93 protein-coding genes and 1 pseudogene (2 of these 94 running past the window's edge) are annotated in these 115343 nt (G+C 64.7%); 71 read left to right on the top strand and 23 right to left on the bottom strand.

Annotation, left to right across the window (positions count from 1 at the left end; genetic code table 11):
- From ACZI8Q_RS08525 to ACZI8Q_RS08510, 4 genes are all read left to right on the top strand, one after another.
- On the top strand, window positions 1-23402 hold the 3' portion of the coding sequence (locus ACZI8Q_RS08525; protein ID WP_463373069.1) for a non-ribosomal peptide synthase/polyketide synthase. It extends 3262 nt beyond the left edge of the window; the window shows 23402 of its 26664 coding nt (coding positions 3263-26664); the start codon falls outside the window, past its left edge; its stop codon occupies window positions 23400-23402.
- Window positions 23403-23523: 121 nt separating this feature from the next.
- The gene (locus tag ACZI8Q_RS08520; RefSeq protein ID WP_463373068.1) at window positions 23524-24531 is read left to right on the top strand and encodes an alpha/beta hydrolase; all 1008 of its coding nucleotides are present in this window, start codon (window positions 23524-23526) and stop codon (window positions 24529-24531) included.
- 123 nt (window positions 24532-24654) lie between these two features.
- Complete coding sequence (locus ACZI8Q_RS08515; RefSeq protein ID WP_463373067.1) at window positions 24655-25428, top strand: siderophore-interacting protein; 774 nt, start codon at window positions 24655-24657, stop codon at window positions 25426-25428.
- Between the two features lie 83 nt (window positions 25429-25511).
- Complete coding sequence (locus tag ACZI8Q_RS08510; RefSeq protein WP_463373066.1) at window positions 25512-26456, top strand: tyrosine recombinase XerC; 945 nt, start codon at window positions 25512-25514, stop codon at window positions 26454-26456.
- A gap of 14 nt (window positions 26457-26470) precedes the next feature.
- On the opposite strand, the gene ACZI8Q_RS08505 is transcribed toward ACZI8Q_RS08510, so the two are convergent.
- Window positions 26471-26965: a M23 family metallopeptidase gene (locus ACZI8Q_RS08505; protein WP_463373174.1), complete on the bottom strand. Its 495-nt coding sequence runs from the start codon at window positions 26963-26965 to the stop codon at window positions 26471-26473.
- Between the two features lie 320 nt (window positions 26966-27285).
- On the opposite strand from ACZI8Q_RS08505, the gene rpsB reads away from it, so the two are divergent.
- From rpsB to rlmN, 7 genes are all read left to right on the top strand, one after another.
- Entirely contained in the window at window positions 27286-28149 is an 864-nt protein-coding gene (gene rpsB / locus ACZI8Q_RS08500) for a 30S ribosomal protein S2 (RefSeq protein ID WP_463373065.1), read from the top strand.
- Between the two features lie 112 nt (window positions 28150-28261).
- On the top strand, window positions 28262-29086 hold the full coding sequence (gene tsf / locus ACZI8Q_RS08495; RefSeq protein ID WP_463373064.1) for a translation elongation factor Ts: 825 nt from the start codon (window positions 28262-28264) through the stop codon (window positions 29084-29086).
- Window positions 29087-29259: 173 nt separating this feature from the next.
- Window positions 29260-29988, top strand: a complete 729-nt coding sequence (pyrH, locus tag ACZI8Q_RS08490; RefSeq protein WP_463373063.1) for a UMP kinase — start codon at window positions 29260-29262, stop codon at window positions 29986-29988.
- 65 nt (window positions 29989-30053) lie between these two features.
- Window positions 30054-30611, top strand: coding sequence for a ribosome recycling factor (gene frr, locus ACZI8Q_RS08485; protein WP_463373062.1), 558 nt, complete (start codon window positions 30054-30056; stop codon window positions 30609-30611).
- Between the two features lie 58 nt (window positions 30612-30669).
- Window positions 30670-31578 (top strand): phosphatidate cytidylyltransferase, encoded by a 909-nt coding sequence (locus ACZI8Q_RS08480; RefSeq protein ID WP_463373061.1) that lies wholly within the window; start codon window positions 30670-30672, stop codon window positions 31576-31578.
- The gene (locus tag ACZI8Q_RS08475) at window positions 31575-32276 is read left to right on the top strand and encodes a class I SAM-dependent methyltransferase (protein WP_463373060.1); all 702 of its coding nucleotides are present in this window, start codon (window positions 31575-31577) and stop codon (window positions 32274-32276) included. Before ACZI8Q_RS08480 ends, ACZI8Q_RS08475 begins: the two co-directional genes overlap by 4 nt.
- A gap of 90 nt (window positions 32277-32366) precedes the next feature.
- Entirely contained in the window at window positions 32367-33476 is a 1110-nt protein-coding gene (gene rlmN, locus ACZI8Q_RS08470; protein WP_463373059.1) for a dual-specificity RNA methyltransferase RlmN, read from the top strand.
- A gap of 14 nt (window positions 33477-33490) precedes the next feature.
- Here rlmN and ACZI8Q_RS08465 read toward each other — a convergent pair whose 3' ends face one another.
- Window positions 33491-33763 (bottom strand): DUF2631 domain-containing protein, encoded by a 273-nt coding sequence (locus ACZI8Q_RS08465; protein WP_463373058.1) that lies wholly within the window; start codon window positions 33761-33763, stop codon window positions 33491-33493.
- 120 nt (window positions 33764-33883) lie between these two features.
- Here ACZI8Q_RS08465 and dxr point away from each other — a divergent pair, with 120 nt between their 5' ends.
- The 5 genes from dxr to ACZI8Q_RS08440 all read left to right on the top strand — a co-directional run bounded on the left by dxr (window position 33884) and on the right by ACZI8Q_RS08440 (window position 40270).
- Entirely contained in the window at window positions 33884-35041 is a 1158-nt protein-coding gene (gene dxr / locus ACZI8Q_RS08460; RefSeq protein WP_463373057.1) for a 1-deoxy-D-xylulose-5-phosphate reductoisomerase, read from the top strand.
- Window positions 35042-35047: 6 nt separating this feature from the next.
- Window positions 35048-36268 carry a M50 family metallopeptidase gene (locus ACZI8Q_RS08455; protein ID WP_463373056.1) on the top strand — a complete coding sequence of 407 codons (1221 nt, stop codon included), beginning with the start codon at window positions 35048-35050 and terminating at the stop codon, window positions 36266-36268.
- A 40-nt stretch (window positions 36269-36308) separates the two neighbouring features.
- Complete coding sequence (gene ispG / locus ACZI8Q_RS08450) at window positions 36309-37466, top strand: flavodoxin-dependent (E)-4-hydroxy-3-methylbut-2-enyl-diphosphate synthase (RefSeq protein WP_463373055.1); 1158 nt, start codon at window positions 36309-36311, stop codon at window positions 37464-37466.
- A 101-nt stretch (window positions 37467-37567) separates the two neighbouring features.
- Complete coding sequence (locus ACZI8Q_RS08445) at window positions 37568-38404, top strand: GNAT family N-acetyltransferase (protein ID WP_463373054.1); 837 nt, start codon at window positions 37568-37570, stop codon at window positions 38402-38404.
- A 51-nt stretch (window positions 38405-38455) separates the two neighbouring features.
- On the top strand, window positions 38456-40270 hold the full coding sequence (locus tag ACZI8Q_RS08440) for a penicillin-binding transpeptidase domain-containing protein (protein WP_463373053.1): 1815 nt from the start codon (window positions 38456-38458) through the stop codon (window positions 40268-40270).
- A gap of 10 nt (window positions 40271-40280) precedes the next feature.
- Here ACZI8Q_RS08440 and ACZI8Q_RS08435 read toward each other — a convergent pair whose 3' ends face one another.
- On the bottom strand, window positions 40281-40757 hold the full coding sequence (locus ACZI8Q_RS08435) for a hypothetical protein (protein ID WP_463373052.1): 477 nt from the start codon (window positions 40755-40757) through the stop codon (window positions 40281-40283).
- A 110-nt stretch (window positions 40758-40867) separates the two neighbouring features.
- Complete coding sequence (locus ACZI8Q_RS08430; RefSeq protein WP_463373051.1) at window positions 40868-41650, bottom strand: LuxR C-terminal-related transcriptional regulator; 783 nt, start codon at window positions 41648-41650, stop codon at window positions 40868-40870.
- Between the two features lie 222 nt (window positions 41651-41872).
- Between ACZI8Q_RS08430 and ACZI8Q_RS08425 the strand changes: the two genes are divergently transcribed.
- The 3 genes from ACZI8Q_RS08425 (at window position 41873) to ACZI8Q_RS08415 (ending at window position 45979) form a co-directional block, all read left to right on the top strand.
- On the top strand, window positions 41873-43495 hold the full coding sequence (locus ACZI8Q_RS08425; RefSeq protein WP_463373050.1) for an AMP-binding protein: 1623 nt from the start codon (window positions 41873-41875) through the stop codon (window positions 43493-43495).
- A gap of 85 nt (window positions 43496-43580) precedes the next feature.
- Window positions 43581-44438 carry a type I methionyl aminopeptidase gene (gene map, locus ACZI8Q_RS08420; RefSeq protein ID WP_463373049.1) on the top strand — a complete coding sequence of 286 codons (858 nt, stop codon included), beginning with the start codon at window positions 43581-43583 and terminating at the stop codon, window positions 44436-44438.
- Window positions 44435-45979 (top strand): cobyric acid synthase, encoded by a 1545-nt coding sequence (locus ACZI8Q_RS08415; protein WP_463373048.1) that lies wholly within the window; start codon window positions 44435-44437, stop codon window positions 45977-45979. Before map ends, ACZI8Q_RS08415 begins: the two co-directional genes overlap by 4 nt.
- Here ACZI8Q_RS08415 and ACZI8Q_RS08410 read toward each other — a convergent pair.
- Genes ACZI8Q_RS08410 through ACZI8Q_RS08400 form a run of 3 tightly spaced genes read right to left on the bottom strand, consistent with a single transcriptional unit; the run spans window position 45976 to window position 47950 of the window.
- On the bottom strand, window positions 45976-46668 hold the full coding sequence (locus tag ACZI8Q_RS08410) for an ABC transporter permease (protein ID WP_463373047.1): 693 nt from the start codon (window positions 46666-46668) through the stop codon (window positions 45976-45978). The two genes, ACZI8Q_RS08415 and ACZI8Q_RS08410, sit on opposite strands and share 4 nt — an antisense overlap.
- The gene (locus ACZI8Q_RS08405) at window positions 46665-47591 is read right to left on the bottom strand and encodes an ABC transporter ATP-binding protein (RefSeq protein WP_463373046.1); all 927 of its coding nucleotides are present in this window, start codon (window positions 47589-47591) and stop codon (window positions 46665-46667) included. Before ACZI8Q_RS08405 ends, ACZI8Q_RS08410 begins: the two co-directional genes overlap by 4 nt.
- A complete protein-coding gene (locus tag ACZI8Q_RS08400) occupies window positions 47591-47950 on the bottom strand; it encodes a GntR family transcriptional regulator (RefSeq protein WP_463373173.1) in 360 nt (119 codons plus the stop codon). The genes ACZI8Q_RS08405 and ACZI8Q_RS08400 overlap by 1 nt, the downstream gene beginning before the upstream one ends.
- A 104-nt stretch (window positions 47951-48054) precedes the next feature.
- Here ACZI8Q_RS08400 and ACZI8Q_RS08395 point away from each other — a divergent pair, with 104 nt between their 5' ends.
- Window positions 48055-48597 carry an alpha/beta fold hydrolase gene (locus ACZI8Q_RS08395; RefSeq protein ID WP_463373045.1) on the top strand — a complete coding sequence of 181 codons (543 nt, stop codon included), beginning with the start codon at window positions 48055-48057 and terminating at the stop codon, window positions 48595-48597.
- A gap of 19 nt (window positions 48598-48616) precedes the next feature.
- Here ACZI8Q_RS08395 and mtr read toward each other — a convergent pair whose 3' ends face one another.
- Window positions 48617-49993: a mycothione reductase gene (gene mtr / locus ACZI8Q_RS08390; RefSeq protein WP_463373044.1), complete on the bottom strand. Its 1377-nt coding sequence runs from the start codon at window positions 49991-49993 to the stop codon at window positions 48617-48619.
- Window positions 49990-51009 (bottom strand): alpha/beta hydrolase, encoded by a 1020-nt coding sequence (locus ACZI8Q_RS08385; RefSeq protein WP_463373043.1) that lies wholly within the window; start codon window positions 51007-51009, stop codon window positions 49990-49992. Before ACZI8Q_RS08385 ends, mtr begins: the two co-directional genes overlap by 4 nt.
- A gap of 123 nt (window positions 51010-51132) precedes the next feature.
- Here ACZI8Q_RS08385 and mqo point away from each other — a divergent pair, with 123 nt between their 5' ends.
- From mqo to ACZI8Q_RS08345, 8 genes and pseudogenes are all read left to right on the top strand, one after another.
- A complete protein-coding gene (gene mqo / locus ACZI8Q_RS08380) occupies window positions 51133-52695 on the top strand; it encodes a malate dehydrogenase (quinone) (protein WP_463373172.1) in 1563 nt (520 codons plus the stop codon).
- 56 nt (window positions 52696-52751) lie between these two features.
- On the top strand, window positions 52752-52991 hold the full coding sequence (locus ACZI8Q_RS08375; RefSeq protein ID WP_463373042.1) for a hypothetical protein: 240 nt from the start codon (window positions 52752-52754) through the stop codon (window positions 52989-52991).
- 188 nt (window positions 52992-53179) lie between these two features.
- Window positions 53180-55123, top strand: a complete 1944-nt coding sequence (locus ACZI8Q_RS08370) for a magnesium chelatase subunit D family protein (RefSeq protein ID WP_463373171.1) — start codon at window positions 53180-53182, stop codon at window positions 55121-55123.
- Window positions 55124-55151: 28 nt separating this feature from the next.
- On the top strand, window positions 55152-55766 hold the full coding sequence (gene cobO, locus ACZI8Q_RS08365) for a cob(I)yrinic acid a,c-diamide adenosyltransferase (protein ID WP_463373041.1): 615 nt from the start codon (window positions 55152-55154) through the stop codon (window positions 55764-55766).
- Window positions 55760-57154, top strand: a pseudogene (locus tag ACZI8Q_RS08360) (cobyrinate a,c-diamide synthase); the annotation flags it as partial. The gene cobO and the pseudogene ACZI8Q_RS08360, both read left to right, overlap by 7 nt.
- Window positions 57128-57568, top strand: a complete 441-nt coding sequence (locus tag ACZI8Q_RS08355; RefSeq protein WP_463373170.1) for a cobalamin biosynthesis protein — start codon at window positions 57128-57130, stop codon at window positions 57566-57568. The pseudogene ACZI8Q_RS08360 and the gene ACZI8Q_RS08355, both read left to right, overlap by 27 nt.
- The gene (cobA, locus tag ACZI8Q_RS08350; RefSeq protein ID WP_463373040.1) at window positions 57565-58791 is read left to right on the top strand and encodes a uroporphyrinogen-III C-methyltransferase; all 1227 of its coding nucleotides are present in this window, start codon (window positions 57565-57567) and stop codon (window positions 58789-58791) included. The genes ACZI8Q_RS08355 and cobA overlap by 4 nt, the downstream gene beginning before the upstream one ends.
- 68 nt (window positions 58792-58859) lie before the next feature.
- On the top strand, window positions 58860-60293 hold the full coding sequence (locus ACZI8Q_RS08345; RefSeq protein ID WP_463373169.1) for an MFS transporter: 1434 nt from the start codon (window positions 58860-58862) through the stop codon (window positions 60291-60293).
- 3 nt (window positions 60294-60296) lie between these two features.
- Here the strand turns inward: ACZI8Q_RS08345 and yaaA are convergent, their stop codons facing one another.
- Complete coding sequence (gene yaaA / locus ACZI8Q_RS08340) at window positions 60297-61040, bottom strand: peroxide stress protein YaaA (RefSeq protein WP_463373039.1); 744 nt, start codon at window positions 61038-61040, stop codon at window positions 60297-60299.
- Window positions 61041-61095: 55 nt separating this feature from the next.
- Here yaaA and ACZI8Q_RS08335 point away from each other — a divergent pair, with 55 nt between their 5' ends.
- The 6 genes from ACZI8Q_RS08335 (at window position 61096) to ACZI8Q_RS08310 (ending at window position 67316) form a co-directional block, all read left to right on the top strand.
- Entirely contained in the window at window positions 61096-62856 is a 1761-nt protein-coding gene (locus tag ACZI8Q_RS08335; RefSeq protein ID WP_463373038.1) for a proline--tRNA ligase, read from the top strand.
- Between the two features lie 44 nt (window positions 62857-62900).
- Complete coding sequence (locus ACZI8Q_RS08330; RefSeq protein ID WP_463373037.1) at window positions 62901-64640, top strand: acyl-CoA dehydrogenase family protein; 1740 nt, start codon at window positions 62901-62903, stop codon at window positions 64638-64640.
- 347 nt (window positions 64641-64987) lie between these two features.
- Window positions 64988-65428 carry a VOC family protein gene (locus ACZI8Q_RS08325; protein WP_463373036.1) on the top strand — a complete coding sequence of 147 codons (441 nt, stop codon included), beginning with the start codon at window positions 64988-64990 and terminating at the stop codon, window positions 65426-65428.
- Window positions 65429-65548: 120 nt separating this feature from the next.
- Window positions 65549-65992 (top strand): hypothetical protein, encoded by a 444-nt coding sequence (locus tag ACZI8Q_RS08320; protein WP_463373035.1) that lies wholly within the window; start codon window positions 65549-65551, stop codon window positions 65990-65992.
- A 41-nt stretch (window positions 65993-66033) separates the two neighbouring features.
- The gene (locus tag ACZI8Q_RS08315; protein WP_463373034.1) at window positions 66034-66315 is read left to right on the top strand and encodes a hypothetical protein; all 282 of its coding nucleotides are present in this window, start codon (window positions 66034-66036) and stop codon (window positions 66313-66315) included.
- Window positions 66316-66374: 59 nt separating this feature from the next.
- The gene (locus ACZI8Q_RS08310; protein WP_463373033.1) at window positions 66375-67316 is read left to right on the top strand and encodes an alpha/beta fold hydrolase; all 942 of its coding nucleotides are present in this window, start codon (window positions 66375-66377) and stop codon (window positions 67314-67316) included.
- Here the strand turns inward: ACZI8Q_RS08310 and ACZI8Q_RS08305 are convergent.
- From ACZI8Q_RS08305 to ACZI8Q_RS08290, 4 genes are all read right to left on the bottom strand, one after another.
- Window positions 67297-67911 carry an FHA domain-containing protein gene (locus ACZI8Q_RS08305; protein WP_463373032.1) on the bottom strand — a complete coding sequence of 205 codons (615 nt, stop codon included), beginning with the start codon at window positions 67909-67911 and terminating at the stop codon, window positions 67297-67299. The genes ACZI8Q_RS08310 and ACZI8Q_RS08305 overlap by 20 nt on opposite strands.
- Window positions 67912-67938: 27 nt before the next feature.
- Entirely contained in the window at window positions 67939-68784 is an 846-nt protein-coding gene (locus ACZI8Q_RS08300) for an SDR family NAD(P)-dependent oxidoreductase (protein ID WP_463373031.1), read from the bottom strand.
- Window positions 68785-68846: 62 nt separating this feature from the next.
- A complete protein-coding gene (locus ACZI8Q_RS08295; protein WP_463373030.1) occupies window positions 68847-69290 on the bottom strand; it encodes a ferritin-like domain-containing protein in 444 nt (147 codons plus the stop codon).
- The gene (locus tag ACZI8Q_RS08290) at window positions 69287-69757 is read right to left on the bottom strand and encodes a hypothetical protein (RefSeq protein WP_463373029.1); all 471 of its coding nucleotides are present in this window, start codon (window positions 69755-69757) and stop codon (window positions 69287-69289) included. The genes ACZI8Q_RS08295 and ACZI8Q_RS08290 overlap by 4 nt, the downstream gene beginning before the upstream one ends.
- A gap of 222 nt (window positions 69758-69979) precedes the next feature.
- On the opposite strand from ACZI8Q_RS08290, the gene rimP reads away from it, so the two are divergent.
- Both rimP and nusA read left to right on the top strand, forming a co-directional pair.
- On the top strand, window positions 69980-70570 hold the full coding sequence (gene rimP, locus ACZI8Q_RS08285; RefSeq protein ID WP_463373028.1) for a ribosome maturation factor RimP: 591 nt from the start codon (window positions 69980-69982) through the stop codon (window positions 70568-70570).
- Window positions 70567-71598, top strand: coding sequence for a transcription termination factor NusA (gene nusA / locus ACZI8Q_RS08280; RefSeq protein ID WP_463373027.1), 1032 nt, complete (start codon window positions 70567-70569; stop codon window positions 71596-71598). The genes rimP and nusA overlap by 4 nt, the downstream gene beginning before the upstream one ends.
- Before the next feature lie 59 nt (window positions 71599-71657).
- Here the strand turns inward: nusA and ACZI8Q_RS08275 are convergent, their stop codons facing one another.
- On the bottom strand, window positions 71658-71834 hold the full coding sequence (locus ACZI8Q_RS08275; RefSeq protein ID WP_463373184.1) for a hypothetical protein: 177 nt from the start codon (window positions 71832-71834) through the stop codon (window positions 71658-71660).
- On the opposite strand from ACZI8Q_RS08275, the gene ACZI8Q_RS08270 reads away from it, so the two are divergent.
- The 9 genes from ACZI8Q_RS08270 (at window position 71751) to truB (ending at window position 80875) form a co-directional block, all read left to right on the top strand.
- The gene (locus ACZI8Q_RS08270; protein WP_463373168.1) at window positions 71751-72005 is read left to right on the top strand and encodes a YlxR family protein; all 255 of its coding nucleotides are present in this window, start codon (window positions 71751-71753) and stop codon (window positions 72003-72005) included. The genes ACZI8Q_RS08275 and ACZI8Q_RS08270 overlap by 84 nt on opposite strands.
- Before the next feature lie 83 nt (window positions 72006-72088).
- Entirely contained in the window at window positions 72089-74983 is a 2895-nt protein-coding gene (infB, locus tag ACZI8Q_RS08265; RefSeq protein WP_463373026.1) for a translation initiation factor IF-2, read from the top strand.
- Window positions 74984-75071: 88 nt separating this feature from the next.
- The gene (locus ACZI8Q_RS08260) at window positions 75072-75362 is read left to right on the top strand and encodes a DUF503 domain-containing protein (RefSeq protein WP_463373167.1); all 291 of its coding nucleotides are present in this window, start codon (window positions 75072-75074) and stop codon (window positions 75360-75362) included.
- Window positions 75363-75449: 87 nt separating this feature from the next.
- Window positions 75450-75923, top strand: coding sequence for a 30S ribosome-binding factor RbfA (gene rbfA, locus ACZI8Q_RS08255; RefSeq protein WP_463373025.1), 474 nt, complete (start codon window positions 75450-75452; stop codon window positions 75921-75923).
- A 12-nt stretch (window positions 75924-75935) separates the two neighbouring features.
- Complete coding sequence (locus ACZI8Q_RS08250) at window positions 75936-76937, top strand: DHH family phosphoesterase (RefSeq protein ID WP_463373024.1); 1002 nt, start codon at window positions 75936-75938, stop codon at window positions 76935-76937.
- A gap of 33 nt (window positions 76938-76970) precedes the next feature.
- A complete protein-coding gene (locus tag ACZI8Q_RS08245; RefSeq protein WP_463373166.1) occupies window positions 76971-78362 on the top strand; it encodes an MATE family efflux transporter in 1392 nt (463 codons plus the stop codon).
- Window positions 78347-79276 (top strand): metallophosphoesterase family protein, encoded by a 930-nt coding sequence (locus ACZI8Q_RS08240; RefSeq protein ID WP_463373023.1) that lies wholly within the window; start codon window positions 78347-78349, stop codon window positions 79274-79276. Before ACZI8Q_RS08245 ends, ACZI8Q_RS08240 begins: the two co-directional genes overlap by 16 nt.
- Window positions 79273-79935 carry a 4'-phosphopantetheinyl transferase Npt gene (gene npt / locus ACZI8Q_RS08235; protein ID WP_463373022.1) on the top strand — a complete coding sequence of 221 codons (663 nt, stop codon included), beginning with the start codon at window positions 79273-79275 and terminating at the stop codon, window positions 79933-79935. The genes ACZI8Q_RS08240 and npt overlap by 4 nt, the downstream gene beginning before the upstream one ends.
- A 25-nt stretch (window positions 79936-79960) precedes the next feature.
- Entirely contained in the window at window positions 79961-80875 is a 915-nt protein-coding gene (truB, locus tag ACZI8Q_RS08230) for a tRNA pseudouridine(55) synthase TruB (protein WP_463373021.1), read from the top strand.
- A 99-nt stretch (window positions 80876-80974) separates the two neighbouring features.
- Here the strand turns inward: truB and ACZI8Q_RS08225 are convergent, their stop codons facing one another.
- On the bottom strand, window positions 80975-81727 hold the full coding sequence (locus tag ACZI8Q_RS08225) for a metal-dependent transcriptional regulator (RefSeq protein WP_463373020.1): 753 nt from the start codon (window positions 81725-81727) through the stop codon (window positions 80975-80977).
- Between the two features lie 164 nt (window positions 81728-81891).
- Between ACZI8Q_RS08225 and ACZI8Q_RS08220 the strand changes: the two genes are divergently transcribed.
- From ACZI8Q_RS08220 to ACZI8Q_RS08160, 13 genes are all read left to right on the top strand, one after another.
- Window positions 81892-82866, top strand: coding sequence for a bifunctional riboflavin kinase/FAD synthetase (locus ACZI8Q_RS08220; RefSeq protein ID WP_463373019.1), 975 nt, complete (start codon window positions 81892-81894; stop codon window positions 82864-82866).
- 109 nt (window positions 82867-82975) lie between these two features.
- Window positions 82976-83245 carry a 30S ribosomal protein S15 gene (gene rpsO / locus ACZI8Q_RS08215; RefSeq protein WP_463373018.1) on the top strand — a complete coding sequence of 90 codons (270 nt, stop codon included), beginning with the start codon at window positions 82976-82978 and terminating at the stop codon, window positions 83243-83245.
- Between the two features lie 449 nt (window positions 83246-83694).
- The gene (locus ACZI8Q_RS08210; protein WP_463373017.1) at window positions 83695-86007 is read left to right on the top strand and encodes a polyribonucleotide nucleotidyltransferase; all 2313 of its coding nucleotides are present in this window, start codon (window positions 83695-83697) and stop codon (window positions 86005-86007) included.
- 153 nt (window positions 86008-86160) lie between these two features.
- A complete protein-coding gene (locus ACZI8Q_RS08205) occupies window positions 86161-87381 on the top strand; it encodes a nitrate/nitrite transporter (RefSeq protein WP_463373016.1) in 1221 nt (406 codons plus the stop codon).
- Window positions 87382-87430: 49 nt separating this feature from the next.
- Complete coding sequence (locus ACZI8Q_RS08200; protein ID WP_463373015.1) at window positions 87431-91129, top strand: nitrate reductase subunit alpha; 3699 nt, start codon at window positions 87431-87433, stop codon at window positions 91127-91129.
- A 25-nt stretch (window positions 91130-91154) separates the two neighbouring features.
- Window positions 91155-92828, top strand: coding sequence for a nitrate reductase subunit beta (gene narH / locus ACZI8Q_RS08195; protein WP_463373014.1), 1674 nt, complete (start codon window positions 91155-91157; stop codon window positions 92826-92828).
- 5 nt (window positions 92829-92833) lie between these two features.
- On the top strand, window positions 92834-93532 hold the full coding sequence (narJ, locus tag ACZI8Q_RS08190) for a nitrate reductase molybdenum cofactor assembly chaperone (RefSeq protein ID WP_463373165.1): 699 nt from the start codon (window positions 92834-92836) through the stop codon (window positions 93530-93532).
- On the top strand, window positions 93529-94272 hold the full coding sequence (narI, locus tag ACZI8Q_RS08185) for a respiratory nitrate reductase subunit gamma (protein ID WP_463373013.1): 744 nt from the start codon (window positions 93529-93531) through the stop codon (window positions 94270-94272). The genes narJ and narI overlap by 4 nt, the downstream gene beginning before the upstream one ends.
- 90 nt (window positions 94273-94362) lie before the next feature.
- On the top strand, window positions 94363-95688 hold the full coding sequence (locus ACZI8Q_RS08180) for a M16 family metallopeptidase (RefSeq protein WP_463373012.1): 1326 nt from the start codon (window positions 94363-94365) through the stop codon (window positions 95686-95688).
- Between the two features lie 13 nt (window positions 95689-95701).
- Complete coding sequence (locus ACZI8Q_RS08175; RefSeq protein ID WP_463373011.1) at window positions 95702-96808, top strand: alcohol dehydrogenase catalytic domain-containing protein; 1107 nt, start codon at window positions 95702-95704, stop codon at window positions 96806-96808.
- 106 nt (window positions 96809-96914) lie between these two features.
- Window positions 96915-97673: a 4-hydroxy-tetrahydrodipicolinate reductase gene (gene dapB, locus ACZI8Q_RS08170; RefSeq protein WP_463373010.1), complete on the top strand. Its 759-nt coding sequence runs from the start codon at window positions 96915-96917 to the stop codon at window positions 97671-97673.
- The gene (locus ACZI8Q_RS08165) at window positions 97670-98137 is read left to right on the top strand and encodes a hypothetical protein (protein WP_463373009.1); all 468 of its coding nucleotides are present in this window, start codon (window positions 97670-97672) and stop codon (window positions 98135-98137) included. The genes dapB and ACZI8Q_RS08165 overlap by 4 nt, the downstream gene beginning before the upstream one ends.
- 132 nt (window positions 98138-98269) lie before the next feature.
- Window positions 98270-98677: a flavodoxin family protein gene (locus tag ACZI8Q_RS08160; RefSeq protein ID WP_463373164.1), complete on the top strand. Its 408-nt coding sequence runs from the start codon at window positions 98270-98272 to the stop codon at window positions 98675-98677.
- 37 nt (window positions 98678-98714) lie between these two features.
- Here the strand turns inward: ACZI8Q_RS08160 and ACZI8Q_RS08155 are convergent, their stop codons facing one another.
- The gene (locus ACZI8Q_RS08155; RefSeq protein ID WP_463373008.1) at window positions 98715-99149 is read right to left on the bottom strand and encodes an SRPBCC family protein; all 435 of its coding nucleotides are present in this window, start codon (window positions 99147-99149) and stop codon (window positions 98715-98717) included.
- A 104-nt stretch (window positions 99150-99253) separates the two neighbouring features.
- A complete protein-coding gene (locus ACZI8Q_RS08150) occupies window positions 99254-99736 on the bottom strand; it encodes a toxin-antitoxin system HicB family antitoxin (RefSeq protein ID WP_463373007.1) in 483 nt (160 codons plus the stop codon).
- A 130-nt stretch (window positions 99737-99866) separates the two neighbouring features.
- Between ACZI8Q_RS08150 and thyX the strand changes: the two genes are divergently transcribed.
- The 6 genes from thyX to ACZI8Q_RS08120 all read left to right on the top strand — a co-directional run bounded on the left by thyX (window position 99867) and on the right by ACZI8Q_RS08120 (window position 108079).
- Window positions 99867-100619, top strand: coding sequence for an FAD-dependent thymidylate synthase (thyX, locus tag ACZI8Q_RS08145; protein WP_463373006.1), 753 nt, complete (start codon window positions 99867-99869; stop codon window positions 100617-100619).
- Between the two features lie 43 nt (window positions 100620-100662).
- Window positions 100663-101568, top strand: coding sequence for a 4-hydroxy-tetrahydrodipicolinate synthase (gene dapA, locus ACZI8Q_RS08140; protein ID WP_463373005.1), 906 nt, complete (start codon window positions 100663-100665; stop codon window positions 101566-101568).
- Window positions 101568-103511, top strand: a complete 1944-nt coding sequence (locus tag ACZI8Q_RS08135) for a ribonuclease J (protein WP_463373004.1) — start codon at window positions 101568-101570, stop codon at window positions 103509-103511. The genes dapA and ACZI8Q_RS08135 overlap by 1 nt, the downstream gene beginning before the upstream one ends.
- A 23-nt stretch (window positions 103512-103534) precedes the next feature.
- Window positions 103535-104161 carry a TIGR03085 family metal-binding protein gene (locus ACZI8Q_RS08130; protein WP_463373003.1) on the top strand — a complete coding sequence of 209 codons (627 nt, stop codon included), beginning with the start codon at window positions 103535-103537 and terminating at the stop codon, window positions 104159-104161.
- 129 nt (window positions 104162-104290) lie between these two features.
- The gene (locus ACZI8Q_RS08125) at window positions 104291-106900 is read left to right on the top strand and encodes a DNA translocase FtsK (protein WP_463373002.1); all 2610 of its coding nucleotides are present in this window, start codon (window positions 104291-104293) and stop codon (window positions 106898-106900) included.
- Between the two features lie 189 nt (window positions 106901-107089).
- Entirely contained in the window at window positions 107090-108079 is a 990-nt protein-coding gene (locus ACZI8Q_RS08120) for a TerC family protein (RefSeq protein ID WP_463373001.1), read from the top strand.
- Between the two features lie 10 nt (window positions 108080-108089).
- Here the strand turns inward: ACZI8Q_RS08120 and ACZI8Q_RS08115 are convergent, their stop codons facing one another.
- The gene (locus ACZI8Q_RS08115) at window positions 108090-108374 is read right to left on the bottom strand and encodes a YciI family protein (RefSeq protein WP_463373000.1); all 285 of its coding nucleotides are present in this window, start codon (window positions 108372-108374) and stop codon (window positions 108090-108092) included.
- A 57-nt stretch (window positions 108375-108431) separates the two neighbouring features.
- Window positions 108432-108956, bottom strand: coding sequence for an amino-acid N-acetyltransferase (locus ACZI8Q_RS08110; RefSeq protein ID WP_463372999.1), 525 nt, complete (start codon window positions 108954-108956; stop codon window positions 108432-108434).
- Between the two features lie 140 nt (window positions 108957-109096).
- On the opposite strand from ACZI8Q_RS08110, the gene pgsA reads away from it, so the two are divergent.
- From pgsA to ACZI8Q_RS08090, 4 genes are all read left to right on the top strand, one after another.
- A complete protein-coding gene (gene pgsA, locus ACZI8Q_RS08105) occupies window positions 109097-109765 on the top strand; it encodes a CDP-diacylglycerol--glycerol-3-phosphate 3-phosphatidyltransferase (protein ID WP_463372998.1) in 669 nt (222 codons plus the stop codon).
- 13 nt (window positions 109766-109778) lie between these two features.
- On the top strand, window positions 109779-110297 hold the full coding sequence (locus tag ACZI8Q_RS08100) for a CinA family protein (RefSeq protein ID WP_463372997.1): 519 nt from the start codon (window positions 109779-109781) through the stop codon (window positions 110295-110297).
- 70 nt (window positions 110298-110367) lie between these two features.
- Window positions 110368-110697, top strand: coding sequence for a helix-turn-helix domain-containing protein (locus ACZI8Q_RS08095; protein WP_463372996.1), 330 nt, complete (start codon window positions 110368-110370; stop codon window positions 110695-110697).
- A 137-nt stretch (window positions 110698-110834) separates the two neighbouring features.
- Window positions 110835-111656, top strand: a complete 822-nt coding sequence (locus ACZI8Q_RS08090; protein ID WP_463372995.1) for a PspA/IM30 family protein — start codon at window positions 110835-110837, stop codon at window positions 111654-111656.
- Between the two features lie 104 nt (window positions 111657-111760).
- Here the strand turns inward: ACZI8Q_RS08090 and ACZI8Q_RS08085 are convergent, their stop codons facing one another.
- From ACZI8Q_RS08085 to ACZI8Q_RS08075, 3 genes are read right to left on the bottom strand one after another with little or no spacing between them, the layout of a single operon-like run.
- Window positions 111761-112366 (bottom strand): energy-coupling factor transporter transmembrane component T family protein, encoded by a 606-nt coding sequence (locus ACZI8Q_RS08085; protein ID WP_463372994.1) that lies wholly within the window; start codon window positions 112364-112366, stop codon window positions 111761-111763.
- Between the two features lie 9 nt (window positions 112367-112375).
- On the bottom strand, window positions 112376-113056 hold the full coding sequence (locus tag ACZI8Q_RS08080; protein WP_463372993.1) for an energy-coupling factor ABC transporter ATP-binding protein: 681 nt from the start codon (window positions 113054-113056) through the stop codon (window positions 112376-112378).
- Window positions 113053-113628, bottom strand: coding sequence for a biotin transporter BioY (locus tag ACZI8Q_RS08075; RefSeq protein WP_463372992.1), 576 nt, complete (start codon window positions 113626-113628; stop codon window positions 113053-113055). Before ACZI8Q_RS08075 ends, ACZI8Q_RS08080 begins: the two co-directional genes overlap by 4 nt.
- Before the next feature lie 149 nt (window positions 113629-113777).
- Between ACZI8Q_RS08075 and ACZI8Q_RS08070 the strand changes: the two genes are divergently transcribed.
- From ACZI8Q_RS08070 to ACZI8Q_RS08060, 3 genes are all read left to right on the top strand, one after another.
- Window positions 113778-114002, top strand: coding sequence for a hypothetical protein (locus tag ACZI8Q_RS08070; protein ID WP_463373183.1), 225 nt, complete (start codon window positions 113778-113780; stop codon window positions 114000-114002).
- A gap of 17 nt (window positions 114003-114019) precedes the next feature.
- Window positions 114020-114736 (top strand): PIG-L deacetylase family protein, encoded by a 717-nt coding sequence (locus ACZI8Q_RS08065; RefSeq protein ID WP_463372991.1) that lies wholly within the window; start codon window positions 114020-114022, stop codon window positions 114734-114736.
- Window positions 114737-114808: 72 nt separating this feature from the next.
- Window positions 114809-115343, top strand: the 5' portion of a protein-coding gene (locus tag ACZI8Q_RS08060) for a TetR/AcrR family transcriptional regulator (protein ID WP_463372990.1). It continues 53 nt past the right edge of the window; the window shows 535 of its 588 coding nt (coding positions 1-535); the start codon lies at window positions 114809-114811; the stop codon falls past the right edge of the window.

Genomic DNA, 115343 nt, shown 5'->3' with positions numbered 1-115343 from the left:
GAACGGGTGACCTGGTCCGGTGGGGACCAGATCGTGCGCTCGAGTACGTCGGGCGCAGCGACTTTCAGGTGAAGGTTCGCGGTTTCCGGATCGAGCCCGGCGAAGTCGATGCGGTTCTGCACAAGCATCCGGGCGTACGGACTGCGATGACCCTCCCACGGGCGGCGCCGGCCGGCGACACGGTTCTCGTTTCCTACGTACTGCCCCGGAAGGAGCGTGAACCCACAACCACCGCCGAATTGATGCGCTATGCGGGCGAGCAGCTACCGACGTATCTGATTCCGTCGATGATCGTGATCGTCGACCGGATTCCGATGACACCGGTGGGGAAGTTCGATCGTGCGGCCTTGCCGATGCCGGAATTCTCGTCGGCGGGTACCGCCTACCGCGCACCGGTGAGTCCGTTGGAGCAGTCTGTGGCGCGGGTGTTCGTGGATGTGCTGGGTGTACCGCGAATCAGCATGGACGACAGCTTCTTCGATCTCGGTGGGAACTCGCTCACCGCGACCAAAGTCATCGCTCGTGTCCGTGCGGTATCAGGAGTCGAGCTCGGTGTGCGAGACCTGTTCGAGGCTCCCACGGTGGAGGCGTTGACCACCCGGATCGACGGTGCCGCCGACCGTTCGTCTCTCCGCCCGGAACTCACGGTTTGCGTGCGGGAGGGTCGGATTCCATTGGCGCCGGCCCAGCAGCGCATCTGGTTCATCAATCAGCTCGACACCGAATCTCCGGCGTACAACATTCCGATGGCACTGCGCCTGTCCGGAACGGTCGACGTGGCGACACTCCGGGCTGCGGTGGCCGATGTCATCGCGCGCCACGAGCCGTTACGCACGGTATACCCGGCGTCGTCGAACGGCCCGCATCAGGTTGTGCTCCCGGTGGAGGAGGTTGTTCCGCATCTGGTCTCGTCGCTCGGTGATGGTGACGAGCAAGCGTTGCGGGCACGTATCGCCGACCTGACGGACCGCGGTTTCGACCTCACCGTCGAGGCGCCGATTCGCTGGGGATTGCTGCGTGAGTACCAGGACGAGCACGTATTGGTGATGGTGGTGCACCATATTTCGGCGGACGGCGCTTCCCTGGCTCCGCTTGCCCGGGATCTCGTGGCCGCCTACTCGGCGCATGCCGAGGGAGGTGCACCGGACTGGCAGCCGCTGCCGGTGCAGTACGCCGACTACAGCGTGTGGCAGTGGACTCTGCTCGGCAGCGCGCACGACTCCGACAGCATCATCACGGAACAACTCGAATACTGGAAGGCGGAGCTTTCCGGTCTTTCCGGTGCGGTAGCTCTGCCGTTCGACCGGCCGAGGCCGATGGACAGATCCTTGCGCGGGGAGAGCGTCCGGTTCGCGATCTCGGGGGCTGTGCATCGTGAATTGCTTGACCTCGCCCGAGCACACGATGTCACCACCTTCATGGTTGCGCACGCGACTCTGGCGGTGTTGTCCTCGCGGTTGAGTGGTTCGACGGATATCGCGATCGGAACTCCCGTTGCCGGACGGAGCGAGGAGGTGCTCGACGATCTTGTGGGGATGTTCGTCAACACACTGGTATTGCGAACGGGGATCGAACCGCACACCACCTTCGCCGAGTTGCTCGTTCGTGTTCGAGACAGGGACCTCGAGGCGTTCGCTCATGCGGACGTCCCCTTCGACAGCGTTGTGGACGCCGTGGCGCCAGGCCGCAGTACAGCATATTCGCCGCTGTTCCAAATATTCCTCGAGTTCCGGAACATCGACCGTGCGCGGGTGCAATTGCCGGGCCTCGTCGTCGAAGAGTTGGACGTGGAACCGAGTGTTGCCAAGTTCGATGTGCAAGTGGCGCTCTCGGAGCGATTCGACGAGTCCGGATCGGGTACCGGTATCTCGGCCACATTCACGTGCGCCTCGGATGTCTTCGACCGTGCCACGGTGACGCAGTTCGGTGAGCGTTTTGTCCGGGTTCTCGAGGCAGTGGTCTCGGATCCGGGAACGGCGGTGGGCGATATCGACATCCTCGGGCCTGGCGAGCGGGAGTTGGTGGTCGACACCTGGAACGGCACGGAGCACCCGGTTCCACACACCACCTTGGTCGACCTGTTCGAGGCGCAGGCCGCCCGCACCCCGCAGGCGGTGGCAGTCGTCGGCGGTGACCAGACACTGACCTACGCCGAATTCTGCGCGCGGGTGCACCGCATGGCCAGATACTTGATCGGGGTCGGTGTCGGGCCGGAAACCCTGGTGGCGATCGCGGTTCGTCCCTCGCGTGATCTTCTGGTGGGCATCTACGCCGTGCTCGAGGCGGGCGGCGGTTACGTGCCCATCGATCCGGACCAGCCGGCCGAGCGTATCGACTACGTGGTGGCGATGTCCGATCCGGTGCTGATTCTGCACGACGGTTCGAGTGCCCGTGCGTTTCCGGGGACCGCCACTGTGGTCGCGATCGACGGTCTGGAGACATCCGGGTTCGATTCGGGGCCGGTCCGTGAAGGGGAGCGTTCGCAGCCGCTGCGTCCGGAGAACGTGGCCTACGTGATCTTCACCTCCGGATCGACAGGCCGACCGAAAGGCGTTGCAGTGACGCACGCCGCGGTCGTCAACCGGCTGGTGTGGATGCAGGCCGCCTACGGGCTCGGACCCGATGACATTGTGCTGCAGAAGACTCCGGTGACGTTCGACGTGTCGGTGTGGGAGCTGTTCTGGCCACTGACTACCGGATCCCGGATGGTGGTTGCGCGACCCGGAGGTCATCGTGACCCGGACTACCTGGCGGACACGATCGCCGAGCACGCGGTAACGACGGTGCATTTCGTGCCGTCGATGCTCGCGGACTTCGCCGCTGCGCAGGCCGCGACCGAATGCACAGGTCTGCATCGGGTGTTCGCCTCGGGTGAGACGTTGCCTGCGCAGACGGCGGCGCAGATCCGGAAGCTGCTGCCCGGCGTACGGCTGCACAACCTCTATGGTCCGACCGAGGCTACGGTGGACGTCACCTACCACGAGTGCACCGCAGTCGACTCGAACCGTGTGCCGATCGGTTCGCCGGTGTGGAACACCGAAACGCTCGTGCTCGATACGAGGCTGCAACCGGTTTCGGTCGGGGTCCCGGCAGAGTTGTACTTGGCTGGAGTCCAACTTGCACGTGGGTACGCCGCCAGGCCGGAACTGACAGCGGACCGGTTCGTCGCCAATCCGTTCGGCTCACCCGGTCAGCGCATGTATCGCACCGGTGACGTGGTCGAATGGAACTCTTCCGGCGAACTGGAGTACCTGGGCCGAACCGATCTTCAGGTGAAGCTGCGCGGGCATCGCGTCGAATTGGGAGAAATCGAGTCGGCACTGATGCGGTGCGGGGGTGTGACTCGAGCAGCTGCGGTGCTACGTCACGACGAGTACGTGGGCGACTACCTCGTCGGGTTCGTGGTCCCCGGTACCCACTCGGATGTCGATCCCGCACGGGTGCGCCGAGAAGTGTCGCAGCATTTGCCCGGTCCGATGGTTCCTTCCACCGTGATGGTTCTCGAGCACTTTCCGCTCACGGCCAACGGTAAGCTCGACCGCAAGGCATTGCCGGAATCCTTCGTCGGATCCGCCACCGCCGAATTCGTTGCTCCGAGTAGCCCGTTCGAAGAGATCATCGCAGCTGGGATCGGCGATCTGCTCGGAATCGGCAGGGTAGGTGTGCGTGACGACTTCTTCGCTCTCGGTGGTAACTCCCTTCTCGCCACCCGATTGCTCGCGCGGATCAATGGTGCCCTGGGTGACCGGATCAGCCTTCGTGACGTGTTCGATGCCCCCACCGTCGGGGAACTGGCAGACCGCGCCTCGTCGACGCAGCGAGTACTTCGTCCCCGACCTCCATTGAGGCCTCGGGAACGCGGTAGCGAACTACCGTTGTCACCCGCACAGCAGCGAATGTGGTTCGTCAACCAGTTCGATACGTCCTCGTCTGCATACAACCTTTCGTTTGCATCGAATCTCGTCGGTCCACTGGACCTGCCCGCTCTGCGGGCTGCGGTGACCGATGTGCTTTCACGACACGAATCCCTACGGACTGTTTTCCCTCTCACCGACGAGGGCCCACGCCAGGTGATCGTCCCCGTATCGACTGCGGCACCGGACCTCGAGCCCGTCGAAATTCTCGACGAGGCGCGAATCGGTGAACGATGCAGGCAGGTGCTGTCCGCAGGATTCGATGTGACCGAGACGCTTCCGTTTCGAGTGGAGCTTTTCAGGGTCGACGTGGACCGGCACGTGCTTGCGGTGGTCGTACACCATATCGCGGCAGACGGGTTCTCTATCGCCACATTGGAGCGGGACCTCATGGACGCGTATGCGTGCAGGCGCAGCGGCATCGCCCCCGATTGGGCCCCACTCGAGATTCAGTACGCCGATTACGCACTGTGGCAACGCAAGACGTTGGACGCGGAGGATGAGGGTGGCTCACTCGCCTCACGACAACTGGCCTACTGGAGTAAGAAGCTGGCCGACCTGCCCGACGTACTGGAGTTGCCCACCGACCGCCCTCGTCCCGTCGTGCGTTCTCTGCATGGGCGCCGCATCGAGTTCGGTGTCGGCCCCCGAACGCATGCCGGAATCGTACGGTTGGCGAGGGAGCACGCGACGACCACCTTCATGATTCTTCACGCGGCCCTGGCGATCATGCTGGCACGTGTGAGCGATTCCGACGACATTACGGTCGGGACACCGATCGCAGGACGTGGCGCAGCCGCACTCGACGATGTGGTGGGAATGTTCGTCAACACCCTCGTCCTGCGAACAAGAGTGGACGGTCCCACAGCATTCTCCGATTTCCTGGCCGACGTGCGAGAAACGGACCTGGCTGCCTTCGATCATGCAGAGGTCCCGTTCGAACGAGTGGTGGAGGTTTCGGGGACTTCCCGTTCGACCGCCCATGCACCGCTCTTCCAGGTGATCATGGAGTTCCGTGATGCCGAACGCCCAGCACTCGAACTGGCTGATCTCGAAGTGCAGCCCATCGACCTCGAGATCGACACCATCAACTTCGACCTGGAATTGACCCTTGTCGAGAACACGGATGCCGCCGGCGCCCCGGCCGGGATAACCGGTGCATTCGGCTACGCGACCGACATCTTCGACGAGGACACGGTGCGCGGCATGGCCGACCGTCTGCGGCGCATTCTGGATGCGGTTACCGCGGACGCCGAATCCCGGGTCGGTGACATCGACATCCTCGGCTCGCGTGAGCGACTTGCGCTGACGTCGGTGGCGGGTGGTGCGGTACCGGAGGCCCGGACTCTGCCCGAGGTGATGACCGGCGCGGCTGCCTGCGCACCGGCGTCCACGGCCCTCCTGTTCGAGGGCCACGAAATCACATACGGGCATCTCGACCGGCGATCGAATCAATGGGCGCGCGTATTGATCGAGCGTGGAATCGGACCGGAATCCAGTGTTGCGCTGTGTATTACACGATCCCCTACGTTCGTTCTGGCGGTATGGGCAGTGGCCAAGTCCGGCGCCGCATTCTTACCGATCGATCCGGACCATCCGGCTGCGCGGATCGAGTACATGATTGCCGATTCCGGCGCCAGTTGCGGTCTGACCGTATCGCCGCTGGCCGACTCGCTCCCTGAGGTGTTGCCGTGGCTGTCGCTCGACGATCCCCGATTCGAGGACGGGTTGTCGAAGTATCCGGCGTCGGTAGTCACGGATGTGGAGCGCACGTCGAGGATCCGACTCGCGAACCCCGCCTACCTGATCTATACGTCGGGCTCGTCCGGTCGTCCCAAGGGGGTGGTCGTGACGCACGAGGGGTTGTCCTCGTTCGCAGCCCAGGAGCGGGAAACCTTCGCGACGACACCCGAATCGAGAACGCTGAATTTCGCCTCGCCCAGCTTCGACGCGTCGGTTCTGGAACTGCTGCTGGCGATCGGTGCCTCGGCCACGATGGTCATCGCACCTGCGTCCGTGTACGGAGGCTCCGAGCTGGCGCAGCTTCTGCGATCGGCGCGGGTCACGCATTGCTTTGTCACCCCGATAGCGCTGGGCTCGGTTGATCCCGCCGGCCTCGTCGCCCTCGAATGCGTGGTTACCGGGGGTGAGGTGTGTCCGACCGAGTTGGTCGCACGGTGGGCGCCGGGGCGACGGATGTTCAACGCTTACGGGCCGACCGAGGCGACGGTGGTGTCGAACATCAGCGATCCGTTGGTGCCCGGCGGTGGGGTTCCGGGTGCGCCGATCGGTATCGGCGCACCCACCCGTGGTTTCGCCGAGCTGGTACTGGACGGTCGCCTGCATCCCGTGCCGGCAGGTGTCGTGGGGGAGCTGTATCTCGCGGGTCCCGCCCTGGCCCGCGGCTACCATCGGAGGTTTGCGCAGACGGCCGGGTGCTTCGTGGCGAATCCCTTCGGTGCGCAGGGAAGTCGGATGTATCGCACAGGCGACCGGGCACGCTGGTTGCCGGGCGGCCGATTGCAGTATCTGGGCCGCGCTGATTCCCAGGTCAAGATCCGAGGATTCCGAATCGAACTGGGTGAGATCGAGGCGGCGTTGCTCGACTACCGGGGAGTGGCGCATGCGGTCGCACACGTGTGGAGCGGTAACGGCGGAGATCGTCTGATCGGTTACGTGGTGCCCGAGGCGAACGCGTCGCTCGACTCGAGCGCGGTCCTCGACTTCGTCGGTGACCGGCTAGCTCCCTATATGGTGCCTGCCGCGTTGGTGATACTCGACAAGCTACCGCGCACGGTCCACGGAAAACTTGACCGAACAGCGCTTCCCGCGCCGGTAGTCGCAGGCTCGAAAGGGCAGCCGCCGCGGACGAGAACGGAAGAAGTGCTCGCGGAACTGTTCACGGAGGTGCTCGGGCTGGACTCGGTAGGGGTGCACGACTCGTTCTTCGGTCTCGGCGGAGACAGCATCATGTCGATCCAGCTGGTGGCTCGTGCCCGGGCGGCAGGGGTGGGTTTCTCGCCTCGGGATGTGTTCGAGCACCGAACCATCGCCCGCCTGGCTACGGTGGCGCGATCGGACGGCGATGCCACCGAGGTTCTCGAAGAGCTACCAGGTGGCGGCGTCGGTCCGCTACCGCTCACGCCGGTAGCGCGTTGGGCGCAAGACCGCAGTGCCGATCACATCGCCCGCTTCTCCCAGGCACTGCTGTTGGCCACACCGAACAGTCTGACGCGCGAGGTTCTCGTCCGCGCGCTCGACGCTGTATTGGCCCGACACGACATGCTCCGTGCACGTGTGTCCACCGAGGGCGCAGAAGTGCTTCCTCCCGGCGTGGAGCCGGCGTCGGCACTGGTGAAGCGGGTGCTCGTCGCTTCCGTGGAGGGCGAAGACTTCACTACCCGTGCAGCTGCCGAACTCGAGGCGGCGGCCGACCGATTGGATCCGGCCACTGCCCACATGGTGCGGGCGGTCTGGTTCGACGTGTCCGGCGAGACCGGACGGCTGCTGATAATTGCGCACCACCTGGTGGTCGACGGCGTGTCATGGCGCATCCTCATCGAAGACCTCGCCCTGGCGTGCAGCCGCATCGAGGCCGGTTCGGAGCCGGTGTTGCCGACAGTGGGAACGTCGATGCGGCGATGGTCGCACGGTCTGTCCGACGCCGCGTGTCAGCGAACCGCCGAGCTCGAGCTCTGGGAAACGACTCTGGAGGGCCCCGATCCGCTCCTCGGCGCGCGGGAACTGGATCCGGCAATCGACACGGCCACGACTGTCGACACCGTCGATGTCGCCCTGTCGCCGAAGACGACTGCGGCCCTGTCGACCGCGATTCCCGAAGCGTTCCATACGGGCGTGAGTGACGGACTGCTCGCTGCCATCGCCTTGGCGCTGATCGCGTGGCGTCGCGATCACGGCGCCACCGTTTCGGAGGCCGTGCTCACCCTCGAAGGGCATGGACGTGAGGAACAGATCCTGCCCGGTGCGGATCTGTCCCGGACCGTCGGATGGTTTACCAGCGTGTATCCGGTGCGGTTGGATCTCACGGGCATCGACGTCGACGACGCGCTGAGAGGCGGCGCCGCCGTGGGCCGGCTGGTCAAGTCCGTCAAGGAACAATTGCTCGCGTACCCGGACCATGGGATCGGCTTCGGGCTGCTGCGATACCTGGATGGCGAGACATCGGGGCCGCTGAGTCGTTTCCGCACTCCGCAAGTGAGTTTCAACTATCTCGGCAGGGTGACCACCACCGAAGGAACCGAAGACTGGCTGCCGGTGAACAGCACCCTCACCGGAACTCGGGACCCCGATATGCCCGCAGTATCCGTCATCGACATCAATGCCCTTGTCGAGGTGTCTCAGGAAGAACCCCGGCTGCAGGCGTCGTTCGCCTTTCCCGCTGGGCTTCTCGACAAGGATGACGTCACCGCGCTGGCACAGTGGTGGAGCCGGGCACTCGACGGACTGGCCGTGTATGCCTCGAGGCCCGGAATGGGTGGCCTGACACCCTCGGACATTGCGCTGGTTTCGGCGAATCAGGAGCAGATCGAGCAGTGGGAACAACGGTTTCCGACAGTGCAGGACGTGTGGCCGTTGTCAGCGCTGCAGTCGGGCTTACTGTTCCACGCGTCGCTGGCCGCGGAGTCGAACTCGCTGGACTTGTATACGGCTCAGTTGCGGATTCATCTCGTGGGTGTGGTCGATTCGGAACGCTTGCGCGGCGCGGCGGCTGGACTCGTGGCGCGCCATCCTGGCTTGCGGACCGCCTTCGTGTACGACGAAGGCCTGCCCGTCCAGCTGGTGGTGGGGTCGGTGGAGATACCTTGGCGGGAGGTGGAACTCGCCGCGGATGGAGACGACACGGAGTCGGAGCTCGCGGCGGTTCTCGACGAGGATCGTCGTACCCGATTCGATCCAGCACGGCCGCCACTGCTGCGGCTGACGCTCGTCCATACCGGTCCGGGACATTTCGTGCTGGCTGTCACCAATCACCACATCGTCCTCGACGGCTGGTCGATACCGCTACTGGTGCGGGAGTTGCTGATTCGCTACGCCGACCACGGTGAACTGGTCCGCCTTCCGGAATCCCCTTCGTACCGGGCATATTTGGAGTGGGTCGCGAGCCGAGACGCAGACCTGTCCGCTCGGGTCTGGGAGAACGCGCTCTCCGGCGTCGAGAAGCCGACGCTGATGGCGTCACATGCAATTCCGGCACTTTACGGTGCGCCTCACGAACTCGAGGTCGGTGTGTCCACCTCGGTTGTCAGTGCTCTTGCCACAGTGACCGAGCGTGCCGGCGTCACGATGAACACGGTGATCCAAGCAGCATGGGGCGTGCTGTTGTCGCGTTTGCTTTCACGCGAGGATGTGGTGTTCGGTGCCACTGTGTCCGGCAGGCCGCCGCAGTTGCCGGATGTCGAGAACATGCTGGGACTGTTCATCAACACGGTGCCGGTGCGGGTGAGAGTGGACCCGGACGAAAGTATCGGGGCGTTGCTCATCCGTTTGCAGGACGAGCAGACAGTTCTGCTCGACCACCACCATGTCGGGCTCGGCGAGATTCAGTCACGAGTGGGACTGGGAACTCTTTTCGATACGCTGTCCGTGTTCGAGTCGTACCCGATCGATACGTCCGGATTGGACGAGAACACCGATATCGACGGCATGCGGGTAGACGGTATCGAGTCTGGTGACGCCACACATTATCCGATCACCCTGGTGTCGGTTCTCCGACCGGAGTTGCGCTTGACTTTGCGCTACCAGCCGACGGCCATCGACCGATACCGGGCCGGAGCGCTCGCCGGCAACCTGGTCCGCATCCTCGAAGCGGTCGCCATGAACATGGGTATCAGAGTGGGGGAGATCGACATTCTCGACCCGCACGAGCGGCAACTGGTGGTCGGTTCCTGGAATGCAACGGAGCATCGCGTGGGCGAGAGGACGTTGGTCGAGCTGTTCGATGCACAGGTGAAACGCACGCCGGAAGCACCGGCTGTGGTATTCGCGGGGGCCACACTGTCATATGCCCGGTTCGCTGCGCGAGCGAATCGGCTGGCCCGGTATCTGATCGAGGCGGGGGTGGGTCCGGAGTCGTCGGTGGGTATCGCGATGCCACGTTCGGTGGATCTGCTGGTGGCTGTCTATGCGGTGCTCGAGGCGGGAGGGGCCTACGTACCGATCGATCCACAGCAGCCCGCCGAGCGCGTCGAGCATGTGGTGACGACGGCGCAGCCACTGGTGCTGCTGATCACGTCCGGCGATCACGTGGCGCCACCGGCCGGGGTCTCGGTCGTGGAGGTGGACACCCTGGATTTGTCCGGATTGTCGGCCACCCCGGTCGACGATGAGGATCGAATCTCGCCCCTGAACCCGCACCATCTGGCGTATGTGATGTTCACTTCCGGGTCGACCGGTCGCCCGAAAGGGGTCGCCGTTACGCATGAGGCCGTGGTGAACCGGCTGTCCTGGATGCAGGATCGATATGCATTGCTTTCCGATGATGCAGTGCTGCACAAAACCCCGGTGACATTCGACGTGTCGGTGTGGGAACTGCTCTGGCCGTTGATCTCCGGCGCGCGCTTGGTGGTCGCCGAGCCGGACGGACACCGCGATCCGGCATATCTCGAACGGGTGATCGTCGAAGAGTCGGTGACGACCGTGCACTTCGTACCCTCGATGCTCGAAGTTTTCCTGTCCGGGGCGGACGCGTCGACACCGTCACTGCGAAAGGTGTTCACGAGCGGTGAGGCATTACCAGCGGCAACTGCGCAACGCCTGCGTGCCGTGTACGGAGCGGAGTTGCACAATCTGTACGGGCCCACCGAGGCCGCCGTCGACGTGACCTTCCACCAGGTTACCGATCAGGATGCGGAGACCGTCCCCATCGGGGCACCGGTGTGGAACACCCGCACATATGTGCTCGACACGCGGCTACGTCCAGTGCCGGTGGGGGTGACCGGTGAGCTGTATCTGGGCGGCATCCAATTGGCCCGGGGGTACCAGGGCCGGCCCGATCTGACGGCAGAACGATTCGTCGCCGATCCCATCGGAAGCGGCGGAGCGCGCTTGTACCGTACCGGCGACCGCGTCCGCTGGTTACCGACCGGCGAGCTGGAATACCAGGGCCGTAACGACTTCCAAGTGAAGTTGCGCGGCCAACGCATCGAACTGGCGGAGATCGAGACTGCGTTGCTGCAACACGACGGTGTTGGGCAGGCGGTGGCGCTACTGCGGCATGACGGGCCGGGTGGCGGCTTTCTGGCCGGGTACGTGGTCCCGGACGGTGATGCCGCGGTGAATGCGGGAGCTGTTCGTGCGGCCGCCGCGGCCAAGCTGCCGCAGTTCATGCTGCCCGCCGTGATAGTGGTGCTCGCGGAGCTTCCGGTGACCGCGAACGGAAAGCTCGACCGAGAAGCCTTGCCGCAGCCACACACCACCAAGGCGTCGTATCGCCGCCCCCGAACACTCGAAGAGAAGGCAATCGCGGAAGCGTACGCGGACGCCCTCGGCGTCGATCGTGTCGGCGGGGACGACAGCTTCTTCGAACGCGGTGGCGATTCGCTCAGCGCTGTCCGGGCGGTGACACGCATCAACGGCGCACTGGGGGCGAGCCTCGGGGTGTCGGCATTGTTCGACGCGCCAGTGGTGTCCGATTTGGCCGACCGGATCGAGCGGGCGCCGACCACGGATTCCACCCTGGCGGGACCGGTTGCACGACCGCGCCCCGACCGAATTCCGTTGTCGCTGCCGCAGCAACGCATGTGGTTCGTCAACAAGTTCGATACGTCGTCGTCGGCGTACAACATTCCGGCCGCCCTACAGTTGGATGGAGCGCTCGACCCGAACGCATTACAGGTGGCAATCGTGGACGTCGTCGACCGGCAGGAGTCGCTGCGGACAGTGTTTCCCGGTTCGGCCGACGGGCCACGGCAGGTGATTGTCGATCCTGCGGTCGCTGTCACCGACCTCGAACCCGTCCCGGTGTCGGATGACACGCTGCGAGAGGTCTTGACCACCTTCTTCGATACCGGGTTCGATGTGTCGGAGGAGATTCCGTTTCGGGTGCGGTTGTTCCGGCTCGGTTACCGGCGTCATGTCCTCGCCATCGTGGTCCATCACATTGCGGCCGACGGTGCGTCGATGATTCCGCTCGTGCGGGACCTGATGCTCGCCTACACCGCACGGACGCAGCACCGGCCGCCCGGCTGGGAGCCGTTGCTGATCCACTACGCCGACTACAGCCTTTGGCAGCGGGAGATGCTGGGCACGGAGCGTCGGCGCGAGTCCGTGATATCGGAACAACTCGAGTACTGGACCCGGGTGCTCGCGGGTATTCCCGGCGTGCTGGCACTGCCGGTGGACCGGCCTCGCCCGGCGCAACGGTCCTACCGTGGAGCGGTCGTTTCCTTCGAGATTCCGTCCGCTACACATCGCCGTCTCGTCGAACTCGCTCATGAGCACGGTTCGACGGTGTTCATGGTCCTGCACGCCGCATTGGCCGTTGTGCTGGGGCGAGTATCGGGAACCGGCGACGTGGTGGTGGGGACTCCGATCGCGGGACGCGGTCACGGGGTACTCGACGACGTGGTCGGGATGTTCGTCAACACCTTGGTGCTGCGCACGCCGGTCGCGGCGCGATCCTCGTTCGCCGAACTTCTCACCGAGGTGCAGTCTGTGGACCTGGGGGCGTTCGAGCACTCTGACCTTCCGTTCGAACGGTTGGTGGATGCATTCGCGCCGGAGCGGTCCACTGCGCACGCGCCGTTGTTCCAGGTACTGATCGAGTTCCAGAACGCCGCTCGGCTGAACCTGGAACTGCCCGGGCTTCGCGTCCGATCGCTCGACGTCGACCTGGATGTCGCCAAGTTCGATCTGCAACTGAGCCTGGCGGAAAGGGCCGACGACCAAGACGAGCCGGCCGGCATCAGCGGCGGCATCCGCTATGCGACCGACATCTTCGATCGTGCATCGGCGGCAGACTTTGTGGAGCGTTTCGTGCGTGTGATCGATGCCGTGACCGTCGACTCCGCGGTCACGGTGGGCGATATCGACATCCTGCGACCGCACGAACACGAATTCGTGCGAATATCAGCGCATCGCCGGGGCCTCGATATTCCCGAGGTGTCGTTGGTGGACGTGCTCGACGCGGTGGTGGCGTCGGATGGCGATGCGGTTGCGGTGAGTTGCGACGGCTCGCCGACGACGTACCGGGAACTCGACGCGCGGGCGAACCGGCTTGCGCGGGTGCTGGTGGCCGACGGGGTGGGCCCGGAATCGTTGGTGGCCGTGGCCATCACCCGCTCGGTCGAGCTGATCGTGGCCTTGCTGGCGGTGACGAAATCGGGGGCCGGCTACCTCCCGATGGATATTGCTGCTCCGCCGGAGCGCTCGGCTTTCCTACTCCGCGACTCGAGCCCGAGGTGCGTGCTCACCACGAAGGCCGACGCCCGAACCTCAGGGTTCGAGGGCATCCCGCTGCTCGTTGTGGACGATCCGGCGACGCTCGATGTGGCCCGTCGTCTCTCCTGTTCGCCGGTGACGGATCGAGATCGCTGTGCGCCACTGCGGCCGGATTCGACGGCATATGTGATCTACACCTCCGGTTCCACCGGATGGCCCAAAGGGGTGGAGGTCACGCACCGAAACGCGGTCGCGCTACTGACAAACACGCGGACATTGTTCGAGTTCGGATCGGGGGACGTGTGGACAATGTTCCATTCGGCGGCATTCGACTTCTCGGTGTGGGAAATGTGGGGGGCGCTCGCGCACGGTGGCCGATTGGTGCTGGTGGACTACTTCACGGCACGATCACCCGAAAAGTTCCTCGAACTATTGCGCGAGGAACGCGTCACCGTCCTCGCCCAAACCCCCACCGCCTTCTATCAGTTGGCGGAGGCAGACCGTCTCGCGAGCGCTTCCGGGCTTTCGTTGCGGTATGTGATCTTCGGTGGGGAGGCGCTCGACTTCGCGCAGTTGCGGGGCTGGCGATCGCGCCACGGCACCACTGCGCCTGCTCTGGTCAATATGTACGGCATCACCGAAACGACGGTGCACGTCAGTCATCTGTCGATCGGCCGGACCCTCGTGGAGGAGCACACCGCGTCGGTGATCGGCCGGGGTCTGCCCGGAATGCGCGTGTACGTGCTCGACGGGCGACTGCATCCGGTTCCGCCTGGTGTCGTCGGGGAACTGTACGTCTCCGGGACCCAGGTTTCACGGGGGTACCTCGGCCAGTACGCCCTCACGTCCGCCCGCTTCGTTGCCGATCCGTTCGTACCCGGGGCACGAATGTATCGGTCCGGCGATCTCGCTACCTGGAACCGTGCCGGGCAACTGGAGTACCTCGGCCGCAACGACCAACAGGTGCAGGTGAAGGGCTACCGGATCGAACTCGGTGAAGTGGAGTCGGCGCTTCTGGTGTGCCCCGAGGTCGCACAGGCGGCGGTGAGCGTGTCGGGGGACCGGCTGGTGGCCCATGTCGTGCCGCAGGCGGGTGCCGCGATCGACCCGGCGACGATCATCGACGCGACTGCGGAACGACTCGCCGCACATATGGTTCCCGCTGCGGTGGTCGTTCTCGACGAGATGCCGCTGACAGTGAACGGCAAACTCGATCGGAAAGCGTTGCCCGCTCCGGACTTCGGACAGCGGGTAACGGTGAGCCGCGACCCGGCCACCGCAGCCGAACGTCTCCTGGCGGGTTTGTTCGCGGAAGTTCTGGGCCTGAGTTCGGTGGGTGTCGACGACTCCTTCTTCGCTCTCGGTGGGGATTCGATCATGTCCATCCAGTTGGTCGCCCGTGCCAAGGCCGCCGGGTTGGGCATGACGCCGCGTGACGTGTTCGAGCGCAAGACTGTTGCCGGTCTCGCGTTGGTGGCCGGAACCGGTGACGAGGCCGTGGTACTCGACGAACTGCCAGGGGGCGGGGTCGGCGAGATTGCCCTGACGCCGATCATGCGGTGGATGCTCGACCGCGGTGGAGATTTCCGCCGGTATTCGCAGTCCGCACTGTTCGCCCTTCCTCATGCGGTGGACGAGGACGCCCTGATGTGGGCCGTGCAGGTGGTACTGGATCGGCACGACCTCCTGCGGGCACGTTTGCACCGCGCTCCGCGCAGTGAGGTGGGCTGGTCGATGGAAGTGCAGCCCGAAGGGTCGGTGGGTGCGGCGACCGTTCTCCGGCGAAGCACGGGAGAGGATGTTCGCGTCGACTTCGACCGTGCGCTCGACCGGCTCGACCCCGAATCGGGTGTGATGATGCAGGTGGTCTGGGGCGCGGGGGACGGACGTCGTGGCCGTGTGCTGATGGTTGTGCACCATCTGGTGATGGATGGTGTGTCCTGGCGGATACTGGTGCCCGACCTCGTCGCTGCGTACGAGCAATCGGGGATCGGGCCGGTGGCGACCGCACCGCCTGCGACCTCGATGCGCAGGTGGGCGCTGGCGCTCGTCGACGCAGCGAACGAACCTCACCGCATCACCGAACTCGGGCTCTGGCGCCAGATACTCGAGGCGCCCGACCCGATGCTGGGTATGCGCCCGGTGGCCGCGTCGGATACCGCCCGCACTGCCGCGACGGTCGAGGTGAATGTTCCGTCCCGGTTGACCGAGCGGCTCCTGACGACCGTGCCGCAGGCCTTCCACGCCGCCGTGGGCGATGGTCTGCTGACAGCACTGGCCATGGCACTGATCCGTTGGCGGCGCGGTCGAGGGATCGGGGTCGACGACGCGTTGGTGAGCCTCGAGGGGCATGGCCGCGAAGAGCAGGTGGCGCCGGGAGCGGATCTTGCCCGGACCATCGGGTGGTTCACGACGATCTTCCCACTGCGATTCGATCTGCAGGGAGTGAACCTCGACGACGCATTCGCCGCAGGACCCTCTGTTGGGACGGCGATCAAGATGGTGAAGGAACAACTACTTGCCGTTCCCGACCACGGCATCGGATTCGGTCTGCTCCGATATGTGAACACCGATACGGCGGCGCTACTTTCCGCGTTACCGAGTCCCCAGATCAGCTTCAACTACCTGGGCCGCTTGGATCGGACCGCGGCCGACGGCATGGCGGGCTGGGCGCCGGTCGACGAGCCGGGACTGGGATCGGTGGACGCTGCCGATATTCCGGTGGCGTCCGTCGTCGACGTCAACGCGATGACCCGCGATTCGGCTGGGGGATCTCGACTGATCTCCACGTGGACCTACCCCCGCGGGATCCTCACGGAAGAAGCGGTCGGGGAGCTCGCACAGCTCTGGGTTCGAGCGCTCGAGTCCCTTGCCGTGCACGTCGAGTCGGGTGGCGGTGGGTTCACCCCGTCGGACTTCGATCTTCTCGAACTCCGACAAGAGACCGTCGAGGAGCTCGAAAGTCGTTGTCCCGACGTGACAGATGTGTGGCCGCTCTCGCCGCTGCAAGCCGGCATGCTCTTCCACGCCGAACTTGCCGCGGACTCCCTGGATGCCTACTTGGTGCAGGTGAGTCTCGAACTCGTCGGCACCGTCGATTCGGGGCGACTGCGCCGGGCAGTCGATGGCGTGCTGGGTCGGCACGCCAATCTGCGAGTCGCTTTCCTTCACGACGCCGACGGCCGTGCTGTTCAGGTGGTCCGGCGGGGCGCGCGGGCGCCCTGGCGGGAGGTGGACCTGACGGACTACGACGACAACGCGACAGCGTCGGAGGTCGAACGCCTGCTGAGCGAGGACCGGGTCCGCGCATTCGATATGAGCGCAGCCCCACTCATTCGGTTCATGCTGATCACGACGGCTCCGGGTCGATTTCGGCTGGTGTCGACCAACCATCACATCCTGCTCGACGGCTGGTCGATGCCGCTGTTGGTGCAGGAACTGTTGACGTCGTACGCCGCCGACTCGGACCCGCCGGTGCAGCCCCTCACACGCGGATACCGCGACTACTTGACGTGGATGTCACACCGCGATCTGGACGCCTCCCGGAAGGTATGGGCCGAAGTTCTCGCCGGGATCGACGGGCCGACCTTCCTCGGGGATGGAGGGAAGGGACGCGAGGACCAGAGACAGCGGCAGTTCACCACGACCCGCGAATGGGTGTTCGATCTGGATCGAGGCCGGACCGACCAGCTCCGCGAGGTCGCGCGTGCGCGTGGTCTGACGGTCAACACTCTCCTACAGGTGTCGTGGGCAATGGTGCTGGGTGCGTTGACTGCCCGCGACGACGTGCTGTTCGGCGCCACCGTCTCGGGGCGACCGCCGGGGTTGCCGGGGATCGAGACGATGATCGGGCTGTTCATCAACACCGTCCCGGTGCGGATCAGGCTCCGTTCCGAGGAGACGGTGGGTGCCCTGCTCGACCGGGTGCAGGCCGAGCAGGCCATGTTGTCCGATCACCACTACCTCGGCTTGGTCGATATCCAGCGCGCCGCGGGGGAGGGGGTCGGCTTCGACACGTTGACGGTGTTCGAGTCCTACCCTGTCGACCGCGCCGGACTTACCGACGCGACCGAGTGCGCCGGGATGCACGTCACCAGCGTGGACGCGCGAGATGCAGCACACTATCCACTGAGCCTCGTGGCATCGGTCGACACTCGGTTGCACATGAAGTTCGAGTATCTGCCCGATGTGTTCGATGCGGACGCCATCCGCGACATCGCCGGACGACTGGTGCGCGCGGTCGAGTCCTGCACGCGTCCAGAGCGGCAACTGGCCGCGTTGTCACTGTTGTCCGACCGTGAGCGCGCCGACTTGATGCCACTGAGCGGACTCCCGGGTGAATCGAACCGGACGATGGCCGAGATCCTCGAAGCGGGGGCGACGCTCGATCCCGGCGCCATCGCACTGTGCTACGAAGACCAGGAGATGACCTACCGTGAGCTGGCGGAGCGGTCGAATCGTCTCGCCCGAGCACTCATCGCACGCGGCGTCGGCCCCGAAACCTTCGTGGCAATAGGTATTCCGCGGTCCCCGGAGTCCGTTGTGTCGGTATGGGCAGTGGCCAAGACAGGGGCGGCGTTCGTGCCGGTCGACCCGAACTACCCGGACGAGCGCATTGTGCACATGCTGGCCGATTCCGGGATCCGCATCGGCCTGAGCACCATGCAGCACCGTCGACGACTTCCGGACACCGCCGATTGGCTTGCTCTCGACGATGCCGGCGTCGTCACCGAATGCACGCAGCAATCGGCTGCCCCGGTGACCGACGCCGATCGCACCGGTCCGATCACGTTGGATACGGCTGCCTATGTCGTTTACACCTCGGGGTCCACGGGCGTTCCGAAAGGGGTCCTGGTCACTCATCGTGGGTTGGACAACTTCGCGGTCGATCAGCTCGAACGCTTCCGGGCGACACCGCGGTCACGCACACTGCATTTCTCCACACCGAGTTTCGACGGGGCGGTGTTCGAGTATCTGCAAGCCTTCGGTGCGGGCGCCACGATGGTGATCGCACCGCCGACGGTGTTCGGCGGCGACGACCTCGCGTACTTGCTGGCGGACCGAAACGTCACACATGCGTTCATCACTACCGCAGCACTGGCCTCACTCGATCCAGCCGGTCTGACACAGCTGACTGACGTGGTGTTCGGTGGTGAGGCGGCTCCACCCGAACTCGTCGCCCGCTGGGCGCCGGGCCGGCGACTGCACAACGCGTACGGGCCCACCGAGACCACGATCATGTCCAACATCAGTGATCCGATGGTGCTCGGAGAACCGATCACCGTCGGCGGTCCGATTCGCGGAGTGACGGCACTGGTGCTCGACGCTCGGTTGCAACCGGTACCCGCGGGTGTGGCAGGCGAGCTGTATCTGTCAGGTGGTGGTCTTGCGCGCGGGTATCATCGTCGACCGTCCCTCACCGCCGGAAGGTTCGTCGCGAACCCCGCTGATCCCGGTGCGCGGATGTACCGCACCGGAGACATTGTGCGCGTCACGCGTGAACACCACATCGAGTATGTGGGGCGCGTCGACTTCCAGGTCAAGGTACGCGGATTCCGCGTCGAGCCCGGCGAGATCGACTCCGCACTCATGTCGGAGCGAGATGTCGGGTTCGCGGCCACCCTTGCGCTCCGCGGTCCGGCAGACGAGACCGTGCTGGCGTCCTATGTGATGTCGGTCGCGGACGGCACCATCGATGGTGCCGCACTCCGGCGGTGTCTGGCACAGCGTCTTCCGTCCTACATGGTTCCTTCCTCGATCACGGTCCTGGATCGAATTCCGCTGACCGCGGTGGGCAAGCTCGACCGCGCGGCACTGCCGGCACCGGATTTTCGGTCCGGAATCGGAACCGATAGGGCGCCGGTCGGTCCGATCGAAGAGTCGGTGGCCGAGGTCTTCGCAGACGTTCTCGGTTTCGAGCGGGTCGGTGCCGAGACGGCGTTCTTCGACCTCGGCGGCAACTCGCTCAGCGCCACCCGGGTCGTCGCACGGTTACGGACATTGCTGGGCACCGACTGCGGAGTGCGCGATCTGTTCGAGGCACCCACAGTGGCGGAGTTTGCGCAGCGGATCGGGCGCGGCGCACGGTCGGCCGAACGTCCGGCGCTGGCGGCGCACCCTCGTCTCGAGGCGATTCCGTTGTCGTTCGCTCAGCAGCGGATGTGGTTTCTCAATCAACTCGACATCACCTCGGCCGCCTACAACATTCCGATCGTGATGCGGCTGCGCGGCGATCTTGATCTGGGAGCGCTGAACTCGGCGCTCACCGACGTTCTCGAACGTCACGAATCGTTGCGAACGATGTTCCCGTTCCTCGGGGACCGCCCGTTTCAGCAGATCCTGCCCCCCGCTGGTGCGGTGCCGGCGCTCGAGCCCGTCGCAGTATCGGAGCAGACTCTGAGCGAGGAGTTGACCAGGCTGAGCTCGGTGGGGTTCGACGTCACGGTACAGCTTCCACTGCGGGCAGGACTGTTCTCGCTCTCCGCCACCGAACATGTTCTTGCTGTGGTGGTCCATCACATCTCGGCCGACGGCTCTTCGATGACTCCACTGGTAGGTGACGTGATGACCGCGTACGGTGCCCGCGTGGGCGGCGGCGCACCCGACTGGGCGCCACTACCGGTGCAGTACGCCGATTACACTCTGTGGCAACGAGAGCTGCTGGGTTCGGAGAAGGACCCCGAATCGCTGATGTCACGACAACTCGATTACTGGACCACAGCACTGGCGGGCACCCCCGACCTTCTGGAATTACCCATCGATCGGGACCGCCCACCCCAACAGTCCTTCCGCGGAGGGCGCGTCCGTTTCTCGGTCAGCAGCGAACTTCACCGACGAACCAGCGAGTTGTCGCGACGTCTCGGCGTCACCGAGTTCATGATCGTGCACGCGGCGTTGGTGGTTCTGCTTTCTCGCCTGGGGAGAACCTCGGACATCGTGATCGGCACCCCGATCGCCGGGCGAGCAGAGCCCGCGCTGGACGATCTGATCGGCATGTTCGTGGGAACTCTGGCCCTGCGCACGCAGGTCCGGGCGGCGAAGTCGTTCACCGACCTGGTTGCACAGTGCCGGGACGTCGACCTCGGTGCTTTCGCACATTCGGATGTTCCCTTCGAACGGGTGGTCGACGCGGTCGGGCCCAACAGGTCGACCGCGTATGCGCCGCTTGTGCAGGTCTCCCTCGAATTTCAGAACAACGAACGACCGACGCTCACCTTGCCGGGACTGGAAGTGCAGGCAGTGGATCCGGGGCTTGCCGTCGTCAAAGTGGATCTCGAATTCCTCCTTGCGGAGGAGTTCGACGCCAGCGGTGCGCCGGCCGGGATGACCGGTGCGATCGACTTCGCCACCGATCTCTTCGATCCCGGCACCGTCCGTGGCTTCGCCGACCGTCTCGTGCGGGTCCTCGACGCCGCCACCGATGATCCCTGCCTGCCGATCGGTGATCTTCCTTTGCTCGACGAGGGGGAGATCGAGGAGTTGGTGCCCGCCAGAGGCGGCCCGGACGTGCGCCCCCGACTGTGGCCCGATCTCCTCTCGGCAGCCGCAGACCTTGCCCCGGACTCGGTGGCATTGTCCTGCGGTAGCCGCCACATCGATTACCGCACGCTCGACGCGCGGTCCAACCGGTTGGCGCAGGTGCTGCGGCGCCGTGGGGCGGGGCCGGAGACGTTCGTCGCGCTCGGAATGCCGCGTTCGATCGAAGCGGTGGTTGCGATCTGGGCGATCACCAAGACTGGGGCGGCGTTCGTTCCAGTCGACCCCACCTACCCGCGTGAACGGATCGACTACATGCTCACCGACTGCGGGGCCACCATCGGTCTGAGCGTGCGGGACTTTCGGGACGAGCTGCCCGACACCGTGCCTTGGCTGGTGATCGACCACGAGCACTTCATCGAGCAGATGGAGACGGAGTCGGCGGCACCGATCACCGACGAGCACAGGACGTGTCCATTGCGCCTCGCACACCCGGCCTATCTCATATACACATCGGGCTCGACGGGAAGGCCCAAGGGGGTCATCGTTACTCATCGGGGTATGGCCGGACTCGCTGCGGAGACACGCGAACGTTTCTCGGTCACGCACGATTCCACGGTTTCGCAACTGGCGTCCCCGAGTTTCGACGCATCGGTGTTCGAGTTGGCGATGGCGTTCAGTGCGTCGGCGCGGTTGGTGATCGTCCCGTCCACCGTGGTCGGTGGCGACGAATTGGCCCAGGTGCTCCGCAGTGAGCGGGTAACGCACGCCACCATCACACCCACCGCGCTGGCGGCTCTCGACGGCGAGGGCCTCGAGTCGCTTCGTGTGCTCGACCTGGTGGGGGAGGCGTGCCCACCGGAGGTGTTGGCGCAGTGGGCACCAGGCCGCAGTGTCCACAGTGGGTACGGTCCCACGGAGACCACCGTGCAGGCGAGTGTGAGCGCACCGATGCGGTCAGGTGAAGCCGTGAACATCGGAGCTCCGGCCGTCGGATTCGCGTTCATGGTTCTCGACGAACGACTGCAACCGGTGCCTGCCGGAGTGCCAGGCGAGTTGTACATTTCCGGACCCGGATTGGCTCGCGGCTACCACGATCGTGCGGTGCTCACCTCGGAACGTTTCGTGGCCTGTCGATTCGGCGGTCCTGGATGCCGGATGTACCGCACCGGGGACGTGGTGCGATGGCGAGGCGATCATGTCCTCGAGTACCTGGGGCGTGCCGACTTCCAAGTCAAGGTTCGGGGCTTCCGTGTCGAACTCGGGGAGATCGACGCGGTGCTCGCTCGTCACCCGGATGTTGCTTTCGCTGCCACGATCGGTCGTACCGGACCATCGGGCGAGATCGCGCTGGCCTCGTACGTGCGGCCGTGGGACGGGCAGAGTGTGGACCCCGCCGAATTGCGCACGTATGCCGCGGAGTGCTTGACGAGTCATATGGTGCCCACGTCACTGGTCGTGCTGGACCGAATCCCGATGACACCGGCGGGCAAGCTCGATCGGAAGGCTCTGCCCGCACCCGATTTCGAATTCGCCGGAGCCGAGTTTCGCGCCCCGGCCACGGATACCGAGCGAATGGTCGTGCAGGCCTTCGTGGAAGTCCTCGGGGTGAGTCGCGTGGGCACGGCGGACAGCTTCTTCGATCTCGGTGGGAACTCCTTGCTCGCCACCAGAGTGGCGCACTACCTGCGCACCGGGCCGAACCGTGTGATTCCGCTTCGATGGATCTTCCTCGACCCGACCCCGGCTGGGATCGCCCGACGTCTCGACGTCCCCACTCTCGGAGGTGCCGACACCGCAGCTGAGCTCGCGGTGCTGATCCGATTGCGAGGACACGGTAGTGGAAGGCCGCTGTTCTGTGTACATCCGGCTATGGGGCTGTCCTGGGGCTACTCCGGTTTGATGCAGTATCTGCCACCGGGACGGCCCGCCTACGGGCTGCAACTGCCCATGATCAGTGGCGACGGCGAGTACCGGTCGATCGACCAGTTGGCACACCGCTACGTGGAGGAGCTTCGGGCAGTCCAACCCACCGGCCCGTACGATTTGCTCGGGTGGTCCCTCGGCGGTCTCATCGTTCACGCCGTAGCCGTCGAGTTGCAAAGCTGGGGCGAGGAAGTCGCAACGCTGACGGTCATGGACAGCTATCCCCATGTCGGCGACGTGAATCGGTCCGGCGGTGACTTCGGGGTGCGGGATCTTCTGTGGGGGCTCGGGATCGAAGTCGACGTAGGTCGTGAGATGACTTACGAACATGCTGCTCGGCTGATAGACGAGTCGTTCGGAACAGGAACCGGAGTGCGCGGGCGTGACCTCGAGGCAATCGCGGCCGGGTATCGGAGTTCCCTGCATCTCGGACAGCAATTCGCGCCCCAGGTCTACGACGGGAACATGCTCATCGTGTCGGCCGCACGTAACGGCGACTCTGCCGACCGGTCTCGTTCGGTTCCTGCTCGCTCGGTACAGCAGTGGCGACCGTTCGTGACCGGCCGCATCGAAGAGCTTCCCGTCGACTGCGAACACAACGCGATGCTCGAACCTGCCGCCCTGGCAGTCATCGGACCTGCACTCGGCTGCTACCTCCGTGATCGCACGCTCGGGCCGCAGCGATGACCGGCGACGCCTGGCACGGCATTGAACCGGACCGCAGCCACGCTCGTGCGTTCCGCCGCGCGAGCATGTCTCGCGCGGCTAGCGTGATAGAGGGGGAGTTCGCGAAACAGAAGGAGTAGCCATGAGCGCGACCGGGTTCTGCCGGACACTCCTGATCGTTGCCATCATGGCGTCGTGGAGTCTCGTCGGAGGCGTGGCACAGGCGTCGGAAGGCGGCTCTGTCCTCGACCGTGTGGAGCAGGTCGACGACCGCCACATGAACATGTATGTGTATTCGGCGGCGATGAAGAAAGACATCCGTCTCGAAGTGATTCGCCCAGCCGACACGAGCGTACCCAGACCGACGTTGTATCTACTCAACGGTGCTGGGGGCGGCGAGGACACGGCCACGTGGAAGGCCAAGACGGACGTGGTCTCCTTCTTTGCGGACAAGAACGTCAACGTCGTCATCCCGGTTGGTGGTGCATTCAGCTACTACACGGACTGGCAGGAACGCGACCCGGTTCTCGGCCTCAACAAGTGGACTACCTTCCTCACCGAGGAACTTCCGCCGATTGTCGATGCGACACTCGGAACAACCGGCGAGAATGCGATCGCAGGATTGTCCATGTCGGGTACTTCGGTTCTGATGCTCGCCGAGCATGCACCATCGTTGTACAACGCAGTGGGCTCCTTCAGTGGGTGTGCGGAGACGAGCACTCCAGCCGGGCGGACGTACGTCACCTTCGTGGTGAGCGCGCGCGGCGGAAACGTGGAGAACATGTGGGGCCCGCCCGGGGACCCGGATTGGGTGGCGAACGACCCCGTGATCCACGCAGAGCGACTACGCGGGATCGATCTCTACATCAGCAACGGTAGCGGGCTGCCGGGGCCTCACGACAATCTCGACGGCCCCGATGTCGACGGTTCGGGTGCTCTGGCCAATCAGGTGATCGTGGGCGGACTCATCGAGGCGGGGACCAATCAGTGCACGCACCATCTGGCGGACAGGCTGAGGTCGTTGCAGATCCCGGCTACCTTCGACTTCAAACCGGTCGGCACGCACTCGTGGGGCTATTGGGAGGATGACCTGCACAACTTCTGGCCGATGGCTGCCGACGCCCTCGGAGTTACTTCCGAACCTGGATGAGGGATTCGCCCCACCCGACGGAAACGTCACACATTCGGGTACGCTGGTTAGGTAAGGCTAACTAACTAACTAGCTAACTGGGTGGTTTGGCTTGCCGGCCAACGGACGGGATATGAGGTTGCAATGGCGAAGCCGACGGCGACACTGACGGTGATTCGGACGCAACGGTTGACTCCGCACATGGTGCGGGTCCATCTCGGCGACCCGGGTTTCGATTCGTTCACACCGAACGCATTCACCGACATGTACGTCAAACTCGTGTTCGGACCAGAGGATGAACCCACCTTGCGGACGTACACGATCCGCTCGGTCGATCACGACGCACGAGAGATTGCGATCGACTTCGTCGTACACGGTGAGGCCGGCGTGGCGGGGCCGTGGGCGGCATCGGCGCAGCCGGGTGACACGCTCCAACTTCGCGGCCCCGGCGGCGCTTTTGCGCCCGACGCCGCCGCCGACTGGTATCTGTTCGCCGGTGACGAGTCGGCAGTCCCCGCGATTTCCGCGGCGGTCGAGCGACTCCGAGAAGATGCAGTCGGGGACGTTCTCATCGAAGTCGGCGGCCCCGATGACGAAGTGCTGCTGAATGCGCCGGACGGCGTCGACGTGCGATGGATACATCGAGGTGCGTCCTCCGACACGGTCGATGATGACAATTCGGGCGACAACGCCCCGCTGATCGCCGCCGTGCGGCAGGTCCCGTGGCGAGATGGACGACCACACGTCTTCATTCACGGTGAAGCTCAGGCCGTCATGTCGAATCTGCGGGCGTACGTGCGCAAGGAACGAGCTGTCCCGGCCTCGGATGCGTCCATTTCGGGGTATTGGCGCAAGGGTCGTACCGAGGAAGGTTTCCGTGTGTGGAAATCCGAATTCGCGGAGGCGGGCACGGCCTGACAGGTCCGCGAAAAGGGGCCTGACAGGTCTGCGGAAGGCGTGTCCTGCTTGCCTGGCGTACTGCCGCAACGAATCATGGGTGCATGAGTAGCGAGCGCCCGCAGCGGATCGAGCTGACCCCTGAACTCGAGGCCGTGCTCGCGGAGTACTCCGAGCATCTGCGGCTCGGGCGAGGGCGCTCGGAACATACGGTGCGTGCGTATCTGGCCGATGTTCGTTCGCTGCTGCGTCATTTCGGCTCGGGTGGCGGCAACACGAACATCGCGGCGCTCGATCTGTCGGTGCTGCGCTCGTGGCTTGCCGCGCAAGCGGCCGCCGGAACAGCCCGAACCACGTTGGCGCGACGCACGTCGTCGGCTCGCAACTTCACCGCGTGGCTGATGCGGACCAGACGTCTGTCGTCCGATCCGGGTGCGCGACTGGTCGCGGCTCGCGCACACCGGACATTGCCTGCAGTGCTGCGGCAGACGCAGGCCGTGGAGGCGATGGACGTAGCGGAACTGGGTGCAGCTCAGGAAGATCCGATTGCGCTCCGTGACCGCCTCATCGTCGAACTGCTCTACTCGACCGGGATTCGCGTCGGTGAATTGTGCAGTCTCGACCTCGTGTCGGTGGACAAGCATCGACGTTTGCTGCGCGTGATCGGCAAGGGAGACAAGGAACGGTCGGTGCCGTACGGTCGTCCGGCCGCCGACGCGATCGACGCATGGTTGCGCGCAGGTCGGCCGAAGCTCGTCGGTGAGAGATCGGGAAATGCTTTGCTGCTGGGAAAGCGCGGAGGCCGATTGGACCAGCGCCAGGCGCGCAGTGTGGTGCACGACGTCCTGTCGGCAGTTCCCGGTTCGCCGGACCTGAGTCCGCACGGTTTGCGGCACAGCGCAGCGACCCATCTACTGGAGGGTGGTGCGGACCTGCGCGTGGTTCAGGAGTTGTTGGGTCACGCGAGTATGGCCACCACACAGCTGTACACGCACGTGTCCGTCGACCGGCTACGTGCCGTGCATGACCGGGCTCACCCCCGCGCATGATCCGAGCGCAGGTTTCACGAGTGCAACGGTTTCAGCCGCAGGGGAGCGGCGTCGACCAGCCGGAGCGGATTCAGATACTCCCGGTCCCGGCGCAGGCCCCAGTGCAGGCACGCTGCCACAGAGCATCCGGGATGGTCGGCTTCGAGTACTCCGAGGACCGTTCCGACGCCGACGCGCTGTCCCGCCCGTACCCGTGCGGCGACCGGTTCGTAGGTGGTCCGAAGGCCGCCTTCGTGATCGACCGAGACGACCGGTTTGTTCGCCACCGTTCCGGCGAACACCACCACGCCGGCCCCAGCGGACAGCACGGCTTCGTCGGGTTGCGCGGCCAGGTCGACCCCCCGGTGTCCGGGTAGCCAGTTGTGCTCGGGTTTGTCGAAGGCGCGTTCGACTCGGGGTCGCGGTCGAAGTGGCCAATCGAACTCGGATTCGGAGGCGCCGACACTGCTCGGCGACGTGATGGCGACGAGGACGGCGAGCGCGATGGCGGGTATCGATCTGCGCATCATCGTGTCGACGATGCCGTGGGATGCGGAGAAAAACCGCACGTCATTCGTTTTGTGGACGAATCTCGGTGCCGTGCACATCGGGGTAGGGGTCACTTGACAGGCGGGTCGGTGGCCACCGCGGTTAGGGGACCGGCCGCGCAAGCCGTACACTGGTCGAGCGGTCTGTGTTCGCACAGTCCGACTTCGCGCGCCCGCGCACGCTTTTACGGCCTTCGGCTGGTCTCACGCTCGAGCAGCGTGAGTCCGGAGGCCAGCGGGTGCCAGGGCAGAGCGTCACCGACGCCCTGCAGAACCGGCAATTGAAAGAGAGATACACAGCCATGGCTGTCGTAACAATGAAGCAGCTGCTCGACAGCGGCACGCACTTCGGTCACCAGACCCGTCGTTGGAACCCGAAGATGAAGCGTTTCATCTTCACCGATCGCAACGGCATCTACATCATCGACCTGCAGCAGACGCTGACGTACATCGACAAGGCGTACGAGTTCGTCAAGGAGACCGTCGCCCACGGTGGCACGATCCTCTTCGTCGGCACCAAGAAGCAGGCCCAGGAGTCCATTGCGGGCGAGGCAACTCGTGTCGGAATGCCCTACGTGAACCAGCGTTGGCTCGGCGGCATGCTCACCAACTTCACCACGGTCCACAAGCGTCTCCTCCGCCTCAAGGAGCTCGAGGCCATGGAGCAGACCGGTGGATTCGAGGGTCGCACCAAGAAGGAAATCCTCATGCTCACGCGTGAGATGACCAAGCTCGATCGCACCCTCGGTGGTATCCGCGACATGGCCAAGGTTCCTTCCGCTGTGTGGGTCGTCGACACCAACAAGGAGCACCTGGCGGTTGCCGAGGCTCGCAAGTTGAACATCCCGGTCATCGCGATCCTGGACACCAACTGCGACCCCGACCTGGTCGACTACCCGATTCCGGGTAACGACGACGCCATTCGTTCGGCCGCACTGCTCACCAAGGTTGTCGCTTCGGCGGTTGCCGAGGGTGTGCAGGCACGCGCCGGACAGAGCGCCGACAAGGACGCAAAGCCCGAGGCCGGCGCCGGCGAACCTCTCGCCGAGTGGGAGCAGGAGCTGCTCTCGCAGGCAGCCCCGGCAGCAGACGCTGCGCCCGCTGCGGAGGCTGCCCCCGCAGCCGAGACGGCACCGGCTACCGAGGCACCCTCGACCGAGGCCTGATCCGATGAAAACGGCCCTGACCAAGCACCTCTTTGGTCGGGGCCGTTTCACGGTCTGCCCGTCGTACTACCCTGACTCACGTCCCAACAGACAATAAGGAGGCTCGCTCACCATGGCGAACTACACCGCCGCTGACGTCAAGCGGCTCCGCGAGCTCACCGGCTCCGGAATGATGGCATGCAAGAACGCTCTGGCCGATGCTGACGGCGACTTCGACAAGGCTGTCGAGCAGCTGCGCATCAAGGGCGCCAAGGATGTCGGTAAGCGTGCCGAGCGCACCACCGCCGAGGGTCTGGTCGTCGCCAAGGACGGCGTTCTGCTCGAGATCAACTGCGAGACCGACTTCGTCGCCAAGAACGCAGACTTCCTGAAGCTCGCCGAGTCGATCGTGGCCGCCGCCGCGGAGGCAAAGCCCGCCGACATCGCCGCTCTCAAGGCTGTCGAGCTCGACGGCAAGACCGTCGACGCAGTCTTCCAGGAGCAGTCCGCCAAGATCGGTGAGAAGCTCGAACTGAGCAAGATCGCCTCCTTCGACGGCCCCGTCGCCGTCTACCTCCACAAGCGCAGCGCAGACCTTCCGCCCGCCGTCGGCGTTCTCGTCGAGTACACCGGTGAGGGTGACGAGGCTGCCGAGGCGGCACGCTCTGCTGCGATGCAGGTTGCCGCGCTGAAGGCCAAGTACGTCACGCGCGACGAGGTCCCCGAGGACATCGTCGCCAGCGAGCGTCGCATCGCCGAGGAGACGGCACGCGCGGAAGGCAAGCCCGAGCAGGCCATGCCGAAAATCATCGAAGGCCGCGTGAACGGCTACTTCAAGGATGTCGTGCTGACCGAGCAGTCCTCGGTCCAGGATTCCAAGAAGTCCGTGAAGGCGCTCCTCGACGAGGCAGGCGTGACGATCAAGCGATTCGTTCGTTTCGAGGTCGGCGCTTCCTGATCGTTCTTCGTGGGACGAGTGGCCCCGTCGGCGAAGAGTTCGCACTCGAACCGGCGGGGCCAACGTGTGCCGCGAGTCGTTCCGATGAGGCAGGATCGAACACGACCCGGGTCTCGATGACCTGTGACGGATGGCCCGTGTGAAAACGTGTGATCGTACAAACGAGGAGAACAATGTCGGAAGCAGCCCAAGATCGTCACGGCTTTCGCCGCGTCGTCCTGAAGCTGGGTGGCGAAATGTTCGGTGGCGGCAGGGTCGGTCTCGATCCTGACGTCGTGACGAAGGTGGCCGAGCAGATTGCCGGCGTCGCGCGCTCGGGCGTTCAGGTCGCGGTGGTCATCGGTGGTGGCAACTTCTTCCGCGGCGCAGAATTGCAGCAGCGCGGACTCGAGCGCGCACGTTCCGACTACATGGGCATGCTCGGCACCGTGATGAATTCGCTTGCATTGCAAGATTTCCTCGAGAAGCAGGGCATCGACACCCGGGTTCAGACCGCAATCACGATGGGCCAGGTCGCGGAACCGTACATTCCGCTGCGCGCGGAACGGCACCTCGAGAAGGGTCGCGTCGTCATCTTCGGTGCGGGCATGGGAATGCCCTACTTCTCCACCGACACCACGGCGGCGCAGCGTGCGCTGGAGATCGGCGCCGACGTGGTCCTCATGGCGAAGGCGGTCGACGGCGTCTATACGGCTGATCCGCGGGTCGACCCCGATGCCACGATGTACGAGCAGATCACCCATCGCGAGGTGATCGAACAGGGACTCCAGGTGGCCGACGCGACTGCTTTCAGTCTGTGTATGGACAACCAGATGCCGATCATGGTGTTCAATCTGCTCACAGAGGGCAATATCGCCCGGGCTGTGTCCGGTGAGAAGATCGGAACACTCGTCAAGACCTGACCGACCGGTGAAGTCGACCACTCGAATCAAACTCTCGCAAGTACGACGAACATGGAGGAACAGCCGTGATAGATGAAGCTCTCTTCGAGGCCGAGGAGAAGATGGAAAAGGCTGTTACGGTGGCGAAGGACGACCTCGGCTCGATTCGGACGGGTCGTGCCAACCCTGGGATGTTCTCCCGTATCGCGATCGAGTACTACGGTGCGATGACGCCGATCACTCAGCTCGCCAGCATCAATGTCCCAGAGGCTCGCCTTGTGGTGGTCAAACCGTACGAGGCGTCGCAGCTCGGTCCGATCGAGACGGCCATCCGCAACTCCGATCTGGGTGTGAACCCGACGAACGACGGAAACCTGATCCGCATTTCGGTCCCGCAGCTCACCGAGGAACGCCGCAAGGAACTGGTCAAGCAGGCGAAGGCCAAGGGCGAGGACGCAAAGGTCGCGGTGCGCAACGTCCGTCGCAAGGCGATGGAGCAGCTTTCGCGAATCCAGAAGGACGGCGAAGCCGGCGAGGACGAGGTCGGCCGCGCCGAGAAGGAACTCGACAAGACCACAGCACGCTATGTCGGTCAGATCGACGATTTGTTCAAACACAAGGAAGCCGAACTGCTCGAGGTGTGAGTGCCTTGGGCGCCACACCTGCAGTTCGACATCGAGACGAGGGGCGGAACGGGAGACAGTGACCGTGCCAGCAGAACGAGGGACACCCGATGGGCCCGCATCGGGCGGCCCCTCGGGGTCGGCAGAGGTCGATCATGTGAACGGGCCGAAGTCGAAAGCGGGACGGAACTTACCCGCAGCTATCGCGGTAGGCGCTGGACTCGGCATTTCCCTGATACTCGTCCTCGTCTACGTTCCACTGGTATTCATCGGCGTAGTTGCTGCGGCAATGGCCGTTGCCACGTGGGAGGTCGCGAAGCGCCTGCGCGAGGCGGGTATCCGTGTGCCGCGACTTCCTCTGATCGCCGGAGGTCAGGCGATTCTGTGGTTGGCGTGGCCGTTCGGTGTGCAGGGTGTGTTGGCGTCATTCGCCGCAACGGTCCTCGTCTGTATGGTCTGGCGCTTGTTCGATCACGGACTGAATGCGACTCCACGTAACTTTCTCCCCGATACCGCGGTCACCGTGTTCGTGGCGGCGTGGATTCCACTGCTCGCGGCGTTCGCCGTGCTCATGGTGTTGCAGGACGACGGGCCGGCTCGGGTGCTGTGTCTGATGATCGGCGTGGTCTGCTCGGACATCGGCGGATACGCGGCGGGATCCCTGTTCGGCAAGCACCCGATGGTGCCGCGGGTCAGTCCCAAGAAGTCCTGGGAGGGCTTCTTCGGTTCGCTGATCTTCTGTGTGGTCGGAAGCATCGCGACCGTCTCGTTGATTCTGGACGAGAACCCGCTGATCGGCCTTGCGCTCGGTGCCGTGCTCGTGATCGTGGCCACGTTGGGCGACCTGATCGAATCGCAGATCAAACGAGAACTTCAGATCAAGGACATGGGGACTTTGCTGCCCGGCCATGGCGGCATCATGGATCGCCTCGATTCGGTTCTGCCGTCCGCGTTCGTGACGTGGCTCGTGTTCTCGCTGCTCGTGTGACGATTCCGAGCCCGAACATCTGGTATTGGCCGCAGGTGTACGAGGTCGAGAATCGGGCGCAGGACGCCGATGGTGCGATCTACCGACACTTGGCGGGATCGGTCGATTGGGCTGGCGCTGTGGTGGTCGACGTCGGCTGCGGAAGCGGATTTCATCTACCGATGTTCGCAGAGACGGCGGCCAGGGTGGTCGGGGTCGATCCGCATGCTCCGTTGGTGGAGGCCGCGCGTCTGCGGACCGGAGATCTCGCGAACGTCGAGGTCCTGGAAGGTTCCGCCGAGGCCGTGCCTGTGGGTGACGGCTCGGCAGACCTCGTTCACGCCCGCACTGCCTACTTCTTCGGCCCGGGATGTGGCGCCGGGATTGCGGAGGCCATGCGGGTGCTCAAGCCCGGTGGAGTGCTGGCCGTGATCGATCTCGACGCCACCGCGTTCGACTACGGACGGTGGATGCGGGCGGACCTCCCGCAATACGATCCTGCGCGTGTCGAGCGCTTCTTCGAGGCTCAGGGCTTCGGCACGGTGCGCGTCGACACGCGCTGGGAGTTCCCGGACCGGCGGGCACTGCGCGACGTGTTGGGTATCGAGTTCACGAAACGAACAGCCGCCAGAGCATTCGATCAGACACCCGGTCTTGCGTTGGACGTGCGGTATCGCCTGCACACGCGGCGCCGGCCCACTTTCCCCGTGAGTGGTTGACGAGTCCTGAGACTCGTTGGGCACGCACAGAGGGTAGAGCAATTTCGGAATTGGGCTCGATTGGACAGCGATGGGACAATGGACCGCACTATGGCTGTTTCACTTCCTCTCGTGTTCAACGCGCCCAAGCGCGGGCTGCCGCCGCGGCACCTCGCGGATCTCGATTCGACAGAGCGGCGCGAAGCGGTGAAGGAACTGGGCCTGCCCGGATTTCGCGCCGATCAGCTCGCTCGCCAGTACTACGGCAGGCTCGAGGCCGACGCCGCGAAGATGACGGACCTGCCCGCGTCCGTCCGTGAGCAGGTGGCCTCCGCACTGTTCCCCGAACTGCTCACACCGTTGAAGCATCTGGCATGCGATGGGGGAGAGACGCGCAAGACGCTGTGGAAGGCCGGTGACGGCACTCTCCTCGAGAGCGTTCTCATGCGATACCCGGACCGTGCCACCCTGTGCATTTCGAGTCAGGCCGGGTGTGGCATGGCATGCCCGTTCTGTGCGACGGGTCAGGGCGGTCTCCAACGCAATCTGTCGACGGCCGAGATCGTCGACCAGGTGCGTGCCGCTGCCGCCGCCCTGCGTGACGGTGAAGTCGACGGTGGCCCGGGCCGACTTTCGAATGTGGTGTTCATGGGGATGGGCGAACCCCTTGCCAACTACAAGCGAGTAATCGCTGCGGTGCGCCGGATCACCTCACCTGCACCGGACGGGCTGGGCCTGTCACAACGGTCGGTGACGGTGTCCACCGTCGGTTTGGCGCCGGCCATCAGAAAACTGGCCGACGAAGGATTGAGTGTCACCCTCGCGGTGTCGTTGCACACGCCCGACGACGAATTGCGCGACACGCTGGTGCCCGTCAACAACAGGTGGTCGGTGGCCGAGGTTCTGGATGCGGCGCGGTACTACGCGGATTCCACTGGTCGGCGGGTGTCGATCGAGTATGCACTGATCCGGGATGTCAACGATCAGCCGTGGCGCGCGGACATGTTGGGGAAGAAGCTCCGCAAGGCGCTGGGTGCACTGGTGCACGTCAATCTGATTCCGCTCAACCCGACTCCGGGCAGCGAATGGGACGCGAGCCCGAAGCCGGTGGAGAAGGAATTCGTCCGCAGGGTGATCGCGCAGGGCGTGTCGTGCACGGTGCGCGATACCCGCGGACAAGAAATTGCGGCGGCGTGCGGTCAGCTGGCTGCCGAGAACTGACTCCGCGGCGGTGGCTACCGGGGCTTGCGCCGTCGCAGCACGTCGCGTACGAGTATGCCGGCCATCAGGACGGCGAAGCCGATGAGGTACCAGTCTTCGACGCGGCCCTCGTGGTTACCGATGAGCATAGCGATCAGGAACAGTGAGAAGAACCAGCCGAAGAAACGGAACGTCTTGATGGATTCGCCGCTCCAGCCCCACTCAGCGGAGGGGACCTCGGCAGTATCGACGTTCGAGGCCGTAACGACGGGTTGGCTGGAAGCCTTGTCCAACTGGGTATCGGCCACGGTCGATCCTCCTGCTAGTTCGAGTGCTACTGACTCCATATCGTGGCATACGACCGAGTGTCGTACGTAGTGGGGCCAGCCATCAGGGTGCTCTCAGGTGCAATCAGGAACAATGGCCGGGTGCATCAAAACAAGCCCACCCGTGTATTGCTGCTCGGCAGCACCGGCTCCATAGGCACGCAGGCGCTCGACGTCATCGCCGCCAACCCGGACGAGTTCACCGTCGTCGGTCTCGCGGCGGGCGGCGGCAACATCGATCTGCTGCGGCAGCAGATTCGTGCCACCGGAGTCGACGCCGTCGCTGTCGCCGATCCCGTGGCGGCAGGGAAGCTGGACCTTCCCGGTGTGCTGAGCGGGCCGGATGCGGTCACCGAGTTGGTGCGTACGACACAGGCAGATGTGGTGCTGAACGCTCTGGTGGGTTCTCTGGGGCTCGCGCCGACGCTCGCGGCATTGAAGTCGGGTGCCCGGTTGGCGCTGGCGAACAAGGAGTCGCTGGTTGCCGGTGGTGCGTTGGTGACCGCAGCGGCGGCGCCGGGCCAGATCGTTCCAGTCGATTCCGAGCACTCGGCGCTGGCTCAGTGCTTGCGGGGTGGCACCGAATCGGAGGTTGCCAGGCTCGTCCTGACCGCGTCGGGTGGGCCGTTCCGAGGATGGACGGCCGAGCAGCTGGAGTCGGTGACTCCGGAGCAGGCGGGTGCGCACCCCACCTGGTCCATGGGCCCGATGAACACCCTCAATTCGGCCACTCTGGTGAACAAGGGTCTCGAACTGATCGAGACGCATCTGCTGTTCGGCGTGGACTACGACCGCATCGACGTCACGGTGCATCCGCAGTCCATCGTGCATTCGATGGTGACGTTCACTGACGGCTCCACCTTGGCCCAGGCGAGCCCGCCCGATATGAAGTTGCCGATCGCGCTGGCGTTGGGCTGGCCCGACCGGGTACCCGGTGCTGCCCTCGCCTGTGATTTCACCACGGCATCCACCTGGGAGTTCGAACCCGTGGACGATGCCGTGTTTCCCGCTCTCGACCTGGCCAGGTCGGCAGGCAAGGCGGGGGGCGCGTTGACCGCCGTCTACAACGCCGCCAACGAGATCGCCGCACAGGGATTTCTGGACGGACGAGTCAGCTTCCCGGCGATCGTGCGCACCGTCGACTCCGTGCTGAGTGATGCCGACGAGTGGTCTTCGCCACCCGCTACCGTTGACGATGTGCTCGCCGCTGATGGTTGGGCACGTATGCGGGCACGTCAGCTCGTCGATCAGGAAGGCTAGAACTGCATGGTGTTCGCACTGGGCGTTTTCCTCTTCGCCCTCGGTATTGCAGCGTCGATTGCGCTGCACGAAGCCGGTCACATGTGGACGGCGCAGGCCACCGGCATGAAGGTACGCAGGTACTTCATCGGTTTCGGCCCCAAGATCTTCTCGTTTCGGCGTGGTGAGACCGAATACGGTCTGAAGGCGCTGCCTCTCGGCGGGTTCTGTGACATCGCCGGAATGACCGCGATCGACGAGCTCGCGCCGGACGAAGAAGACCGCGCGATGTACAAGAAGGCCACCTGGCGGCGGCTCGTCGTGATGTTCGGTGGCATTGCGATGAACTTCGTCCTCGGCCTCGTGCTGATCTACGGTCTTGCCGTGGCCTGGGGTTTGCCGAACCTGAACCCGCCGACCACTGCAGTTGTCGGCTCGACGGCTTGTGTTCCGGCGACTCAGGGTCCTGCTCCCGACTACGCACCGTCCGCGTGTAGTGGCTCCGGCCCTGCCGAACAGGCAGGAATCCGTGCCGGCGATACCATCGTGGCGGTGAACGGTACGGCGACCGCAACGTTCTCGGAGGTTGCCGAGGAGACCCGGAAGTTGAGCGGACCGCACGACTTCACGGTCGAACGAGACGGTGAGCAGTTGACGGTCACGGTTCCCGTGGAGCCGGTGCAGCGGTGGGTCAAAGATGACGCCGAAGCCGAGCCGCATCTCGAGACGGTGGGTGCAATCGGAGTGGTCGCCCCGCCGGGCGTCGTCGAGCACACGGCGTTGACTGCGGTTCCGGCCACGTTCGGATTCGCCGGCGACATGTTCACGCTGACGGTCGAGCGGTTGATCGAGATGCCGGCGAAGGCTGTCGACCTGTGGCACGCGGTCACGGGTGGTGAACGTGATCCGGAGACCCCGGTCAGCGTGTACGGCGCCAGCGTTCTCGGCGGCGAGATCGCGGAGCGTGGCATCTGGGAGGCGTTCGTGCTCCTGTTGGCAAGCCTCAACTTCTTCCTGGCGATCTTCAACTTGCTGCCGCTGTTGCCGCTCGACGGTGGACACATGGCCGTCACCGTGTACGAGCACATCCGTAACTGGTTCCGGAAGCTGAAGGGGCTCCCCAAGGGTGGGCCGGTCGATTACATGAAGCTGCTACCGGTGACCTACGTTTTCATCGTCATCGGCGGTGCGTACATGCTGTTGACCCTCACTGCTGACATCGTCAACCCGATCAAGCTCTTCCAGTGATCGCTAGACTCGAATCGAAGCTACGAAAGAAGGCATCCTCGTGACCAGCCCGATCGGATTGGGTATGCCCGAAGGCCCCGCCGCCGTTCTCGCGCCCCGCCGAAAGACCCGTCAACTCCAGGTGGGTTCGGTCGGTGTGGGTAGTGACAGCCCGGTGTCGGTGCAGTCGATGTGTACCACCAAAACCCACGATGTGAACGCGACCCTGCAGCAGATCGCCGAATTGACGGCCTCCGGCTGTGACATCGTGCGCGTCGCCTGCCCTCGGCAAGAAGACGCCGACGCGCTGGCAACCATCGCCAAGAAGAGCCAGATCCCCGTCATCGCGGACATCCACTTCCAGCCCCGCTATATCTTCGCGGCGATCGACGCAGGCTGTGCCGCCGTCCGTGTCAACCCGGGCAACATCAAGGAGTTCGACGGCCGCGTGAAAGAGGTCGCCAAGGCGGCCGGTGACGCGAACATCCCGATCCGTATCGGCGTGAACGCCGGTTCCCTCGATCCCCGGCTCATGAAGAAGTACGGCAAGGCCACTCCCGAAGCGCTCGTCGAGTCGGCGCTGTGGGAGGCGAGCCTGTTCGAGGAGCACGGTTTCGGTGACATCAAGATCTCGGTGAAGCACAACGACCCGGTGATCATGGTGGAGGCGTACAAGCAGCTCGCCGCCCAGTGCGATTACCCGCTCCATCTCGGTGTGACCGAGGCGGGCCCCGCATTCCAGGGCACCATCAAGTCCGCTGTTGCATTCGGCGCGCTGCTGTCGGAGGGGATCGGTGACACCATTCGCGTGTCGTTGTCGGCGCCGCCGGCGGAGGAGATCAAGGTCGGGACGCAGATCTTGCAGTCGCTGAATCTGCGTCCCCGCAAGCTCGAGATCGTGTCCTGCCCCTCGTGCGGACGCGCCCAGGTGGACGTGTACACGCTCGCGGACGAAGTCACTGCGGGTCTCGAAGGCATGGAGATTCCGCTGCGCGTTGCCGTCATGGGTTGTGTCGTCAACGGACCAGGGGAGGCGCGTGACGCCGATCTCGGGGTGGCCTCCGGAAACGGCAAGGGACAGATCTTTGTGAAGGGCAAGGTCATCAAGACGGTGCCGGAAGCGCAGATCGTCGAGACCTTGATCGAGGAAGCGATGCGAATCGCCGAAGAAATGGAAGAGGGAGATGCAGCCGGATCTCCGGTGGTCACCGTTAGTTGATCGTTGCCCACGAACTTGCCCCACTCGGGGTATGTTCGTGGCAATCTGGTGGCATTACCACTAGCCGACATGGCGTTACCACTAGCCAACAAGGTGGGCAGATGCTCAAACTCCTGGGTGCCAGAGCGCTGAGCAGCAGGGACGTCGCGCAGGTGCTGCGTGTCCTCGACGCCGACCCGGTCGCCGCCTGCATGGTGGCCGCACGGGTGGAGAGATCCGGCGTCGACCCCAGGACGATCTACGGTGAGATGTGGAGTCGAGGCGGCCCTCTCGAGTCGTTGTGTTACGCGGGTGCCAATTTCGTGCCGCTGCGTGGAGAACTCGACGACCTCCGGGCGTTCGCGGATCGCGCATGTCGTGGTCCCCGGATGTGTTCGTCGCTCGTCGGTCGTGCCGAACTCACGCTGCCGTTGTGGGAGATGCTGGAACTGGACTGGGGGCCGGCACGAGAGGTGCGCCCGGATCAGCCGTTGTTGGCGCTCGGCACCGCGCCGCTGTGCCGGCCGGACCCGTTGGTCCGTCGGGTGCGGATGCGTGACCTCGACCGGTACCTGCCGGCCGCGGTCGCCATGTTCCTCGAGGAGGTCGGCGTGGATCCGCGAGCGAACGACGGCGGTCGTGCGTATCGGCGTCGGGTTGCCAACCTGATTTCGTCCGGTCGGGCCTGGGCTCGGTTCGAGGACGGTGAGGTCGTGTTCAAGGCGGAGGTCGGGTCGGTGTCGTCCCGCGTCGGCCAAATTCAGGGAGTGTGGGTCGATCCTGCCCATCGCGGTCGTGGAATCGGGGCCGCCGCCACGGCAACGGTGGCGGAATCGATTCTCTCGGGCGGCCGTACGGCAAGTCTGTACGTCAACAGCTTCAACGATGCAGCACGAAAAACGTACGCGCGCGTCGGATTCGAACAGGTCGGGACATTCGCGACAATTCTCCTCGATTGACAGGCCGCGCCTGCCCGGCCCCCACGCTCGTGCGACCTAGGATGGGCGTCGATGAAGCCTCCAGTAGCCCTCCGATCGAGCGTGATGAGGGTTGTCGCCCTCTGGGCTGCGGTGATTCTCACGGCCGGTGTCGCGGCATGCACACCCCGTCCTGATGGTCCTGAGCCTGCGGCCCAGGACTTTTTGTCGGCGTTCGCGGATCACGACACCGAGCAGGCCGCCGCGTTGTCGGATCACCCCGAGGCTGCGGCGCTCGCCATGGACGACGCCTGGAAGTCATTGCAGGCGATCTCGTTGACAGCGGAAACCACAGACGTGAACGTGCAGGGTGACACGGCCACCGTCGGCTACAGCTACGAGTGGCACCTGCCGAAGGATCGGGTGTGGTCGTACACGGGCGAGCTGCAGATGGGGCGACGTGGCGGTGATTGGGCCGTGCGATGGAATTCGGCGAACCTGCACCCGCGACTGGGTGATCGGCAGTCGATGGTGTTGCGATCGGAACCGGCAGGTTGGGCGCACGTCAACGAGAGCGCGGGCTCGGACGTACTGGTGCCGGGCGTCATCTATCGGATCACATTGGATGCCTCCGAGGCCGACAACCTTGTGGGCACGGCGCAGGCGTTGGCGTCGGCGGTGAAGGCATTCGACTACACGGTGACGCCGCAGGCGATCGTCGAGTCGGCCACTGGGGTGAACGGTGACTACCTGGTGACGCGGTTACGTGAGGACGATTACGACCAGATCTCCTACGCCCTGGACAACCTGTCCGGGGTCACCGTGTCCGAGGAGGCTGCCCTCGTGTCGACGGATCCCAATTTCGCGCCGGACCTGGTGGGCCAGGTGAGAGAAACGATCATCGACGAGGTCGCCGGCAAGGACGGGTGGAGTGTGGTGGTCGTCAACCGCAACGGCGCGGAGATCGGTGTGTTGACCGAGACTGCGCCGCAGCCCGTTCCGTCCGTCTCGATCAGTTTGGACCGGCCGATTCAGGAAGCGGCTCAACAGGCGGTGGACGCTCGTACCAATCAGGCGATGATGGTGGTGATAGAGCCGTCCACTGGGAAGCTGCTGGCCGTTGCTCAGAACGAGGCGGCCGACCGTGACGGACCGGTCGCACTTACGGGTCTCTATCCTCCTGGGTCGACGTTCAAGATCATCACGGCGGGCGCGGCGATTTCATCCGGTATCGCGACGCCCGATACACCCGTGCCCTGTCCGGGGCGAATCACGATCGGGGAGCGCAGCATTCCCAACTACAACGAGTTCTCGCTCGGGACCGTGTCCATGGCGAAGGCGTTCGCGAGGTCGTGTAACACGTCGTTCGCGAAGCTGGCCAGTGAAATGGCTCCCGACGCGCTCACTGTTGCGGCCTCGCAGTTCGGAATCGGTCCCGAATACCAGGTGGTCGGATTACCCACTCAGAGTGGGTCGGTGCCGCCCGCGGAGGAACTTGTCCAGCGGGCAGCGGACGGCTTCGGTCAGGGCCGGGTGCTCGTCAGTCCCTTCGGGATGGCGTTGGCGGCAGCCACCGTGGCGAATGGGTCGACGCCTGTCCCGCAACTGATTCTGGGACGCGAAACGACGATCGAGGGTGAGCACCCGAAGGTCAGCCAGGAGATGGTGGACGGGCTGCGCACGATGATGCGTCTGGTGATCACCAGTGGAACGGCGCTCCGCATCGAAGACCAAGGCGAGGTGTACGGAAAGACCGGTGAGGCCGAGGTCGAGGGGGGATCGCACGCCTGGTTCGTCGGCTATCGGGGCGATCTGGCCTTCGCAACATTGGTGGTACGAGGGGGTAGCTCGGACAACGCTGTCGCGGTCACTCGAGACATGTTCACGGCACTTCCCGAAGGGTATTGACGGGGTCCGGTCAGCTGCTCCGGCGCCGTGTCCACACCACGACGGCTGCGGCGAGGATCGCTACCGCACCGGCGCCGAGAGCCGGTAGAACGAGCGTGTCACTTCTTGCGGGTTCTTTCGTAGCGGGCGGAGCGGGTTCGCCGAATACCTCGACGGCAGCGTCACGGGTCCGGTCGTCGGATGCGAGTGTGGTTGGCGAACACGTGTTCACGGACCACGGGGCGTCATGGGTGTCGTAGGTGGTAGTGAAGACCACATACTCGGTATCCACGTCGAAGCTCGTGCCGCAGGCGGTCGAGTGGAGTGCGGTCGAGACTGTGGTCGTCGCGCCGAGATCGCCCCGGTACACGTCGCGAACCGCGAAGTCGTAGTACACGGCGTCGGATTCGCGGCGCTTCTCGACCGGGACCCCGACGAACACAGCACCGTCACCGGTAGCGCTGGCACGGACGTTCGCCATCACGTCCGTGTCCGCTGGTCCGTACACACACGAACAAGCGTGGGCCGTGCCAGTCGTGAGCACGGAAATGACCCCAGCGGCCAGTCCGACGAAAAGTGTTGTGCTTACCGTCCGCCGTGCAGGCGATTGCGCCTTGGTCAAGGGAGCAACCCCAGTTTGCGTGCGGTGACGACAGCCTCGTGACGATTGTGCGCGTCGAGTTTGCGCATGGCGCTGCGCAGGTAGCTTTTTACTGTCTCCACGCCGAGGGAAAGGCGCTGGGCAGCTTCCGGATTGGTGCACCCTAGTGCAACTGCGGCGAGAACATCGAGCTCACGGGGAGTGAGATCGGTGGTGTCGGAGGGATCCCGCTCGGCCGGTGGCGTCATTGCGGCGGCGAGTCGGTGCGACAGGGCACGCAGTTGACGTCGCGTATCGGCGTCCTCGACGGTGTGCGCAAGCGTCCGCAAGTCCGCGTGAACATCACGGACTTCTTCTGCCGACATGCCGTTCGTGGTGGCGGTGTCCACGCTCCGCAACAGTTGTACGCGACGGTCCACTTCGTCGCGGATCACGATTTCGGTGCTCAAACGGCGCCCGGCCGCCACAATGGCATCCGTCGAGCGGTCCCCGACCGGGGTGCACGCCCGCGACGCGGCGTACAACACGGCTCGTGGTTCGCCGTTGACGACGACGGGGACGGCCAGGATCGACCGGAGGCCCTCGCAGTGGACCGGACGGTCGAAATGATGGGTGATGGTGGTGGAGCGTCCGTAATCACTGACCGCAAACGGTGTGCGCTGCTCGACCACGCGGCCCCCCAGCCCGGATCTCGGTGCGATCGACAGGCCCGCCAACGTGTTGGTTCGGGTGCCGAGGAACTCACTCAGGTGCAAGGTGCCGTCCGTGACGTTCCCGCCGAACATGACAGGGACGCTCACCTGTGCAGCGAGGTGACGCAACTCTGCGCGTAGGGCGTCTCCGTCCCGGGGTCGGAGCAGTGCATCGGCTCGCGGGGCGTGGTGAAGCAATCTTCACCCCTTTCCGGGGGTATTCGTAACGCTGCGGATCGCAGAGACTGTGACTCGAGAATTGAGTTGTGAGGTAGATCATACCGGGATGAAAATCGGGCAGTTGTCCGACTGGAGTAGGAGGAGTCACGGATGCACGGCGATACGGATGCGCGAGTACGCGAGCTGCTCGAGCAGTACGACACCCCACAGGCGTGCGCGGCAGCCCTGTTGTGTGACCGGCACCCGTCCGATGCGGTGGCCTTCACGGTTGTCGAAGCAGATCTTTCGCACACAGATCTGACGTACGGGCAGTTGCGGGAGCGATCGACGCGGTTCGCGGCTGCCCTTGCCGGGCTGGGAGTGGATCCGGGCGATCACGTGGCCACGTTGATGGGCAAGTCTGCCGATCTGGTGGTCGCGTTGCTCGGGATCTGGCGCCGGGGTGCTGTGCACGTTCCGCTGTTCACCGCATTCGCGTCGCCGGCGATCGCTTTCCGCCTCCAGGCGAGCGGGGCGAAAGTGGTGGTCGCCGATTCGAACCAGGTAGCCAAACTCGCGCCCGGCGCGGACATGCCCGCCGACCCGTCGTGGCAGGTCGTGGTGGCGGGTGCATCACCGGCAGAAGGGAAGAGTTTCGCACAGCTCGTGGAATCGCGTCGGGTGGACGACCCCGAGGGTGTGGCAGCCGTGGTCGGTGGCGGCGGGCCGCTGGTGCAGCTGTTCACCAGTGGCACCACAGGAACCCCCAAGGGCGTTCCCGTTCCGGTGTCGGCGTTGGCGTCGTTTCACGCCTATCAGGAGTTCGGCCTGGATGTTCGGCCCAGCGATGTCTTCTGGAATGCCGCCGACCCGGGCTGGGCGTACGGGCTCTACTACGCGCTGCTCGGTCCGATGGCCGCCGGGACCCGCAGCCTCTTGTTGCAAGCGGGCTTCTCGGCGTCCCTCACCTGGCAGGTCATGGAGAAGTTCGGGGTCACCAACTTCGCGGCGGCACCGACGGTCTACCGGAGTCTGCGCGCCGACGAGTCTCCGGTTCCCTCCGGACTGTCCCTGCGACGGGCGTCGTCCGCGGGTGAACCGCTCACTCCCGACGTGGTGGCGTGGTCGAAGGAAGCGCTGGGCGTGGAGGTGCGTGACCACTACGGGCAGACCGAGCACGGCATGTTCATCTGCAACGCGTGGGCAGACGGTGTTCGCGCCGACGTGCGTCCTGGATCGATGGGTCTGCCGTTACCGGGTTGGGCGTGCACGGTGCTTCGCGAGGACGCGGACGAACCCGCCCCGCCGCGGACGCAGGGACGCGTCGCGATCGACGTCGAGGCCAGCCCGCTGCTGTGGTTCGCCGGATACGTCGACGCGCCGGAGAAGACTGCGAGCCGCTACGCAGGTGGCGGCCGGTGGTACGTCACCGGGGACGCGGGCATGGTCGACGAGGACGGGTGCTTCTACTTCTCGGCGCGCGACGACGACGTGATCATCATGGCCGGGTACCGCATCGGACCCTTCGACGTCGAGAGTGTGCTGGTCATGCACGAGCACGTGGTCGAGGCTGCCGTGGTCGGTATGCCGGACGAGTTGCGCGGTGAGGTGCTCGAGGCGTTCGTCGTACTGCGGGACGGGGTCGAGGGAACCGATTCTCTCGAAGCCGAGCTGCAGCAGTTGGTCAAGACCAAGTTCGCCGCTCACGCCTATCCGCGGACGGTGCATTTCGTTCCGTCGCTGCCGAAGACGCCGAGCGGCAAGGTGCAGCGTTACATCCTCCGCAAGGGCTGACGCCCCCGTGCGTGGCCGGCCAGTCCAGAGACTCGTCGACCACGCACAGGGGGACAGGGGTCGTGGCGCAGGTAATCTGGCGGTCATGTCTGCTCGCACCGCTCTCCGTCCTGGAACCGTTTCGCCTGTTCGCGCCGTGCCGGCGAGTATCGAGCGGCCCGAATACGCGTGGAAGCCCACCGCGAACGAGGGCAACGAACCGTGGGTGCAGACGCCCGAGACCATCGAGGCGATGCGGCTCGCAAGCAAGATCGCGGCGCAAGCGTTGCAGGAGGCGGGTAAGGCTGTCGCTCCGGGTGTGACCACCGACGAGTTGGATCGGATCGCCCACGAGTACATGTGTGACCACGGCGCGTACCCCTCGACGCTCGGGTACCGGGGTTTCGAGAAGTCGTGCTGCACCTCGCTCAACGAGGTGATCTGTCACGGCATTCCGGACTCGACGGTGGTTGCGGACGGCGACATCGTCAACATCGACGTCACGGCGTACATCGGTGGTGTGCACGGCGATACCAATGCGACCTTCCTCGCCGGGGACGTGTCCGAGGAGCACCGGCTTCTGGTGGAGCGTACGCACGAGGCGACGATGCGGGCGATCAAGGCGGTCAAGCCGGGGCGCGCGCTCAACGTCATCGGCCGTGTCATCGAGTCCTATGCCCACCGGTTCGGCTACGGCGTCGTAGAGGACTTCACCGGGCACGGCATCGGCGAGACATTTCACAACGGCCTCGTGATCTTGCATTACGACCAGCCGAACGTGGACACGATCATCGAGCCGGGCATGGTGTTCACCATCGAACCGATGATCAACCTGGGCGGCATCGAGTACGAGATCTGGGGGGACGGCTGGACCGTGGTCACCAAGGATCGTAAGTGGACTGCCCAGTTCGAGCACACGTTGGTGGTCACCGATTCGGGCGCCGAGATTCTGACCCTGCCGTGACGGGCCGTCCGCGCGGGGGAGCCTTGCTCGTTGCGGGCACGACGTCGGACGCCGGCAAGAGCGTACTGGTTGCGGGTCTCTGTCGGCTTCTCACGCGCCGCGGTCTCTCGGTGGCACCGTTCAAGGCGCAGAACATGTCCAACAACTCCGTCGTCACGTTGGACGGCGGGGAGATCGGACGCGCACAGGCGCTGCAGGCGCACGCATGCGGGCTCGAGCCGAGTGTCCGCTTCAACCCGATTCTCCTGAAACCGGGAAGCGATCGAACGTCGCAACTCGTGGTCCGAGGCCGTGCCGAAACGTCGGTGGGGGCCCGCGACTACATCGAGCATCGTGAGCGACTGCGCGACATCGTGGCGGAAGACCTGAATGCGCTGCGCGGCGACTTCGACTACGTGATCTGCGAGGGTGCCGGGTCCCCGTCCGAGATCAATCTCCGTGCAACCGACTTGGCGAACATGGGGCTGGCACAGACGGCGCGACTGCCTGTGATCGTGGTGGGCGATATCGACCGCGGGGGAGTACTCGCGCATCTGTTCGGAACATTGGCGGTGCTGGCACCGGAGGACCAAGCACTGATATCGGGGTTCGTGGTCAACAAGTTTCGGGGCGACCCGTCGCTCCTGGAGCCCGGTCTGGAACAGTTGCGTGCTCTTACCGGCCGTTCCACGCTGGGGGTGATCCCTTTCGCGAGCGACCTGTGGATCGACGCAGAAGATTCGCTAGGGCTGGTCGCGGATGCGCCGGTGGGCCGGTCGGCGCCGCCTGTCGGTGACGAATGGCTGCGCGTGGCCGCGGTGCGATTGCCGCGCATCTCGAACTCGACCGACGTGGAGGCGCTTGCCTGCGAGCCGGGAGTGTCGGTGACCTGGGTGACGGAACCGTCCCGCCTTGAAGGTGTGGACCTGGTGGTTCTGCCGGGAAGCAAATCCACGGTGAGCGACCTCGAGTGGCTGCGCCGCACCGGTTTGGCGGACGCAATCGCCACACGTGCGCGGGGAGGCGGACCGACCCTCGGGATCTGCGGTGGATACCAGATGCTCGGCTCCGTGATCGTGGACGACATCGAGTCCGGTGCAGGGGAGGTTCCGGGACTGGGCCTGCTGGACCTCGAAGTCGAGTTCGAGAAGAACAAGGTGCTGGCACAGGTTGTCGGAAGTGCACACGGTGTTCCGGTGTCCGGTTACGAAATTCATCACGGTCGGGTGCGCCGCAACGGGGATCCGCCGCTGCTGCACACTCGTGACGGTGCCGCGGAGGGGAGTATTCGTGGCGCCGTGTACGGAACGCACTGGCACGGGTTGCTCGAGTCCGACGGATTCAGGCGAATCTTGTTGGCCGACATCGCCGACCATGCCGGACGTCGGGGATTCGTGCCCGCGCCGGCCACCGATGTCTCGGAAATTCGGGCGACCCAGACAGACCTGTTGGCGGATCTGGTCGAGAAGTACCTGGACGTAGACGCGGTTCTGGAACTGCTCGACGGCGGGGCTCCATCGGGGCTGCCCACCGTCGAAACCGTTCTCTCGCGTGAACGTTAGGCCGGTGCGCGGCGGATCAGTCGCCACGCACCGACGGTGGATGCCGCCGCCAGAACCGCGGGCAGTGCAACCATCGTGACGACTCGCGGTTCGTCTGCGAACCAACTACCCACGGCGGGCCACCACCCCTGCCAGGTGATGACGATGGCGAGAAGGCCGCCGAGCACGAGTATTCCGGCGCCCACCGAGTAGAGGCCGGTGACTCGCCACCTCCGGTACAGTGCGCCGACGAACAGCCCGATACCGGCGATCAGCGCGAGGACGGCAAGATACGTTCCGAGCTGGACCAGAGGATTCGACGTGAAGATGTTCGGAATTCCGAACATCACCATGTTCACACCCCAACCGTCCGTGGAGGTTTCGATGCCGGCCAGGGCCCACAGCATCACACCGAAGCCTACGACCTGAGCGAAGGCGACGACGAGGGTCGACGCGAAGTAGTCCCGCCTGGTGACGCTCATGCCGAGCGCGAACGGGAAGGTCTGGGTCATCGCGCCGATGTAGAACGACAGGGCAACACCGAGTAGCGCCGAAACGCTTCCCGTGTAGGCGACTTCCTCGGTCTGCACGATGGCGAAGATCGCCCACGGGATGATGAATGCCACAACGAGAATTCCGACCGGCCACGCCACCAGAAGTGGCCACGCGACGGTGTGGATTCGTGATACGGACAGTGCACGGCTGATCATTGGGGGTCCTTTCCCTGCTGGGTCGTGGTGTCGACGATGAGTTGTTGCAGTGATACGGATTCGACCGACAGTCCGAGGGCTTTGGCGTGAGCGACGTCCTCGGAACGCGAACCGGATCGCAGCGTGACCCGTGTGTGGTTTCCGATCGACTCGCGGCGAAGTTCGGTGCGAGATCCGACGAACGGGTCCACATCCGCCGAGGGGCCGGCCACCACGATCGCCGACTCTCTGAGCTCGTCGGCGTCCGCGTCGGCGATGATGCGGCCGTGATCGATGAGGATCACGTGTTCGAGCAGATCGGCAACCTCGTCGATGAGGTGCGTCGACAGGACTATGGTGCGTGGGTGCTCTGCGTAGTCGGCGAGGAGTCGGTCGTAGAAGAGATGCCGCGAAACGGCATCGAGGCCGAGGTACGGCTCGTCGAAGAACGTCAGCGGAGCGCGCGACGCGAGGCCGATCACCACTCCGAGGGCCGATGTCATGCCGCGGGAGAGCTTCTTCACCTTGCGATCGGTCGGCAGGTCGAAGTCGCGGAGCAGGTCCTGTGCGAAGTCCTCGTCCCAGTCTCGCAGTAGGTGGCGCGCGGCGGCGAGGACATGCTTGACCTTGAAGTCGGTCGGGTAGCACTGCCCCTCCCGAATGTAGGACACTTCGCGCAACACGTCGGTGTTCTCGTGAGGTGTCGCGCCGAACAGGGCGACCTCTCCGGACGACTGAAAGGCCTGGCCGGTCATGATCTGCATCAGCGTCGTCTTGCCGGCGCCGTTGCTCCCGAGCAGGCCGTAGATTCGGTTGCGGCTCAGGTTGATGGTGACGTCCTCGAGTGCGGTGAACGACCCGAAACGCTTGGTCAGCCCTCGGGTCGACGCGATGACATCGGTGTCGGTGTGGATGCCGAGCCTGTCGATCGTTGCGGCGCTCATCACGCCTCCTCTCGTTGTTCGAGCATGGTCTTGATCTCGTCGATGTCGAGACCGAGCTTGTCGGCTTCCGCGACCAACGGGTCGATGTACTGGCGGGCGAATCGCTCGCGGCGGCGAAAGCGCAGCGCATCCGGCGCGCCCTGCGTCACGAACAGTCCGATGCCCCGCTTCTTGTAGAGGATGCCGTCGGAGACGAGCTGATTGAGTCCTTTGGCCGCGGTCGCAGGGTTGATTCGGTGGAACGCCGCAAGCTCGTTCGACGACGGCGCCTGCTCCTCTTCGGGGAGGGAGCCGTCGATGATCGAGTTCTCGACCATCTCCGCAATCTGCAGGAAGAGCGGCTTGCCGTCGTCGAGCACGACATCACCTTCCCTGGTTGCGTGGTTCATTAGTCATGTAAGGAACCGTAGGGGTGATTCGTCGGAGACGCAAGAGGGAATCGGATCGCGTACCGTTTCGATCCATGGAGTTGATTCACGTGGCGGTGGGCGGTGACGACCGGACTGTTCGAGTGGACGGACCTGCGAGCAAGCACGTGGTGCTCTTGCTGGCTGGTGAGGGTGACACGCCCACCGTCTACGACGCCGTGTGCGAGCGGTTGCACAGTTCGGATCTGCGGACCGTGGTTCCAGAGGGTGGAGGATGGACGCAGGAATCCGTCCTGAGCGTGCTGGACCAACTCGGTGTGGGGTGGGTGAACCTCGTGGGCAGTGGCGCGGGCGCCGACCTGGCATGGGAGTTGGCGGCTCGCCACTTCGGGAAGTTCGCCAGCCTGATCGTGTGTGATCGTCCACATCCAGCCGTCCGCGGTACGGAATGCCCGCCGGTCGAGCTTCCGACCACCGTGATGGTCGGAAACTCCGGGCATCGCGGGGACGTCGACGCAAGCGGCCGCTACGTGTACGGCGATCTTCGCATCGTGGAGACTCCCGCGACGGACAACGTGCCGAGGGACCGTGGGGCAGAACTCGCGAGTGAGATCGTGCTACGCACCAGTCCCTGGTGAGGGGCTCAGATCAACTGGTTCAGATTTCCAGGCCGAGGAGGGCGTTCTCCACAACTTCCGGTAGGCCCGGATGAATCCAGTACTGGCCGGTCGCCATCGTGGTGGCGTCGAGTCCGAAGCTCATCGCCTGCACGAGCGGCTGAATCACGGTGGAGGCCTGGGCCCCCATCACGTGTGCGCCCAGTAACCGACCGGTGCCCCGCTCGGCGATGACCTTGCAGAACCCCTCGTCGTCTTCCATCGCCCACCCGTACGCGACGTCCCCGTATGCCTGCACTTTCACGGTGATGTCGAAACCCTGTGCGCGTGCCTCGTTCTCAGTGAGGCCGACATCGGCGATCTGTGGATCGGTGAACACTGCGGCGGGCACGAAACGGTGGTCAGTGGCGCGAAGATCGGACGTGTTGTTCCAGGCGTCGTGGAGGAGATTGTGCTGCACCACCCTCGCCTCGTAGTTGGCGACATGCTTGAGCTGATAGGGCGACGACACGTCGCCCAGGGCGAAAACGCCTTCGGCTGTGGTGCGTTGGTGCTTATCGACGACGACGGATCCGTTCTCGTCCAACTCGACTCCGGCCTCGCCGACATCGAGGAGGTCTCCGTTGGGGCGGCGTCCCGTGGCTACGAGCAGGGCGTCCGCGTCGATGGCGGTCCCGTCGGACAGATCGACGCGGACCCCGTCGCCGGAGCGGTGCACCGAGGCCAGAGTGGTGTTCGTGTGCAACTCCCACTTGTCCTTCGCCAGACCCGTGAACCGCTGGGAGACTTCGTCGTCGAGGTGGCGTAGCAAACGTGGGCCGCGGGCGATGATCGAGACGTGGCTGCCGAGTGCGCCGAAGATGTGTGCGAACTCGGCGGCGACGAAGCCCGAACCGAGGATCACCAAGTGTTTCGGAAGCTCCGGCAGCCGCATGATGTCCTCGTTGGTGTAGTAGGGCCCGCCGCCCGCGAGCACCTCGTCCGGAATGATCGGACGGGAACCTGCTGCGATCACGACTCGATCCGCCGTGATGATGTCGCCGGTTCCGGTGTCGATGGTGCGCGGTCCGACGAACCGGGAATGGCCCCGGTACACGGTGACATTCGGGTTGTCCTCGGTGCGGTACTTCTCGCCGCCGGCGGAAATCGGGTCTATACGCCCGAACACCCGTTTGACCACATCGGACCACCGAACCCCGTCGAGAGTCGCGTCCAGCCCGTACTTGCCCGAATGGGTGACCGCATTCGCCACGTCGGCGGCATAGACGAACATCTTCGTGGGGATGCACCCCACGTTCAGGCAGGTGCCACCGAAGGTGCCTTCTTCGAGGATGGCGATCTTCTGGTCCGCGAACCGCTCGTCCGGCAATGAGTTGCCCGACCCCGTGCCGATGATCGCGAGATCGTAGTGAGTCATGTGCTCGCCTCCTGATGTCCGTGCAACCAGTCCAACCACAGGTCTACCTCGTCGAACGCCATCGCCAGGGGTTTCTCCGACGACAGGAAGACGTCGTGCCGCGCGCCGTCGATCGGCACGATGGTGGTGCGATCGCCGAGACACCCTGCCCAGCGGGCGATCTGCCGGACGTCGAGCACTGCGTCGGCGGTATCGACCCGCGGGTCGTAACGGGGAGCGAAGTAGGTCTTCTTCGACCGCAGGATCAGGGCGGGCACACCGATGTCGAGACCGCGATGCAACCGGGCGTGGCCACGGCGTATGGCGCGCAACCATCCGAACCTCACCGGGAATCCGTCGAGAGGTTTCCAGTCCAGGTTGTAGTTCCAGATACCGTTCCCGCCCACGTGCAGACTGACACCGTACGCGCCGTCGCCAGTGCCGGGGATGACGTTCTTGGCTGCGAATCTGCCGATCGCATCGACAGCGACAGTCCCGATGCCACGCCGATACGGGGGCCCCTGCAGGTCGAACCAGGGGCTGTTGAGAATGACACCGGTGATGCCGAGTCCGGCAGAGCCGCCGGGTTTGCGTTGCAGCTTGTCGAGCCACAGAGGCAGGACGAGGCCACCGGTCGAGTGCGCAACCAGAAGAACTTCGCCCAGCGAACCGGAGTCGCCCTGCATCTCCTCCTGCACGATGTCGAATGCGCGGCGGAGCTCGAGCTCGTACAGCGATAGGTCGGATACGAAGTGCGCCGTCTGGCCTGGCGAGAGTGACCGTCCGCACTTGCGCAGATCGAGCGCGAAGAACGCGTAACCTTGCGCTGCGAAGTGCTCGGCCACGTGTTTCTGAAAGAAGTAGTCGGTGTAACCGTGGACGTAGAGAACCGCTCGGCCGGTGTGACCTGCGGATTGCTGCGGTTGGTACCGCACGAGTGTGGCGCGGACCTCGCCTTCACCGTCCGGATCGGGGCCGAGCGGAATGGTCGTCTGCTGGTATCCGTCGCCGAGGACGTCTGGAACCCAAGTAGTCACAGATCACAATCTAATGTGCATCTCCGTGCGGCGGGGAGGTGGACAATTGGGGGCAGTGAAGAGGCTAGTTACGCACGGGTAGCCTGTTCGATGGAACATTGCGCGCAGATGCACGCACGGCTCATGGACAAGGAAGTCGATTCTCCAGTGTCAAATAGAAACGCGGCGTCAAACAAGAACGCGGTAGAGACGAACACGGATGTAGTGCTCATCGGCGCAGGCATCATGAGTGCGACCCTGGGGGCGCTTCTGCGCCAGGTGCAGCCGGATTGGTCGATCACCCTTTTCGAGCGTCTCGACGCTGCGGGAGCCGAGAGCAGTGATCCGTGGAACAACGCCGGTACCGGCCATTCCGCCCTGTGCGAACTGAACTACACACCGCAGAACTCCGACGGCACCGTCGACATCGCCAAGGCCGTCAACGTCAACGAACAATTCCAGGTATCGCGTCAGTTCTGGGCGCACGGCGTCGAGACCGGCGTGCTCACCGAGCCGAAGGAATTCGTCAACCCGATCCCGCACGTAGGCTTCGTTCACGGCGCCGACAACGTGAAGTACCTGCGTGCGCGCTACGAGGCGTTGGCCGGCCATCCTCTGTTCGCCGGTATCGAGTACCTCGATGACGCGGACGAGTTCAGTCGCCGCCTCCCTCTCATGGCGAAGGGCCGTGACTTCTCGGAGCCGATCGCACTCAACTGGTCGCAGGACGGCACCGACGTCGACTTCGGTGCCCTGAGCAAGCAACTCCTCGGTTATGTCGGTTCGTCGGGTGGCACCATCCACTTCGGCCACGAGGTCACCGATCTCTCCAAGCAGTCCGACGGCTCCTGGGTGGTCAAGGTCTCGAACCGACGGACCGGTGCGAAGAAGACCGTCCGCGCGAAGTTCGTCTTCGTCGGCGCCGGCGGTGGCGCACTGCACCTGCTGCAGAAGTCGGGCATCAAGGAGGCCAAGGGCTTCGGCGGCTTCCCCATCAGCGGCGCCTTCTTGCGCTGCACCAACCCCGACTTGATTCGTCAGCACAGCGCCAAGGTTTACGGCAAGGCCGCGGTCGGTGCACCGCCCATGTCGGTGCCGCACCTCGACACCCGCGTGATCGGCAACAAGCCGGGTCTGCTCTTCGGTCCCTATGCAGGCTGGTCGCCCAAGTTCCTCAAGGAAGGCCGCCTCACCGATCTGATCGGGTCGGTCAAGCCCGACAACCTGATGTCGATGCTCGGTGTCGGCGTCAGCGAGCTCGGATTGGTGAAATACCTGGTCAGCGAACTGGCCAAGACCGAGGCCGGCCGTATCGACACGTTGGGAGCCTTCGTGCCGAAGGCGCTCGCCAAGGACTGGGAGCTTATTACCGCAGGCCAGCGTGTGCAGGTCATCCGTCGCGACAAGCGCAAGGGCGGTGTTCTCGAGTTCGGCACCGCCGTCGTCAATGCCGGTGACGGAACGATCGCCGGGCTGCTCGGTGCGTCTCCGGGGGCATCCACCGCGGTCCCCGCGATGCTCGATGTTCTCGAGCGCTGCTTCCCCAGCCAGTACGAGGCCTGGAAGCCGAAGCTGCGCGAGATGATTCCGTCACTCGGTGTGAAGCTGTCCGACAACCCCGACCTCTTCCAGCAGGTGTGGGACTGGTCGTCGAAGGTTCTGCAACTCGACACCGCAAACGTCGACGAGACCGCAGTCTCCGCCTAGACAGCAGGCTCGGAGCGTGGCGGTGGCCGTGGGGGTAAATGCCATCATGGCTTCCCGTGACGGCTACCGCGGCGCTCGAACGGTCCTGGGCGCTCGATCTGGACAACAGGTCTCTGCATGCGCTGTTGAAGCTGCGTGTGGCGATCTTCGTGGTCGAGATGTACGGCAAGTACGGCTTCGTGCCCGGCGGTGACGAGCATCTCGAAGACGGTATTGAGCACACACCGATGAGTCGTAGCGGTGGAAAGGCGTTCACGGTCACACCCACGGGACGGCGGGGTCGCGTCGACAACTAGTGTTGCACTTGTGCGCTGCGGGAAAGTCCTGTTCGAATCAGGCGCGGTCCCGCCACTGTGACGGAACGGTCGACGTCTCGATCGTGCCCAGCCAGGTTGCCGCAGCGCGCGTACTGCAATGAAGCCCCGGCGTGGATACCGGGAGTCGAAGGGAAGTCGTCGTGCCTGAAGTCATCGCGTCTGAAGTCATCGCGCCTGGGGGACCAGAATCCGATCCAGCCGAAGCGGACAGCCAGGCCGGCTATCCGTTCAGCGCCGTGGTGGGTCAGGACCAGTTGCGGTTGGCATTGATTTTGTGCGCGGTCCACCCTGGCGTGGGCGGGGTGCTCGTTCGGGGTGAGAAGGGGACTGCGAAATCGACGGTGGTCCGTGCTTTGACCGCGTTGCTGCCGGCGGTCGTCGACGACGGAACGACCCGGCCCGCGCGGCTCGTCGAACTCCCGGTGGGCGCCACGGAAGATCGCGTGGTGGGGTCACTCGACCTCGAAAAGGTGCTTCGGGACGGCGAACGGGCATTTCAGCCAGGCCTTCTCGCGGCCGCCCACCAGGGTGTTCTGTATGTGGACGAGGTGAACCTGCTCCACGATCATCTCGTCGATGTGCTGCTCGATGCCTCCGCGATGGGCCGCGTACACATCGAACGTGACGGCATCTCGCACTCGCATCCCGCGAAGTTCGTGCTGGTAGGGACCATGAATCCGGAGGAAGGCGAGCTACGCCCACAATTGCTCGACCGTTTCGGTCTGGCAGTGGACGTTGCCGCTTCGAGGGACGTCGAGGTTCGCATGGAGGTGGTGCGGCGTCGACTGGACTTCGAGCGCGATCCCGACGCGTTCGCCCGCCGGTACGCGGAGGAGGACGCCGCACTCGCATCCGAGATTCGTCGTGCCCGTGAGTATCTCGACGAGGTGGTGCTCGGCGAGTCGGAGCTGCGCCGCATTACCTCGCTGTGCGCGTCCTTCGACGTCGACGGTATGCGTGCCGATCTCGTACTCGCCAGAACTGCGACCGCACACGCCGCGTGGCGTGGCGGACACGAGGTGAACGCCGAGGACGTGCGCATCGCGGCAGAGCTCACCTTGCCGCATCGTCGGCGCCGGGACCCGTTCGACGAACCCGGCCTCGACGACCAACAACTCGACGACGCCCTCCAACAAGCGGACGACGACGTTCGGGAGCACCAGCAGCAGGAGCAACAGCAGCAAGAGTCGCAACCAGACCAGCAGGAGGTGTCGCAACAGGCCCCGGAGTCCTCCGACGGTGACGACTCGGACCCAGATCCCGACGGCCCCGACGGCGGTGGTGCGCCCGCATCACCCGAGCGCCCGGCAGGACCTCCCGGCGCAGGCTTCAGTACGCGGTTGCTCGAGGTTCCGGGAGTCGGTGAAGGGGCGCCGGGCAAGCGGTCACGATCTCGATCGTCGCGAGGTCGTGCGGTGCGGTCGACGTCCGAACGTGGACACGGTTTGCACCTGGTGGGCACGTTGTTCGCGGCCGCAGGCAATCAGCACACGCGTGGTCGGACCACGGGTCGGATGATCCTGGACTCGGCCGACCTTCGCGGCGCGGAGCGAGAAGGCCGTGAAGGGAACCTGGTTCTGTTCGTGGTGGACGCGTCGGGTTCGATGGCCGCGCGTGACCGGTTGTCCGCGGTGACGGGTGCCGCGGTCTCGTTGCTGCGCGATGCGTATCAGCGCAGGGACAAGGTAGCGGTCATCACGGTTCGAGGTCGCGATGCGGACTTGGTGTTGCCGCCCACGTCATCGGTGGACATCGCGGTGCGCCGCCTCGCCGCGATGCGTACCGGCGGCAAGACTCCATTGGCTCGCGGATTCCTGAAGGCCCGAGAAGTCGCACTGCGTGAACGGGTGCGCGATCCGCAGCGGCGAGCTCTCGTCGTTGCCCTCACGGACGGGCGCGCAACCGGTGGTACGGACCCCGTGCACCGCGCGAAGGTGGCAGCAGGACTGCTCGCCGACGCATCCGTCGCTTCCGTGGTGGTCGATTGCGAATCCGGCATGGTCCGCCTCGGGCTGGCCGCTGAACTCGCTCGTGAACTCCGAGGTGGCTACGTGCGACTCGGTGAACTGTCCGCACAGCAGGTTGCGGGCGTCGTCCGCGCCGCTGCCTAGCCCGAAAACCAGCATAGGAGAGCAGCAGATGCCCAAGGGTGTTCCTGTGAGCGTGCCCGACGACGGACTCACGACGCGTCAGCGCCGCAATGCGCCGGTTCTTGCGGTCCACACCGGCCCCGGCAAGGGCAAGTCGACCGCGGCATTCGGGATGGCGTTGCGCGCGTGGAATCAAGGCTTCGACATCGGGGTGTTCCAGTTCGTCAAGAGCGCCAAATGGAAGGTGGGCGAGGAAGCGGCATTTCGCGCCCTCGGTCGTCTGCACGACGACACCGGCGAGGGTGGCTCGGTGCAGTGGCACAAGATGGGCGAGGGGTGGTCCTGGACCCGTAAGCACGGCACCGAGGAAGACCACGCCGCAGCTGCCCTCGAAGGGTGGCACGAAATCAGCCGACGTCTACGCGCCGAGGAACACGGGTTCTACGTTCTGGACGAGTTCACGTACCCCTTGAAATGGGGCTGGGTGGACGTGGACGAGGTAGTCGAGGTGCTCACGTCGCGCCCCGGCAAACAGCACGTCGTCATCACCGGACGCGACGCACCTGCTGCGCTGATGGACGCCGCGGATCTCGTCACCGAGATGACCAAGATCAAGCACCCGATGGATGCCGGTCGCAAAGGCCAGCGAGGAATCGAATGGTGAACTCCCCTTCTGCGGCGGTTCCCGCGGTGGTGATAGCCGCGCCCGCTTCCGGAAGTGGAAAGACCACGGTGGCAACAGGACTCGTCGGCGCACTGCGTCGCTCAGGCGCTGCGGTGGCGCCGTTCAAGGTGGGCCCGGACTACATCGACCCTGGCTATCACGGGTTGGCGGCCGGGCGGCAGGGCCGAAATCTCGATCCAGTGCTGGTCGGTACCGATCTGATCGGCCCGCTGTATCGGCACGGCAGCGCGGGCTGTGACATCGCAGTGGTCGAGGGCGTGATGGGCCTCTTCGACGGCAAGATCGACTCGGATGCGGCGCAGCAGTCCGCTGACGGGTCCACCGCCCAGGTGGCGGCGCTGCTCGGTGCTCCGGTCGTGCTGGTGGTCGATGCGCGCGGACACAGTCAGAGCCTGGCGGCAGTCCTGCACGGTTTCTCCACGTACGACGCGGGTGTGCGTATCGGCGGGGTGATCCTCAACCGGGTGGGAAGCCCGCGCCACGAACGGGTCCTTCGGCAGGCCTGTGATCGTGTAGGTCTTCCTGTGCTCGGCGTGCTGCCGCGGCTGCCCGACCTCGAGGTGCCCTCGCGTCACCTCGGCCTGATCCCGGCCTCCGAGCACGGCTCGGAGGCCGTACGGGCAGTCGAGGCGATGACCGACCTGGCCGCGCAGCATCTGGACCTGCCGGGCATCCGCGCGCTCGCCCGGTCCGCCGTGGACACACCAGTCTGGGACCCCGTACTCGAAGTCGGCCCGGCAGCCGCCGGTCCCCGGCCTACGGTCGCCGTCGCGGGGGGAGACGCGTTCACGTTCGGTTACGCCGAACACCGAGAGTTGCTCGAGGCTGCGGGTGCGGACGTCGTCGTTTTCGATCCGCTGCACGACCGCATGCCCGAAGGCACTGCTGCGGTGGTGTTGCCCGGAGGGTTCCCCGAGGAACACTCGGCAGACCTTGCCGCCAACGCCGAGTTGCCGGCACAGATTCGGGCACTGGCCGCATCGGGTGCGCCGATCCATGCCGAGTGCGCCGGCTTGCTCTACCTGGCACGCAGTCTGGGGGATCATCCGATGGCCGGAGTGATCGGTGTCGAAGCGACATTCGGATCCCGCCTGACTCTCGGTTACCGCGACGCCGTGGCGCTGGGAGATTCGGTGCTGTTCGAAGCAGGTGAGCGCGTCACCGGCCACGAGTTCCACCGCACGTCACTCGACTCCGAGGTGGCGGAGGGGTTCGATCCGGCGTGGGGGTGGCGGGCGTGGGATGGACCACCGACTCGCGAAGGCTTCACCGGGATCGGCGTCCACGCCTCGTACCTGCACACTCACCCTGCAGGTCATCCGAAGGCTGTGACGCGGTTCGTGGCCGCAGCGCGAGAGTTCGCGGCCGCCCCGACGGTATGCGTCGGTGTCGGATTCGGTTCCGGCGTCACGGCCGATCAGATCGTGTCGGCAGTCCTGGTCGTGCAGTCACATGGTTCCGTCAGTGGCCGGGTGATCTCGATCGCTACTCTCGATCGCAAGGCCGACGCCCCCGCATTCGTGGAGGCCGCCCGCGCCCTCGGCGTGCAGGCCGTGGGAATCCCCGCCGACCAGCTCGCACACGTGGACATCCCCAATCCCTCGGATCGTGTTCGTGTTGCGACCGGACTACGAGGGATCGCGGAAGCGTCGGCGATCGTCGCGACCTCGTACGGACCACTCGTCGCACCCAAGATGCAGTGCAATGGTGTCGTCGTGGCGGCTGCCCGTAATATTTCCTCGTATCGACAGCCACCTTCAACACACGGGGAGCGCGCGTGAGCAATGCCGCCGGAGACGACAGCAACTATCTCGTCGGACTGAACTTGACCGACCGCCGCGTGGTGGTCGTCGGAGGTGGCACGGTCGCCCAACGGCGGCTGGGGTTGCTCGTCGCATCGGGCGCCGATGTTCATGTCGTCAGCCGGGAGGCGACCCCTGCCGTCGAGGGTATGGCAACTGGCGGGCAACTCACCCTCGAACTGCGTGATTACGCGGACGGTGACCTCGACGGCGCCTGGTATGCGATCGCCTGCACCGACGAACCCGAAACCAACGCCGCTGTGGTCGCGGAGGCGGAACGGCGTCGCATCTTCTGCGTCCGAGCCGACAGCGCCCGCGAGGGAACTGCGGTCACTCCTGCCTCGGCCACGTACGACGGCATGCGCCTGGGCATTCTCGCGGGCGGCGATCACCGTCGGTCCGCGGCAGTGCGCACGGCTCTCGTCGAAGCCCTGCAATCCGGCACGGTCACCGACTCCGCCGAACGACCGGCAGCCGGTGTCGCCCTCGTCGGCGGAGGTCCCGGTGACCCGGACCTCATCAGTGTGCGTGGGCGACGTTTGCTGGCGCACGCCGATGTCGTGGTGGCGGACCGCTTGGCGCCGCCCGAACTGTTGGCCGAACTGGCACCGCACGTCGAGGTCGTGGACGCCGCCAAGATTCCGTACGGCCGGGCCATGGCACAGGAGGCGATCAACACGGTGTTGATCGAGCGGGCCAAAGCCGGCAAGTTCGTGGTGCGGCTCAAGGGCGGCGATCCGTTCGTGTTCGGGCGGGGGTACGAGGAGCTGGAAGCGTGCGCGGCAGCGGGGGTTCCCGTCACAGTCGTACCCGGCATCACGAGTGCCATCTCGGTTCCGTCCGCGGCCGGTGTTCCGGTGACGCATCGCGGAGTCACCCACGAGTTCGTCGTGGTCAGCGGCCACGTCGCGCCGGATCACCCGGCTTCACTCGTCGACTGGTCTGCTCTGGCCAAGCTGAAGGGCACCATCGTTCTGCTGATGGCGGTGGAACGTATCTCGGCGTTCGCGGACGTTCTCGTCGAGGGCGGTCGTCCCGCCGGAACGCCGGTCACCGTGATCCAGGAGGGGACCCTGCGCACCCAACGAGTGCTGCGAGCCGATCTGTCCACGGTGGCGGCTCGGGTCCAGGAGGAGGGCATTCGACCTCCGGCGATCATCGTGATCGGGCCGGTGGCCGGGTTTTCTGTAGACGCTGGGTAACGTGAACTCTTGTGTCTGACTCCCGAGTAACCGAAACCGCTGTGGCATCTCCCGGCGCGACCCGCGTCATGGGTCTCGCCATTATCGTCCTCAGCGGACTCCAGATGATGGTGGTGCTCGACGGCACCGTCGCGAATCTGGCTCTTGCTCCGTTGCAGTCCGATCTCGGGCTCAGCGACAGCGGACGCAACTGGGTGCTCACGTCGTACGCGCTGGCGTTCGGCGGGCTCATGTTGCTCGGTGGCAGACTCGGCGATGCGTTCGGCCGGAAGAAGATGTTCATCTTCGGTGTCGGGCTGTTCACGCTGGCATCGCTGCTCTGTGGTCTCGCGATCGGAGAGTTCATGCTGATCGGTGCTCGCTTCCTGCAAGGGGTGGGCGCGGCAATCGCCTCGCCGACTGCCCTGGCACTGGTGGCGACCACCTTCGCTGCCGGTCCGGCTCGCAATCAGGCGATCGCCGTCTTCGCGGCCATGACGGGCATCGGTTCGATTGCCGGTCTCATCATCGGCGGCGCCCTGACGGAGGTGTCGTGGCGCCTGATCTTCCTGATCAACGTCCCGATCGGCATCTTCATCGTGCTGTGCGCGATGAAGGCGCTGAAGGAGGCGGCAGGGGAGCGGTTGCCGCTCGACGTGCCCGGTGCGGTTCTGGCGACGGCCGGTGCAACGGGAGTCGTGTTCGCCCTGACCGAGGGGCCGGAGCTGGGGTGGACGAGTCCGTTCGTGATCGGGTCGCTCGTGTTCGGTCTGCTGTTGCTCACGGTGTTCCTGTATGTGGAACGCACCGCTGACAACCCGTTGCTGCCGTTCTCGTTGTTCACGAACAAGAACCGGGTGGCGACGCTGGTGGCGATCTTCTTCGCCGGCGCGGTGATGTTCACGGTCGCGGCCTTCGTGGCGCTGTTCGTGCAGGACATCCTCGGATACAGCCCTCTCGAAGCCGGCCTCGCCTTCATCCCGTTCGCCTTCGGCCTGGGCGCGGCCGCCGCCATCGCGTCGAAACTTGCGATCCGCATCCAGCCGCGATTCCTGGTGATAGCGGGTGCCACGATCATGGTGGTGGGCCTGCTTTACGGTTCGACCCTCGACAGCTCGGCGACGTATCTGGCCAACCTTTTCGTTCCTGTCATCGGCATCGGATTCGGCGTCGGCCTCGCCGTGGTACCGCTTCCGCTCTGCGCCATTGCCGGTGTGGGCGAGACGGAAATCGGTCCGTTGGCGGCCATCGCTCAGGTGGCTCAGACGCTCGGTGGTCCGCTCGCGCTTGCCGTGATCGGTGCGATGGCGACGTCGCGGACGTTGTCGCTCGGCGGTGTGTCGGCGAAGGTGGCCGATATGACACCGCTGCAACTCGAGGCGCTCGGCGAGGGATACACCTTCGCCCTCGTCGGTAGCGCTGCTTGTGCAGCCATCGCCGGCATCGCCGCAGCGTTCATCCGTTTCACGCCGCAACAGGTCGCCCAGGCACAGGCAGCGGAGAAAGCAGCCCAGCAGGGCTGACGGTCAATCCGTGAGGATGATCAGTTCGTTGGGGGACGCCACCTCGACGCACAGGCCGGCCTTCGATGCGACGCGGGCGACACCGCGAACGTCCTGCGGTTCGGCGCGGGTAACTGTGAGAGCGCGCGCAAGCAGACCCTTGTGGTGCTTGTTGAAATGGCTGACCACAGTCCGGCTGCCGTCGGGCTTTTCGGTCAGAACGGTGGCGATCACCGCGTTCGGAATCGGGCCCAGTTGTTGGTACGAGCCCGAACGGAGGTCGACCACCAGCCCGTCCGCTTCCTCCTGAATTGCTGTGGTCAACTCCGGCTTCCACAAGGAACGAAGCGTGCCGAGGCGGGGGAGCTTGGAGCCACCGCTGAGGCGGTAGGCGGGGATGAGATCTCCGGCCCGAACGGCCCCGAACAATGCGGAACCCATCCCCAGACGCGCGTGCGCCTTCGCCCGCTGGACCCGGGTGAACGACTTGGCATCGAGGGCGTCGTACAGCACCCCGGTGTAGCGCTCGAGGGCAGGACGTGTGGGGGAGACCCGCAGCTTCGCGTTGCGTTCGACTTCGTCGGTCTGCGTGGGCCCGAGCCCGAGAGCGGCGCACGAGGCATCGACGTCCGCGGCCAGGTCGACGAGCGTCGAGACCAGCAGTTCCCGCGTCTCGGTCAGCTGTGGCATCGACAGATCTGCCAGATCCAGTGGGGCGTCGGCGCCACCGTCGGACTTGGTCTCGGAAGGGGGAAGTAGGACGAGCACGCTCGATACCGTACCGAGGAACGCGCAGGCCGCCGCGCCGACTATCCTCGTTTCCGTGATTACCCGCCTTTCGCACCTGTTCCTTCGCACCCTGCGCGACGACCCTGCCGACGCCGAGGTGCCCAGCCACAAGCTGTTGGTTCGCGCCGGTTACGTGCGGCGTATCGCTCCCGGCGTCTACTCGTGGTTGCCGCTCGGTTTGCGGGTGCTGCGCCAGGTGGAGCGGGTGGTGCGGGAGGAAATGGACGCGATGGGTGCGCAGGAGATCTCGTTGCCTGCGCTGCTGCCGCGAGAACCGTACGAGACATCGAACCGATGGAACGAGTACGGCGAGGAGTTGTTCCGTCTGCAGGACCGCAGGCGCAACGATTATCTCCTCGGGCCCACCCACGAGGAAATGTTCGCGCTGACGGTGAAGGGCGAGTACAACTCCTACAAAGATTTCCCGGTCACGCTCTATCAGGTGCAGACCAAGTACCGCGACGAGGCGCGTCCGCGTGCCGGCATCCTCCGTGGGCGCGAGTTCGTCATGAAGGACTCGTACTCCTTCGATCTCACGGACGAAGGCTTGTCGGCCAGCTACCAGGCGCATCGCGCTGCATACGAGAAGATCTTCACGCGTCTGGGCGTCAAGTACGTCATCGTGTCGGCGACGTCGGGTGCGATGGGTGGTAGCGCGTCGGAGGAGTTCCTCGCCGAGAGTGAGATCGGTGAGGACACCTACGTGCGGTGCGTCGAGTCGGGCTATGCCGCGAACGTCGAAGCGGTCGAGACGCTGGCACCTGAGGCAGTCCCGTTCGACGGGTTGCCCGAGGCGAAGGTGTACGACACGCCGGACACCCCCACGATCGGCGCGCTCGTCGACTGGGCGAACGGTGCAGACCTGGGTCGCACCGTCACTGCCGCCGACACCCTCAAGAACGTCCTGGTCAAGACCAGGACGCCGGGCGGCGAGTGGACGCTGCTGGGAATCGGTGTCCCCGGCGACCGGGAGGTGGACGACAAGCGTCTCGAAGCCGCACTCGAACCGGGCGAATACGAACTGCTCACCGATGCGGATTTCGAAGCCAACCCGTTCCTCGTCAAGGGGTATATCGGACCGAAGGCGCTGCAGGACAACGGCGTGCGCTATCTCGTCGATCCTCGCGTCGCGGAGGGCACGAGTTGGATCACCGGCGCCGATCGCGGCGGGCAGCACATCGTGGGTCTGGTCGCCGGTCGAGACTTCACCCCGGACGGCATCATCGAAGCCGCAGATGTGCGGGACGGGGATCCGTCCCCGGATGGCGCCGGACCGCTCGTATCGGCACGCGGCATCGAAATCGCGCATGTCTTTCAACTCGGCCGCAAATATACGGACGTGTTCGAGGTGGACGTCCTCGCCGAGAACGGCAAGCCGGTTCGTCCCACCATGGGCTCGTACGGCGTCGGTGTCTCGCGTCTGGTGGCGGTCATCGCCGAGCAGCACCACGACGACAAGGGGCTGCGGTGGCCCGCCGAGGTGTCTCCCGCGGACGCGCACCTCGTCATCGCGAACAAGGACGAGACGGCGCGCGAGGGCGCAGAAGGGCTGGCTGCCGAGTTGGACCGCGCCGGCCTCGACGTCATCCTGGACGACCGGAAGGCGTCGCCCGGTGTCAAGTTCAAGGACTCGGAGCTGATCGGTGTTCCGTTGGTGGTGGTCGTCGGGCGCGGCTGGGCCGACGGCAAGCTGGAGCTTCGGGACCGCTTCGGTGGTGAGGCACGTGAAATTGCTGCGGATGACGCGGTGGTCACCATCGTCGCCGCGGTCCGTGGCGGAACCGTCCCTTCCTAAGTTACTGACTGGTAGTTTCAAGGGATACGACGAAAGGTACGACTGTGACGAACACCGGTGGGCTGCTCCTCGACCCCAACACCTATGATCCGCAGCAATTCGACGAGGAGACTCGCCGACAGTTGCGTGCGGTGATCGACTGGTTCGAAAGCCGCGGCAAGAAGCAGCTTCTGCAGGACGATCTCGACAGTGTCTGGGTCTCCGAATTCCTCGAGTTCGTGGCGAGGGAGAAGGTGTTCGCCACCTTCCTGACCCCGTCCGCATACGCCGACGGCGATCCGAACAAGCGTTGGGACGCCGCCCGCAACGCGGCCCTCTCGGAGATTCTCGGCTTCTACGGTCTCGGCTACTGGTATGCCGAGCAGGTCACCATCCTGGGCCTCGGTCCCGTGTGGATGAGCGACAACCAGACGGCGAAGAAGCGTGCGGCCCAGCAACTCGACGAGGGTGGGGTGATGGCGTTCGGGTTGTCCGAGCGTGCCCACGGCGCCGACGTGTACTCGACCGACATGGTGCTGACGCCGGCGCAGCCCGGAGATGACGGCGTGGCTTTCCGCGCGTCTGGCACCAAGTACTACATCGGCAACGGCAACGTCGCGAGCACGGTGTCGGTGTTCGGTCGGCGCGCGGACGTGGACGGAGCGGAGGGATACGTCTGGTTCGCCGCGGACAGTGCGCACGAGAACTACGAGCTGATCGGCAACGTCGTGGACGGGCAGATGTACGTCAGCACGTTCCGTCTGGACAACTACCCGGTTCGCGAAGAGGACATCCTCCACACCGGTCCCGATGCGTTCTCCTCGGCGCTGAACACCGTCAACGTCGGCAAGTTCAACCTGTGCAGCGGTGCGGTCGGCATGTGTGAGCACGCCTTCTACGAGGCGATCACGCACGCCGACAACCGGATTCTCTACGGAAACCCGGTCACCGACTTTCCCCACGTTCGCACGAGCTTCGTGGACGCGTACTCACGGCTGATCGCGATGAAGCTGTTCAGTACCCGTGCGATCGACTACTTCCGCAGTGCAAGTCTCGACGACCGTCGCTACCTGCTTTTCAACCCGGTCACCAAGTCCAAGGTGACCTCCGAGGGTGAGAAGCTCATCACGGCGCTGCAGGATGTGCTGGCCGCCAAGAGCTTCGAGAAGGACAACTACTTCAGTCAGGTTACCCGCATGATCGGCACCCTGCCCCGGCTCGAGGGCACCGTGCACGTCAATGTCGCACAGATCATCAAGTTCATGCCGAACTACCTGTTCAACCCGGCGCAGTACCCCGAGATCGGCACTCGCAACGACGCGACGAACGATGAGTTCTTCTGGAACCAGGGACCGGCCCGCGGCGCCGCGAAGGTGCAGTTCGCGGACTGGACGACGGTGTACGAGAAGAATTCCGACGTTCCGAACGTCGCCGTCTTCTATGAGCAGGCGCGTGCGCTGAAAGAACTGCTGTCGACGGCCGCACCGGACGAGTCTCAGCAGAAGGATCTCGACTTCATGCTGGACATCGGGCACCTGTTCTCACTGATCGTCTACGGACAGCTCATTCTCGAGCAGGCGGAGCTGACGGGCCTCGACCGTGAACTCGTGGACCAGATCTTCGACTTCCAGGTGCGCGACTTCTCGGCGTACGCGGTGTCGTTGCACGGCAAGAAGTCGTCCACCGACGCCCAGCAGCAGTGGGCCCTCGGAGCGGTTCGCAAGCCGGTCGTCGACGCCGATCGGTTCGACCGAGTCTGGCAGCAGGTCAAGGCGTACAACGGCGCATACGAGATGCGTCCCTGATACGGGCATACAGGGGGGCGTCGTCGGCTGCGGCGGGCGGCTATGCGGACAGGTGCGGCGGGGTTGGACAGTGCACGCTCGGTGGAATCGAAGCCGTTGTTAGCTGGGGTCTCGGCTGCAGCCGCAGACGTGGTCAGCAAGCCGGCCCGGTGACTGGTTACCAGGCTTATCGGCACGGCGAGAGCCTCTTCGTCCGCCGAGCGTGTCCGCCGAGTCGTCGACTCTTCGGGTACCACCGGACTGCTGAGGTTCGAAGAGTGCGAGGATCCCGATAGTGGGACAGGTCACCGCAGGAGTACCGCAATACCGGACGTGCGGTGTCCGCTATTGGTCGTAGCGTGCTGAACATGAGCAATGAAACCGCGCCAAGAACATCTATCGGCCTGGTGTCGATTCGCGTCATCACGGACGACATCGCACGTCTGGTGCACTTCTACGAGGCCGTCACCGGAATCTCCGCGCGCTGGTCGACGCCTGATTTCGCCGAACTACACACGGCTGCAGGCGCGTTGGCTATCGGCAGCACGCGAACGGTGGCGTTGTTCGGAGCTGATTCCGCGCGTCCCGCTGACAACCACACCGCAATCATCGAGTTCCTCGTCGACGATGTCGATTCCGAATACGAGCGGATAAAGGAGATCACCACGGATTTCGTCAACGCGCCCACCACGATGCCCTGGGGTAACCGCTCGCTGTTGTTTCGTGACCCGGACGGAAACCTCATCAACTACTTCACTCCGGTGACCGCAGAAGCCAAGGCAAAGTTCGGTTTCGGGGGGAACGCGTAGGCGTCGCGGGGCGGTGATCCAGGGGTGGACGGATACTCACCCTTGGGTGTCTATTTTCGGCGCCGGTTTCGGCGGAATCTTGTGTGGCAAGCAAAACCACCCACACAGGGAGCCAAGCAAATGTCGAACACCATCAGGTCCTCCTTCGCAGCCTTTGCCATCGCAGCGTTCGCGCTGACCGCGGGAGCGGGAATCGCCACGGCGGACCCCGGAGGCAACGGCGGCACGTCGCAGGGTGGCACGTCGCAGGGCGGCAACGGGGGCGGCAACGGCGGTCAGACCGGCGACGCGAATTCGGGTAACGGCGGCAATGGCGGCGCCGGCGGAAGCGGCAACGTCGGCATCGGCGGCGTTGCCATCGGTGAAGGCAACAACCAGGGGCCGATCAACGTAGGCAACGGCGGGCAGGGTGGCAACAGCGGCGACGCGCAATCCGGCGATGCGAACGGCGGCACCGGAAACGGCGGTAACGGTGGCCCTGCAAACGGTGGCCCCGCCAACGGCGGTAACGGTGGTGACACCACCACCGAGGACGGTTGCGCGGTGGTATGGCCGTTCTGTTGATCCACAGGCCCGGCAGCACGTTCACTCGGAAGGCAAGAACGATGTCACACATCCATCGCTGCGGCGGAGCGATCCTCGCGGCAGCATTCGCGCTCGCCATCGTCGCTGGTGTCGCCACGGCGGAGACCCCGCCGGACGCCACTATGGGAGTCCCAGGAGATAACGGGAACAGTGGCAACGTCGGGATCGGCGGTGCCGACGTGGGCCCGATCGGAGTGGAGGGAATCATGGCGGGGCCCACCGGAGCGTCGGTCGGTGGGTACGAATTCGGAATGTCGGGATCGCTTCCCGGATTCGGTCGACGCGCCGAGCCGACCCAGTAGAACCAGCCCAGTCGTAGCGCCGGGATCCGGCCCCGTAGATCTGCTCAGGAGGAGTCATCATGACCAGCAGTGCAGACCGCGGTGGCCGGATGTCGGTGTCGACTCACGACGGAGTGCAGCTCGCGGTGAGATCGTCCGGCCCCGCGGACGCACCGATGACCATCGTGTTCGTGCACGGGCACTGCCTGCACGGTGGATCGTGGTCGTCGATGCGCCGTCATCTCCGGGACATATGGGGCGACGACGTGCGCATGGTGTTCTACGACCATCGAGGACACGGGCGCTCGGCGCACGGGTCCGCAGAGGCCGACACCATCGACCAGCTCGGACGTGACCTGAACGCGGTCATCGAAGCCGTCGTCCCCACGGGACCGGTTGTCCTGGTCGGGCATTCGATGGGCGGAATGGCGGCGCTGGCGTACGCACGGGCGCATCCGCATTCGATCGGATCCCGGGTCGTGGGCATTGCGCTGATAGCCACCGCCGCCGGCGGAATCACGGGGTTGGGGCTCGGGCGTTTGCTGCGGTCCAGGGCCGTTCCCTGGCTGCGGGCTGCCGTGTGTCACGCGCCTGCCGTCGTTCAGAAGGCGAGAAGGTTCGGTGAAGTGGCGAGCCGAGCAGCCGCACGTTGGTCACGAGGCGGAGCGCAGTCGCGGCTGTCCGCGGTCGCGGGGGCGCTGGCGGGAAGCACATCCGCCCAGACGATGGTCGGCTTTCTGCAATCGCTGATGGAGTTCGACGAACGTGAGTCGCTGACCGGATTGATGCATATTCCATCGCTCGTCCTCTGCGGAACCGACGACGTCATGACGCCGTTCGAGCATTCCCTGGCCATCGCGGCACGGTTGCCGTCTTCGGAGTTGGTGAGTGTGAACGGTGCCGGCCATTCGGTGATTCTCGAACGCGCCGCGGAAGTGGCGAGCGCAGTGAGTGCCCTGCTGTCCCGGGTGGTCGAAGGGGCCTCCCTGGCCGAAGGAGCAGTCACAAGTCCCGTCGATTGATGATGCCGCTGTGCAGAGCCAACTCCGCCAATCGGACCCGCTTCTGATTCTGGGGGAGTTCCTCGACCGCGAACTTCGCGAACAATGTCCGAAGGTGAGTCTTGACCGCGTCGACACTCAGATACAGCTCCCCGGCGATCTCCTGGTTGGACGCAGGTTGGATGAACGCCGAACTCTCCTTGTACGGGCGACACAGCGCAGTGAGCAGGGCACGCTGTGTCTCCGTCAGTGAACGGACCGAGGGCAGCCCCTCCGCTATGTGCGTGGCCTCGTCCAGGGCCCCGCCGAATTCCTGGTACGTCAGTGCCGTTCGACCGATCCTGACGCTGTCACCGTTGCGCAGGCGGTAACGGCCGGAGATTCGGTCACCATTGACGAATGTGCCGTTCCGTGACAGGCCGTCATCCACGATCGTCCAGTGGGTGTCCACACACTCGAGGACAGCGTGCAGCCGCGATACCTCGTCATCGGCGGCAAGTGGGAGCCCACTCTGTGGCGATCGACCGACCGTGAGCCGTGGGCATTCGGGGGACAGGTCGACTCTGTGCGTTCGGCCTTCCCCGTCGAAGTAGCTCAGACACGACTCGGTGGTCACGTTTCAATCGTGCCATGACCAGCGGTTTCAGAACAGGGGGCCGCCACCGAAAGGTTCACGGTGCGACGGTGGCTGATTGCCGGCCCGATCGGTGATTCCGTACTCGACGGCAAGTTCGGCTGTGACGAAGGTATGGCCGCTGCGTTCGGGCAGGGCAGGGTCGGCGGACAGTGCTGCAATGACCTTTCCGACGAACTCCGGACTCTCCGCGTCCGCCACGGGAAACCCGGCGATAGTGTCGAGGCCGCTTGCCGCCAGTTTCTCGGTGCGCACGATCCCGGGCCACAGCGAGACGGCGCGGACCCCATGAGGTGCCAACTCGGCCCCCATGTCGCTGGCCATCTTGTCCAGACCTGCTTTCGACATCCCGTACAGCACCGAATGGAGGTGTCCGCGGGTACCGAACGACGAAATGTGTGCAATCAGGCCGGATTTCCGGGCAACCATCAAGCGGGCTGCTTCGACCGACGCCACGTAGTGGGCGCGCAGCCCCACGTCGATGAGTGTGTCCCAATCGGTCAGCGGCCGCTCCCAGAAGGGAGTGTCGAAGCCGCCGAATCCGCGCGGGCTCGCCCACACGTTGTTGACGAGCAGATTCAGGCGCCCGCGCTGTTCGTCGTCGATTCGACGGAAGAGGGCAGCAACGGCCGCATCGTCGCGGTGGTCGCAGGCGACCGGGACCGCCCTGCCGCCTCGCTCGGTGATCTCGTCCGCGCATCGACTCAGCGGTGAGCCGTCCTCGGCCGGACCACGCCCGGTGATGTACACCGTCCATCCGGCACTTCCCAGCGCCAGAGCAACGCCCTTGCCGACGCCTCGGCTCGCGCCTGTGACCAGTGCGACATTCGTATCGGAAGCTTCGTATGTGGACATGCGGCCTCGCTCTGTCGTGTCGTGGTGGTGTGACCCCTACGACACTAGAACGTGTTGCAATCTCACGGTTGGCCGGGGAAGGCGAGTGTCCACGGGTTCATACCCAGCGCGGACCGCCAGAGTCCGCCGCGGACCGCCGCCGCGGCGAGTGCCTCCGTTGCAAACGCGCGTGTCTCTGCGGTGGTGCCGTTCTCCACCACGCCACGCCATGCAACCGAGACATCGAACTCGGTCTGCGCGGCGAGCTGCGCGGCCGAGACCGGATCGACCACGGGAAACGGCGTGGTGTATCCGGCTGCGGCTCGCGGCGGCGTGGCCCCCGCTGCTTTCAGTGAATCGGCGAGAGCGTCGCGCATCGCACGATGCGCAGCGACGTCGGCGCGCACTTGACCTGACCGTGCAGAACTGGCGAACGCGGAGATGACACCGTAGGCGTAGATCGCGGCATGCTCGGTTTCGAGTGCCGCGGTGACGCTGGGCTGTTCGGACATCGTCGGTGTGATCACGGCAGCAGCACCACCTGATGTGTGCCGCACGCGGCACCGATCGAGGCACACAAACCAGCGCGGTACCCACTGAGTGAACGAGCCAACTCCGTCGCGTTGCGCTGGGATTCGGCCAGGCGGTCGCGCAGAGTCTGTAGATCCGGGGGTGGGGCAGGCTGCGGGGCTACCGTCGTCGGCGCAGCAGCGCCGGTGGGTGTGGACCCGTCGGCGTAAGTGCCTGTGGCTCTGGCGATCTCCGACTCGAGTGCTTCGGCGTGCAGTCGGCGTTGGGTGCTGATCGTGGTCAAGGCGCCGTTACGGTCGGGCAGCAGCGCGATCGCCGCTTTGGCATTCTCGGCGTCGCGCCGCGCGAGTGTCGCCGCCGAGGTGAGATGGTCGACCTCCATCGTGTCGTCCGAATCGTCGGAGCAGGCGGCGAGAGAGGAGACCGCGAAGACCCCGACGGTCGACGCAGCAGCGAACCGCATGACGGATCGTCGCGTCAGAACAGGCGGGCGGGCAGGGGTGAGCACCGGTCCATGGTGCCAGGTTCGGAGGCGATCGACAGAATCGAACACCGGTGGTGGTCACGGGCACCCGAAACGGGCGTTAGGCTTAGGTGTTCGAAACAATCGAACGTCTGTCGTCGCCTCCCGGTGTCGACAGTTTGCTGCCGCCCGACGACAACCGAAAAGAGGAGCGTCCTTCAGATGCCGGTTCCGTCCAAGGAAAGAGTGACCGAACTCGTTTCCGGCCTGGTGCAGAGGCACGGATACGACCTCGAAGACGTCGTCGTGACGCTGGCCGGCAAACACAGTGCGGTTCGGGTGATCGTCGACAGTGACGCAGGACTCGAACTCGATGCCGTGGCCGATCTGAGCCGTGAGATCTCGGCAGTGTTCGACGACGTGTCCGACTTCGGAGAATCGCCGTACACACTCGAGGTCACCTCGCCTGGAATCGACCGGCCGCTCACGCTCGAGAGGCACTGGCGCCGTTCACGCGGACGCCGGGCTCGGTTCGAACTCGAGCACGAAACGTTCGACGGCAGGATCGGGCGCTTGGACGAGCGCACCCTCGACGTGGTCATCGGAGCGAAATCGGGGCCGTCCGTACGGAAGGTCGCCTTGAGCGACATCCGGCACGCGGTCGTGCAGGTCGAGTTCTCGAAGCCGAACGCGCGTGAGATGAACCTCGCGGGAGGCGTCGCAGAGGGGCGAGTGGCACCCGCCGAAAGCACAGATTCCGTGCGCGGGACAGAAGTGGGAGTGGAAGAAGAAGTGGAAGGGCTGGACAAGTGAATATCGACATTGCGGCATTGCGTGCCATCGAGGCCGACAAGGGCATCTCGATCGAGACCGTCATCACCACAATTCAAAGCGCGTTGCTGACGGCCTACCGGCACACCGAGGGCCACCAGCCCCACGCCCGAATCGACGTCGACACCAAGAGCGGCGTCGTACGGGTCATGGCCCACGAGACGGATGCCGAAGGCAATATGGTCGGCGCCGAATGGGACGACACACCGGAAGGTTTCGGGCGTATCGCGGCAACAACTGCGCGGCAGGTCATCCTGCAGCGTCTGCGAGATGCAGAGCACGAACGGAGTTTCGGGGAATTCGTGACTCACGAAGGCGAGATCGTCGGCGGAGTCATTCAGCGTGACACCCGTGCCAACGCGCGTGGCACGGTCGTCGTCCAGATCGGTAGCGACGCCAACGGAGCGGAAGGGTTGATCCCGCCCGCCGAGCAGGTGCCGGGGGAAACCTACGAACACGGCGAGCGTCTCAAGTGCTATGTCGTAGGCGTCTCGCGGGGGGCGCGCGGACCACAGATCACGCTCTCGCGTACGCACCCCAATCTGGTGCGCAAGCTGTTCGCGCTGGAGGTACCGGAGATCGCGGACGGGTCGGTCGAGATTCTCGCCGTCGCCCGCGAGGCCGGCCATCGCTCGAAGATCGCCGTGCAGTCGCAAGTGCAGGGACTCAATGCCAAAGGTGCCTGCATCGGTCCGATGGGGCAGCGTGTCCGGAACGTCATGAGCGAACTCGCCGGCGAGAAGATCGACATCATCGATTACGACGAAGATCCCGCAAAGTTCGTCGGCAACGCGCTCTCGCCGTCGAAAGTGGTGTCCGTCACTGTCGTGGACCCCGAGATGCGGGCCGTGCGCGTCGTGGTACCCGACTTCCAACTGTCGTTGGCCATCGGAAAAGAAGGACAAAATGCGCGCCTTGCTGCACGGTTGACCGGTTGGCGGATCGATATCCGAAGCGATGCCACCGGCGTCACCGAGGCGTCCGGTCACCCCGACGTGAACAATGCATAAACGGGGAATGCGGAGAACAGGGGCAGTCGACGGTAGAGTGGTCAATGGTTCAGCATGAGCTACCCGTTTCCGCGCGTGTCGGCACCGATTATCCGGTACGTACCTGCGTCGGATGCAGGCAGCGAGCGCAGACTGTCGATCTGTTGAGGATCGTGGTCGGCGAGCTCACGCCCAGCGGCGTGATTCTCGTCCCCGATCCACGGCGCAGACTTCCCGGGCGAGGTGCTTGGTTGCATCTCGATCGAGAATGTCTGGGCCTTGCAGAGCGACGCCGAGCATTCGGCAGAGCACTGCGAGTGTCCGGGAAATCGGACACATCAGACGTAGAGCAGTACCTCATAGAGCAGTACCTCTCGAGAAGAACAGGCACAAGCAATCATGAGCACACCGTGAAGCACCAGCGATGAACGTCCATCGGAGATAACCCGAGGTCGTGCGGGATCCCCTGCGAAGGGAAGCCTCCTGCTCGGCCTCACCAGTGAGGAGAGCAGTGGCAGGCAAGGCCCGCGTGCACGAGTTGGCAAAAGAACTCGGTGTCACAAGTAAAGAACTACTCGCAACGCTCAAGGAGCAGGGCGAGTTCGTGAAATCGGCGTCATCCACAGTGGAGGCGCCCGTTGCCCGACGTCTGAGGGAGTCCTTCCCGTCGGCGCAGCCGAAGGCAGAGGGCGATGCCAAGCCCACGGCCGCGAAGCCCGGCAGTGCACCCAAGCCCGGCAGTGCACCCAAGCCGGGCGCAGCCAAGCCCGCGCCGAAGCCAGGCGAGACGCCCAAGCCCGGTGGTGCGGCCAAGTCTGCGCCGAAGCCTGGCGCACCCCGGCCCGGCCCGGCCCCGGTGGCTCCTGCCGCCGAGGCGCCCAAGCCCGGTCAGCCGACCCCGGCTGCTCCCGCGGCCGAGGCGCCCAAGCCCGGTCAGCCGACCCCGGCTGCTCCCGCGGCGAAGGCGACCCCGGCTGCTCCCGCAGCCAAGCCCGCACCGTCTACAGGCGCGAAGCCCGGCGGGCCGCGTCCGGGCCCGAAGCCCCCGCGTGTCGGTAACAACCCGTTCTCCTCGGCGCCGGCTGAGCGCCCCGCGCCGCGTCCCGCTCCCGGCGGACCGCGTCCCGGCGCTCCTCGTCCGGGTCCCGGTCAGGGTGGCCCGCGTCCGTCGCCTGGTCAGGGTGGCCCCCGTCCGGGGCCGGGCCAGGGTGGCCCGCGTCCGTCGCCTGGTCAGGGTGGTCCCCGTCCGGGGCCGGGTCAGGGTGGTCCCCGCCCCAGCCCCGGCTCGATGCCCTCGCGCCCGAGCCCGGGTGCGATGCCACCGCGCTCCGCACGTCCCGCACCGGGCGGTCGCCCGGGTCGTCCCGGCGGCCCCGGTGGTCGCCCGGGTGGCGGTGGCGGCGGATACCGTGGTGGCGGTCCGGGTGGGCCGCCTGCAGGTGGTTTCCGCGGTCGTCCCGGTGGTGGTCGTCCCGGTCAGCGTGGTGCGGCAGCCGGCGCCTTCGGCCGTCCCGGTGGTGCTCCCCGGCGTGGTCGCAAGTCGAAGCGTCAGAAGCGTCAGGAATACGATTCGATGCAGGCGCCCGCCGTCGGCGGCGTGCGGTTGCCCCGTGGCAACGGCGAGACCATTCGTCTGGCCCGCGGCGCCTCGTTGTCGGACTTCGCGGACAAGATCGACGCGAACCCGGCAGCGCTCGTGCAGGCGCTGTTCAACCTGGGCGAGATGGTGACGGCAACTCAGTCGGTCAACGACGAGACGCTGGAGTTGCTCGGTGGCGAGATGAACTACGTCGTTCAGGTCGTCAGCCCGGAAGACGAGGACCGCGAGCTGCTCGACAGCTTCGACCTCACCTACGGCGAGGACGAGGGTGGCGAAGAAGACCTCGAATCCCGTCCGCCGGTGGTGACCGTCATGGGTCACGTCGACCACGGTAAGACCCGACTGCTCGACTCGATCCGCAAGGCGAACGTCCGTGAGGCCGAGGCCGGAGGCATCACCCAGCACATCGGTGCCTACCAGGTGCTCACCGAGCTCGAAGGCGCCGAGCGTCTGGTGACCTTCATCGATACTCCAGGTCACGAGGCATTCACGGCCATGCGTGCTCGTGGTGCCAAGGCCACCGACCTCGCGATCCTGGTCGTCGCAGCCGACGACGGCGTCATGCCGCAGACGGTCGAGGCGGTCAACCACGCGCAGGCGGCCGAGGTGCCGGTCGTGGTCGCCGTCAACAAGATCGACAAGGAAGGCGCAGATCCGGCGAAGATTCGCGGTCAGCTCACCGAATACGGGCTCGTTGCCGAGGAGTACGGCGGCGACACCATGTTCGTGGACATCTCCGCGAAGCAGGGCACGAACATCGATTCGTTGCTCGAGGCAGTGTTGCTGACAGCCGATGCCTCGCTCGATTTGCGCGCCAACCCGGACATGGATGCTCAGGGTGTCGCCATCGAGGCCCACCTCGACCGCGGTCGAGGTCCTGTTGCCACCGTGCTGATCCAGCGCGGCACGCTGCGGGTCGGTGACTCCATCGTCGCCGGAGATGCGTACGGGCGTGTTCGTCGCATGGTCGACGAGCACGGCGAGGACGTCCACGAGGCACTTCCCTCGCGTCCGGTTCAGGTCATCGGCTTCACGTCGGTCCCCGGCGCAGGCGACAACCTGCTCGTGGTCGACGAGGACCGCATCGCACGCCAGATCGCCGACCGGCGTAATGCCCGTAAGCGCAATGCTCTGGCAGCGAAGAGCCGTAAGCGGATCAGCCTCGACGACCTCGATGCAGCGCTCAAGGAGACCTCGCAGCTCAACCTGATCCTCAAGGGAGACAACTCGGGAACCGTGGAGGCACTCGAGGAGGCGCTTCACGGAATCGAGATCGACGACGAGGTGCAGCTACGGGTCATCGACCGTGGTGTCGGTGGCGTCACCGAGACCAACGTCAACTTGGCCGCGGCCTCCAACGCGATCATCATCGGCTTCAACGTTCGTGCCGAGGGCAAGGCGACGGAGCTGGCGAACCGCGAGGGTGTCGACATCCGGTACTACTCGGTGATCTACCAGGCCATCGACGAGGTCGAGAAGGCTCTCAAGGGCATGCTCAAGCCGATCTACGAAGAGGTCGAGCTGGGTAAGGCGGAGATCCGCGCGATGTTCCGCTCGTCCAAGGTCGGCAACATCGCAGGTTGCCTGGTCACCTCGGGTATCGTGCGGCGCAACGCAAAGGCCCGGTTGTTGCGTGACAACCGTGTCGTTGCCGAGACGGTCACCATCTCCTCGCTCAAGCGGGAGAAGGACGACGCAGTCGAGGTGCGCGAGGGTTACGAGTGCGGTTTGACCCTCACCTACTCCGACATCAAGGTCGGTGACGTGATCGAGGCCTACGAGTTGCGCGAGAAGCCGCGCGACTAGGTCCGATCCGGTCACAGCAACATCGTCTCGTCCGCTCTCCCGGTTCACGTCGAACCGGGAGAGCGGACGTCGCGCGAAGGAGGGAATGTTGTACGTCGGGGCGCTCGAGCTCGACATCCTGCTCGGTGACGTGCGATCGCTGAAGGAGAAGCGAGCATCGGTGAAGCCGGTTCTCGCGGCCCTGCGGCGGTATGGCGTCTCCGCCGCCGAAACCGGCGAGTTGGACAGGTACCGGCGGTCCATGCTCGGTGTGACGATGGCAAGTTCGGCCGTCGACCACATTCACGAAGTACTCGACACGTGTGAACGGCACGTGGCCGAGTTGCCGGAACTTCAGCTGCTGGCTGTGCGCCGGCGGATCTTCGGTCCGGAGGACTGACCGGAGAGGTTTGCGCTGTGAGGGCGGGGACTGCAATGTTGAACGGAGGCCGGTGCACACCGGGCCAGGTAGAGGAGACGGATTGTCATGGTGGATCCCGCCCGGGCGCGTAAGCTCGCAAAACGTATCGGAACGATCGTCGCCACCGCGATCGATCACGAGATCAAGGATCCGCGGCTCGCGTTCGTGACGATCACGGACACGAAGGTGACAGCGGACCTGCACGACGCGACGGTGTACTACACCGTCATGGGTGCCGATCTCGATACCGAGCCCGACACAGAGTCGGCCGCTGCCGGTTTGGAAAAGGCCAAAGGCGTGTTGCGATCGAAGGTGGGCGCGGGCACGGGTGTGCGCTTCACCCCGACGCTGTCGTTCGTTGCGGATACGGTTCCGGACACCGCGCGGCACATGGAGGAGCTCTTGGCCCGCGCGCGTGCAGCCGACGACGAGGTCGCACGGTCCGCCGCCACAGCGAAACCGGCTGGTGATGCTGACCCGTACAAGGAACCGCGCGAGCTACGATCGGACGAGCCGTCCGATGGTTCGTCCGATTCCTGATTCGGTCCGGCGATGACGAAAGCTTCGGAGGAGGACCTACCCGAACTCGACTCGCTCGAGGCGTGCAAGGGTCGGGCGGTGTCGATTCTCGAGAACGCGACCTCGGTGACGGTGCTGTGTCACGTCCAGCCCGATGCGGACACGATCGGCAGCGGTCTGGCCCTCGGTCTGGTCCTCGAGCGCAAGGGTATTCCGGTTCAGGTCGCATTCGGGTTTCCGGGCGAGCTGCCGATCTCGATGCGGGAGTTGCCGGGTACGCACCTGCTGGTCTCGGCGGATCAGGTTCGACGTGACGTGGACCTGCTGGTGACGGTCGACTGCGGCAGTGCGGGCCGGCTCGGCCGCCTGGAGGACCGGCTGGGGTCGGCCCGTGAGGTCCTGGTGATCGATCATCATCGGTCCAACACCCGGTTCGGGACGATGAACGTGGTGGACGAGAACGCGGAGTCGACCACGGCGGTGCTGGCCACTCTCTTCGATCTGTGGAGCGTGGAGATCGACGACGAACTCGCGTACTGCCTGTTCGCGGGGCTGGTCACCGACACTGGGTCGTTCCGTTGGGTGCGGTCGGGTACACACGCGCTCGCCGAGCGGTTGTTGGCGACGGGAATCGACGGTTCCCACATCGCCCGTCGATTGTTGGACACACACCCCTTCGGCTGGCTGCCGATGTTGTCGTCCGTTCTGGGATCTGCGACGTTGGAGCCGGCGGCAGCGAGCGGACGTGGCCTCGTGTATGCCATCGTGCGCCGCGATGACATCGGGGATCTGCGTTCGGAGGAGATCGAGAGTGTCATCGACATCGTTCGGACCACTGTCGAAGCCGAGGTGGCCGCGGTCCTGAAGGAGGCGGCCGACGGAACCTGGTCGGTGTCGTTGCGATCGAAGAACGACGTCGACGTCTCGGACGTTGCACGACGTCTCGGCGGTGGCGGTCATCGGTACGCCGCCGGATACACGGCATACACCGGAAGCGACGACATCGTCGCGGCCCTCGTCGAAGCACTCGGATGAGACTTGGCGGCGGGCGCTTCCGGTAACCGCGAACTGGACGAGGGCTCCGAGGTCGACACGGATGTCGTCCCGTCGTCGCGAATCTTCGGGCTGGCGTTGCCGGCACTCGGAGTGTTGGCGGCCGAACCGCTGTATCTCCTGTTCGACATTGCGGTGGTGGGCCGGCTCGGCGGCATGGCGCTCGCTGGACTCGCGGTCGGTGGCCTCGTTCTTGCGCAGCTGAGCACCCAACTGACCTTCCTGTCCTATGGCACGACTGCACGCGCAGCGCGTATGCACGGCGCCGACGACGACCGTGCGGCGGTGGGGGAGGGCGTCCAAGCCACGTGGCTCGCCTGGATCGTCGGCGTGGCCGTGATTCTTGCTGTGCAGGTCTGCGCGAGGCCGGTCGTATCGGTGATCGCCGGTGATTCGGACATTGCGGCGGCCGCGGAGAGTTGGCTGCGAATCGCGGTGCTCGGGGCTCCGCTCATCCTCACCGGGATGGCAGGCAACGGCTGGATGCGCGGCGTTCAGAACACGATGAGACCACTGCGGTTCGTGATAGCCGGCCTCGTCGTCTCCGCCGTGTTGTGTCCGGTTCTCGTGCATGGTCTGGTCGGTGCGCCTCGGCTGGAACTCGAAGGCTCGGCAGTGGCGAATGTTGTGGGACAAGCGGTATCGGCCGTGTTGTTCATCGGTGCGTTGATTCGGGAACGGGTTCCGATCCGACCGGATGCGGTGGTGATGAGGGCTCAGATGGTGCTCGGCCGAGATCTGATTCTGCGCAGTCTTGCGTTCCAAGCGTGCTTTCTCTCCGCAGCCGCCGTGGCTTCCCGATTCGGGGCGGCATCTGTCGCGGCGCATCAGGTGGTGCTGCAGTTGTGGAACCTGGTGACTCTCACACTCGATTCGCTGGCCATCGCCGCGCAGACGCTCGTCGGCGGGGCCCTCGGCGCCGGACGATTACGCGGGGCGAGACGTCTGTCTCGGCGCATCGCCGTGTGGTCGACGGTGTTCGCGCTCGGACTGTCAGCCGTGTTCGCGGCTGGACACGAAATGATTCCGAGACTGTTCACGACCGATGAAGCCGTGCTGGCCGAGATGGCGGTGGCATGGTGGTTCTTCGTGGCGATCATGCCGATGGCAGGAGTGGTGTTCGCACTCGACGGTGTGCTGCTGGGCGCGGGTGACGTCGCTTTCCTGCGCAATGCGACCCTCACCTGCGCGCTGGTCGGCTTCCTGCCACTCATCTGGTTGTCGTTGCTCCAGGGCCGTGGTCTGGCGGGAATCTGGACGGGCCTTACGGTGTTCATAGTTCTGCGAATGCTCGCGGTTCTCTGGCGTGTCGGATCCGGACGGTGGGTGGTGCCGGGTGCGGACCTCCAAAGGGGCCGGGCGCCGAATGGTGATCAGGAAGGAAGCGGTACGTGGCAGCCAAACTGATGGCGGTGAGCGACATTCACGTCGGGCACCGGGGCAACAAGCCGATCACGGAAGAGCTCTATCCGGACAGTCCCGAGGATTGGCTGATCGTCGCCGGTGACGTCTCGGAGAAAACTGACGACATCCGTTGGGCGCTCCAGACGTTGCGTAGTCGATTCGCGAAGGTGATCTGGGTGCCGGGCAATCACGAATTGTGGACGACCGCGAAGGACCCCGTTCAGATTCACGGAGTCGCACGGTACGAATACCTGGTCGACATGTGTCGCGAAATCGATGTGATCACCCCGGAGGATCCGTACCCGGTCTTCGAGGCCGAGGACGGCCCGGTCACGCTGGCGCCGATGTTCCTGCTCTACGACTACTCGTTCCTTCCCGACGGCGCGCTCACCAAGGCACAAGGTCTGGCGATCGCACGCGACAAAAATGTCGTGGCGACCGACGAGTTTCTCCTGTCGAGTGAGCCGTTCGCGACGCGCGATGCGTGGTGCCGCAGCAGGGTGGAGGCGACCGAGGCGCGGCTGGACGCTCTCGAACCGGGCACCCGCACGGTTCTGATCAACCACTTCCCGCTGGTGCGCGAACCCACGCACGTCCTCTGGTATCCGGAATTCGCGTTGTGGTGCGGAACCGACCTCACCGCGGACTGGCACATCCGATACAACGCTGTGTGCTCGGTGTACGGACACCTCCACATTCCCCGCACCACGTACTACGAGGGTGTGCGCTTCGAGGAGGTGTCGCTGGGCTATCCGCGTGAATGGCGCAAGCGTGGTCTGCCGGACAACCTGTTGCGGCAGATCCTTCCGGTGCCCGAGTATCCGCCGGGAACGCTCAACAAATGGGGTGGTCACTTCAAGGTGACACCGGAACAGGAAGCGGCAGTGGAAAAGATGCGAGTGGAGCGTCGGCCGTGATCGAGCACATCCTTCCGGCCGGTGTGGCGTCGGCAGAACTGTACGAGGACCCACCCGGCCTTCGACCGCATCCGCAAGAGGAGGCGCTGATCGGCCGCGCGGTCGAAAAGCGCAGGCGTGAATTCACGTCTGCGCGTCACTGCGGTCGCCTGGCGATGCAGCAATTGGGTGTGGATCCGGGTCCGATCCTGCGGGGGGAGCGCGGCGTACCGCTGTGGCCCCGTGGGGTGGTCGGAAGCCTCACGCATTGCGACGGGTATCGCGGGGCAGTGCTCGCGTATGCGATGCAGATGCGGTCCCTGGGCATCGACGCCGAGCCCGACGCGCCCCTGCCCGACGGCGTCCTGCCTGCGGTCAGCCTCGAGCCGGAGCGCACCTGGTTGGCGAGTGTCGACCCGGCCGACGGCGTGAACCGGGACAGGTTGCTGTTCTGCGCCAAAGAAGCCACCTACAAGGCGTGGTTTCCACTCACTGGCCGGTGGTTGGGGTTCGAGGACGCACACATCACGTTCGAAGAGGCGGACGAGGGCACACACGGCACCTTCCATTCCGATCTGCTGATTTCCGGCGAGACCCTCGACGGCCCGCCGCTCGCGTCGTTCGACGGTCGGTGGATGATCTCGGACGGTCTGATTCTCACGGCGATTTCTGTGGCGTGAGAAGGTCCTGGCAGAATCGGCAGATGTGCCTGCTCGTGAAAAGCCCTCGTCCGGACTGGTCGGCGCCGGTCTCCTGGTAGTGGACAAAGATGCCGGGATCACCAGCCACGATGTCGTCGCCAGGTGTCGAAAGCTCCTGGGCACCCGCAAGGTGGGACACGCCGGCACGCTGGATCCGATGGCGACCGGTGTCCTGGTACTCGGTGTCGAACGCGCCACCAAGATGCTCGGTCTGCTCGCGCTGACCACGAAGGCATATACCGCCACCATTCGGTTGGGCGCTTCCACCACCACGGACGATGCCGAGGGCGACGCGGTCGACACCGCCGACGCCTCGCACATCACCGACGACGAGATCACGGCCGAAGTACGACAGTTGACCGGCGACATTTCGCAGGTTCCCTCGAGTGTGAGTGCCATCAAGGTGGACGGACGGCGCGCACATGCCCTCATCCGTGCCGGTGAGGAAGTGGAACTGGCTCCCAGGTCCGTTCACGTCGAGCGATTCGCGGTTCTCGAGCGTCGGACGGTAGACCGGTACGTCGATCTGGACGTGACGGTCGATTGCTCGTCCGGAACCTATGTGCGTGCTCTTGCACGTGATCTGGGGCGGGCTCTCGGTGTGGGGGGCCACCTGACGGCGCTGCGCCGCACCAGGGTGGGGCCGTTCACGTTGGAGCACGCGCGAACCCTCGACGAACTGACCGAACGGCCGGGTGTGAGTCTCGACATCGACGAAGCTGCGCGAACCGCGTTTCCGCACCGGCACATCGACGCCGACGAGGCCGAGTCCATCAGCCAGGGGCGCTGGCTGACGACGATCGGCATGAAGGGTGTGTACGCGGCTATCGACCCGAGCGGGCACACCATCGCGTTGCTTCAGGAACGAGGCCGTCGCGCAAGCTCGGTCATGGTCGTGCGGCCCGCAACTCTGCGTTAGATGGTCGCGCGCTTCGCGGCGCTTCTGCGTTAGGTGGTCGCGCGCTTCGCGGCGCTTCTGCGTTAGGTGGTCGCGCGCTTCGCGGCGCTCTTGTGCCGCTCAGACGAGCCAGATGGCTTCCGCGGCAGGATTTCCCAACTCGACGGGATCGGGCTCTGGGATGCCGGATGCGTCGGCGCTCGGTGCATCAGTGCTCGCACTCAGGCGAACCGAGACGGTGCCCGCGAAATCGCGCCGTTCGAGAACCGTGACCGACACGTCCAGCGCCACACCCACGGAGTCGAAGTAACGCAGCATTTCTGGATCGGAGTCGGAGATCCGTGCGATTCGGCCACACTCACCGTTGGCGAAATCGCTCAACTGGCGGGCCGGTGGGGTCGGAATCGAGCCGTCGACCGTGGGAATCGGGTCACCGTGCGGGTCTCGCTCCGGGTACCCGAGTTTGGCGTCCATCCGCTCGACCATCAGATCGGATACGGCATGTTCGAGGATTTCGGCTTCGTCGTGCACCTCGTCCCAGCCGTAGCCCAGTTCGTTGACCAGGTACGTCTCGATGAGGCGATGACGTCGCACCATGCCTATGGCAGCCACGCGGCCGGCGTCGGTCAGGGCGATGGAGCCGTAGCGCGCGTGGTCGACCATTCCCTGGTCGGACAGCTTGCGGATCGCCTCGGATACGGTCGACGCGGATACCCCGATACGCTCGGCCAGCAACTTCGTCGACACGCGTTCGTGTGACCATTCCTGCACGGTCCAGATGACCTTCAGATAGTCCTGTGCAACCGAGGACAGCGATGCGGGATCGGCCGCCTCGTCGATGGTTGTCTTCTGGCCCTTTTTGTTGCCTGCCACGGTGTCGAGCTTAGGCAAACCGCACGAACGACACACAACGAGACACAGGCAGACACGTGTGTGAGTGCTCTCACCAGCGCATCGTCTGACTTGTGAGAACAGGCGGATCGCCGATTGTCCCACCGAAGATGAAGATCGGGGCTCGGGGCCGTAGGCTGCCAGGCGTGCTGAGATGGCGTGGTCTCGACGAGGTTCCGGCCGATTGGGGTCGTTGTGTACTCACGATCGGCGTATTCGACGGCGTGCACCGAGGGCACGCCCAGCTGATCGAGCGTGCGGTGCAGGCTGCCCGCAAACGGGGAGTCAAGAGTGTCCTCATGACATTCGATCCGCACCCGATGGAGGTGGTGCGCCCCGGCAGTCATCCTGCGCAACTGACGACGCTGGCCAGACGTGCCGAACTTGCGGAGGAACTCGGTATCGACGTCTTCTGCGTCATGCCGTTCACCGCAGAGTTCATGAAGCTCACCCCCGAGCGGTATGCGCACGAGATCCTCGTCGAACGGTTGCATGTCACCGAGGTGGTGGTCGGGGAGAACTTCACCTTCGGCAAGAAGGCCGCAGGCGATGTGGGCATGCTGCGAGAGATGGGTGAGCGTTTCGGGTTCTCGGTCGATGGCGTGACGCTGCTCGCCGAGCACGCGGTCACCTTCTCGTCCACGTACATTCGATCCTGCGTCGATGCCGGTGACATGGCTGCCGCGACGGAGGCGTTGGGCCGTCCGCACCGTGTCGAAGGTGTCGTGGTGCACGGAGACGGACGTGGTCGACAACTCGGGTACCCCACTGCGAACGTTGCACCCCCGATGTTCTCTGCCATCCCGGCAGACGGGGTGTACGCGGCTTGGTTCACCGTCCTCGGGCACGGCTCGGATCTGGGTACGGTCGTGCCGGGTGAGCGGTACATGGCGGCCGTGTCGGTGGGCACCAACCCGACCTTCTCCGGGCGGACCAGAACCGTGGAGGCGTTCGTACTGGATCGGGAAGCGGATCTGTACGGGCAGCACGTCGCCGTCGACCTCGTCGCACGTTTGCGTGGCATGGAGAAGTTCGAGTCGATCGACGAACTGGTCGTCGCCATGGGCCATGATGCAGACAACGCGCGCGAGGCCCTGGCTGCGTCCGAGGCTGCCCGGTAAATCGTTCACATTTCGCCTGATAGACTGCTCGTTTGGTGTGGGCTGCGGTTCGCGGTGGCCACACCGAGTTCGGCCCATTGCACGCGAACGTCATCACAGGAGTGAACAAGTGGCACTGACCACCGAAGAGAAGAAGCAGGTTCTGAGCGAGTACGGCCTGCACGAGACCGACACCGGTTCGCCGGAGGCGCAGGTGGCGATGCTCACCAAGCGCATCGTCGGACTCACCGAGCACCTCAAGACGCACAAGCACGACCACCACTCCCGCCGCGGCCTCCTGCTGCTGGTTGGACGACGTCGTCGTCTGCTCAAGTATGTTCAGAAGGTCGACATCGCGCGCTACCGTTCGCTCATCGAGCGCCTCGGTCTGCGTCGCTGACCTGGGGACGTCGGTCGGCCCGATCGACCGCGCTGCCCGTTCTGTGAAGTGCCCGTTCACCATTCGGTGAGCGGGCACTTCGCGTTCGACGGCGCCGGTGGCACGGTGGCGATGACGGCGCGATGTGCATTGCGCGATTGCGTGGTCGCATACTCGTGCGGTGGTACTGTTCACAAGGGTTCACGTACGAGGGTTTGCATACGGAATCTGCAGGCTGGGCCCGATTGGTTGCACGCCTGCTCGCGATGCAGGAACCGAGCCATATCAGCTGGTCGGTCTTCGGTAGTGGTTGCCGGAAGGCAGCGAGTCGCATCAGAATCGCATCCGCGGGTGCCGATTCCGATCGCTGTCCGGCAGCTTCGATCGATGGCCGTCGCCGCGGGTGAGGTTCGGAAAACCTGCCGTCTCGTGTGCCCCATGAACAAAGACGACGAAGAGAAAAGACGAAGATGACAGAAAATTCAGCAGTAGAGGTCGACGAAGGCGTTTTCGAGTCGACTGCCGTGATCGACAACGGGAGCTTCGGCACCCGCACCATCCGATTCGAGACGGGCCGCCTCGCGCAGCAGGCCGCCGGATCCGTTGTCGCCTACCTCGACGACGAGACCATGCTTCTTTCCGCAACCAGCGCGGGCAAGCACCCCAAGGACAACTTCGACTTCTTTCCCCTCACGGTGGACGTCGAGGAGCGCATGTACGCCGCGGGTCGTATCCCCGGGTCGTTCTTCCGTCGTGAGGGCCGTCCCTCCACCGACGCCATCCTCACCTGCCGCCTGATCGACCGGCCGCTGCGTCCGTCGTTCGTCGACGGACTGCGCAACGAGATCCAGGTCGTCGTCACGGTGATGAGCCTGAACCCGCAGGACCTGTACGACGTGGTTGCGATCAATGCCGCTTCCGCTTCGACACAGATCGCGGGCCTTCCGTTCTCCGGACCCGTCGGTGGTGTGCGTGTCGCACTCATTACTGGTGGGGCGAACGGAGCGACGGGAGATGTCTCCGAGGAGAACAAGAAGGGGCAGTGGGTCGCCTTCCCGACTGTCGAGCAGCTCGAGAACGCCGTGTTCGACATGGTTGTCGCCGGCCGTATCGTGTCGGGCTCCGGAGACGATGCGGACGTCGCGATCATGATGGTCGAGGCGGAAGCCACCGACAACGTGATCTCTCTGATCGACGGCGGTGCCCAGGCGCCGACCGAGGCCATCGTCGCCGAGGGACTCGAGGCCGCCAAGCCGGCCATCGCTCGCCTGTGCACCGCGCAGCAGCAGCTCGCCGAGAAGGCAGCGAAGCCCACCGGTGACTTCCCGTTGTTCCCGGCCTACGAGGACGACGTCTTCTCTGCAGTCGAGGCTGCTGCGTCGGAGAAGCTCAGCGCAGCGTTGACCATTGCGGGCAAGCAGGAGCGCGACGAGAAGACCGACGAGGTCAAGGTCGAGGTGCTCGAGCAGGTCGCCCCGGGCTTCGAGGGGCGTGAGAAGGAGATCGGCGCGGCGTTCCGGTCGCTGACCAAGAAGCTGGTTCGTCAGCGAATTCTGCGCGATCAGTTCCGTATCGACGGCCGTGGCATCACGGACATTCGTTCGCTGTCCGCCGAGGTCGCGGTCATCCCGCGTGCGCACGGTTCTGCGCTGTTCGAGCGTGGCGAGACTCAGATACTCGGTGTCACCACCCTCGACATGGTCAAGATGGCGCAGCAGGTCGACTCGCTCGGTCCCGAGACCAGCAAGCGCTACATGCACCACTACAACTTCCCGCCGTACTCGACCGGTGAGACCGGCCGTGTCGGTTCGCCCAAGCGCCGCGAGATCGGCCACGGCGCCCTGGCGGAGCGTGCCCTGGTGCCGGTGCTCCCGAGCGTCGAGGAGTTCCCGTACGCCATCCGTCAGGTCTCGGAGGCACTCGGCTCCAACGGCTCGACGTCGATGGGTTCGGTCTGTGCCTCGACCTTGGGCATGCTCAACGCCGGTGTTCCGCTGAAGGCTCCGGTCGCCGGCATCGCCATGGGTCTCGTGTCCGACGAGGTCGACGGCGAAACTCGTTACGTGGCACTGACCGACATCCTGGGTGCCGAGGATGCGTTCGGTGACATGGACTTCAAGGTTGCCGGCACCAAGGACTTCGTCACGGCACTGCAGCTCGACACCAAGCTCGACGGCATCCCGTCCAAGGTGCTCGCGGGCGCGTTGTCGCAGGCCAAGGATGCTCGCGCCACGATCCTCGAGGTCATGGCCGAGGCCATCGACGCCCCGGACGAGATGAGCCCGTTTGCGCCGCGCATCACCACCATCAAGGTCCCCATGGACAAGATCGGTGAGGTCATCGGGCCCAAGGGCAAGATGATCAACTCGATCACCGAGGAGACCGGCGCCAACATCTCGATCGAGGATGACGGCACGGTGTTCGTCGGTGCTGCGGACGGCCCGTCCGCTCAGGCGGCGATCGACAAGATCAACGCCATCGCCAACCCGCAGTTGCCGAAGGTCGGGGAGCGGTTCCTGGGCACGGTCGTCAAGACCACTGCCTTCGGTGCGTTCGTTTCGCTGTTGCCGGGCCGTGACGGTCTGGTTCACATCAGCAAGCTGGGCAACGGCAAGCGCATCGCGAAGGTCGAAGATGTCGTCAGCGTCGGATCGAAGATCCGCGTCGAGATCGCCGACATCGACAACCGTGGCAAGATCTCGCTGGTCCCCGTCGACGAGAACAGCGACGACGAGAAGAAGGACGCCGCCGAGGCTCCGGCCGAAAAGGAAGCAGACGCCTAGTCCGCTTGGTTCGACTCGAGGTGCCCCCGATCGCAGCCGGTCGGGGGCACCTCGCGTTTCATTGCCGACGTCGACGCCTGCCTGCCGGAGTAGGCGAGTAGCGAAAGCGTGATTCGTCCTGCGCGGTCGAGCGAAGGGTGTTTTCCTTGAGGGGTGAATGCAGGAGTTCCTGTAACAGAAAAATCGGCCCAGGTTCGGAACTTGGTTCTGGCGACCTGGACCTCGACGATCTGTTTCTGGGCATGGAACATGATCGGGCCGATGTCGACCACGTACTCGGATCGTCTCCATCTGAGTAGTTCACAAGCATCGATGCTGGTCGCGACGCCTATTCTGGTGGGGTCGCTGGGCCGGATCGTGACGGGACCGCTTACCGATCGCTACGGCGGCCGGACACTGTTCATCTTCGTGTCGGTAGCGTCGATCGTCCCGGTGCTCGCCGTCGGGTTCTCTGCCGCAGCCGACTCGTACGTGATGCTGCTGGTGTCCGGGTTCGTGCTCGGTATCGCTGGTACCGTCTTCGCGATCGGTATTCCGTTCGCCAAATCCTGGTACGCGCCACACCGGCACGGCTTCGCCACCGGAATCTTCGGTGCGGGAATGGTCGGTACCGCGCTGTCGGCGTTCTTCACGCCGCGCTTCGTCGACTGGTTCGGATTGGTCTCCACTCATGTGATCATCGCGGTAGCGCTGGCCGCCACGGCGGGACTGTGCGTCGTGGCGATGTCGGAATCGCCTTCTTTCGTTCCGCACACCGAGCCGGTGCCGCCGAAACTGATCGCCGCCGCCAAACTTGGTGTGACGTGGGAGATGTCGTTTCTGTATGCGATCGTGTTCGGCGGCTTCGTGGCGTTCAGCAATTATCTGCCGACGTACATCGAGACCATCTACGACTTCTCCGCCGTCGACGCGGGCACCCGGACTGCCGCTTTCGCACTCGCTGCCGTGGTGGCCAGGCCTGTCGGCGGCGCGCTCTCCGACCGCATCGCGCCGAAATGGGTGGTGCTCTTCTCGCTCGCCGGAACGGCGCTGATGTCTGCCATCGCGGTCTTTCAACCTCCGCCGGATGTGTGGTCCGCCACCGACTTCATCTTGCTGGCCGTCTTCCTCGGCATCGGAACCGGTGGTGTGTTCGCGTGGGTGGCCCGCAGAGCGCCGACGGAATCGGTGGGATCGGTTACCGGCATCGTCGCTGCCGCGGGCGGGCTCGGCGGCTACTTCCCGCCGCTGGTGATGGGCGCGACCTACGACAGCGTCGACAACGACTACACGGTCGGACTGCTGCTGCTCGTCGCGACTGCGCTTGTCGGATTGCTGTACACGGCGTTCAGACTGCATGCGCGAGAACCCGACAAGGCAGGTGTACAAAGATGAGTACCACTTCTGATCGACATGTCAGCACCGTGGGTGTGGAGGAGGCGACGTGAGCGCCAGTGGATCGACCACCGGGGGACCGATCGAGGATGCGCTGGTGCGCAGCGGACGGTTCTTCACCCCAGGCCGGCCCTCGCCGGACGGCCGTACGGTGACGAGGAAGGGTGGCCGCGAGGGGGACATCTTCTACCGTGATCGCTGGAGCCACGACAAGGTGGTCCGTTCCACTCACGGTGTGAACTGCACGGGATCGTGCTCGTGGAAGATCTATGTCAAAGACGGCATCATCACCTGGGAGACGCAGGAGACGGACTATCCGTCCGTCGGTCCGGATCGTCCCGAGTACGAGCCGCGTGGGTGTCCCCGCGGTGCAGCCTTCTCCTGGTACACCTATTCGCCCACTCGGGTGCGTTATCCGTACGCCCGCGGCCTCCTTGTCGAGATGTACCGGGAGGCGAAGAACCGGTTGCGCGACCCGGTACTGGCGTGGGCCGATATTCAGAGCGACCCGGAGCGGCGGCGGAGATACCAGCGCGCTCGTGGCAAGGGTGGACTGGTCCGGGTGAGCTGGGACGAGGCCACCGAGATGATCGCGGCAGCGCACGTGCACACCATCAAGGAGTACGGTCCAGACCGGGTTGCCGGCTTCTCGCCGATCCCGGCGATGTCGATGGTCTCGCATGCGGCGGGCGCGCGCTTCGTGGAACTGCTCGGTGGTGTGATGACCTCGTTCTACGACTGGTATGCGGATCTACCGGTCGCTTCTCCGCAGGTGTTCGGCGATCAGACCGATGTGCCCGAGTCCGGTGACTGGTGGGACGCGTCGTATCTGATGATGTGGGGCTCGAACGTCCCGATCACCCGTACCCCGGACGCACATTGGATGACCGAGGTTCGGTACCGCGGATCCAAGGTGGTCTCCATCAGCCCCGACTACGCCGACAACACCAAGTTCGCGGACGAATGGATGCCGTGCGCGGCCGGCACCGACGGCGCGATGGCGATGGCGATGGGCCACGTCATCCTGAAGAACTACTTCATCGACAAGCGCGTGCCGTTCTTCGTGGACTTCGCGCAGAAGTTCACGGACCTACCGTTTCTGGTCAAGCTCGAGGAGCGGGACGGCGCCTACATCGCCGGCAAACACCTGATGGCCTCCGACCTGGGATCGGCAGACGAGGGCGCCGACCTGCAGCCGGTTCTGATCGATGGGCGCACCGGGGAGGCCGCCGTCCCGAACGGCTCGCTCGGTCACCGATACACCGACGCGGGCATGGGCAAGTGGAATCTGGACTTGGAGGGGATCGTTCCGCAGTTGACCGTCGCCGGCCCCGCACTCGACACCGACCCCGGACAGTCCGTCGAATTGCTCGTGACCGGTTTCGACAGCGTGGACGGCACGGCAGAGGTACTGCGTCGGGGCGTTCCGGTGCGCACGGTTGGCGGCCATCTGGTGTGCAGCATCTTCGACGTGCTCCTGGCGCAGTACGGCGTCGCGCGTCCGGGTTTGCCGGGCGTGTGGCCCACCGGGTTCGACGATCCCACCCAGCCGTACACACCTGCCTGGCAGGAAGCGATCACCGGGGTCGGTGCTGAGCAGGTGGTCCGCGTCGCACGGGAGATGGCCGACAATTCGGAAGAATCCGGTGGACGCACCATGATCATCATGGGCGCGGGAATCTGCCAGTGGTTCCACGGCGATGCCACCTACCGCGCGGTGCTGTCGCTGCTGCTGCTCACGGGGGCGATGGGCCGGAACGGTGGGGGCTGGGCGCACTACGTCGGCCAGGAGAAGGTTCGCCCGATCACCGGGTACACGACGCTGGCGATGGGATTGGACTGGAGCCGACCACCGCGCACCATGACCGGTACGTCGTACTGGTACGCCCACACCAATCAGTGGAGTTACGACGGCTATCGGGCCGACGCGCTGTCGACTCCGCTCGGGCGCGGCAGATTCCGGGGCAAGCACACGATGGACGTGCTCAGCGCCGCCACCGCGATGGGTTGGTCGCCGTTCTACCCCCAGTTCGACCGTTCCAGTCTCGACCTGGCAGACGAGGCCGACGAAGCGGGCGTCGAGCCGGCAACCTACGTTGCCGGGAAACTCGGCTCCGGCGAGCTGACGCTGTCTGTCACGGACCCCGACCATCCGCGGAACTGGCCACGGGTGCTGAGCGTGTGGCGCTCGAATCTGCTGGGATCGTCGAGCAAGGGCAACGAGTACTTTCTCCAGCATCTGCTGGGTACGTCGTCGAACCTGCGAGCCGAACGCACTCCCGAGGAACTGCGCCCGCAGACGGTGACTACTCGGGAGGAGGTTCCCGAAGGCAAGCTCGACATGGTGATGTCGATCGACTTCCGGATGACCTCGACCACTCTGCTCTCCGACGTCGTGCTGCCGGCCGCTACCTGGTACGAGAAGTCGGACTTGTCGAGCACCGACATGCACCCTTATGTGCACGCCTTCAGCCCGGCGATCGATCCGCCGTGGGAGTCCCGCTCGGACTACGAGGCGTTTTCGGCCATCGCGAAAGCGTTCAGCAGGATGGCCGCCACGCATCTGGGTGTCCGTAGGGACGTCGTGCTCGGCACTTTGCAACACGACACCCCCGGTGAGACGGCGTACCCGGGCGGTGTCGAGAACAACTGGCTCGAGACCGGCGCAACACCGGTGCCGGGTAAGACGATGGGCCCCATCGCGGTGGTCGAGCGCAACTACCCGGCGATTGCGGAAATGTGGGGCTCACTCGGTCCTCTGGTGGACACCCTCGGTATGACGACCAAGGCCGTCACGTATCACCCCGACGAAGAGGTCCGGCAGTTGGCGGAGCGTCACGGCGTGATGAGTCACGGCGTGGCGGCTGGCAGGCCTGCGCTGGACACCGACGTGAAGATGTGCGAGGCGGTGTTGCTGCTCTCGGGAACCACGAACGGACGGCTTGCGGTGCAGGGCTTCCGCCAGGTCGAGGAGCGCACCGGGCAGCGGATCGCGCACCTGGCGGCAGGGGAGGAGAACAAGCGCGTCACCTACGCGGACACGCAGTCACGCCCGGTGCCGGTGATCACCAGCCCCGAGTGGTCCGGTAGCGAGCACGGCGGCCGCCGGTATGCTCCGTTCACCCAGAACGTCGAGCACCTCAAGCCGTTCCACACGGTCACCGGAAGGATGCACTTCTTCCTCGATCACGATTGGCTCGAGGAGGTGGGTGAGCAGTTGCCGGTGTACCGGCCACCGCTGGACCTGCACAAGCTGTTCGGCGAACCGCGGGTCGGCGAGACCGGCGAGCTGGGTTTGGCGGTGCGCTACCTGACGCCGCACTCCAAGTGGTCGATTCACTCCGAGTACCAAGACAACCTGTTGATGCTCTCGCTCTCCCGCGGCGGACCGACGATGTGGATGAGCCCAGCGGACGCGGCCAAGATCGGCGTCGCCGACAACGACTGGATCGAGGCGGTCAACCGCAACGGTGTTCTGGTGTGTCGCGCAATCGTTTCGCACCGCATGCCCGAGGGTGTGGTGTTCGTCTATCACGTGCAGGAGAGGACGATCGATGTCCCACTCGCCGAGACCACGGGCACTCGCGGGGGTATCCACAATTCGCTGACGCGGGTGCTGGTGAAGCCCTCACATCTGGCGGGCGGGTATGCCCAGAACAGCTACGCCTTCAACTATCTCGGCCCCACCGGCAACCAGCGCGACGAGGTTACGATCGTCCGCCGCCGCTCCCAGGACGTGACGTACTGATGCACCCGAGCGAAGTGAGGCAAGCATGAAGGTAATGGCCCAGATGGCGATGGTGATGAACCTCGACAAGTGCATCGGATGTCACACGTGCTCGGTCACCTGTAAGCAGGCGTGGACGAACCGGGCCGGTGTCGAGTACGTGTGGTTCAACAATGTGGAGACCCGCCCCGGCCAGGGCTATCCGCGAACCTACGAGGACCAGGAGAAGTGGAAGGGCGGGTGGGTCCGAGACAAGAAAGGCAGGCTGCGTCTGCGGGCCGGCGGCAGGACGCGCAAACTCCTGTCGATCTTTTCGAATCCGAAGCTGCCCACTCTCGACGAGTACTACGAGCCGTGGAGTTACGACTACGAAAACCTGACCACCGCGCCGCTCGGCGAGCACATCCCGGTGGCCCGCCCCCGCAGCCTCATCAGTGGCAAGCCGATGAAGGTGACATGGTCCGCCAACTGGGACGACGACCTCGGAGGTAGCCCGGAGATCGTGCCCGGCGACCCGATCCTGAGCAAGGTGAGCGAGAAGGTCAAGCTGGAACTCGAAGAGACGTTCATGTTCTACCTGCCACGGATCTGCGAGCACTGCCTGAACCCGTCCTGTGTCGCCTCCTGTCCTTCCGGTGCGATCTACAAGCGCACCGAGGACGGCATCGTGCTCGTGGATCAGGACAAGTGTCGCGGCTGGCGGATGTGTGTGTCGGGGTGCCCGTACAAGAAGGTGTACTTCAATCACAAGACGGGCAAGGCGGAGAAATGTACCTTCTGCTATCCACGCGTCGAGGTCGGGCTGCCCACGGTGTGTGCGGAGACGTGCGTGGGTCGGTTGCGCTACATCGGATTGGTGCTCTATGACGCGGATGCGGTGCTCGCGGCTGCCTCGGTGGAGAACGAGCACGATCTCTATCAGGCGCACAAAGATGTCATCCTCGATCCGAACGATCCTGCGGTGATCGCTGGTGCGCGTGAGTCCGGGATCGCCGACGAGTGGTTGGCGGCCGCCCGTAGATCGCCCATCCACGCGTTGATCAAGACGTACGAGGTGGCGCTGCCTCTGCATCCGGAATACCGGACGATGCCGATGGTTTGGTACATCCCGCCGCTCTCGCCCGTGGTCGACGCGGTTGCGCGGGACGGGCACGACGCGGAGGACGTCGGAAACCTGTTCGGTGCCATCGACTCGCTCCGCATCCCCAAGGAGTACCTGGCGGAATTGTTCACTGCCGGTGATGTCGGGCCGATCGACGATGTGCTGCACAAGCTGGCCGCCATGCGCTCGTACATGCGTGACATCAACTTGGGACGCGAACCGCAAGAACACATTCCGCACGCCGTCGGCATGACCGAGGAACAGATGTACGAGATGTATCGAATCCTCGCGCTGGCCAAGTACGACGAGCGCTACGTGATTCCCACCGCCTACGCGGCGGACGGTCACAAGTTGGAGGAGACCGCCACCGAGTGCGCGTTGGACTTCGACGGTGGGCCCGGGATGTACGAGGGATCCGGGCCGTTCGGCGAGACCAGTGGAGGTCCGACTCCGGTTGCCGTCGAGACGTATCAAGCGTTGAAGCATCGCCAGACCAGTGACTCCTCGGTACGTCCGGGAGCTTCCCGTGTGAACTTGCTGAATTGGGATGGGCAGGGCGCACCGCCGGGAATCTTCCCCGAGCGTGTCCGTGACTCCGAGAAGGAGGCCGACGGGTGAGGAAGATGTTCGGCAGGGCGCCACGGGTCACCGATCGGCACCGACGGTTGGTCTGGCAGGCAGTGTCGCTTTTGCTGGCCTATCCGGACGAGGATCGTGCGGGTCGTCTGGCGCTGGCCGCGCGGGTACTCGACGAGTTGCCTCCGAATCTGGCCTCCCCGCTGGCGGACACCGTTGCGGGACTCGAGGCGTTGAGCACAGAGCAGGCGGCCGAAGACTACGTGCAAACCTTCGACCTACGACGCAGGCGGTCGCTGTTCCTCACCTATTGGACGGACGGAGACACCCGCAATCGGGGCAACTCGATGCTGTTGTTCGCCAACACCTACCGCGATTGTGGAGTGGAACCGCCCAGCGACGAGTTGCCGGATCACCTGGCCGTCGTGTTGGAGTTCGGTGCAACCGTCGACGTCGCAGGTGGGCTCGCATTGCTTGCCAAGCATCGCGCACCGTTGGAGTTGCTGCGGTGCGCGCTCGAGGAGATGCCCTCTCCCTACGCTGGAGCGGTTGATGCAGTGCTCGCCACGGTGCCTGAGCCCGATCCGGATGCGACTCGGCTCGAAGCCCTGCGGCTGGCCGAGCAAGGGCCGCCTGCCGAATCCGTCGGATTGAGTCCGTACGCGGTGACCATTCCCGTACAGGACTTGACGGCTCCGTTGCGCGGGCGCGCCGGAATCACCACTCGGGCAGGAGAGCTGCGATGAACGTGTTCGAGCAACCGGTTTTCTGGGACATCGTCCCCTACGTGAGCTTGGCGATCCTCATCGTCGGGTTGGTCTGGCGATACCGGTACGACAAATTCGGCTGGACGACCCGATCCTCGGAGTTGTACGAGTCGAAGCTGCTGAGCGTGGCCAGTCCGATGTTCCACTTCGGCATCCTCGTCGTGGTCATCGGCCACTTCGTCGGTCTGGTCATCCCGCAGAGCTGGACGGATGCGATCGGTATCGACGAGCACGTATATCACTGGAGTGCACTGATACTCGGCGGCATCGCAGGCGTGGCCACCTTGATCGGGATCGTGCTGCTGATCTACCGGCGCCGTACCAACGGTCCTGTGTTCATCGCGACCACCAAGAACGACAAGCTCATGTACGTGGCGCTTCTCGCTGCAATCGTTGCAGGGCTGGCCACCACCGTCATCGGCATGCTGCCGGCGGGGCAGACTCCCGAGGCGAACTACCGCGAAACTGTCTCACCCTGGTTCCGGTCGATCTGGGTACTGCAGCCGGACGGCGAGTCCATGGCCGCGGCACCGCTGCAATTCCATATCCATGTCGCGATCGCATTGGTTCTGTTCGCGCTCTGGCCGTTCACCCGGCTGGTTCACGTTTTCAGTGCGCCGTTCGGATACCTGTTCAGGCCCTACATTGTCTACCGTAGCCGCGACACCGCGCGGCAGAACGAGCTGCTCGGCTCCGCCCCGCACCGTCGCGGGTGGTGACCCGACGCGACCCGTATTGCACGCGTTGCGGTGTGTACTGTTTGGTCCTCACACCAGTTCGCTTTTCACGAGGACCGCTCACACCCTGACATGGAAGACCACACACGCAGGCACACCGCCTCGACCACCGGCGTCAACGGCGTTCGGCGCACCGTGCTACCCGGGGGACTGCGCGTCGTCACGGAGCGCGTCCCCGGTGTCCGTTCGGCGTCGGTAGGGGTCTGGGTCGGTATCGGTTCGCGCGATGAGCAGCCGAGCGTGGCGGGCGCTGCCCACTTCCTCGAGCATCTGTTGTTCAAATCCACTCCCACCCGCACGGCCCTCGATATCGCACAGGCGATGGACGGGGTCGGCGGGGAACTCAACGCGTTCACGTCGAAAGAACACACCTGCTACTACGCTCATGTTCTCGACGACGATCTGCCGTTGGCCTTGGATCTGGTCAGTGATGTGGTGCTGCGTGGACGTTGTCGATCCTCGGACGTCGACGTCGAACGTCAGGTGGTGCTCGAGGAAATCGCGATGCGGGACGACGACCCGGAAGATCTGCTCGGTGACATGTTCCTCACGGCCATGTTCGGCGAACACCCTGTCGGCCGACCGATCATCGGCACGACCAGTTCGGTCACGGCGATGACCCGGACGCAACTGCACTCGTTTCACGTGCGCAGATACACGCCGGCTCGCATGGTTGTTGCTGTTGCGGGAAACGTCGAGCACGAGCATGCGGTGGAGTTGGCGATGCGCGCTTTCCCGGGGAAACTCGAGACTCCACACGAGCCGGATCCCCGGCGCACGGGCAGCTTGCGCATCGGTACCGCACCGACGTTGAGCGTGACCGAACGAGACAGCGAGCAAGCGCACCTGTGCCTCGGTGTACGCGCATTCGGACGACACGAGGGCCATCACTGGGCGTTGTCCGTGCTCAACACCGCGGTCGGTGGGGGTTTGAGTTCGCGGCTGTTTCAGGAGGTTCGCGAGGAGCGGGGACTCGCCTACTCCGTCTACTCGGATATCGACACCTTCGCCGACACCGGTGCCTTCTCGGTGTACGCCGGCTGCCAGCCGGAGAATCTCGGCGAGGTTGCCACAGTGGTCCGGGAAATTCTGGCGAACGTGGCTCGGGACGGGATCACGGATGCCGAATGTGCCCGCGCCAAAGGTGCTTTGCGTGGTGGCCTCGTTCTCGGACTCGAAGATTCCGGGTCTCGGATGAACCGCATCGGCCGCAGTGAACTGAACTATGGGAACCACCGCAGCATCTCCGAGACCTTGGCGAGTATCGATGCGGTCACGGCTGATGCGGTGCGCGAGGTGGCCCGAATACTGTTGCAACGGCCCCTCGGGGCTGCCGTCGTCGGACCGTATCGGCGGATCCGTGATCTCCCGGCATCGGTACGGGAGATCGTTCGATAGAGAGGAACGAGCGATGAGAATTCGCGGTGCCGTACTCGAAGAGATCGGACGACCCCGACCCTTCGCCGGGTCGCGGCCGATCTCGATTTCCGAACTCGACCTCGACGACCCGGGCCCCGGCGAGATCCTCGTCCGTATCGAAGCGGCCGGGTTGTGTCATTCGGACCTGTCCGTGGTCGACGGCAATCGTGTACGACCCGTACCCATGCTTCTCGGTCACGAGGCGGCCGGTGTGGTCGAACAGGTCGGTGGCGGGATCGATGACGTGACGGTCGGCAAACGTGTGGTGATGACCTTCCTGCCGCGTTGCGGGGACTGCGACGGGTGTGCAACCGACGGGATTGTGCCGTGTGTCACCGGCACCGTCGCGAACAACGCCGGCACCCTGCTCAGTGGGGGATCGAGGCTCCGTCGCGCCGGCACGACGATCAATCATCATCTCGGTGTCTCCGGTTTCGCCACCCACGCGGTGGTCGATCGCAGATCGGTCGTTCCGGTGGGTGACGACGTTCCGCCCGAGGTGGCGGCGGTGCTCGGATGCGCTGTGCTGACCGGTGGCGGAGCCGTGCTGAATGCGGGTCGTCCCGGGCCCGGCGAGGCGGTCATGGTAGTCGGTCTCGGGGGAGTGGGTATGGCTGCCATTCTGGCGGCGGTGTCCCTCGGTGATCGCGAGGTGATCGGTGTCGATACCGTTTCCGGGAAACTCGATGTGGCGCACGATCTTGGTGCGACCGCGGTGTACACACCCGACGAGATCGTCTCGCTCGGCGTGCGCGCACCGGTCGTGATCGAGGCGGCCGGAAACGCGCGAGCCTTCGAAACTGCAGTCTCCGCGACCGCGGCGGGCGGCAAGACGATCACCGTCGGGCTTCCTTCTCCGGACGCGCGTTCGTCCATTTCGCCGCTGACCCTGGTTGCCGAAGCACGCACGATCATCGGGAGCTACCTGGGATCGGCCGTCCCCGCCCGCGACATTCCGATCTACGAAGGCCTGTGGCGCCGCGGGAGACTTCCTGTCGAGAAGCTGATCTCCTCGACGATCTCGCTCGAGGACATCAACCGGGGAATGGACGAGCTCGCCGACGGACACGCGATCCGCCAGGTCATCGTGTTCGACTGACGGACTCGTAGTGCGTTCCGGAGTCGCGACGGCCGCGTCGCGCCGGCGAATTCGTTTTGCGTAGGCTTTGTCTCGAATAGTTGTGGACGGGACGGAGCGTGGAGAAGTGAGCGCAGCAGAACCGATCAAGGTCGGAGTTCTGGGAGCGGCAGGCAAGGTCGGCAAGGCGATGTGCGAAGCCGTCGAACAGGCAGCCGATCTGGAACTCGTCGCCCAGGTCGACCACGGGGACCGGCTCGAATCGTTCGTGGAGTCCGGCACTCAGGTGGTGATCGACTTCACGCATCCCGACGTGGTGATGGGCAACCTCGAGTTCCTGATCCGGAACGGCATTCACGCGGTCGTCGGAACCACCGGTTTCGACGACGCGCGGCTCGACGAGGTGCGCTCCTGGCTGGCCGACCGACCGTCGGTCGGTGTCTTGATCGCACCGAACTTCGCGATCGGAGCCGTGTTGTCCATGCGCTTCGCCGAGGCTGCGGCTCGCTTCTTCGAGTCGGTCGAGGTCATCGAACTGCATCACCCCAACAAGGCGGATGCGCCCTCCGGCACGGCCTACCGGACCGCCGGTCTGATCGCCGCTGCGCGCGAGAAAGCAGGAGTGGGACGCAGCCCCGACGCCACCACCACGGAGCTCGACGGGGCTCGTGGCGCGGACGTCGACAGTGTGCGTGTGCACTCGGTGCGGCTCGCTGGTCTCGTCGCACACCAGGAGATCCTTCTCGGCACGCAGGGCGAAACCCTCACCATCCGCCACGATTCGATCGACCGCAGCTCGTTCGCTCCCGGTGTGCTGCTCGGTGTCCGCGAAATCGCCGGGCGCCCCGGCCTCACCGTGGGACTCGATCCCTTCCTCGACCTGTGAACGGGGAGGTCACCCGTAAAGTTGGCCTGATCGCGTTTCTCGTCGCTGCGCTCGGGGTGTACTTCGTGCTCTTGGGGAAGCGCGGAATCGGTTTGATCCAGGACGGTGATGTCGCGGCGGTCGGTCTCGGCATCGGCGTACTGATCTTGCCGTTCCTCGGTATCTGGATCGTCGGCGCCACGTTGCGTGCCGGATTCGCGCACCAGCATCTGGCTCGTCGTATTCACGACGAAGGCCTCGAACTCGACGTGACGGATCTGCCGCGCCGTCCATCGGGACGCATCGAACGTGACGCGGCGGACGAGTTGTTCCACAGGGTGAAGGTGGAGTGGGAGGCCGACCCCGACAACTGGCGCAACTCGTACAGACTGGCGCGCGCCTACGATTACGCCGGTGACCGTGGGCGAGCACGCGAAACGATGCGCCGTGCCGTCGAACTCGAGCGCGTCGAGCGCGAGGGCTGACCGACCCACTTTCTGAATTCGGCTCGACCGGCGGGTCCGGTTGTCGGATATGGCGCGGCTCGATACCCGTAGCCTGAAGGTGTGAAAAAGTTGCTCGTGGTGCATCACACGCCGTCGCCGTACACACAGGCCATGTTCGAATCCGTGCTGTCCGGCGCCACCGATCCCGAGATCGAGGGTGTGGAGGTGGTGCGCCGTGCTGCGCTCGCCGTGTCACCCACCGACATGCTGGAAGCGGACGGCTACCTTCTCGGCACCCCCGCGAACCTCGGGTACATGAGTGGTGCCCTCAAGCACGCGTTCGATGTCTGCTACTACCCATGTCTCGATTCCACGCGAGGCAGGCCGTACGGAATGTACATCCACGGCAACGAGGGGACCGAGGGTGCCGAGAAAGGCGTCACTTCCATCACCACCGGTATGGGCTGGGTGAAAGCCGCTGATTACGTGGTGGTTTCCGGCAAGCCGAGCAAGGACGACCTGAACGCGTGCTGGGAACTGGGTGCAACGGTTGCGGCACAGCTCATGGAAGACGCTTGATACACAGAACCGGCACCCGTGAGATCTGGGTAAAACCTCAGAGGCTCTCGACGAACTTGGTGAGACCCTTGCTCGCGGTTTCGAGGGCTGACTTCTGTGCCTTCTTCACGAGGAAGCCGGGAAGCGGAACCTTGGGGTCGATGGTGAGTTCGAAGTGCACCTTGGTTCCCGCGTCCGTGGCGGACAGGACGTACGAGCCTTCTTGTGTGTTCTGCTGGGTGCTTTCGACGAGGGTCCACGACACGGAATCGTCACCGGAGAACGTGTAGTCGACAACCTGCTCGTCGTTGATGCCGAGAATGGACACCGACATGCGGACGCGGTTGGGCCGACCGTCGTCATGGGTGCTGATGATCTCCACCGACTTGTGCGGACCGGACCACTCGGTCAGGCGATCGACCGCGGCAATGGCCGCCATGACTGTGGCCGGATCCGCCTTGATCTCGAATTCTTTGTTGCCCGATACGGCCATCTTCTTCGCTCCTTCGCCCAATGGGCACCTTCCTCGGTGCCGATGATGTGAAGGGTATTACACCATTGCCTGTGCGCAGGGTGCGCCCAGCGGTCCGCGCCCGATCAGAATTTGTCCATCCCGTTACGCCGCATCTGCTCCCGCAGTGCTCCTTGAACGGCTTGAGCCACCCAAGAATTGAGGGAGACTCCGTTCTGGGACGCCGCCTCTTCCGCGCGTTCTTTCATTTGTTCGACCAGGCGAAGGGTCACCCGGCTGACGTCCCCGCTGAGGTCGTCGAACGCTGCTCTGGTGTCGTCGGTGGCGTCACCTCGGCCTCCTGTGCTGTCATCCATGGTCGCGGACAGGACGTCGGACACGTCGAGGACGACCTGATCGTCGTCGAGTCGGACCGAGATCTTTTTGTCTTCCAGTGTGTCGGAGACTTCCTCGGCGAAGTCGGTGAGGGCCGAGAGCAGCAGGAGGCGTACAGCGGGCGTCATGGCAGAGGCCAGTGCATTTGCGGTCTGTTGCGTCTTCTCGTCGCCGAGTGCTGCTGCAGCCGAGATGTCTGCGCTCAGTCGTTCGGTGTACTTGTTCAGCTCCATGACGCCATGGTGACGTCATTCATGACGTCAGTCAAGGGGTGGAACCGACGAAAGCCTGCCTGAACGACGGGGATAGTGTCGGTGCGGTATCGGCGGAACAGGTGACCGACCAGGAGAAGGAGACCGTCCCGTGCCACGATCGGTGTCGTTGAAGGTTCAGCTCGTTGCGCGAACCGAGTTCACTCCACCTGCAGATGTGCCGTGGGAAACAGATGCAGACGGTGGGGAGGCTCTGGCGGAATTCGCCGGGCGAGCGTGTTATCAGAGCTGGTCGAAACCGAACCCACGCACCGCCACCAACGAGGGATATCTCCGACATCTGCTGGAAGTCGGTCATGTGTCGGTACTCGAGCATGCCAGCGTCAGTTTCTACATCAGCGGTATTTCGCGATCGTGTACTCACGAGCTGATTCGTCATCGTCACTTCTCGTACTCGCAGCTGTCCCAAAGATTCGTCCGCGAGGACGATGCCGACGTCGTTCCGCCGCCTGTGATCGAGGGCGACCCGGAACTCGAGGCGCTGTTCGCCGAAGCCACTGCGGCAAGCACCGAGGCCTATTCGACGCTGCTGGATGCGCTCGAGGTGAAGCTCGCGAATGTGCCCAGCGCGATGCTGCGCAACAAGCAGGCCAGGCAGGCGGCGAGAGCGGTGCTGCCCAACGCCACCGAGACGCGGTTGGTCGTGACCGGCAACTATCGGGCGTGGCGGCATTTTGTGTCGATGCGCGCCACCGAACACGCGGATGTGGAGATCCGACGGGTCGCGGTCGAGTGCTTGCGGCAACTACGTGAGGTGGCCCCGAACGTGTTCGGGGACTTCGAAACGGTGGAACTCGAAGACGGAACGCACGTGGCACGCACGCCGTACTCCATGGACATGTGAGTGGTGTGCAAGAGACATCCGTTCACCGGGTAGCCTTCTGACCATGACCTACGGTGATTCCGCTTCTGCGCTCGAGCGTCCGTTCGGCACCATCTCCACGGCCATGGTGACTCCCTTCACCTCGGACGGAAAGCTGGATATCGACGCGGGTGTGCGGCTCGCCACGCATCTCGTCGACAACGGCTGTGACGGACTGGTGCTCGCGGGCACCACGGGCGAATCGCCGACCACCACCGAGAACGAGAAGCTCGAATTGCTGCGCGCCGTGCTGGACGCCGTCGGCGACCGCGCGAGGATCATCGCAGGGGCGGGCAGCAACGACACCGCACACAGCGTCGAACTGGCTCGCGATGCTGCCCGCGCTGGTGCGCACGGGCTCCTGGTGGTCACTCCGTATTACTCGCGTCCACCGCAGGCAGGCCTGTTCGCTCATTTCACGGCCGTCGCCAACGCAACGGATCTGCCGGTGATGTTGTACGACATCCCGCCGCGGTCCGTTGTCCCGATCGAAACCGACACCATTCGGCTGCTGGCCGAGCACCCTCGGATCATGGCGGTCAAGGACGCGAAGGGCGACCTGAACGCAGGTGCCGAGTTGGTCGGTTCCACCGACCTTCAGTTCTACTCGGGCGATGACCCACTCAATCTTCCGTGGCTTTCCGTGGGCGCCGTCGGATTCGTCAGTGTCATCGGGCATCTCGTTCCCGGTCGTCTGCGCGAGCTGCACAGCGCGTTCGTGGCCGGCGACATCGCGCGCGCCCGCGCCATCAACCTCAGCCTGATTCCGGTGATCCGGTCCGTCGCAAGGCTCGGCGGTGTCAGTGCATCGAAGGCCGGTCTACGGCTTATCGGTCTGGATGTGGGAGAACCGCGGTTGCCGCAGGTTGCTCCCACCCACGACATGATCGATGGACTGGCAGCGGATCTTCACGCAGCAGGAGTTCTGTAATGACCCGTCCCAACCGCCGACGTAGTGCCAGCCGAAAGGCGGGCCCACCCACACCCACACCCGAGAGGGCGAAGGCCGACACCCGCGAAGCCGTGGCCGCCGAGCAGCCCAAGGTCGCATCTCAGAAGCCGGTCAAAGCTCCGTCCACGAAGGGGGGAGCGACCTCCGGTGGCGCAACCAGGACCGGCTCGGGTAAGTCTCGCCGGTCGGGTGGTGGCCGTCGTTCCGACTCTCGAGGCAAAGCGAAGGCGCCCGTGGATGCATCCGTGCGACTCGGTACGCCCCCGAAGGCGCCGTTCAAGGGTCTTCGCGTGGTCGCCCTCGGCGGCATCGGCGAGATCGGCCGAAACATGACGGTGTTCGAACACAAGGGCAAACTGCTGATCGTCGACTGCGGCGTGCTGTTCCCCGAGGATCAGCAGCCCGGCGTCGACTTGATCCTGCCTGACTTCGGTCACCTCGAGGACCGGATGGCGGACGTCGAGGCGGTCGTGCTCACACACGGTCACGAGGACCACATCGGTGCCGTCCCGTTCCTGCTGCGTTTGCGTCCGGACCTGCCGGTGGTCGGATCCAAGTTCACACTCGCTCTGGTGGCAGCCAAGTGCCGTGAGCATCGACAGCGCCCCAAGCTGGTCGAGGTGGTCGAAGGCCAGCGCACCAGCCACGGCCCGTTCGAATGCGAATACTTCGCGGTCAACCACTCGATTCCCGACGCGATCGCGGTCGCGATCCGCACGGATGCCGGAGTGGTCCTGCACACCGGTGACATCAAGCTCGATCAACTTCCGCTGGACGGACGTCTGACCGACCTCGCGGGCTTCTCCCGGCTCGGGGACGAAGGTGTCGACCTGTTTCTCGTGGATTCGACCAACGCCGAGGTCCCCGGGTTCGTCACTCCCGAACGGGAGATCGGTGGCGTGCTCGACAATGTCATCGGCAAGGCGAAGCAGCGGGTGATCGTGGCGTCGTTCGCCAGTCATGTGCACCGCATCCAGCAGGTCGTGGATGTTGCGCACCGCTACAACCGTCGCGTCTGCTTCGTGGGCCGTTCTATGGTCCGCAACATGCAGATCGCCCAGGATCTCGGTTACCTGTCCGTCCCGGACGGACTTGTCGTCGATATCGACGCCGCAGCGAACTTGCCTGACGACAAGCTGGTCCTGGTCTCCACCGGTTCGCAGGGCGAGCCGTTGTCGGCACTGTCGCGGATGGCTCGCGGTGAGCACCGGCAGATCAACATTCGCGCCAACGACTTGGTCGTGCTGGCGTCGTCCCTCATTCCCGGCAACGAGAACTCCGTGTTCGCGGTCGTGAACGGTCTCGCGAAGCGTGGTGCGGCGGTGATCACGCAGCAGAGCGCCAAGGTCCACGTCTCCGGACACGCTTCCGCAGGTGAACTGTTGTACCTCTACAACGCGGTTCGGCCCACCAATGCGATGCCGGTCCACGGCGAATGGCGGCACCTCCGGGCGAACGCCGCACTCGCCAAGGCGACGGGCGTGCCCGAGGAGCGCATCGTCCTCGCCGAGGACGGCGTGGTCGTGGACATGGTCGACGGCCTGGCCGAGATCGTCGGTCAGGTGCCGGTCGGTCACGTGTACGTCGACGGTTTGTCGGTCGGTGATGTCGGAGACTCCACACTGTCCGATCGGCTCGTGCTCGGTGAAGGCGGTTTCATCGCGATCACCGCGGTGGTCGACGAGACCACCGGCAAATCCGTCGGCACACCGGAGGTATCCGGGCGAGGTTTCTCCGACGACCCGAATGCGTTGGCCGATGCGGCGCAACTCGTGGAGGCGGAACTTCTTCGTCTCGCGGGTGAGGGCGTGACGGACACGCATCGCATCGCGCAGGCGATCCGCCGTGTCGTGGGCCGGTGGGTTGCCGACAAGTACCGCCGTCGGCCGATGATCGTCCCCACGGTGATCGGCGTTCCCTGACCGACCTCTGTATCTTCGTAGGCGTGACATTCGCGCAGGACGAGCGCCACGCGCTCGTCGATTCGATGACCGAACACGGGCCTGACGCCCCGACCCTGTGTGGCGAGTGGACGAATCGTGACCTTGCCGCTCATCTGATTCTGCGTGAGCGCAGGCTCGACGCGGCGGGTGGGATCGTGGTGCGGCAACTCGCCTCCCGCACCGAGCGGATTCAGGCCGAGATCGCCGCTCGCCCGTGGAGTACGTTGCTCGACGAGGTGCGCTCCGGACCGCCGGTGTGGTCGCCGCTGTACTGGGTCGATTCCCTGGCGAACACGAGCGAGATGTTCGTCCATCACGAGGACGTCCGTCGTGCACACCCGGGATGGCAGCCTCGTCTGATGGGCGAGGGCGAACAGGACTCCCTGTGGTCGCTCGTGAAGGGTGTGGCGCGTCATGGCTACCGGAATGCGGTGGTGCGCGTCGTTCTCGAGAGACCTTCCGGCGAGACGATCACCGTCGGCACGCGGAATGCACGGGCTTCGGTGGTCCTGCGCGGGGAGCCGTCGGAGTTGCTGCTCCATGCCTTCGGCAGAGACGAAACAACTGTCGAAGCGAGCGGTGAACCGGACGCGGTCGCGGCTGTTCTAGCCCTCGACAGAGGTGTCTGACCGCTCATCCCCTGTGAGTGGTCTGCGAGTCCGGAGACTCGTCAACCACTCACAGGGAATTCGTGCTCGACAGGTGTTACGAGTGTTGCGGATGGTCCTGATGGTGGGCCAGCGACTAACGTGGACGCCATGGCAGGTAAGACGAGCACCCGCAGCACGAGCGCGACGACGTCCAGATCGCGGACGAGCGCCCGCGGTGGTTCTGCCAGGTCCACCCCACGTTCTCGGACCACGAAGACCGTCACGACACCGCGGAAAGGGCAGGCTGCGCGGGCACGCAACAATGCCCGTCGACCTGCGAAGAAGAAGTCCAGCGCGAGTCCACTCGAAGCTGTTTTCCGGGGGATCGGTGCGGGTTGGTCCTTGGTCGCCAAGGGGGTCGGCGCAACAACCCGCACAGTCGGTCGTGCTGCCGATATCGAGGAAGGGCATCGACGGGACGGTATTGCCCTCGGTTTGATCGCTGCGGCGATCATCGTCGCAGGTAGCGTATGGTTTTCTGTCGGTGGACCAGTGGGTTCGTGGATCGAGACCGGTGTGCGCACCGTGATCGGCGGGGCGGCCGCGGTTCTGCCGGTCGTGGCATTCGGTATCGCGATAGTGCTGATGCGAACCGAGGCGAGGCCGGAAGTCCGCCCTCGGCTGGTACTGGGATCGTTGCTGCTCTGCCTACCGATCCTGGGTCTGTGGCACCTCGTAGCCGGTGCGCCCACCGATCCCGCCGGACGTTCGCAGGGCGCTGGACTCATCGGGTATGCGATGGGTGGTCCGCTCACCACGGGGTTGACCGTCTGGCTGTCGGTTCCCTTGCTGCTGATGGCACTGACATTCGGCATTCTCCTGCTCACCGGAACGACCCTGCGTGAGGTTCCGGGTAAATTCCGTTCGTACTTCGGTCTGGCTCGTGACGAATACGGATACGACGAGTACGGCGACGAGTACGGGTACCACGACGACCCGTCGTTGTTCGATGTCGACGGCTACCCGGTTGACGACGGCGGACGACCTCGAGGCGGCCCGTACGACAACTACCCGGCCGACGAATACTCGGGCCGTGGTGGGGACGCGAAGACCGAGGTGCTCGGCCGCTGGGAGCAGTCGCCGGCGAAGGAGACCGCCGCTGCGGCGGTGCCGCCCGAGCCCAAGCCCAAGGCAAAGCCCAAGATCAAAGCCAAGCCCGTCGTTCCGGCTCCCGAACCGCCGATTCCCGAGGTCGAGAAGTTCGTCACCGACCGTGTCGTCGAGGGCGACTACACACTTCCGTCGCTCGAACTTCTCGTCGCGGGTGACCCGCCCAAAACGCGCAGTTCGGCCAATGACGCGATGATCGAGTCCATCAGCGAGGTGCTCGAACAGTTCAAGATCGATGCCGCGGTCACCGGATTCACGCGTGGTCCGACGGTCACGCGATACGAGGTGGAACTCGGGCCAGGTGTGAAGGTCGAGAAAATCACTGCTCTGGCACGCAACATTGCATACGCGGTTGCCACGGACAACGTGCGCCTACTCGCGCCGATTCCGGGCAAGTCCGCAGTCGGTATCGAGGTCCCCAACTCGGACCGCGAGATGGTGCGGCTGTCCGACGTACTCACGGCCGCGAGCACTCGCAACGACCATCACCCTCTGGTGATCGGGCTCGGCAAGGACATCGAGGGCGATTTCGTCAAGGCGAATCTGTCCAAGATGCCGCACCTGCTGGTGGCCGGTTCGACCGGCTCGGGTAAATCGAGCTTCGTCAACTCCATGCTGGTGTCGTTGCTTGCACGGGCGACGCCCGACGAGGTTCGGATGATTCTCATCGACCCCAAGATGGTCGAACTGACGCCCTACGAAGGTATTCCGCACCTCATCACGCCGATCATCACGCAACCGAAGAAGGCCGCTGCTGCCCTCGCCTGGCTGGTGGAGGAGATGGAGCAGCGCTACCAGGACATGCAGGCCACCAAGGTTCGCCACATCGACGACTTCAACGCGAAGGTGCGTTCGGGCGAGATCACCGCTCCACTCGGCAGTGAACGGGTGTACCGGCCGTACCCGTACATTCTGGCGATCGTCGACGAGCTCGCCGACCTGATGATGACCGCGCCCCGTGACGTCGAGGATGCGATCGTCCGCATCACGCAGAAGGCACGTGCTGCCGGCATTCACCTGGTTCTGGCGACACAGCGTCCGTCCGTGGACGTGGTGACCGGCCTGATCAAGACCAACGTGCCGTCACGACTTGCGTTCGCCACTTCGTCGCTCACGGACTCGCGGGTGATCCTCGACCAGCCGGGCGCCGAGAAGTTGATCGGTATGGGTGATGGTCTGTTCCTGCCGATGGGTGCGGGCAAGCCGATCCGCCTGCAGGGTGCCTTCATCACCGACGAGGAGATCCAGAAGGTCGTCGACTTCACGAAGAACCAGGCCGAGCCGGACTACACCGAGGGTGTCACCGTTGCGAAGGCGGGGGAGAAGAAGAACGTCGACCCGGACATCGGCGACGACATGGACGTGTTGCTCCAGGCCGTCGAACTCGTGGTGACGAGCCAATTCGGCTCCACTTCGATGTTGCAGCGCAAGCTCCGAGTCGGGTTCGCGAAGGCGGGTCGTCTGATGGATTTGATGGAGAACCGCGGGGTCGTCGGACCCAGCGAAGGTTCGAAAGCCCGTGAGGTGCTTGTCAAACCGGATGAGCTGGACGGTCTGCTGTGGTCGATTCGTGGCGGTGATCCCGACGAAGCGCCGACCGAGGAGTGATTCGTCGACGTGGCGTTGGCTGTGATTGAATAGGCCACGTTTTGGAGGGGAGTATCCCCGCTTCTGCGACAGCATCGTCAACACGTTCGGCACCGTTGCCGATCCGGGGCTGTCGATCGGATCGGCTCGTCGCCGGGTTCGGTGGGAGAGACCTCCGGCATCCTCGAGGTTGACCGGAGGTCTGTTTTCATGCACGTTTCCCCCTTGGTCTGGGGCATCACCTGTCTGGTGGTTCTCGGGCTGTTCGTGTTCGACTTCTTCGCACACGTTCGGACGCCACACGCACCCACTCTGCGCGAGTCCGCATTCTGGTCCGCCGTGTACATCACGATCGCGATCATCTTCGGGCTCTTCGTGATGTGGATGTGGGGCAGTGGCCACGGTGGTGAGTACTTCGCCGGGTACGTCACGGAGAAGGCGTTGTCCGTCGACAATCTGTTCGTCTTCGTGATCATCATGAGCACTTTCGCTGTGCCACGCGAGTACCAGCAGAAGGTGCTCCTCATCGGCATCGTGATGGCACTGGTGATGCGTGGTGCGTTCATCGCGATGGGTGCGGCAGCGATCAACGCATACAGCTGGGTCTTCTACATCTTCGGTGCATTCCTCCTGTACACCGCGTACACATTGATTCGCGACCACGGCGAGGAGAAGGACGTCGAAGAGGAGCGCGACAGCAAGATAGTGATCTTCGTCAAGAAGGTTCTGCCGACCACGGACACGTACGACGGCGACAAACTGGTCACGAAGATCGACGGCAAGCGCGTCTTCACCCCGCTGTTCCTGGCGCTCGTCGTCATCGGGTTCACCGACGTCCTGTTCGCCCTCGACTCGATCCCGGCGATCTACGGTCTGACGAAAGAGCCGTATCTGGTGTTCACCGCCAACGCTTTCGCGTTGATGGGACTGCGGCAGCTCTTCTTCCTCATCGGTGGACTCCTCGACCGCCTCGTGTACCTGTCCTACGGGTTGTCGATCATTCTCGGGTTCATCGGTGTGAAGCTCGTGCTCCACGCGCTCCACGAGAACACGCTCGGATTCATCAACGGTGGCGAGCACGTCTCGGTACCGGAGATCTCGACGGTGTTCTCGCTCTGCGTGATCATCGGAGTCCTCGTGATCACGACAGTCGCGAGCCTGCTGAAGTCACGCAAGGACGAGCGGGTGGCGGCCGAATAGCGCCGACTCGTCACTCGGCGAGGGCCCCCATCACCGGGATCCACTCGGTGATGCGGGAGCTCTCCACGAGACCTGCGCGGTCGAACGGGTCGTGCGTGAACAGCAGGCGCACCGTCTCGGCGTCGGCCACATCTACGATGATGAGAGCACCCGTGCCGTCGGCGAACGGTCCGGACGACTTCACGACGCCGCGTTCGATCAACTCGCCCAGCCATGCCCGGTGATCCGGACGGTGTTCGTCGCGCTGTGCGGACTTGTCCGGTGAGTAGCTGTATTCGACCAGAAACAGGGACATCGTGCGCTCGCTCTCGCGTAGTCGTGAGTTCAGGTTGTCAGGTTCGGTCTGGGACGCTCAGAGTGTGAGCAACATCCGCGTGTTGCCGAGGGTGTTCGGTTTGACGAAGCTCAGATCCAGGAACTCGGCGATGCCGGTGTCGTACGAGCGGCACATCTCGGCATATACCTCCGCGGTCACCGGGGTGCCGTCGATCTCGACGAATCCGTGTGCTCCGAAGAACCGGACCTCGAAGGTGAGAACGAACACGCGCGCAAGCTCGAGCTCGCGCGCCGATTCGATCAATTTCGCGACGACGAGGTGGCCTGCACCCTGGCCTCTGGCTGCGGGGTCGACGGCGACCGTGCGAATCTCCCCGAGGTCTGCCCACAGCACATGCAGTGCGCCGCAGGCGATCACATTGCCGTCACGTTCGGCGACCCAGAACTCTTGCAGCGACTCGTACAACGTCACGAGGTTCTTCTCGAGCAAGATCCTGCCGGAGTAGATGTCGATGAGTCGTTTGATCTGAGGCACGTCGGAGGCACGCGCTCGCCGCACCACGGTGTCGCCTTCGAGGGTGGCCGGTATCGGAGTTGTCATCGCGCGGGAGTCCAACATGTCATGGGGTGAACAGTAGTCAATGGTGCAAAGGATATTCTGAGTCACGTGCCGGTTCGACCACAGATCACTCAGCCTTCCTCGTACCCGTCGGGGCGCCTCCTACGTCACGGGGCGTGCAGGTGACCGCGCGGCGCGAGGATCGGGCAGAGCCGATCGCGCAACCCGCCAACGCACCCCTGGCTTCTGGGCAGGAAACACCGGACCAGCAGGCTCCACTGTTCAACATTGCCAACATCCTGACGATGCTGCGCATCGTGCTCGTTCCGTTGTTTCTGGTGGCGTTGTTCGTCGATGACGGGGATTCCACGCTGTGGCGGCTGGTCGCGGCGGGAATTTTCGCGGTTGCTGCCATCACGGACCGGATCGATGGGCAGCTTGCACGCAAGTACGGTCTGGTCACCGACTTCGGGAAGCTGGCTGATCCGATCGCGGACAAAGCGCTGATCGGGGCAGCGCTCGTCGGACTGTCGATCCTCGGCGATCTGCCGTGGTGGGTGACGATCGTGATCGCAGCACGCGAGCTGGGAATTACCTTGCTGAGGCTTGCGGTGCTCCGGCACGCCGTTATTCCGGCCGGACGTGGCGGCAAACTGAAAACGTTGTTGCAGGTGTTCGCGATCGGTGTGTTCTTGCTTCCCCTCCCTGCTGCGGCGCTGCCGTTCGGTTGGGCGTTGATGGTGGCGGCGCTGATTCTCACGGTGGTCACCGGAATCGACTACGCGGTGCAGGCAGTCCGGCTACGTGCCGGAGTGCACCGAATGGAGTCCTCTGCGGGAATCGGCGAATGACGGTGCGGGCTCGATGACCGTGCCGGAAGCGGAAGTGGTCGAGTTGGTGGCCGCACTGACTCGGGCAGGCCAGACGATGGCGACGGCCGAATCGTTGACGGCCGGCCTGTGTGCGGCGACCGTGGCCGGTGTTCCGGGTGCGAGTGCGGTTCTGCGAGGCGGGTTGATCGTGTACGCGACCGACCTCAAGGCGTCGCTCGCAGACGTGGCCGAATCCGTGCTGGCGTCGGCCGGGCCGGTGTCGAGGTCTACCGCCGCCGCACTGTCGGAGGGAGCCCGACGACGGTGCGGCTCGGACTGGGGTTTGGGATTGACCGGTGTGGCCGGACCCGACGAGCAGGACGGGCACGGAGTGGGCACGGTGTTCGTCGGAATCTCAGGGGATGGCGGCACCGAAGTTCGTGAACTTGCCCTCGAAGGGGACCGTTGGGCAATACGGTGTGCGGCGGTGGTCGCGGCAGTGTCGGGGCTGCGTGATCGGCTGGCACGCGAAACGGACGTCGGGCCAGGAGTCGTAGACCCGACGCGATAGGCTCGGGAACCAATCGGACCTGCCCGTGCGTTGAGCATAGAAGACAGGTGACGGATGAAGGAGGAGCGAGATGGCGCTGCTATTGCGTGAGGCAATCGGTGACAGTCTTCGTCGTGCGCGCGTTTCGCAGAGCCGCACCCTGCGCGAAGTCTCCAACAGCGCACGTGTGAGCCTCGGATACCTGTCCGAGGTGGAGCGTGGGCGCAAGGAGGCGTCGAGCGAGTTGCTCGCCTCGATCTGTGAGGCGCTGGAGGTTCCGCTGTCCACTGTGCTCGTCGAGGTCAGTGAGTCGATGGTGGATCGTTCGACGACCTCCGAGGCGGCCACGGTGGGATCGCCGGCCATCGCGAAGGACACCCGCGTGGTCATTCCGGCACCGTCAGCTCTCGCCGCGGCGTGAGTAACGACGGTGGCGTGGCCCCGTCAGCGAGTTACCGATAGATTCTCAGGTGGGGCGGAGGCCCTGTTCCGGTGCGTGACGGTCACGGATCGGGTCGCGGTTCTCGCGGCGCAACAGATGGAGGCAGGATCAAACCCATGGCTAATCCTTTCGTCAAGGGATGGAAGTACCTGATGGCGCTCTTCAATTCCAAGATCGATGAGAAGGCCGACCCAAAGGTTCAGATTCAGCAGGCGATCGAAGATGCGCAGAGGCAGCACCAGGCGCTTTCGCAGCAGGCTGCTTCCGTCATCGGTAATCAGCGCCAGCTCGAGATGAAGCTGAGCCGTCAGCTGGACGAGGTCGAGAAACTCAACGCGAATGCGCGTCAGGCCGTGAACCTTGCCGAGCAGGCTCAGAATGCAGGCGACAACGAGAAGGCGATCCAGTACACGAACGCCGCCGAGGCGTTCGCTGCGCAGTTGGTGACGGCAGAGCAGGGCGTGGAGGATCTCAAGGCTCTGCACGACCAGTCGCTGCAGGCCGCCGCACAGGCGAAGAAGGCCGTCGAGCAGAACGCGATGACGTTGCAGTCGAAGGTCGCCGAGCGGACCAAGCTCCTCAGCCAGCTCGAGCAGGCCAAGATGCAGGAACAGGTCAGCGAGTCGCTGCGGTCGATGGACAGCACGCTTGCAGCGCCGGGCAACACGCCCAGCCTGGATTCGGTCCGCGACAAGATCGAAAGCCGTTACGCGACGGCACTCGGCTCCGCCGAGTTGGCTCAGAACTCCGTCAGCGGCCGGATGATGGAAGTTCAGCAGGCGAGCGTGCAGATGGCGGGGCACAGCAGGCTCGAACAGATCCGTGCCTCGATGAAGGGTGACGCGCTTCCGTCGGGTGGTGCGAGCACCGAGACTCCGGCTGCGAAGCCGGCAGCGGGTCAGCAGCAGCCGCCGGCAGCAGGCCAGACGGGCGCCTGACACCGACGATTTCACGAACTGTGGCCTGGGTGGACGATCCACTCAGGCCACAGTCGTGTTCGTAGCAGGGGGAGTTGCCGGTAGGACCTCCAGTCCTCACAGTGTCAGTCGTCGACGCCGCGGGCAGCGAGGGCCTCGCCCATTGCATCGGCTGTGATGAGGGTGCTGATGACGACGGGGACTGCGAAGGCGCGCAGAGACGTGGCTTGGCCGCGTGCCTTCCTGGCTTCGGAGATCTGCCCGATGATCCCTGCCAGCAGCGGGATACAGCGGATGGTCATGGCGAGGACCAGCGCGACGCGTTCCGGGTCGACGCCGATTCGCTTCAGCGGTTTCAGTCCTCGGGTCACGGCATCGAGCATGTCGGAGACCCGGGTGGTGAGGGTGACCAGTGCGGCCAGTGCCACAGCGAGCAGGAGGGTACCGCAGACGACCACGGCACGCTGCCATCCCGTGAAGATCCACTGGAAGATTCCGATGATCAGCAGCATCCACACCACAGTCCGCAACTGGCGCAACGCCGTTCGGACCCCGATCCGCGCAATCGCATATGCCGCGACGACGATCGTCGTCGCTGGGAGCAGGTGAACCGGATTCCGGACGAGCAGGGTGATCACGACGATCGCTGCGACGAGCAGAAGCAGTTTCGGACCGGCCGCCAGCCGGTGCAGGATACTGGTTCCGGGTTGGTAGATGCCCAGAGGTGTCACGATCGCCGCCTATCCGACGAGTGCCCGATAGTGGTCGATGGACGACTGCGGCGCACCGTCTGCGACCACATGACCGTCGTCGATCACCAGCACTCGATCGAACCTGTTCAGCAGGTCCAGTTGGTGAGTGACGACGATCAGTTGTTGTGGCAGCCGCGCGAACGACTCGGAGATCATTCGGGTGTTGCGGAGGTCGAGGAGCGTCGTCGGCTCGTCGGCGACGAGAACATCCGGTTCGGTGACCATGACAGCCGCCAGGGCGAGCAATTGCTTCTGCCCGCCGGACAGCAGGTGGGTGGGGTGCTCACGGTGACCTGACAACCCGAATCTGTCCAGTGCATCCTCGACGAGAAGCGTCCGTTCCTTCTTCGAGATCTTCCGGCGGCGCAACGAGAACTCGATGTCCTCTGCAACCGTCGGCATGATGATCTGATGATTGGGGTCGGTGAAGACGAAGCCGACTTTGCGGCGCACGTCTCGCCCCTTCTTTCGCGTGTCGAGACCGTCGACTGTGACCCGACCCGTGGATGGCACCACGAGACCGTTGATCATGCGTGCAAGCGTGGACTTGCCGCCGCCGTTGGCGCCGATCACCCCGATGCGGTGCTCCGAGAGCGTCAGGTCGACGCCGTCGAGCGTCGGACGTTCCCCGTAGGAATGCTCGACGCCCTCGAACCGAATGACGCTCATCGGGTGCCGACGGGTTCCGAGAGAAGAGCGGGGTACGCGCGATGTACCTGGGCGGCCACGACAGCGGTGACGATGGCCTTGATCAGATCTCCGGGAAGGAACGACGCGTTCGCCACCAAGGCGCCCCAGGCGGTCAGATCGGTGCGCAGCATCATGCCGACGATGCCGAACAGATACAGCACCACGATCCCACCGAGCACGTTGGCGGCGAACCCCGGGAGCACCTTGTACCGCGGCACCATGCGATACGACAGCCAGCCGATTACCGCGACGGCGGCAATCCAGCCGATCAGGAAGCCGACGGTAGGTCCGGCGAGTGAGGTGAGGGTGGTGCGTCCGCCGGCCAGGATCGGCAGCACCAGGCCGACCGCCATCACCGTGAGCACCGACAGGACACCCTTGCGAGCGCCGAGAAGGGCTCCGGCGAGCATGACGCCGAGACTCTGCAACGTGATGGGGACGCCCGACGTGCCGATGTTGATGGTGCCGGGCAGTCCCAGTGCGGCGATGAGTGCGGCGAATACAGCCACCTGTGCCAGGTCTCGGACTGTGAATCGGGTGGTCGACGGCACTGCGTGGCGCTCCTGTTCATGCGGAATACAATCTGCAAATGCTACGTCAGGGAGACGGCAGACGTGGCGTCGACCGTCGGCGGGCCGCTTATGGGGGTCAACCCTGAACTTTCCCTGATCTTCGTTATGACCAGGTGATTTTCGTACGGATGCGTGACACTCTCGGTGGAGAAGCCGAAGTCAGTGGAGGAGAAGTCATGCTGTGGAAGATCGTCCTGGCAGTGGTGTTGGTCTGGATCGCACTGGCGGTGATCGGGGCACTCGTGAAGGGCCTGTTCTGGCTCTTCGTGGTGGGTGCGATCGTCGCCGGCGTGTACATGCTGGTGAAGGCTGTGTCGGGTCATGACGAGAAGTCCGGTGCGACCCGGCCGTAAATGTCATGCTCGAGGGTATGGAGACATTCCCCGAGGATTGGACCAGGGCCGTCGTGATCGTCGCGCACCCGGACGACATCGAGTACGGCTGCGCCGCAGCGGTTGCGCGGTGGACCGCACAAGGGAAAGACCTTCGCTACGTTCTCGCCACCAGCGGCGAGGCAGGCATCGCCGGCCTGCCGCCCGCGCAATCGGGGCCGCTACGTGAAGAAGAACAGCGACGATCCGCGGCAGTCGTCGGAGTGAATGTCGTCGAGTTCCTCGGGTTCCCGGACGGGCGTCTCGAAGAAGGCCTCGATTTGCGACGTGGTCTGGCGGCGGCGATTCGGCGTCACCGGCCGGAGTTGGTGGTGACCATGAATTTCGGCGGAACGTGGGGTCCTGGGTATGCGAACAGCGCAGATCACCGGGCGTTGGGGCAGAGCGTGCTCGATGCCACCTCGGATGCGGCGAACGAATGGATTTTCCCCGAACTCGATGCACAGCAGTTTCCACCGTGGTCGGGAGTTCGGTGGGTTGCGGTGAACACGATGACCCCGACGCACGGGGTCGATGTCACGCATACGGTCGAGAAGGCAGTGGCCTCGTTGGCCGAACATGCGCGCTACCTGGAAGCCTTGAGCGACGAACCGGTGCAAGAACAGGCCAGGGCGCAGGTCGAGATGGTGACGGGGCCGAGGTCTGGATTCGATTCGTCTCGGATGGTGGGGTTCGAGCTTTACTATTTCTCGTAGTTCGAGGGGCGTCGTGTGAGTGCGTAAGTGGTGGTGCACCGTCTACAGCGATGCGTTACGATGTTACACATCATGACTATTCGTAAAGCGGAAGTGCCTGTGAGTGTGGAGGGGCAGATTCTTGACGCCGCCAGATCGTGTGTTCTGGAATTCGGCGTGCGTAGGACGACGCTGGCCGAAATTGCCCGGCGCGCAGGCGTGAGCCGCCCAACCGTATATCGGCGGTGGCCCGACATACGGGCAGTGGTCGCGGATCTCATGACTCGTGAGATCGCTGCGGCTGTGCCTTCGATGGACTCCACTCGTCCGGCGCGCGCTCAACTCGTGGACGCGGCGTGCGACGTCGCCTATCAGATCTCGACTCATCAGATGTTCGTCACGATCTTGAAGTTCGACCAGGACTTGTTCGGCACCTACGTATTCGATCGTCTGGGAACAAGTCAGAAGGCCGGTATCGCCGCCCTGGAGGCAACGATTTCGATCGGGCAGACCGAGGGTTCGGTTCGGCAGGGAAACGCTCGGCACATCGCGACGATGATGCTGCTCATCGTGCAGTCGGTCGTGCAGTCGGCTCGGATGGTGGAACCGGAAATCGCGGGTGACGATC

This window comes from Rhodococcus quanlei, from assembly GCF_055231015.1.
Note: the sequence above shows the minus strand (reverse complement) of the source record. Positions and strands in the feature narration are given on the sequence as shown.

Bases quoted from the DNA above. Each gene is read 5' to 3' on its own strand.
- ACZI8Q_RS08520 (WP_463373068.1), top strand. From the start codon at position 23,524: ATGAGCGCGACCGGGTTCTGCCGGACACTCCTGATCGTTGCCATCATG.
- ACZI8Q_RS08515 (WP_463373067.1), top strand. From the start codon at position 24,655: ATGGCGAAGCCGACGGCGACACTGACGGTGATTCGGACGCAACGGTTG.
- ACZI8Q_RS08510 (WP_463373066.1), top strand. From the start codon at position 25,512: ATGAGTAGCGAGCGCCCGCAGCGGATCGAGCTGACCCCTGAACTCGAG.
- ACZI8Q_RS08505 (WP_463373174.1), bottom strand. From the start codon at position 26,965: ATGATGCGCAGATCGATACCCGCCATCGCGCTCGCCGTCCTCGTCGCC.
- rpsB (WP_463373065.1), top strand. From the start codon at position 27,286: ATGGCTGTCGTAACAATGAAGCAGCTGCTCGACAGCGGCACGCACTTC.
- tsf (WP_463373064.1), top strand. From the start codon at position 28,262: ATGGCGAACTACACCGCCGCTGACGTCAAGCGGCTCCGCGAGCTCACC.
- pyrH (WP_463373063.1), top strand. From the start codon at position 29,260: ATGTCGGAAGCAGCCCAAGATCGTCACGGCTTTCGCCGCGTCGTCCTG.
- rlmN (WP_463373059.1), top strand. From the start codon at position 32,367: ATGGCTGTTTCACTTCCTCTCGTGTTCAACGCGCCCAAGCGCGGGCTG.
- ACZI8Q_RS08455 (WP_463373056.1), top strand. From the start codon at position 35,048: ATGGTGTTCGCACTGGGCGTTTTCCTCTTCGCCCTCGGTATTGCAGCG.
- ACZI8Q_RS08445 (WP_463373054.1), top strand. From the start codon at position 37,568: ATGCTCAAACTCCTGGGTGCCAGAGCGCTGAGCAGCAGGGACGTCGCG.
- ACZI8Q_RS08440 (WP_463373053.1), top strand. From the start codon at position 38,456: ATGAAGCCTCCAGTAGCCCTCCGATCGAGCGTGATGAGGGTTGTCGCC.
- ACZI8Q_RS08425 (WP_463373050.1), top strand. From the start codon at position 41,873: ATGCACGGCGATACGGATGCGCGAGTACGCGAGCTGCTCGAGCAGTAC.
- map (WP_463373049.1), top strand. From the start codon at position 43,581: ATGTCTGCTCGCACCGCTCTCCGTCCTGGAACCGTTTCGCCTGTTCGC.
- ACZI8Q_RS08410 (WP_463373047.1), bottom strand. From the start codon at position 46,668: ATGATCAGCCGTGCACTGTCCGTATCACGAATCCACACCGTCGCGTGG.
- ACZI8Q_RS08405 (WP_463373046.1), bottom strand. From the start codon at position 47,591: ATGAGCGCCGCAACGATCGACAGGCTCGGCATCCACACCGACACCGAT.
- ACZI8Q_RS08395 (WP_463373045.1), top strand. From the start codon at position 48,055: ATGGAGTTGATTCACGTGGCGGTGGGCGGTGACGACCGGACTGTTCGA.
- mtr (WP_463373044.1), bottom strand. From the start codon at position 49,993: ATGACTCACTACGATCTCGCGATCATCGGCACGGGGTCGGGCAACTCA.
- mqo (WP_463373172.1), top strand. From the start codon at position 51,133: ATGGACAAGGAAGTCGATTCTCCAGTGTCAAATAGAAACGCGGCGTCA.
- cobO (WP_463373041.1), top strand. From the start codon at position 55,152: ATGCCCAAGGGTGTTCCTGTGAGCGTGCCCGACGACGGACTCACGACG.
- ACZI8Q_RS08345 (WP_463373169.1), top strand. From the start codon at position 58,860: ATGGGTCTCGCCATTATCGTCCTCAGCGGACTCCAGATGATGGTGGTG.
- ACZI8Q_RS08325 (WP_463373036.1), top strand. From the start codon at position 64,988: ATGAGCAATGAAACCGCGCCAAGAACATCTATCGGCCTGGTGTCGATT.
- ACZI8Q_RS08320 (WP_463373035.1), top strand. From the start codon at position 65,549: ATGTCGAACACCATCAGGTCCTCCTTCGCAGCCTTTGCCATCGCAGCG.
- ACZI8Q_RS08315 (WP_463373034.1), top strand. From the start codon at position 66,034: ATGTCACACATCCATCGCTGCGGCGGAGCGATCCTCGCGGCAGCATTC.
- ACZI8Q_RS08310 (WP_463373033.1), top strand. From the start codon at position 66,375: ATGACCAGCAGTGCAGACCGCGGTGGCCGGATGTCGGTGTCGACTCAC.
- ACZI8Q_RS08300 (WP_463373031.1), bottom strand. From the start codon at position 68,784: ATGTCCACATACGAAGCTTCCGATACGAATGTCGCACTGGTCACAGGC.
- ACZI8Q_RS08290 (WP_463373029.1), bottom strand. From the start codon at position 69,757: ATGCGGTTCGCTGCTGCGTCGACCGTCGGGGTCTTCGCGGTCTCCTCT.
- rimP (WP_463373028.1), top strand. From the start codon at position 69,980: ATGCCGGTTCCGTCCAAGGAAAGAGTGACCGAACTCGTTTCCGGCCTG.
- ACZI8Q_RS08275 (WP_463373184.1), bottom strand. From the start codon at position 71,834: ATGCAACCAAGCACCTCGCCCGGGAAGTCTGCGCCGTGGATCGGGGAC.
- rbfA (WP_463373025.1), top strand. From the start codon at position 75,450: ATGGTGGATCCCGCCCGGGCGCGTAAGCTCGCAAAACGTATCGGAACG.
- ACZI8Q_RS08250 (WP_463373024.1), top strand. From the start codon at position 75,936: ATGACGAAAGCTTCGGAGGAGGACCTACCCGAACTCGACTCGCTCGAG.
- ACZI8Q_RS08210 (WP_463373017.1), top strand. From the start codon at position 83,695: ATGACAGAAAATTCAGCAGTAGAGGTCGACGAAGGCGTTTTCGAGTCG.
- narH (WP_463373014.1), top strand. From the start codon at position 91,155: ATGAAGGTAATGGCCCAGATGGCGATGGTGATGAACCTCGACAAGTGC.
- narJ (WP_463373165.1), top strand. From the start codon at position 92,834: ATGTTCGGCAGGGCGCCACGGGTCACCGATCGGCACCGACGGTTGGTC.
- narI (WP_463373013.1), top strand. From the start codon at position 93,529: ATGAACGTGTTCGAGCAACCGGTTTTCTGGGACATCGTCCCCTACGTG.
- ACZI8Q_RS08180 (WP_463373012.1), top strand. From the start codon at position 94,363: ATGGAAGACCACACACGCAGGCACACCGCCTCGACCACCGGCGTCAAC.
- ACZI8Q_RS08175 (WP_463373011.1), top strand. From the start codon at position 95,702: ATGAGAATTCGCGGTGCCGTACTCGAAGAGATCGGACGACCCCGACCC.
- ACZI8Q_RS08160 (WP_463373164.1), top strand. From the start codon at position 98,270: ATGTTCGAATCCGTGCTGTCCGGCGCCACCGATCCCGAGATCGAGGGT.
- ACZI8Q_RS08155 (WP_463373008.1), bottom strand. From the start codon at position 99,149: ATGGCCGTATCGGGCAACAAAGAATTCGAGATCAAGGCGGATCCGGCC.
- ACZI8Q_RS08150 (WP_463373007.1), bottom strand. From the start codon at position 99,736: ATGGAGCTGAACAAGTACACCGAACGACTGAGCGCAGACATCTCGGCT.
- dapA (WP_463373005.1), top strand. From the start codon at position 100,663: ATGACCTACGGTGATTCCGCTTCTGCGCTCGAGCGTCCGTTCGGCACC.
- ACZI8Q_RS08135 (WP_463373004.1), top strand. From the start codon at position 101,568: ATGACCCGTCCCAACCGCCGACGTAGTGCCAGCCGAAAGGCGGGCCCA.
- ACZI8Q_RS08125 (WP_463373002.1), top strand. From the start codon at position 104,291: ATGGCAGGTAAGACGAGCACCCGCAGCACGAGCGCGACGACGTCCAGA.
- ACZI8Q_RS08120 (WP_463373001.1), top strand. From the start codon at position 107,090: ATGCACGTTTCCCCCTTGGTCTGGGGCATCACCTGTCTGGTGGTTCTC.
- ACZI8Q_RS08115 (WP_463373000.1), bottom strand. From the start codon at position 108,374: ATGTCCCTGTTTCTGGTCGAATACAGCTACTCACCGGACAAGTCCGCA.
- ACZI8Q_RS08110 (WP_463372999.1), bottom strand. From the start codon at position 108,956: ATGACAACTCCGATACCGGCCACCCTCGAAGGCGACACCGTGGTGCGG.
- ACZI8Q_RS08100 (WP_463372997.1), top strand. From the start codon at position 109,779: ATGACCGTGCCGGAAGCGGAAGTGGTCGAGTTGGTGGCCGCACTGACT.
- ACZI8Q_RS08095 (WP_463372996.1), top strand. From the start codon at position 110,368: ATGGCGCTGCTATTGCGTGAGGCAATCGGTGACAGTCTTCGTCGTGCG.
- ACZI8Q_RS08090 (WP_463372995.1), top strand. From the start codon at position 110,835: ATGGCTAATCCTTTCGTCAAGGGATGGAAGTACCTGATGGCGCTCTTC.
- ACZI8Q_RS08080 (WP_463372993.1), bottom strand. From the start codon at position 113,056: ATGAGCGTCATTCGGTTCGAGGGCGTCGAGCATTCCTACGGGGAACGT.
- ACZI8Q_RS08070 (WP_463373183.1), top strand. From the start codon at position 113,778: ATGCGTGACACTCTCGGTGGAGAAGCCGAAGTCAGTGGAGGAGAAGTC.
- ACZI8Q_RS08065 (WP_463372991.1), top strand. From the start codon at position 114,020: ATGGAGACATTCCCCGAGGATTGGACCAGGGCCGTCGTGATCGTCGCG.